Source organism: Serinicoccus chungangensis (assembly GCF_001483745.1).
GTDB lineage: Bacteria > Actinomycetota > Actinomycetes > Actinomycetales > Dermatophilaceae > Ornithinicoccus > Ornithinicoccus chungangensis_A.
This window is the reverse complement of record NZ_LQBL01000028.1, coordinates 514,178-629,110: the sequence shown is the minus strand read 5'-3', so window position 1 is coordinate 629,110 and position 114,933 is coordinate 514,178. Positions and strand designations below refer to the sequence as shown.

Sequence of the window (114,933 nt, the reverse complement as noted above, 5' to 3'; positions counted from 1 at the left end):
TACGGGCGCACCGCCGCCGACCGTGGGCTGCGGGTCATCGTCGCCGGCGCCGGTGGGGCCGCCCACCTGCCCGGGATGCTCGCGTCGGTCACCGTCCTCCCGGTCATCGGGGTCCCGGTGCCGCTGAAGCACCTGGACGGCCTGGACTCCCTGCTCTCGATCGTGCAGATGCCGGCCGGGATCCCCGTGGCCACCGTGTCGGTGGCGGGTGCCCGCAACGCCGGTCTGCTGGCGGTGCGCACCCTGGCGGCCGGCGAGGGCGAGCGGGCGCAGCGGCTGCGCGAGCGGCTGGCGGTCTTCGCCGACGACCTGCGGGACCAGGCGCACGCCAAGGGCGAGCGGCTGCGCGCCCGTCGGGTCGGGCCGCCGGTGGACTGAGCGCGGCGTAGGGTCGGGCCATGCGCTTCGGACTCTTCGTGCCCCAGGGCTGGCGGATGGACCTCGTCGGCATCCCCCCGCAGCAGCAGTGGGGGGCCATGCTCGACGTGGCCCGGCACGCCGACGCCGAGGAGGGCTGGACGTCGGTGTGGGTCTACGACCACATGCACACCGTGCCCGAGCCGAGCGAGGAGGCCTGCCACGAGGCCTGGACCCTCATGGCCGCGCTGGCCGCGACCACCGGCCGCGTGCGGCTGGGGCAGATGTGCACCTGCATGAGCTACCGCGAACCGACCTACCTCGCCAAGGTCGCCGCCACCGTGGACGTCATCTCGGGTGGCCGGGTGGACATGGGCATCGGGGCGGGCTGGTACGAGCACGAGTGGCGCGCCTACGGCTACGGCTTCCCCGGCGCGGGCGACCGGCTGGCGCGGCTGCGTGAGGGTGTCGACGTCTTCCGGCAGATGTGGACCACCGGCACGGCGACGCTGGCCGGCGAGCACTACCAGGTCGACGGGGCGATGTGCTTCCCCCGACCCCTGCAGGGCAGCACCGAGGGGTTCGGCGGCAGCCCGCGCAACGGCATACCGGTGTGGGTGGCCGGGGGCGGGGAGCGCAAGACGCTGCGCATCGCCGCGGAGTATGCCGACGCCACCAACTTCGACGGCAGCCCGGAGGGGTTCGAGCACAAGTCGGCGGTGCTGGCCGAGCACTGCGCCGCGGTGGGCCGCGACCCCGGAGAGATCGTCCGCAGCGCCAACTACAACGTCGTCATCGGCCGGGACGCCGGTGAGGTGGAGCAGCGGCTCGCCGACGTCAGCGAGCGCTACCGGCGCGCCGGGCTCTCGGAGGAGGCGGCCCGCGGCCAGGCCGAGAGCCTGCGGACCCAGCCGCTCGTCGGCACCCCCGAGCAGGTCGCCGAGACGCTGCAGGGTCTGGAGCGGCTCGGCATGACCTACTTCCCCGAGGCGGCCTTCGACACCTCCGGCATCGAGCTCTTCGAGAGCGAGGTCATCCCCGCTCTGGGCGGCTGACGCGCGCGTCAGGCTCTGCTCCGTGGGCCGGTACGCTGCCCCCATGGGCATGAGCACGAGCGAGTTCGACCTGTTCCGGATCAACGAGGATCACGAGGCCCTGCGCGAGGCGGTCCGCGAGGTGGCGGACGAGCAGATCGCGCCGCACGCCGCCGCCGTCGACGAGGAGGGGCGCTTCCCCGACGAGGCGCTGAGGGCGCTCGTGGCCACCGACTTCCACGCCCCGCACATCGCCGAGGAGTACGACGGGGTCGGCGCCGACGCGCTGGCCACCTGCATCGTCATCGAGGAGGTCGCCCGGGCCTGCGCGAGCAGCTCGCTCATCCCGGCGGTGAACAAGCTCGGCACGATGCCGCTCGTCCTCGCCGCCAGCGAGGAGGTCAAGTCCCGCTACCTGCCGGAGGTGGCCTCGGGCCGGGCGATGTTCTCCTACGGGCTCTCCGAGGCCGGAGCAGGGTCGGACACGGCCGGGATGACCTGCAAGGCGGTCGCCGACGGCGACGACTTCGTCCTCACCGGGCAGAAGTCCTGGATCACCAACGCGGGGGTCAGCGAGTACTACACGGTCATGGCCGTCACCGACCCCGACGGTCCCCGCGGGCGCAACGTCACCGCGTTCGTCGTGGAGAAGGGGGACGAGGGGTTCACCTTCGGGGCGCCGGAGAAGAAGCTCGGCATCAAGGGCAGCCCCACCCGGGAGCTGCTCTTCGACGGGTGCCGGATCCCGGCCGACCGCATGGTGGGCGGCCTGGGGGAGGGCCTCAAGATCGCCCTGCGCACCCTCGACCACACCCGGGTCACCATCGGCGCGCAGGCCGTCGGCATCGCCCAGGGGGCGCTGGACTTCGCCCTCGGCTACGTCAAGGAGCGCCAGCAGTTCGGCCGGTCCGTCGCCGACTTCCAGGGCGTGCAGTTCATGCTCGCCGACATGGGGATGAAGCTCGAGGCGGCCCGGCAGATGGTCTACGTCGCCGCGAGCAAGTCCGAGCGCGGCGACGACGACCTGCCGTTCTTCGGGGCGGCGGCCAAGTGCTTCGCGTCCGACGTCGCCATGGAGATCACCACGGACGCGGTGCAGCTGCTCGGCGGGTACGGCTACACGCGGGACTTCCCGGTGGAGCGGATGATGCGGGACGCCAAGATCACCCAGATCTACGAGGGGACCAACCAGATCCAGCGGGTCGTCATGGCGCGCCAGCTGCTGCGCGGCTGAGCCCCCGGCGGTCCTAGCCGTCGTCGCCGTCGCCGGTGTTCTCGCTCTGGTCGTCACCGTCGGCGGGCTCGTCCTCACCGTTCTCGTCGGCGGGCTCGCCGCCCTCGTCCTGCGCCTCCTCGGTCGGCTCGCCCGACCGGCTGCGCTCCACGGCCTGCCGCACGGAGATGCGGGCCTGTCCGTCCTCCCGGCCGATCCCCAGCGTCTCCTGCTGCTCGATGACGACGGGGCCGTAGGTGTAGGTGACGACCGCGTCCACCTGGGCGGTGCCGTCGTCCCGCTCCTGCGCCCTCAGGTCGGCGACCGAGACGGCGTCCAGCCCGTCCGCGATGTCGGGGGCGATATAGGCCGACGGGGTGGTGAGCTGCTGCGCCGCCGCGAGCCCCTCCTGCTCGAGCGTCGTGTAGAACTCCTCGGCGAGGCGCTGCGCCTCCTGGGCGCTGACCGGCGTCCCGGGTGCCTGCGACGTCGGCCCGGGGTCGGCCGTCGGTCCACCGGGACCCTGGTCGGGACCGGTCGCGATGCTCCAGACCAGCCACCCCAGCAGCAGGGTCAGCGGGACGGCGAGCAGCCACCCCAGCCACACGCCGCGCCGGGGCGTGCGGCGGCCACGACCACCGCGGTCGTCGGTGCCCTGCGGCCGGGGCTCCCGGTGGTAGCTCGGCGGACGGCCCGCGGGGGCGTCGGTGGGGGCGCCGGCACGAACCGGGTCCGGGGTGGGCCGGGGGAAGGAGCGCGTGGGGTCCGCCTGCGGCACCGCCTGGGTGTGGTCCGCCTCACGGCCGGCCGCAGCACCCGCGGCGGCCCCGGCGGCAGCGCCCGCGGCGGCCCCGGCGGCCGCCGGGCCCACGCCGCGGGTGCCCCTGTCCTCGTCGCGATCCCCGCCCTGCGCGACGGCGCTGAGCTCGCGGGCCGCCCGCGCGGCGTCCCAGCGCGTGCCCGGATCGGGGTCGAGCATGCCCTCGAGCGCCGCCGTGAGGGGCCCGGCGTGCTGGGGCGGGCGTGGATCCTCGCGGGCGATCGTGTGCAGCTGGGCGACCGCGTTGGGCCGCTCGTCGTAGGGCCGGCGACCCTCGACGGCCGAGTAGAGCGTGGCGCCCAGGGCCCAGACGTCCGAGGCCGTGCTCGGCTCCTCGCCGCGGGCGAGCTCGGGGGAGAAGTAGGCGGCGGTGCCCGACACGAATCCGGTCCGCGTCAGCTGGGGGTCCTCGTCGGCCCGGGCGATGCCGAAGTCGGTGAGCTTGGCGTCGTGGCCCTCCCCGCCGGTGAGCAGGACGTTGGCCGGCTTGACGTCCCGGTGCAGGATGCCGGCGCGGTGGGCCGCGGCCAGCGCGGTCGCCATCTGCGCACCGATGGCGGCGACCTGCGCCGGCGGGAGCCGACGGCCGTCGCTGATGAGCTCGGCCAGGGAGGGGCCCTCGACGAACTCCATGACGATCCAGGGGGAGCCCTCGTGCTCGAAGGCGTCGTAGACGCGCACGACGTGCTGGTGGGCCAGCGTCGCGCTGGTGCGGGCCTCGCGGAAGCCGCGGCTCAGCAGCACCTCGGTGTCCGGCTCGCCCCCGACCTGCTTGAGGGCGACCTGCCGCCCGAGGTTCTCGTCGGTCGCGAGCCACACGTGCCCGCCCCCACCGCGGCCGAGAGTACGGACGATGCGGTAGCGCCCGGCCACCAGCGTGGGGTCCTGCGACGCCGGAGCGGGAGCCGTCGTCTCCGCCTCGGGGTCCGTCTCGTGCGGGTCCGCCATGGTCACCTCCGATCAGCGCAAGGGTAGCCCGACGGGGCTCAGGGCTCGACAGTGATGGCCTGCCCCTGCCGGAGCGCGGTGAACAGCTGGCTGGCCCCCTGCTCGTCCCACAGCACGGTGCTGCCCACCTCGGTGGGGTAGTTCGTGTCGGCGACGGGCACCGTCACCGAGTTGCCCTCGCCGGCCGCGACCTGCCGCATCGCCCAGGCCATCCGGCCCGCCTCGAGCATCGACGTGTCGTCGCCCAGGCTCAGGGCCGACCCGGTGGCGGTGCCCACGTCGTGCAGCCGCCAGGGCACGAGCACGGTGGCGGGGGTGAGCATGCGGTCGACCAGCGCGGAGAGGAACTCGCGCTGGCGCTCCATGCGGCCGAGGTCGCCACGCGGGTCGCTGTAGCGCATCCGGACGTAGCCCAGGGCCTGCTCGCCGGCCAGCTCCTGGCACCCCGCGGGAAGGTCGATGTGCGCCTTCTCGTCCGCGATCGGCTCGTCTAGGCACATCTCCACGCCTCCCACCCCGTTGACGACGTCGACGAAGCCGCCGAAGCCGATCTCCAGGTAGCCGTCGACGGGGAGGCCGGTCGCCCGCTCCACGGTGTCCACGAGCTGCTCGGGACCGCCGTTGGCATGGGCGGCGTTGAGCTTGTTGAACCCCCCGTCGCGGATCTCGACGTAGCTGTCCCGGGGCAGGCTCACCAGGGTCGGCTCACCGAAGGTGGGCACGTGCAGCAGCATGACGGTGTCCGCCCGGTGGCCCTCGGTGAACCCGGTGCCGAACTCGCCGCGCTGCTCGTCGGTCAGGGCCTCCCGGCTGTCCGTGCCGACCAGGAGGTAGTTGTCCCCGTTCGCCACGGGCGGGCGGTCGGCCACGTCGGGGGTGGCGTCGATCCGGTTGACGCTGCCCCAGACCAGGGAGACGACGACCACCATCGAGACGAGGTAGGCGACCACGCCCAGCGCCAGCAGGGCGGCGGTGCGACGCAGGGCGTAGCGCGGCCGACGCCGCCGCGGCGGGGGAGCGGTATACCGGTCCCGGCCGTCGCGCCGCTCGTGCCCGGCGGCGCGGTCCTGCTCGTCGTGGCGGTCGCGCCCGTGCCACGCCTGCTGCGGGTCGTCGTCCCGCTCGTCCGCGCGGTCCTGCCAGGCGTCGTGCTCCCAGGCGTCCTCGCGGTCCCGGTCGGTCCGGTCGACGTAGGGCAGCGGGATCCGCTCCGTGGCGTCGGGGTCGTGACGACGGCTCCCCCGCGGGGTGCGCGGCATGGGGCGGGTCCAGTCGTCCTGTGGATGGTCGGGCACGGGACCCAAGACTACGTGCTCGACCTTGCCCCGGGCTGGGAGTGCCGCACCGTCGCGCGCGTCCGTGACCCGGGTAGCCTCGCGGCGTGAGCTCTGCGTCCCGGCCCGTCTCCGCCGCCCCCGTGTCGGTCGTCATGACCGTCCTCAACGAGCAGGAGCACCTGCCGCAGGCGGTGCGCTCGGTGCTGGCCCAGGACTACCCGGGGCCGATGGAGGTGGTCGTCGCGGTGGGCCCCAGCCGCGACCGGACGCAGGAGGTCGCCGACGGGCTCGCGGCGGCCGACGACCGCGTCCGGGTGGTCCCCAACCCCTCGGGACGCACCCCGGACGGCCTCAACGCCGCCGTCGCGCAGGCACGGCACGAGATCGTCGTCCGGATGGACGGGCACGGGGAGCTCAGCGAGGGCTACGTCCGGCGCGCCGTCGAGATCCTCGAGGAGACCGGCGCCGCCAACGTGGGGGGCATCATGCTGGCCGAGGGGACGGGCGCGATGCAGGAGGCGGTGGCGCTGGCGATGCGCTCACCGCTGGGCATGGGTGCCGAGCGCTTCCACGTCGGCGGTGAGGCGGGCCCGGCGGACACCGTCTTCCTGGGCGTGTTCCGGCGCGAGTGGCTGCGCCGGGTCGGGGGCTACGACCCCGCGTTCAGCCGCGCCCAGGACTGGGAGATGAACCATCGGATCCGGCAGGCCGGCGGCACGGTGTGGTTCACGCCGGAGCTGACGGTGACCTATCGCCCCCGGTCCACCTTCCGCGACCTCGCGCGGCAGTTCTACGGCAGCGGGCAGTGGCGACGGCAGGTGGTGCGCCAGCACCCGGACTCGGTCAACGCGCGCTACCTCGCGCCGCCGGTGACCCTGGCCCTCATCGCCCTGGGGGCGGCCGGCGGGCTGGCCTGGCGGCCGCTGTGGGTGCTGCCGCTGGGGTATGCCGCCGCCGTCACCGTCGGTGGGGCCTGGGTCGCGCGGGGTCACGCCCCCGAGGTGGTGGCGCGGATGCCGGCCGTCCTGACGACCATGCACCTGACGTGGGGGGCGGGCTTCCTGCGCGGCCCGCAGCGCTGAGGCCGGCTCAGGCCGGGGGCGCGGGCTCCGGGGTCGGCTCGTCCAGCGCGATCCGCAGCGGTGGCCCGGTCTTCTCGACCACCTCGTCCACCTCGACGCCGGGCGCCAGCTCGCGCAGCACCAGTCCCTCCGGGGTGACGTCGATGACGGCGAGGTCGGTGATGATGCGCTGGACCACCTGCAGCCCGGTGATCGGCAGGTCGCACTCGTCGACGATCTTCGCCGAGCCGTCCTTGGCGACGTGGTCCATGAGCACGACGACCTTCTTGGCGCCCATCACGAGGTCCATCGCCCCGCCCATGCCCTTGACCATCTTGCCCGGGATCATCCAGTTGGCGATGTCGCCGGCCGCGGAGACCTGCATCGCGCCGAGGATCGCGGCGTCGACCTTGCCGCCGCGGATCATCCCGAAGCTGGTCGCGGAGTCGAAGAAGCTGGCGCCGGGCCGGACCGTGACCGTCTCCTTGCCGGCGTTGATGAGGTCGGGGTCCTCGTCCCCCTCGTACGGGTACGGGCCCACCCCGAGGATGCCGTTCTCGGACTGCAGCACCAGCTCGACGTCGTCCGGGACGTAGTTGGGCACGAGGGTCGGCATACCGATCCCGAGGTTGACGTAGTCGCCGTCGTGCAGCTCGGCGGCGGCCCTGGCCGCCATCTCCTCACGGGTCAGCGGCATGGCTCAGGCCTCCTGGTCGGTCGTCGCGGCGGGGCGGGGCCGGGTGGTCCGCTTCTCGATGTCCTTGTCGGCGGCCTGCTCGGCGGTGAGGGGCAGCACCCGCTGCACGTAGATGCCGGGCAGGTGCACCTCGTCGGGGTCGATCTGCCCGGGCTCGACCAGCTCCTCCACCTCGGCCACCGCGACCTGGGCCGACATGGCGCAGAGCGGGTTGAAGTTGCGGGCCGCCTTGCTGAAGACGAGGTTGCCGTGCCGGTCCCCCCTGGCCGCCCGGACCAGCGCGACGTCGGCGAAGATGGCGTGCTCGAGGACGTGGTCCCGGGCGTGCCCCCGCACCTCGAACTCCCGCTTCTCCTTGGCCGGGGACTCCGTGACCACGGTGCCCTCGCTGTCGTAGCGCCACGGCATACCGCCCTCCGAGACCTGCGAGCCGACACCCGTGGGGGTGAAGAAGGCCGGGATGCCGGCGCCGCCGGCGCGCAGCTTCTCCGCCAGGGTGCCCTGCGGGGTCAGCTCGACCTCGAGCTCGCCGGAGAGGTACTGGCGCGCGAACTCCTTGTTCTCCCCGACGTAGGAGGCGATGACGCGCCGGATCCGACCCCGGGACAGCAGCAGCCCCAGGCCGGCACCGTCGACGCCGCAGTTGTTGGAGACGACCTCGAGGTCCGTGGTGCCCTGCTCGAGCACCTGGTGGATGAGCACGGTGGGGATGCCCGAGAGCCCGAACCCGCCCACCGCGACGGTCATCCCGTCGGTGAGCCCCTCGAGCGCCTGCGCGGCGGAGGCGACGACCTTGTCCATGCCCGCGAGGCTACCGGTCGGTCGCAGGCCGCCCGCCGCCGGTCCCCGGGCGGTGGTCGACGCCCTCGGCCCGCCAGCGCGGGTCGTCCTGCGTCGCGGACCCGCCGTGGACCAGCACGGCGGAGGCCTGGCGGTCCAGGAGCTGGAGCACCTGGCGCACGAACATCCCGGGATCGCCGGTGGAGAGCAGCGTCCGGGCGCCCTGCGGCACGTCCGGCAGCCCGGTGAGGAGGTCGGCGTAGGTGACGCGCTCCCCGGCGCTGACGAGCGCCGTGTCCCCCTCCTCCGCCTCGTCCCACGCGGTGAAGTCGTCGGCGTAGCTGGCGAGCTCGGCCGCCTCGTCCAGGACCCCCGAGCGCAGCTCGCCGTCGAAGCGGCGGGCCAGCGCCGGCAGCGACACCGCGACGACCTCGTCGCAGTCGTCCGCGACGGGGGCGTCGGGGTGGGCGGTGACGAGCACGTCGGCCCCCTCGTGGGCGTCCACGGTGAGGGTCGCGCCCACCGACCACACGGCCAGCGCCCAGTAGGCCAACCGCCAGTGCGGGGCGGGCAGGTCCACGAGCACCACCGAGCCCGGCTGCACGTCGAGGCCCTCCTGGAGCGCGTTCGCGGCCTTGGCCACCCAGGTGCCCAGGACCTTGCGGGAGATCTCGATCCGCTCCCCGGCGCCCTCGGGACGGTCGTCGTAGTAGGTGAGAGCCGGGCGGGTGGCGTCGGCGGCGACGGCCCGAGCGAGGATCTCGTGAGGAAGCTGCACGACGCCCACGCTAGCTGCTGCCCTTGCGTCCGGGGCAACCAGCGAGGCAGGGTTGCGGGTCGTGGACACGGCCCGGCACCGCGTATGGCGCCCGCTCGCCCCTCTCGACGTGGGGGCGACCTGGGGAACCCTGCGCCGCGGGGCGGGGGACCCGACCTGGCAGGTCGGGGGCGGCGTGCTGTGGCGAGGGGTGCGCACCCCCCAGGGCCCGGCCACCCTGCGGCTGCCCCGTCGACCGGCGGACGCCCCGGTGGCCGCACGGGCGTGGGGCCCGGGGGCGGAGTGGGTCCTGGAGCACCTCCCGCGCATGCTGGGGGAGGAGGACGAGCCGGACGGGTTCGTCCCCGTCCACGAGCCGGTCGTGCAGGCGCTGCGGCGGCACCCCGGCTGGCGGGTGCCCCGCACCGGGCTGGTGCTGGAGTCGTTGGTGCCGGCGGTGGTGGAGCAGAAGGTGACCGGGCAGGAGGCGTTCTCGGGGTGGCGCCGGGTGGTGCAGCGGTTCGGCGAGCCGGCACCGGGCCCCGGGGCGGGGCTCGGCCTGCGGGTGCCGCCCGCGGCGGCCACCCTCCTCGCGGTCCCGTCCTGGGAGTGGCTGCGTGCCGGGGTGAGCCCGCAACGGGCCGACACCGTCCTGCGGGTGGTGCGCGTCGCCGCCCGCCTCGAGGAGTGCGCCGCGCTGCCGCACGCGGCGGCGCGGGCCCGGCTCACCGCCGTCCCCGGGGTCGGGGTGTGGACCGCCGCCGAGACGGCGCACCGTGCCCTGGGCGACCCGGACGCCGTGTCCTTCGGGGACTACCACGTCGCCGCCAACATCGGGTGGGCCCTCACCGGCCGACCGGTCGACGACCACGGGCTGGTGGAGCTGCTGCGGCCCTACGCGGGGCACCGATACCGCGTGCAGCGCCTGCTCGAGCTCTCCGGGGCCATGCGCCCGCGCCGGGGGCCGCGGATGGCCCCGCGCACCCACCTGCCGGTCACGCGTCCCCCGTCCCGCTGACGACGTCGACCTCCGCCCGCAGGTCCTCGCCGGCCAGCGCCACCTCCAGCCGCGCGGCGACCCTGCCGGCCAGCACCGGGTCCGGGGCCCGCACGACGAGACCGTCGGCCACGGTGCCGGTCACCCGGGCGCCCGCGTGCCCCAGCAGCGCCAGCGCTGTGGCGCGCCCCGCCCGCTGCTGCACCGACTCGGGCACCACCCCGGGCAGGCCGACCTCCTGGGCGGCGGTGCTGCCCGGAGGGGCGCCGAGCGCCGCGCGGACCGCCTCCCGGTGACCCAGGGCGAACCAGTCGCCGGGTCCGGTGCGGACCAACGGGCGTGCGCCCCCGCCCGGGCCCTCGAGGACGAGCGCGTCCAACCCCCGCACGAGGACCGCCCCGACGCCGCTCGCCTTGCCCTTGACGAGGTCGGCCGCGGCCGCGAGCTCGTCCGCGACGGCGCGGCTGGTCACCGACAGGGTCCGCCCGTCGGCGTCGGGCGCCCCCCGGAGGTCCTCCAGGACGACCATCCCGCAGGCGCCGAGCGCCAGGTCCGTCTGCCCCTCCCTCCACGGCCGCCCGGCCGTGTCCGTGAGGAGGAGCCCGAAGCGGGGGCCCTGGTCGTCGAGCCGGTCGCCGACCAGGTGCGCCCGCACGGCCCGGTGCAGGTCCGCGGCCGCCCGGTCCGGGTCGCGGGGGAGCACGAGCACCGCGTCCTGCGCCCCGGTGTTGCTGGCGTCGACCCCGGCCGCGGCCAGCACCGGCCCGGCGACCGACTCGACGACCTGGGTCAGCCCGGAGGGGGTGACCCGCTCGGCCACCACGCGCACGGTGTGCTCGCGGACCACGTCCAGCCGGTCCACGGGCGCCGCGTGCCGCAGCCCGAGCGCCTTGGAGACGAGCTTGCTGGACACGACCACCACGTCACCGTCCTGCACCCCGCCCCAGCGGTCGGCGGCGCCGACCAGGGTCCCGGCCAGGTCGAGGCCCTCCGTCACCTCGGGGATGCCGGTCAGCGGCAGCACGTGCAGGGCGTCGGGCCCCGCCACGTCAGCCCCGACCCGCGGTCGCGCCGAGCAGCTCGCGCCCCAGCTCGAGGGCCGCCCCCGCCAACCGGGCCGCCCCCTCCTGGTCCCGCATGAGCAGGTCGAGAGACCGGACGCGCAGCCCCGAGGGGTAGTCGGCGGTGGCGGGGTCGTCGGCGGTGTCGACGAGCCAGCCGTCCAGGAAGTCGGCGTAGAGGCCGGCGACGCCGGCGGCGCTGACCTCGACGCCCAGCGGCCGCAGGCAGGCGTCGGCATGTCCCCGGACCGGGCGTCCCCCCAGGAGCGGGCTGACCCCGACGACGGGGGCCCGGGTGCCCCGCAGCGCCTCCCGCACGCCGGGGACCCCCAGGATGATCCCGATCGAGACGACCGGGTTGCTCGGCGGCAGCAGGACGAGGTCGGCCGACCGGATCGCGTCGAGGACCTGCGGGGCGGCCGAGGCCTGCGCCAGGCCGGCCACCGTGAACCGGTGGGCCGGCAGGGCCGCGTGGTGGCGCACCCACCACTCCTGGAAGTGCAGGGCCTGCTCCCCGCCCTCGTCGTCGTCGACGACCACGTGGGTCTCGATGGGGGTGTCCGTCGCCGGGAGGAGCCGCACCCCCTGCTGCGGCAGCCCCCACCGCGCGGCCAGCCGCTCGGTGACCTGGCTCAGGGTGAGGCCCTGCGCCAGCCATCGGGTGCGGGCCAGGTGGGTGGCGAGGTCCCGGTCCCCCAGGGTGAACCACTCCGGCCCCACGCCCAGGGCGGCGAGCTCGCCCGCGACCTCGGTCGTCTCGTCGGCGCGGCCCCAGCCCTGCGCCTCGTCGACGGCGCCGCCCAGGGTGTAGAGCAGGGTGTCCAGGTCCGGGCACACGCGCAGCCCCACCAGCGTGATGTCGTCGCCGGTGTTGCCGACCACGGTGACCTGGGACCGGCCGTCGGAGCCGTCGTGGCCGTCGTGGGGGAGCGCGGCGAGGAGGCCGCGGGTGAAGCGGGCGCCGCCGACGCCGCCGGCCAGAACGGTGATCTGCATGTCGGTATTGTCGGACCCGCCGCGGCGTCTAGCAGATGCGGGGTTGACTCCAGCGGATGACACGCGTGTAATTCAGGTGTTGCGATCTTGCGCCGGAGCACCTTCGGCCGCGGGGGCGTGGCCGGCGGCAGGTGTGTAGGCGAGAGGTCGAGGAGGAGCCATGCACGAGCTGGAACTGATGTCCATGATGCACGGGATCGACGAGACGGAGGAGATGTCCTGGCAGGAGCGGGCGCTGTGCGCGCAGACCGATCCTGAGGCGTTCTTCCCGGAGAAGGGCGGGTCCACCCGCGAGGCCAAGAAGGTGTGCGTCGGGTGCGAGGTCCGGGCCGAGTGCCTGGAGTACGCCCTGTCCAACGACGAGCGCTTCGGGATCTGGGGCGGGCTGTCGGAGCGGGAGCGGCGCAAGCTGAAGAAGCGCGCGGTCTGAGCGGCCGCTGCGCGCCGGTCGGGCGGACCGACCCGGTGGCCACGGACCCAGCCATGTCCACGACAGCCGACCCGCCCCCGCCCGGCGCCCGCCCGGCCCGCGCGGCGGTGGACGATGTGCGGGTCGTCCTGCTGGGCACCGGGGCGGAGGACCCGGACGACGGGTATGCCCGGACGCTGCGGGCGGTCGTCGGGCAGGAACGCAGGCCCGCGGGGGTGCTCGCCGTGCTTCCGGACCCGGAGGGGGAGCGGGCCGCAGGGCTGCGGGGGCTGGCCGCCGAGCTGGGGATCGGGCTGACCCTCGTCGAGCACGCCGGTACCGACCGGGACGCCCAGGTGGACGCGGCGCTGGACCGCCTGCCCTCCGGTCCGGGGCGGTGGCTCTGGTTCCTCACCCCCGGCGCGGTGCCCGAGCCCGGGGCGCTCACGGCCCTGGTCGGCGCGGCCCGACGCAGCAGCCGGGTCGGGGTGGTCGGACCCAAGCTGGTCCGGACCGACCAGCCGCGGCTGCTGCGCTCGATGGGCCACCACCTCACCCCCGCGGGCCGCGTCGTGGACCCGACGGTGCGGGCCCTCGTCGACCAGGGGCAGCTGGACCTGCGTCAGGACGTCCTCGGGGTCCCGCTGAGCGGGTCGTTGGTGGACCGTGACCTCCTCGGCCGGATCGGCGGTCTGGACCACGCCTTCGGCGCCGACGGCGTCGACGGGCTCGACGTCGGGTGGCGGGCGCACCTGGCCGGCCACCGGGTGGTCGTCGCCCCTGACGCGGTGGTCCGGCTGGACGACGCCGGCCTCGGGGTGGAGGACCCCCTGCGCACGCGCATCCGCACCCGACAGCTCGCCCTGGCCCGCGGCCCGGCCTGGGTGGCGCCGTGGCGGTCGCTCGGGGTGCTGCTCACCAGTCTGGCGGCGGCCCTGCTGCTCCTGCTCGTCAAACGCCCTGCCGAGGCCGCGGGGGAGTGGGCCGACGTCCGGGCCGTGCTGGCGCCGGCCCGCGGCTGGGGGGCCCGCCGCCGGTTCCGCCGGGCGCGGACCGTGGCCCCTCGCGACCTGGCCGGCCTGCACGAGCCCCGCGACGCCGGGTGGGGGGCGACCCTGGAGACGGTGGGAGAGGCGCTGGACCCCCGTTCCCGCCGGGCCCGGGGGTCGGGGCGGCGGCGCGCCACCGCGGGGTCCACCGACAGCGGCCCGGTGTCGGAGGAGTTCGACGAGCTCGCGGGGGAGGGGCGCGCTGCGCGCTGGTGGAGCTGGCCGCTGGTCGCCGCCGCCACCCTCACCCTGCTGCTGACCGCGTGGTGGGCCAGGGGTCTCTGGGGCGGCCTGGACCCGGGCGGCGCCGGCTGGGTCGGCGGGGAGCTCGGGCCCGGGGTCGGCGACGCCGCGGCGCTGTGGTCCTCCGCGGTCGACGGGTGGCGCGGGGGCGGTCTCGGGCACGACGACCCGCCGCAGACCTGGCTGCTGCCCCTCGCCTCCCTGGCCGCCCTGACCGGCCTGCTGCCGGGAGCAGGGCGGGACACCGCCGGACCTACCCTGGCCTGGCTCCTCGCGCTCGCCCCCCTGCTCAGCGTCGTCACGGCATACCTCGCGCTGCGACGGGGCACCTCCCGGCGGTGGGTCCGCGCCGCCCTCGCGCTCGGCTGGGGTGCGGCGGCCCCCCTCGCCGCGGCCACCGGCGAGGGTCGCGTGGGCCCGGTCGTGGTCCACGTGCTCGCGCCCCTGCTCGTCGCGGGGCTGCTGGTGATCGCGCACCGGGGCCGGGGCACCCGGCGGGCCGCCGCCGCCTTCGCGACCGCCCTGGGGCTGGCCGTGGCCGCGACCTGGGTGCCCTCCGTCCTCGTCGTCGCCACCGTCGCGGGGGCGCTGGTCCTCGTGCTCGGTCGCGGCGCGGCCCGCTGGCGCGGGGCCGTCGTGCTCGTGCTGCCGTGGCTGCTCCTGCTGCCCTCGTGGGGCACCCTGGCCGCGCACCCGCTGCGGCTCCTGGGCGGTGCCGGTGCCACCACCGCCACCGTCGAGCTCCCGTCGCCCTCCGCGCTCTGGCAGCTCCTCCTGCTGCAGCCGACCGACGTCGGGGCGCCAGGCCTGGCGCTGTGGCTCGCCGCGACCTGGTGGGTGGCGGCCCTCGGTGGGCTGCTCGCGCCCGGTCGCGCCGGGCGACGGGTCGGCGCGCTCGTGCTCGGCGCCCTCCTCGCCGTCGGCGCCGCCCAGCTCGCGGCCCGGACCGCGCTGGGGGTGCTGGAGCCGGGGCACCCGGAAGAGGGGCTGCTGGTCACCCTGTGGACGGGTCCGGCGCTGTCGCTGGCGGGAGCCGCGCTGCTGCTGGCGACCGCCACCACCGTGGACCGTCTGCTGCGACCGGGCGGCGTCGGCCGGTGGACCCGCCCGGCGGTGCTCGCCGCGGTCGTGGTGCTCGTCGCCCCGCTCGCCGCAGCCGTGTCGGCGCCGTGGACCGCCCCGCGACCGGCCCTGGAGGTCGCCGGGCAGCCGCTCCCCGCCGTCGCCGTCGAGGAGGCCCACGGCCCGGGTGCCGTCCGCACCCTCGTGCTGCGTCCGGAGGGCGCAGGTCTCGTCGTCGACCTGCGAGGGGCCGAGCCGGAGCCGGCCCGCCTCCAGCGCGACCGGACCGTCGAGCTCGCCACCCCCACCCCCCGGCCCCAGCAGCGGGTGGTCGAAGGGGTCGTCGAGTCCCTCGTCGGCGGTGCTCCCGCCGACCAGGCGCAGGCCGAGCTGCTGGACCTCGGGGTCGGCTACGTCCTGCTGGAGTCCGACGACAGCCATCCCTCGGTCCCCCAGCTGGACCGCATCTCGGGGCTCGGGCGGGTGTCCAGCCCCACCGGCTCGGTCCTGTGGCGCATGGTCGACGGTGATCCCGGGCGCAGCCGGGTGCTGGACGAGGCGGGGGAGAGCGTGGCCGTCCTGACCGCCGACGGCCCGCACGGCGCCGCCTCGGGCCGGGTCGACGTGCCCGCCGGCGGGTCCCTGGCGGTCGCCGAGCCCCCCGGGTGGGCGCAGGTGGCGCAGGTCACGGTGGACGGCCGTGAGGTCGCGGTCGAGGACCCCGGCCGGGTGCCCCTGCCCCAGGGTGAGCACGTCGTCGAGGTCGAGCTCGGGCGTCCGGGCCTGGGGGCGCTGGTCCTGGCCCTGGTGCTGGGCGCCGTGACCGCGTTCCTCGCCCTGCCGGTGGGACGGACCGAGGACGAGCCGGAGGAGACGACGTGAGCGCTGACGACGGGTCCCGTCGGGTCGGGTGGCTGCGGCCGGCCCTGGCGGCCGCGGCCGTGGCCGCGCTGGCCTGGACCAGCACGGTGCCGGGAGGGTGGGGCGCCGGCCAGGGTGGGACGCGGGCGACCGGGCCGGGCTCAGCCGGCGAGGACGTCGGCGGCTCCTCCGGCGCGGCCACCGCCGGCACCTCCGGCGACGCCGCCGCGGACGCCTCCCCCGAGGGGGAGCAGGCCCTGGTCGAGCAGGCGGCCCTGGCCTGCGCGGGCCGTGACGGACTCGCGGGCCGGGCGCTGGCCGTCACCGCGCCCGAGCAGCTGCTGGTCGAGGACGGGCCCGGGGAAGGCAGCCTGCAGGTGCTCGGGCCGCAGGGGGCCGCTGATCCCGTGCCGCTGGGCGAGGCGGCCGCGGGCGTGCCGCTGGCGGCGGGGGACTCGGCGCTGGTCTCCGCCACGGGCGGCGACGCCGCGGGCCTGGTGGCCGGCCAGGTCCTCGTCGGCGTCGGCACGGAGCAGACGGGCACGTCTCCGCGCGGCGCGGTCCTGTCGGGATGCGTGGCGCCGGCCGAGGACCAGTGGCTGCTGGCAGGGGGCGCCGAGCCGGGGCGGACCGAGAGCCTCGTCCTGACCAACCCCGGGGCCGACCCGGTGCGCGTCGACGTGGAGCTGCGCGGCGAGGCCGGACCGGTCCGGGTCACCGGGGGCGCCGGGCTCGTCGTTCCCGCCGGTGGACGGCTGGTGCGACCCGTCGACGCGCTGGCGGACGGGGTCCAGGCGCCGGCCCTCGGGGTCCGGGCCGAGGGCGGGCCGGTCGCCGCCCAGCTGGTCGAGACCTACCGGGACGGGACCACCGAGCTCGGGACGAGCGTGACCTCCCCCGCCGCCGCACCCGCCCGGGACCTCGTGGTGCCCCCCGTCCCCTCGGGGGAGGACGGGAGGGACCTCGTCCTGCGCGTCCTCGCGCCGGAGGGGGCGGCCGTGGTGGAGCTGGGCTCGGTCACGGGGACGGGCCCGGCGACACCCGACCCCGCCGCCGTGCGGGTGCCGGCCGGGTCCACGGTGGACGTCCCGCTCGCGGCGCTGGACGAGGGTGCGGCAGGGCTGCGGCTGAGGGCGGACGCCCCGGTCACCGCGTCGCTGCAGGTCCGGCTCGCCCCCTCCGGGGACGAGCCCCTCGAGGGTGCCCAGGAGGACGGCGGCACCGGGACGGACGAGGCGGCAGCCACCACCGGGGCGCCCGACGCGGCCACGACCACGGAGCCGGCGGACGGCTCCGCGGCCGACGATCCTGAGGTGGTGCGTCCCGCGGGCGACCTCGCCTGGCTGCCTGCCACGGCCCTCGCCGCGGGGCCGCTCGGCATCGCCGTGCCCGAGCTCACCGACGTCCCGGGGGCCCGCGTGGAGCTGTCGCTCGCCGCGCTGGACGCGACGACCGCCGAGGTCCTCCTGCAGACAAGCGAGGGTGCCACGACGTCGCGGACCCTCGACCTGGCCAACGACACGAGCGCGCTGGTCGAGGTCCCTGCCGGGACCTCGGCGGTGTGGGTGCGCCCGGCGGGCCCCACGATGCCGGGGCTCGCCGCGGCGCTGCACCTCACCGGCCAGGACGACCTCGGCCCCTACCGCGCGGCGACGACCCTGCGGCCCGTCCCGTGGACCCGTGAGGTCACCACGATCACCAGCGTCGTCCCCTAGACCAGGTCGTCGGGGTCCCTGCCCAGCATGCGCGCCACCTGCTCGACCACGACCTCGGTGACGAGCGAGGCCAGCTCGGTCTCGTCGACCGCCCGGTGCTCGACCGGCCGGCGGTAGACGACCAGGCGGGCCGGGACGCCCCGCTCGGCCGGGAACAACCGACCGAGCGCGATGCCGTGCTCCCACGGCGCGGGGTCCGACGGCGGGACCTCCTCGACGGCCAGCTCCACCCCCAGGGGCGCGTCGAGCCGCCGCTCCAGGGTCTCGGCCGCGTCGAGGACGAGCTCGTCGAAGCGGTCCCGTCGGGTGCGCATGACCGGGACGCCCGGCCGCGCCAGCGGACCCCTCATCCCGTGCCCTCGCCGGTCCCGGTGCCTGCTCATGGTCGCGACCCTAGGCCACCGGGCAGCAGTCCCGCCCGCCACGGGGTGGCAGCACGGGTTGGTGGGTGCGGGCGCCTAGAGTGTCGGGCGTGACCCTCACTCGCCAGTGCTCGAAGACGGCGTGCGTCCGCCCCGCCACGTCGACGCTCACCTACGTCTACGCGGAGCAGACCGCCGTCATGGGGCCCCTGGCGACGTATGCGGAGCCGCACAGCTACGACCTCTGCGAGGAGCACGCCACCCGGCTCACCGCCCCCCGGGGGTGGGACGTCGTGCGCCTGGAGCTGCCCGAGGGCGAGCCCCGCCCTCCGGTCGACGACCTCGCGGCGCTGGCCGACGCCGTCCGGGAGCACCGCGGCACCATCGTGCGGGTCGACCAGGACGCCGCCCAGCGCGAGGGCGCGACCGTCACCGAGATCGCCCGTCGGGGCCACCTGCGCGTGCTCCGCGACCGCTGACGGGGTCGGTGGAGGAGCACGGCATGCAGGTCGCCGACGTCATCACGGCCTACGACATCCGGGGCCGCGTCCCCGGACCCCTGACCCCGGAGGTCGCCCGGGCCCTGGGCGCCGCCTTCGCCCAGGTCGGCGTCCTGCCGGAGGGGCACCGGGAGATGGTGCTCGGGCGGGACATGCGGGAGTCCTCACCCGCGCTCGCCGACGCCATCCTCGAGGGAGCCCGGTCCCAGGGCGTGGACGTCACCGTGCTCGGGCTGTGCTCCACCGACGCCCTCTACTACGCCAGCGGGTCCCGCGGCCGGCCCGGTGCGATGGTGACCGCCAGCCACAACCCGGCGGGCTACAACGGGATCAAGCTGTGCCGCGCCGGGGCGCGTCCCGTGGGCCAGGAGTCCGGGCTGGGCGAGGTCAGGGACCTCGCCCAGTGGCTGCTCGACCGCGGTGACCTGCACACGCTGCCCGCCGGTCCTGCGGGGACGGTCCGGCAGGCGGACGTCCTGCCGGACTACGCCGCCCACCTGCACTCGCTGGTCGACCTCGAGGGCATCCGCCCGCTGCGCCTGGTGGTGGACGCCGGGAACGCCATGGCCGGCCTCACAGTGCCGGCCGTGCTCGGGATCGAGGGTCTGCCGATCAGCGTCGAGCCGCTCTACTTCGAGCTCGACGGCACCTTCCCCCACCACGAGGCCAACCCTCTCGACCCCGCCAACCTCCGCGACCTGCAGGACGCCGTCGTCCGGACCGGTGCGGACCTCGGGCTGGCCTTCGACGGGGACGCCGACCGGGTCGTCCTCGTGGATGAGCGTGGCGTCCAGGTCCCGGCCGGTGCGGTGGCCGCCCTCATCGCGACCCGCGAGATCGCCCGCGACGTCGCCGCGGGGAGCAGCCCGGGCGACATCACGGTCGTCCACGGCTCGGTCGTCTCCCGGGGCCTCGAGGAGGCGGTCGCGGGCACCGGGGCCCACCTGGTGCGCTCGCCCGTCGGCCACTCCTTCGTCAAGGAGCGCATGGCGCGGCACGGGGCGGTCTTCGGGGCCGAGCACTCGGCCCACTACTACTTCCGCGACTTCTGGTATGCCGACAGCGGGCTGCTCGCGGCGCTGCACGTGCTGGCCGCACTGGGCCGGCACCAGGGCACCCTGTCCGCCCTGCTCGCCCCCCTCGACCCCTACGCCGCCTCCGGCGAGATCAACAGCGGGGTGGAGGACGTCACCGCCGCCACGGACCGGGTCCGCGACTGGGCCCGCGCGCACGGGGCCCGTGAGCAGGCGGGCGACGGGTTGCTCATGAGTCGAGACGACGCCCCCTTCTGGTGGGTGTCCCTGCGGGCCAGCAACACCGAGTCGCTGCTGCGGCTCAACGTCGAGGCGCAGGACGGTGAGACCATGGTCGGCGTCCGGGACGCCGTCCTGGCGCTCGTGAGACAGGAGGCCTGAGATGGCGCGACCGGAGTACGACCCCTGGGTGCGCAGCATCCTGCGCTGCCCGGTGGGGCGGCACGAGCTCCTCGACCGGACCGACGAGCACGGCGCGCCCGTGCTCGAGTGCGCCGAGGACTGCGACGGGCCGGGGCGGCGTCGGCGCTACCCCTGGCGCGACGGCATACCCGTCCTCCTCGTCGACGACGCCCACGTCGTCACGGTCACCGACTGAGCCGCGGCGGAGGTCACGTGCCCTACATCGACGAAGCGCTGCTCGACGACCCGGACGAGCTGGCGCGCAAGGACTCCCGGGAGACCCTGCGGGCGCTCGCGAGCGCCGGCGCCCAGGTGCGCGAGGCGATGACGCTGACCGAGGAGGCCGGCATCGACCGGCTGGCCCGCAGCGAGCGGCCGAGGTCGGTCCTCGTGGCGGCCATCGGTGGCTCCTCGATCGTCGCCGAGGTCCTGGAGCTGCTCGCGGAGCCGGGCTCACCGGTCCCGGTCCAGGCCCGGCGCAACCTGCCGCTCCCGGGGTGGGTGGGCCCGATGGACCTCGTGGTCGCCGTGTCGCTCTCCGGGCGCGCGCCGGGGCCGTTGGCCGTCGCCGCCGAGGCTGCGCGCCGCGGGGCGATGCTGCTCACCGTCGGGGCCGACGACTCCCCCCTGGCGCAGGTGTGCCGGCGCGCCCGGGGGGTGCACGTCGGGGTGGGCAGCGGAGGGCGCACCAGCTCGCGCACCGCCCTGTGGACCCTGCTGACGCCGGTCCTCATCGGTGCCGACCGGCTCGGCCTGCTCGAGGCCTCCACGGACATGGTGGTCGGGGTCGCCGACCGGCTCGACACGCGCGCCGAGGAGTTCCGGCCCTCCTCGGACGCCTTCGTCAACCCTGCGAAGGTGCTGGCCGTGCAGCTGGCCGAGACGGTGCCGGTGGTCCTCGGCGACGGTCCGTTGGGTGGTGTGGCCGCGGCACGCGCCGCCTCCATGCTGGCCCGGACGGCGCGCATCCCGGCGACCTTCGGCGAGCTGCCCGACGCGGCCAGCGGCATCGTCGCCTGCTTCGACGGGCCCTACACCGCCATCGGCGGCCGCCGCCCCGGCACCTACGACGACGCCCGGATCCGGCTGGGCGACATCGACACCTCGCGCTGGGAGCCGCACCACTTCGACGAGCCGGAGGGCGAGCTCATGGAGCGCGCCACCGGCCCCGGTGACGGGGGTCGACGGGACGACCTCTTCGCCGACCCCTACCTCGACGGCCCGGCCCCGCCGCGGCTGGGGCTGCTCATGCTGCGCGACGCGCCGGCCGAGCCGCCCACGCGGGAGTCGGTGCAGGCGGAGGCCCTCACCGATGCGGTGCTCGCCACCGCTCGCGAGGCGGGCGTGCGGGTCATGGAGGTGCAGGCCGAGAGCGGGCCGCCGATCGTGCGCCTCGCCGACCACGTGGCCGCTGTGGACTTCGCGGCGACCTATCTCGCGATCGGCCTGGGACTGGACCCCTCGGTCTCGCCGCACGTCGCCGACCTGCGGGACCGGACGCGGTGAGCGGCCCGGACCCGGCGGCCGGCGGGGAGCGGGGCGAGGACCCAGTGGCCGACGGGGAGCGGGGCGAGGACCCAGTGGCCGACGGGGAGCGGGGCGAGGACCCGGTGAGCCGGCACAGCCGGTCGCGGCGGGACCTGGAGCAGGGGATCGAGAGCGACTTCGGGCGCAACCTCTCCTACGGTGCCTACCTCGACCTGCCCACCCTGCTGTCGGCGCAGCATCCGCGCGCCACGCCTCCCCAGCACGACGAGCTGCTCTTCATCATCCAGCACCAGACGACCGAGCTGTGGCTGCGCCTGGTGATCCACGAGCTGACCAGCGCCTGCACGCTCCTGGGCGCCGACGACCACCGGCAGGCGCTCAAGCGGATCGCCCGGGTCAAGCACATCCAGGCCTCCATGACCGAGCAGTGGTCGGTGCTCGCGACGCTCACCCCCAGCGAGTACGCCCGGTTCCGGGCCTTCCTCGCCACCGGATCCGGTTTCCAGAGCTGGCAGTACCGCGCGGTGGAGTTCATGCTCGGCAACAAGAACGCCGGCATGCTCCCGGTCTTCGCCCACGACGAGGAGCAGCACGCCGAGCTGGTCCGGCTGCTGCACCGGCCGAGCCTCTACGACGAGGTGCTGGCCTGGCTGGCCCGGCGCGGGCACGCGATCCCCGCCGAGGTGCTGGAGCGTGACGTCTCGGAGCCCTACCACTCCCACCCGGGCGTCGTCGAGGCGCTGGGGCGCGTCTACGCCGACCCCCAGCGCTTCTGGGCGGAGTACGAGACGGCCGAGGAGCTGGTCGACCTCGAGGACAACTTCCAGGTATGGCGCTTCCGTCACCTCAAGACGGTGGAGCGCATCATCGGCAGCAAGCGGGGCACCGGGGGATCGAGCGGGACCCCGTTCCTGCGCCGCGCCCTGGACCTGACCTTCTTCCCCGAGCTCTACGACGTGCGCTCGGCCATCCAGGACGTCGAGCCCGAGGGCTACCACGGAGGTGACGGGCGTGGCTGATCCCGACCTGCGGCGCGCGCAGGAGCTCGACGCGCAGGACCCGCTGGCGCGCTTCGTGCCCCGCTTCGAGCGGGCCGAGGGCGTGGTGTCCTATCTCGACGGCAACTCGCTGGGCCGCCCCGTCGCCGGGGCCGCGCAGGAGATGGAGCGCTTCGTCCGGCAGGAGTGGGGCACCCGCCTCATCCGGTCCTGGGACGAGGGGTGGATGCGCTGGCCCGAGGAGGTCGGCGACCTCGTCGGCGCCGCCGCCCTGGGTGCGGCCCCCGGGCAGACGGTGGTCGCCGACTCGACCACCGTCCTGCTCTACAAGGTGCTCCGGGCCCTCGTGGACCACCAGCTCGCGACGGACCCGGCACGCCGCGAGCTCGTGCTCGACACCGACAACTTCCCGACCGACCGCTACGTCGCGGAGGGCGTGGCGGCCGAGCGCGACCTCGTCCTGCGGTGGATCGACGCCGACCCGGCCGCCGGGGTGACCCCGGAGCAGGTCGCGAAGGTCGTCGGCGACAGCACCGGGGTGGTCCTCCTCTCGCACGTGGCCTACCGCTCGGGCTTCGTCGCCGAGGCGGGCCGCATCACCGGGCTGGCGCACGACGCCGGCGCCCTCGTGCTGTGGGACACCAGCCACAGCGCCGGCTCGGTCCCGGTGCGGGCCGACGAGTGGGGCTGGGACGCCGCCGTGGGGTGCGACTACAAGTACCTGTGCGGGGGCCCGGGCGCGCCGGCCCACGCCTACCTCGCCCGCCGCCACCACGACCTGCCGACGCTGCAGCAGCCGGTGCAGGGCTGGATGGGCCGTCGCGACCCCTTCCGCATGGAGCAGGGCTACCAGCCCGCCGCGGGCATCCGGGCCCTCGTGAGCGGCACTCCGCCCATCATCGGCATGGTGCCGGTGCGCCTGGGTGCCCAGCTGCTCGCCGAGGCCGGCATCGAGGAGGTGCGGCGCAAGTCCCTGCGCCTCACCGACTTCGCCTGGTCCGTCGTGGAGTCGTGGCCCACCGAGCTGGGCGTCGTCGTCGCCAGCCCACGGGCGCACGAGCGGCGGGGCGGCCATCTGACGCTGCGCCACCCGGCCTTCGAGGCGGCATACCCCCGGCTCTGGGAGCGCGGGGTGATCCCGGACTTCCGATCCCCGGACGGGCTGCGGCTGGGCCTGTCGCCGCTGTCCACCACCTTCGTCGAGGTGTGGCACGGGCTGGACGCCGTCCGGGAGGAGCTGCAGCGCTGAGCGGCGGCCCCCGTCCTCAGAAGGGTGGGGGTTCGTCCGGAGGGGACGTCCCGGGCGTTCCTGGTGGATCGGCTCGACTGCCCGGATCCCGTGTCGCACCCGGGTCCCGTGTCGCACCCGGGTCCCGTGTGACGCCCAGGTCCCGTGTGACGCTTGGGTCCCGTCTCGTGCTCGGTTCCTCAGGCTCGGCTGCCGCGGGGTCGGATGCAGCGGTGGAGGTGCGGTGGGGTGCCGGTGGGGGCTGCGAACCGGCGCAGCGGCGCGGGACGAACATCCAGCGCGACAGCGGACCGCCGTGGTCGCCGGCGCCGGGGTGGTCGTCGTCGTCGGTGAGGAGGGCGTCGGGCCCTCGTGCGCCGAGGGCGTCGTAGAGCGCGCGGTTCAGCAGGTCGCGCTGCTCGTCCGGGTCAGCCGGTGGCGGGGGGTCCGCGGTGCCGCCCCGTCCGGCCGCGGACGGCGGGGGGCCGGCCACGTAGTGGCGGTAGTCGTGGCTCCGGGTGGTCGAGGTGTGACCGAGCAGCGTGGTCCAGGTCAGGTCGCGCAGGTCGTTGATGCGGGCGGTGGCCCAGCCGAGCGTCTTGAGCTGGTGCGGTCGCCGGCCCAGCGCGACGAGGTTGGTCTCGGCTGTCGGGCCGCCCCGGGCTTGGCCCCCCTCGTCCGAGCCGCCCCACGGGCGGACGTGGTCGAGTTCGCAGGTCGTGCCCGGGTGCCGGGTGCCGGGCGCGCGGGAGTGGAGGTCGGCCGCGAGGACCTGCCGGCGCATGTCCGCGTCGGGCCGGTAGGTCGTGAGGGAGCGTTCGACGAGGCGTCCGTCCGCGGGGTCGCTCAGGAGCCGGCTCAGGGTGGTGCCCGGCATGAGGGTGAGCTCGCGCGCATGGCCGGGGGTCAGGGCGGCGGGATGTGCTCCGAGCAGCTGGGCCACGCCCCGGCCGCGCCGCTCGTCCTCGCTGGCACCGATGCCCGCCGGCGTCCCCGTGAGGGTGTCCCAGGGCAGGACGACCTGGAGCTGGACGGTCGGCATGCCGGTGATGACGCGGGCGATCCGGTCCAGGTCCGGCACCTGCAGCTCCCGCCATCCTGGTGCGTCGTCCCCCGCGTCGGGAAGGGGGAGGCGTCCGTGGACGAGCAGGCCGGCGATGGTGTCGGCGCGGAGCTGGTCCAGGGTGCGGGGGTCGCCGTGCTTGCGCAGGAGGCGCGCAGCGCGCTCGATGCGGGAGTGTGCGGCGACGACGGAGATGAGGGGTCCTGTGACGGACAGCGTGGCGGTCCCGTCGTCGTGGACGACCACACCGGCGCGTCGCTGCCGGTAGGCCTCCCGTCGCCGGTCGCGTTCGGCCTGGACGTCGACACCCTCGGCGCGGGTGGCCTCGCGTTCCAGCGCGGCCCGGTAGTCGGCGGCGTGCCACGGGGTGTCCCTGAGGTCGTCGTCGGGGGTGAGGCGCTCAGGTGCGGCGGTGGCGGCCTCGGTGCCGAAGAGGGACTCCGCGACCAGGGACGCGTCGTCGGAGGAGAGCCGTGCACAGCGCCGCCAGAAGTCGCGGACCATGCCCCACGTCACCTCACCCCGGTCCAGCGCGCCCAGCACCGGGGCTCGGACACCCCTGGGTGCGCAGGCGACGCCCACGAGCTGTCGAGCCTCGACCACCCCCAGGCCGAGGGTGGCCTCGATCTCCGCGCACGCGGCCCGCTTGGCCTCGCACCTCCACGCCCGTCGCTGCGCGTCGGTCAGCTCTCCCACGGTCGCGAAACCTTTGTCGGTGAGCAGTGCCGCCCCCGTCGCGGCGACCACGATCCGCGCGGCCTCGATCAGTCGCGCCTCCAACCCCGCCCGTGCGGCGCCGATGACCCCCAGCACCCCCAGCACGGCGTGCCCCGGCTGCTCCTGAGACGGCACGACCACCGATGCGACCACGACACCCACCTCCCCCGAGGACCAGCTCACCCCCGCCGCCCGGCGGGTTGATCTCAGTGTAGTCGAACACCTGTACGAAGTCAACTGGTCCTGAGCGGACGTCTCTCCCCGCGCGCCCGGGAGCCGACCCCCACCTCGGGTGGCGCGGGTCTAGGGGCGAACTAGGCTGACGAGGTGAGCGACACCACCCACTACGACCTCGTCATCATCGGCACCGGCTCCGGCAACTCGCTGGTCACCCCCGAGCTGGAGGGGCGTCGCATCGCCGTGGTCGAGGGCGGGGTCTTCGGTGGCACCTGCCTCAACGTCGGCTGCATCCCCACCAAGATGTTCGTGTACGCCGCGGAGGTGGCCTCGACCATCCGCGACGCCTCCCGGTTCGGCATCGACGCGAGCCTGGACCAGGTGCGGTGGACCGACATCCGGGACCGCGTCTTCGGCCGGATCGACCCGATCAGCGACGGTGGTCGCGACTACCGCGTCGACGGTGGGCACACCGAGGCCTACCTCGGTCACGCCCGCTTCGTCTCCGACCACGAGCTGGAGATCGAGATCACCCGGCCCGGCGGCCACCACGAGCTGGGCTCGGTGCACCGCATCACGGGCGACCAGGTCGTCATCGCGACCGGTTCGCGGCCCCACGTCCCCGACGTCGTCCTCGACTCGGGGGTGCCCTTCCACACCTCCGACACCGTCATGCGGCTGCCCGAGCTGCCCGCCAGCATGGTCATCCTCGGCGGCGGCTACATCGCCGCAGAGTTCGCCCACATCTTCTCCGCCCTCGGCGTGGAGGTCCGGATCGTCACCCGCGGCGACGGGCTCCTGCGCGCCCTCGACGCGGAGCTGGCCGCCGCCTGGACCGACCTCGCGCGGGCGCAGTGGGACGTCCGCACCGGGGTCGAGGCCGTCTCGCTCGAGCAGGGGGAGTCGGAGATCGAGCTGACCCTGTCCGACGGCTCCACGGCGAGCGGGGAGGTCCTCCTCGTGGCGACGGGACGCACCCCGCACACCCACGACCTCGGGCTCGAGCACACCGGGGTGTCCACCCACGACGACGGGCGGGTCGTCGTGGACCGCTTCGGCCGCACCGCCGTCGCCGGCGTGTGGTCGCTGGGCGACGCCTCCTCCGAGCACCAGCTCAAGCACGTGGCGAACCACGAGGCCCGGGCGGTCGCCCACAACCTCGCCCACCCCGACGACCTCCGTGCCTTCGACCACCGGTTCGTGCCGGCCGCCGTCTTCACCCACCCGCAGATGGCCTGCGTCGGCCTCACCGAGGCGCAGGCCCAGGACGAGGGGTATGCCGTGACGACCAAGGTGCAGCGGTTCGGCGACACCGCGTACGGCTGGGCGATGGAGGACACCACCGGGCTGCTCAAGGCGGTGGGGGACGCCGCGACCGGGCGGCTGCTCGGGGTGCACGCCATGGGCCCGATGGCCAGCACCCTCATCCAGCCCGCCATCCAGGCGCTGAGCATGGGCCCGTCGGTGACCGCCCACGAGCTGGCGCGGGGCCAGTACTGGATCCACCCGGCGCTGTCCGAGGTGCTCGAGAACGCGCTGCTGGGCCTGCACGTGCCCGAGGACGTCGGGGGCGACACGTAGCATGACCCCATGCCCGACACCATGACGACGACCGGCACCGCGCTCGAGCACCGGGTCCGCGACCTGGCGCTCGCCGAGCAGGGGCGGCACCAGATCCGGCTCGCGGAGCACGAGATGCCCGGCCTCATGGCCCTGCGCGAGCGCTTCGCCCACGAGCAGCCCCTGGCCGGCGCCCGCATCGCCGGGTCCCTGCACATGACCGTCCAGACCGCCGTGCTCATCGAGACCCTCGTCGCGCTCGGGGCGCAGGTCCGCTGGGCCTCGTGCAACATCTTCTCCACCCAGGACGAGGCGGCGGCCGCCGTGGTCGTCGGTCCGCACGGCAGCCCCGAGGAGCCGCAGGGCGTCCCCGTCTTCGCCTGGAAGGGGGAGACCCTGCCGGAGTACTGGTGGTGCACCACCCAGGTCATGCTGTGGCCGGACGGGGCCGGCCCCACCCTCATCCTCGACGACGGGGGCGACGCCACGCTGCTGGTGCTCAAGGGGCGGGAGTGGGAGCGGCAGGGGGCGGTGCCCAGCCCTCAGCAGGAGGACCCCGAGGAGTGGAAGGTCATCCTGGAGACCGTGCGCTCCTCGCTGGCCGAGGACCCGCAGCGCTGGACCAGGGTGGCGGAGGGCATCCGCGGGGTGTCCGAGGAGACGACCACCGGGGTGCACCGGCTCTACCAGCTGCACGAGGCCGGTGAGCTGCTCTTCCCGGCGATCAACGTCAACGACGCGGTCACCAAGAGCAAGTTCGACAACACCTACGGCTGCCGGCACAGCCTCATCGACGGCATCAACCGCGCCACCGACGTCCTCATCGGCGGCAAGGTCGCGGTGGTGTGCGGCTACGGCGACGTCGGCAAGGGCTGCGCGGAGGCGCTGCGCGGTCAGGGTGCCCGCGTCATCGTCACCGAGATCGACCCCATCTGCGCGCTGCAGGCCGCGATGGACGGCTACCAGGTCGCCCGCCTGGAGGACGTCGTCGGCTCGGCCGACTTCGTCATCACCGCGACCGGCTGCAAGGACGTCGTCACCCCGCAGCACATGGCCGCGATGAAGGACAAGGCCGTGCTGGGCAACATCGGCCACTTCGACAACGAGATCGACATGGCCGGCCTCGCCCGGGTGCCGGACGTGCAGCGGGTGGAGATCAAGCCGCAGGTGCACGAGTGGACCTTCACCGACGGGCGCTCGATCATCGTGCTCTCCGAGGGTCGTCTGCTCAACCTCGGCAACGCCACCGGCCACCCCAGCTTCGTCATGTCGGCGAGCTTCGCCAACCAGGTGCTGGCGCAGATCGAGCTGCACACCCGGATCGAGTCCTACCCGCTCGGCGTCCACACGCTGCGCAAGGAGCTCGACGAGGAGGTCGCGCGGCTGCACCTGGCCTCGGTCGCGGCCGACCTGACCGAGCTGACCAAGGAGCAGGCCGGCTACCTCGGGGTCGACGTGGCCGGCCCGTTCAAGCCGGAGCACTACCGCTACTGATGCTGGTGCAGGGGCACAGACGCAGGAGGAACCCGTGAGCGCTCGAGTACTCGTGGTCGACGACGACCAGGCCCTGGCCGAGATGCTGGGCATCGTGCTGCGCAAGGAGGGCTACGAGGTCGCGAGCTGCGCCGACGGGGGACGGGCGATGCCGATGTTCCGCGAGTTCCGCCCCGACCTCGTCCTCCTGGACGTCATGCTGCCGTCCAAGGACGGGATCGAGGTATGCCGTGAGCTGCGCGCCGAGTCCGGGATCCCCGTCGTCATGCTCACCGCCCGCACGGACACCAAGGACGTCGTCCTGGGTCTGGAGGCCGGCGCCGACGACTACGTCGTCAAGCCGTTCAAGCCGCAGGAGCTGCTGGCCCGGATCCGGGCGCGGCTGCGCCGCACCGACACCGGCGACGACACCCGGTTGCAGGTGGGCGACGTGCTGATCGACGTGGCCGGGCACGAGGTGACCCGGTCCGGCGAGCAGATCCCGCTGACCCCGCTGGAGTTCGACCTGCTCGTGGCGCTGGCGAGCAAGCCTACGCAGGTCTTCGACCGGGAGTCGCTGCTGGAGCAGGTCTGGGGCTACCGCCACGCGGGCGACACCCGGCTGGTCAACGTGCACGTCCAGCGCCTGCGCAGCAAGATCGAGAAGGACCCCGAGAACCCCCAGATCGTGGTGACGGTGCGTGGCGTCGGATACAAGGCCGGGCACCCCTGACGGGGTCGCCGCCGGTCGGCGCGTGCTGACCTGGTGGCGGGGCTCGTTGCGGGCGCGGGTCGTCACCTCGACGGTCCTGGTCGGCACCCTGCTCGCCCTCCTGCTCGGCACCCTGCTCTACCAGCAGGTCTCCCGCGGGCTGGTGGAGCAGGCCGTCGACAGCGCCGAGCGGGACGCCTCCCAGCAGGTCGCCAACGCCCAGCGGGCCTTCGACTCCACCGACCGCCGGGACGACAGCGGTCTGCGGGGTCTGGCCGAGGAGCAGATCCAGTCGATGAGCGGGCCGTCGGCCGCGGACGGGCGGCGGGCGCTGCTGCTGCCCGCCCTGACCAACACCAGCGGCGTGGTGGAGCGCATGTCCACCGGTGTCCTCGCCGAGGACGTGCCCGGCGAGCTGCGGGAGGCGATCGCCCAGGACCCGGCCAACCAGCAGGTCATGGTGGTCCCGGTGTCGCTCGGCGAGGGCCAGGAACGAACGGCGGCCGTGGTGGTGGGGTCGCGGGTGTCGTTGCTGCGCGCGGGTCCCTACGACCTCGTCCTCGTCTACCCGCTGCTCCGCGAGCAGGAGACCCTCGACCTCGTCCGCCAGCTCTTCCTCCTCGGCGGGCTGGGGCTGCTCGCCCTGGCCGTCGGCCTGGCGCTGCTGGCGACCCGCATGGTCACGCGGCCGGTGGAGGAGGTGGCCAAGGCGTCCCAGGAGGTGGCGCAGGGGCACCTCGACGAGCGGCTGCCGGTCGTGGGCAGCGACGAGATCGCCCAGCTCGCGACCTCCTTCAACACCATGGCCGACTCCATCCAGCACCAGATCCGCGAGCTGCGCTCGTTGTCCCAGCTGCAGCAGCGCTTCGTCTCCGACGTCTCGCACGAGCTGCGCACCCCGCTGACGACCATGCGGATGGCCGGCGACGTGCTGCACGCCTCGCGGGAGGACTTCGCGGCGCCGGTCGCCCGGTCCGCCGAGTTGCTCGACCAGGAGATGGACCGGTTCGAGGAGCTGCTCGCCGAGCTGCTCGAGATCAGTCGCTTCGACTCCGGGGCCGCCACCGTCGAGCGCCACGAGGAGGACATCCTGCCGACCGTCGTCGCCGCGGTGCAGGGGGTGCAGACCCTCGCCGACAAGGTGGGCACGACGCTGCGGGTGCACGTGCCCAGCGAGCGGGTGGAGGTCTGCATGGACGGGCGACGGGTCTCCCGCATCCTGCGCAACCTGCTGACCAACGCCGTCGAGCACGGCGAGGGGCTGCCGGTGGACGTCACCGTGGCCAGCAACCCGCACGTGGTCTCGGTCAGCGTGCGCGACCACGGCATCGGGCTGACCGAGGAGCAGCGCCACCAGGTCTTCGACCGGTTCTGGCGGGCCGACCCCGCGCGCACCCGCACCACCGGCGGCACCGGCCTCGGGCTGGCGATCGCCCAGGAGGACGCGCGCGTCCACGGCGGGTGGCTGCAGGTCGGCAGCCGGCCCGGCGAGGGTGCCTGCTTCCGCCTGATGCTGCCCCGCGCCCATACCCATGTCATCGCCGACGAACCACCGGAGGTGCCCTCCGGGCCCGGTCCGGTCGGTGGCACCACCGCTGCCCGTGACGCCGAGGTGCCCCCGGTGGTGCTGGCGCTGGCCACGAGAGAGGACGACTGATGCGCACCCCCCTGGTCGCGGTGCTCGCCGCCACCGCACTCCTCACCACCGGCTGCTCGGGGCAGCTCCCGACCAGCTCCGCGCCGCGGGCCGGCCTGCCGGTCTCCCAGCAGTCCGAGCGGGAGGTCGACCGTCTCCTGCCCCGCGCCCAGCCCGGGGCCGGGCCGGTCGAGGTGGTCGAGGGGTTCCTGCGGGCCAGCGAGGGTTTTGCCGGCGACGACGACGTGTCCCGCACCTACCTCGCCTCCGAGCTGGCCAGCAGCTGGGTGCCGACCGCCACGGTCCTCGTCTACGAGGGTGACGCCGAGCTCACCCTGCTCTCCGAGGACGAGGTGAGCGTGGATCTCGACGTCGTGGGCCGGGTGGACGCCGACGGACGGCTCACCGAGCAGGCGCCGCAGACCACGACCCAGACCTTCGGGCTGACCGAGGTCGACGGCGAGCCGCGCATCAGCACCTTCCCCGAGGACGCGGGGCTGTGGCTCTCGGACACCGCCTTCGAGCGGGTCTTCCGGCCCACCGTGCTGTCCTACCTCAACACGCAGGAGGACGTCTTCGTCCCGGAGCTGAGGTGGCTGGCCGACAGCGAGGGGCTGCCCACGGCGCTCACCCGCGCCCAGCTCGCGCCCCTGCCCGGCTACCTGGAGGGGGCCGTCAGCACCGCCGCCAACGAGTCGGTGCGGCTCGCGACGCCGGCCGTGCCCGTCGACCCCTCGACCCTCGTGGCCACGGTCAACCTGCAGGGAGCGACGCTGGCCCAGGACGACACGCGCGCCGAGGGTCTGAGCAGCCAGCTGGCGCACAGCCTGCTCGGGCTGAGCTCGGTGGCCGGGGTGGACGTGCAGGCCTCCGGCCAGCCCCTGCGGCTGGACGGCGCCGACGGCCCCATCACCGCCGCCACCGAGCTGCCCTACGCCGAGGTGGACCGGCAGGTCTCGCAGGTGGTGCTGCGGGTCGGCGAGCAGCTCACCCTCGTGGACCCCTCCCAGTACGCCCTGCGCGACATCGAGGTCCCCGACGACGTCGTCCTGCCGCAGGTCGAGCTGCGGTGGACGGGCCTGGCCGCGACCGAGGGGCTGGACGACCTCGCCGCGGTCTCCGTCGACGGCACCGCCTTCCGCCGGTGGCGGGGGGAGCGGGTGCACACCAACGAGGGCATCGGCGACGGCCTCGGCGCCCCCGCGGTGGACCCGCAGGGGGCGTTCTGGCTCGGCGGCGTGCACCGCAGCAGCCAGACCCCCCGGGTGTGGGTGGTCGACGCCGCACAGCTCGACGCCGTGGCCCGGCCCGTCGAGGCCGACTGGCTCGAGGACGACGACCGCGTCGAGGCGCTGTCGATCTCTCCCGACGGCAGCCGGGCGGCCCTGGTCGTGGGCACGGCGGTGACGGAGGACACCGAGGAGGCGCCGGTCCACCGCCTGCTGGTCACCGGCATCGTGCGGGACACCGCCGGCCGGCCGCGCGAGCTCACCACCCCGCTGCCGGTCGCGACCCATCTGCGCGGCGTCTCCGCCGCGCACTGGAGCGCCGCCGGTGAGCTCGTGCTCGTCGGCGAGCGCCAGGAGGACCTCGAGCCGCAGGCCTTCCGGCTCGAGCTCGGCGGATGGCTGGAGCCCCTGGGTGAGCTCTCCGGGCTCGTGGACGCCGTCCCCGTGCCGCGGGTCACCGGCGTGGAGGTCATCGCCCGCACCCAGGACGGCGGGGTTTACGTGCCCGAGGGCCAGAGCGGGTGGCAGCCGGTCCGCAACGGGGACCAGGTGGTGGTCCCGGGCGGCTGAGGCGCCCTCGGGCCACGCAGGCGCACCATGCCACGCGGGCGCACCACGCCACGCCTGTGGACAGCCGCACGGCCGGCCCCAGGGGTGCGACCCTGGGGTATGCCGTGGCGGCCGGGGGAGGACCTGCGTGCCCTGCTGGAGCTGGTGGCCCCGTCCGGGTGCGCCGGCTGCGGACGGGCGGGGCGTCGTCTCTGTCCCGACTGCCTCGGGGAGCTGCGCGCGACGGGTCCGCGCCCCTGGCGCCCCACGCCCTGCCCGCCGGGCTTCCCGCCGACCTGGTCGGGCCCGGCCTACGACGGCGCCCTGCCCTCCCTCGTCGTCGCCTGGAAGGAGCAGGACCGGGTGGACCTGACGGCGGCCCTCGGGGAGGTGCTGCGCGCTGCGATGACCGCCGCCCTCGAGGGCTCCCCGGAGCACCGGGACGCCCTGGGGGCCGGCCGTCCGGTGGCCGTGGTCCCGGCCCCGTCGGCGCCGGCCAGCACCCGCGCGCGCGGCCGCTCCCCGGTGCGCGAGCTCGCCGTCGTCGCGGCCGGGACGCGGCGTGCCGTGGTCCCGGCCCTCGTCCTGGCTCGCGCCGTCGCCGACCAGGCGGGGTTGTCGGCCGCGCAGCGGGCGGCGAACCTCGACGGCGCCGTCCGGGTGCGCACCGGGCTGGCGGGTGCTCTCGCGGGTGTGCCCTGCGTCGTCGTCGACGACGTCGTCACCACCGGCGCGACGCTCGCCGAGTGCGCCCGCGCGCTGCGTCGGGCCGGCGCCGGAGGGGTGGTCGCGGCCACCGTGGCGGCGACCGCCCGGCGCGGGCGCGCCGACCCCAGGCCTGACCTATCGCGCGCGGGCGAGCCGGACTAGTGTGGGTTCATGGAGCACCTCGCGAGCAGACGTGAGGGGGTGAGGCCGGTCGAGAGCAGGCGCCGTCGCCGACGCCATACCCCGAACCACACCGTCTTGCATGGAGGTTATTGATGGAACTCAGCGTGACTGGTCGCAAGAGAGACGTGCCCGAGCGCTTCCGCCGCCACATCGAGGACAAGCTGGACAAGGTCCCGCAGCTGGCCCCCCGGGTCCGTCGCACCGAGGTGGTGCTGACCCGCGAGACCAACCCGCGCCAGGCCAAGGAGGCCGAGCGCTGCGAGATCACCTGCTACGTCCACCGGACCGTGGTCCGGGCCGAGGCCGCGGCGGACGAGGAGTACGCCGCGCTGGACCTCGCCATGGGCAAGCTGGCCGAGCGGCTGCGCCGGCTGGGTGACAAGCGGCGGGTGTCCCACACCGGCAAGCACCGTCTTCCCTCCGTCGCCGAGGCCACCTTCGGGCTGCCCACCGACCCGCTCGCCGAGCAGGACGCCGACGAGGAGCAGGAGCCCGGGCGCAGTCCCGAGGAGGCCGTCGACGAGGACCTGCAGACGCGCGGCAACAGCCCCATCGAGATCCGCGAGAAGGTGCACGCGTCCCCGCCCATGACCGTGGGCGAGGCGCTGTCGCAGATGGAGCTGGTCGGCCACGAGTTCTTCCTCTTCCACGACGCCGACGCCGACCGGCCGAGCGTGGTCTACCGCCGCCGCGGCTGGTCCTACGGCGTGCTGCGCCTGGACCGCGTCGAGGCCGACGGCGACACCGACGGCGACGCGCACGCGGTCCCGTCGCAGGCCGGCACGGGGGAGCGGACCCAGGCGGTCGCCTCCTGAGACCAGGGTCCGCACGGCCCCCACGCACCGGCCCCGGGGACCACCCGCACGGGGTGGCCCCGGGGCCGGTGCGTCACCGGTCCCTGGCAGGGTGGTCCCCGTGCTGACCCTCACCCCGGCGCAGGCCCGTCGTGTCGCGCTCGCCGCCCAGGGCTTCGACCGGGCCCGTCCGCAGGACCCGGGCGCGCGCCGGCTCACCGGCGTCCTGGAGCGTCTCGGCGTCGTCCAGATCGACAGCGTCAACGTCCTCGCCCGCAGCCACTACCTGCCGTTCTTCTCCCGCCTCGGCGCCTACGACACCGCGTCGCTGGACCGTATGCGGGACGGCGCAGGAGTGCGGGGCGGTGCCCGCGCGGGCCGCCGCATGGTCGAGGTCTGGGCGCACGAGGCGTCGCTCGTGCCGCTGGAGACCTGGCCCCTCCTCGGCTTCCGGATGCGCCGCCCCCGCGTCCTCGCGCGCCGCGAGCAGCTGCGGGACGAGCACCCCGGCCTGCTGGAGGCGGTCGGCGAGGTGGTGGCGGAGCACGGGCCGCTCACCGCCCGTGAGGTCGAGGTGCACCTGCCCCACGGCGCGACCCGCCGCACCGACCACTGGGGGTGGAACTGGTCGGCGGTCAAGACCTCCCTGGAGTCGCTCTTCGCGACCGGCGAGCTGACCAGCGCCGCGCGGACCAGCCAGTTCGAGCGGCGGTATGCCTGTCCCGAGCGGGTGCTCCCCCCGGAGGTCCTGCGGCGTGCGCCCGGCGAGCCGGACGCTCCCGGGGAGCTGGAGTCGGTGGTGGAGCTGCTGGCCGTCGCGCTGCGGGCGCACGGTCTGGGCAGCGCCCGCTGCCTGGCCGACTACTTCCGGGTGCGCGGGCCGGTCGTGACGGCGGCCCTCGCGAGGCTCGAGGCGCAGGGACGGGCCGAGCGGGTGCACGTCGACGGGTGGGACCGCCCGGTGTGGCTGGACCCCGGGGCGCGACGCCCTCGGCGGGTGGAGGGCGCCGCCCTGCTGAGCCCGTTCGACTCCCTCGTCTGGCAGCGCGAGCGGGTGGAGCAGCTCTGGGGCTTCCGCTACCGGCTCGAGATCTACGTCCCCGCGCCGCAGCGGGTGCACGGCTACTACGTCTTGCCCTTCCTGCTCGACGAGCACCTCGTGGGGCGGGTCGACCTCAAGGCGGACCGGGAGGCCGGGGTGCTCCGCGCGCGGGCCGTCCACTGGGAGCAGGGCGTCGACATGGCGCACGCCGCCCCCCGGTTGGTCGACGAGCTGGAGACGATGGCCGGCTGGTTGGGGCTGGGGAGGGTCGACCTCCCGGTCTGAGCGGGTCGACCCGCCGCGGGCGTGGCGGGCACCGGAGCGGTCGCGCTCACGTGGGGCTCGGCAGCTCCTGCGCCAGCAGGTCCAGCCGCACCAGGTCCTCGACGGTCCCGTCGCGCAGGACCTCGGCCTGACGGTCCCGCCCCACCTCGCGCAGCCCCGCCGCCACCGCGACGCGCCGGCTGGCCAGGTTGCCCTCCGCCGCCTGCACCCAGACCCGTCGCAGGCCCAGGCCCTCCCCGGCCACCGGCGCGAGGGCATACCGGACGACCGCGCGCACCGCGGCCGTGGTCAGGCCGCGGCCGCGCGCGTCCGGGTGGGCCCAGTAGCCGATCTCCCCGGGCGCTCCCGAGGCGGACGTCCGGGTGAGGCTGACCGCGCCCAGCACCCGGTCGTCGGCCGCGTCCGCCACCGCCCAGGTGAGCCGCTCGCCGCGCGCGCTCGCCTCGGCACAGGCCTCGAGGAAAGAGGCCGCCTCGGGGCGGCCGTACGGGTCGGGCAGCTCGGGGAGGTACTGCCGGGTGAGCGGGTCGGTCACCGCCTCGACGACCCGGTCCTCGTCCCCGGTGCGCCAGGGGCGCAGCACCAGGGGGTCGGCGCGCAGCGTCGGGACCGGCGCCCGCGGCACCGGGGGGTCCGGGGTCGTGCCGGAGGACGCGGGCGGGTGCCCCGCGGCCACCACAGCAGGGGGAGGACCCGGCGGCCCGGGGGACCGGCCCTCGTCGTCGAGCAGCGCGAAGCGGGCGGTGCCGTGCTGCTCACCCCCGGCGGCGTAGACGCACGACCGCGGCTCGGTGACCGTCCACCGGAAGCCGGCGCGCAGGAGCGCGCGGTGCGAGGCGTCGTTGCGCTCGTCGGTCTGGGCGAGGACCCGGTGCACGCCGAGCTCGGCCACGGCGTACCGGGTGACGAGGCGCAACGCCCGGGTCACCGCCCCGCGCCCCCGGCCGGCGGGGAGGAGCCAGTAGCCCACCTCGGCGCACCCGTGGGCGAAGGGGTCCAGCAGGTCGAAGAGGGAGATGCCCCCGAGCGCCACGTCGGAGCGGGCGTCGGCGATGCACCAGCTCAGGCCGTGCCCGAGCAGCGCCGACTCCCGCCGGGCCCTGGTCCAGGCCCGCACGGCCTCCTCACCGGCCCCGGGCAGGACCGGCCCGACGAACTGCCGGGCGACGTCGTCCACCGACATCAGCGCCGCCGTGTCGTCGGCGTCGGCCCGCCACGGACGCAGCCGGACGTCGGCGTCCTGCTCGGTCAGGACGGGGATCTCGCGCCACGGGTGTGCCGGCTCCCGCGGGTCGTCCCGGTGCAGCGTGGCCAGCCATCCGTCGCGGGGCGCGGTGTCCTGGTCCCACCCCGGCAGCAGCCCCCGGACCTGCACCGGCGCCGAGAACCCCAGCCGCCAGGCGACCCGCCGGGAGGCCCAGTGGCCGACCTCGGCACGCCAGCGGGCGAGGACCACGTCGTCCTCGCCGAAGGCGTGGTCCAGGGCCAGCCCCAGCGCTCGCGTGGCGACCCCGTGACCACGGTGGTCCGGGTGGACGGCGTACCCGACCTCGGCGCCGCCGTGGCCGTCCGGGCGGTACTCCACGATGCCGGCCGGACGCCATACCTCGTCCGCACCCGGCCCGGTCGCCACCCCGGCGGACCCCTCCACGACCCAGCGCCGCGGGGCCCAGCGGTGCCGGCCGGCCCACCCGTCGCGGGCGACCGCCACCCACGCCCGCGCAGCGCCGGGGTCCCGGACGGGCACGGCGTCACCCCACCGGCGCGCCTCCCCGTCGGCCCCCAGGTCGAGCAGCAGCGCGAGGTGCCCCTCGTGCGGCGGCACGATCCGCCACCCCTTCTGCTGGCGCACCGGCCCCACGCTCGATGCGGCATCCTCAGCCATGCCCGCTAGCCTAGACGCGTGCCGAACCTGTTCGAGAAGATGCTGCGCGCCGGGGAGAAGTCCGCGCTGCGCCGACTGGAGACCGTCGCCAAGCAGGTCAACGCCCTCGAGGAGGACTTCGAGGGGCTGTCCGACGCCGAGCTGCGCGAGGAGACCGACCGGTTCAAGGCGCGGCTCGCCGACGGCCAGACCCTGGACCAGCTGCTGCCCGAGGCGTTCGCCGCCGTCCGCGAGGCGAGCAAGCGCACCATCGGCAAGCGCCACTTCGACGTGCAGATCATGGGCGGCGCCGCGATGCACCAGGGCAACGTCGCGGAGATGCGCACGGGTGAGGGCAAGACGCTGGTCGCCACCCTGCCGTCCTACCTCAACGCGCTCACCGGCCGCGGCGTGCACGTCATCACCACCAACGACTACCTCGCGCAGTACCAGTCCGAGCTCATGGGTCGCGTGCACCGTGCGCTCGGTCTGGAGACCGGGTGCATCCTGTCCTCGATGACGCCCTCGCAGCGCCGGGAGCAGTACGCGATGGACATCACCTACGGCACCAACAACGAGTTCGGCTTCGACTACCTGCGCGACAACATGGCGACCTCGCTCAAGGACCTCGTCCAGCGCGAGCACCAGTTCGCGATCGTGGACGAGGTCGACTCCATCCTCATCGACGAGGCCCGCACCCCGCTCATCATCTCCGGCCCCGCCGACCAGCCGACGAAGTGGTACACCGAGTTCTCCAAGGTCGTCCGCCGGCTGGAGCGCGGCGAGGCCGCCGACCCGCTGCGCGGGATCGAGTCCAGCGGCGACTACGAGGTCGACGAGAAGAAGAAGACCGTCGGCGTCCTCGAGCGCGGCATCGAGAAGGTCGAGGACTACCTCGGCATCGACAACCTCTACGAGTCGGCCAACACCCCGCTCATCGGCTACCTCAACAACGCCATCAAGGCCCGGGAGCTGTTCACCCGGGACAAGGACTACGTGGTCATGGACGGTCAGGTGATGATCGTCGACGAGCACACCGGCCGCATCCTGCCGGGTCGGCGCTACAACGAGGGCATGCACCAGGCGATCGAGGCCAAGGAGGGGGTCGAGATCAAGAACGAGAACCAGACCCTGGCCACGGTGACCCTGCAGAACTACTTCCGGATGTACGACAAGCTCGCCGGGATGACCGGCACGGCCCAGACTGAGGCGGCCGAGCTGCACCAGATCTACAAGGTGGGGGTGCTGTCCATCCCCACCAACAGGCCGATGATCCGCCAGGACATGCCGGACCTCGTCTACCGCACCGAGGAGGCGAAGTTCGGCGCGGTGGTCGACGACATCGTCGAGCGGCACCGGGCCGGGCAGCCGGTGCTCGTCGGCACCACCTCGGTCGCCAAGTCGGAGTACCTCTCCGACCAGCTGCGCCGGCGCGGGGTGAGGCACGAGGTGCTCAACGCCAAGCACCACGAGCGGGAGGCCTCCATCGTGGCCGAGGCGGGGCGCAAGGGCGCCGTCACCGTCTCGACCAACATGGCCGGCCGCGGCACCGACATCATGCTCGGGGGCAACTCGGAGTTCCGTGCGGTGACGGCGCTGCAGGCGCGCGGGCTGGACCCGCACGAGACCCCGGAGGAGTACGAGGCGGCGTGGGACGAGGCGCTCGCCCAGGCCGAGGCCTCCGTCGAGGCCGAGCACGAGGAGGTCACCGAGCTCGGCGGGCTCTACGTCCTCGGGACCGAGCGGCACGAGTCGCGCCGCATCGACAACCAGCTGCGGGGCCGGGCCGGCCGCCAGGGCGACCCGGGGGAGTCCCGCTTCTACCTGTCCCTGCAGGACGACCTCATGCGGATGTTCAACGCCGCGCTGGTGGACCGCGTCATGTCGACCTCGGGGATGCAGGACGACGTGCCCATCGAGTCCAAGATCGTCTCCCGGTCCATCGCCAGCGCGCAGAGCCAGGTCGAGGCCCAGCACTTCGAGACCCGCAAGAACGTCCTCAAGTACGACGACGTGCTCAACCGCCAGCGCGAGGTCATCTACGCCGAGCGGCGCCGCGTCCTCGAGGGCGAGGACCTGCACGAGCAGGTCCGCCACTTCGTCAACGACGTCGTCGGCGACTACGTCACCAGCGCGGGGGGTGCCGGTCTGGCCGACGGCATCGACCTCGAGGCGCTGTGGCAGGAGCTCGGTCGGGTCTACCCCGTCGGCCTGCGGATCGAGCGGGTCGTCGAGCGGGCCGGGAGCCGGGCGGCCGTGACCACCGACCTGCTCGTGGAGGAGCTCACCAGCGACGCCCAGCACGCCTACGACGAGCGCGAGGCCGAGCTCGGCGAGGAGGTCATGCGCGACGTGGAGCGACGCGTCGTGCTCCAGGTCCTCGACCGCAAGTGGCGCGAGCACCTCTACGAGATGGACTACCTCAAGGAGGGGATCGGGCTGCGCGCCATGGCGCAGCGCGAGCCGCTCGTGGAGTACCAGCGAGAGGGCTACCAGCTCTTCCAGGCCGTCATGGAGGCGATCAAGGAGGAGTCCGTGCGGCTGCTCTTCCACGCCCAGGTGTCCGCGGGCGGGGCCGCCCAGGCCCAGCAGTCCGCGCCGCGGCAGGGGCTGACCTTCGTCGCCCCGGGCGAGGGGGGCGACGTCCGGGCCAGCAGCGTCCGGGCGGACGGCAGCCACAGCGACGGCGCACCGAACGGGTCGGCGCCGACCGGCCAGGAGCAGGGCCAGGGGAACCGCGCCCAGCGCCGGGCGGCGGCCCAGCGGGGCCGCAGCTGACCGGTCCGGGCCGACCGGTCAGACCTAGCCCAGCTCCAGGGCGGTGATGACCCACCGCCCGTCGACGCCGCTCATGCGCAGGGCCAGGGCGCGCACCCTGCCGTCGAGGTGGACGACCGCCGCGACCTCGCACACCCCGTCGGCGGGGTGGCAGGTCAGGAGGGCGCGGACGACGGGCGGGCCGCTGCGGCACCGGCCCCGCCGGCGGGCCAGCGTCGACCGACGGGCGACGCGGTCGCGGACCTCGGGCGCCAGCCAGCGGGAGAGCTGGTCCACGGGCCGGGTGCCGGCGCAGATCTCCAGCAGGGCCCGGACCATCCGGACCGCCCAGGCGCGGGCCTCCGGGAGGTCGTCGGTGCCGGTGGCCTGCGGGCCGAAGTAGCTGTCGTAGGCCCCGTGGCGGAAGTCGACCGCGAGGGTCCCCTGCACGTAGTCCTCGCCGTGCGGTGCGGGCCCGCTCCCGGCGTGGGTCCAGTCGGTGCCCTCCGCAGGGGGCTCCGGGACCGCGAGGAGCCGGAGGTGCAGCACGCCGGGGGTCCTGGTCGTCCCGCTCATCGCCCGCCCTCCGCGGTGCCGGGCACGGTGAGCTCCTGACCGGGGAGGATGAGGTCCGGGTCCGGGCCGATGGTGGCGAGGTTCGCGGCGTGCCACCGTGGCCACTCCTGCGCGATGTCGGCGGACGTGGCCTGAGGCCCCAGGTGTCGGGCGGCCAGGTCCCACAGGGTGTCTCCCCGCCGGACGACGACGTGCTCCGGCAGGTCCCACTGCCCGGCGGCGCGCCCGCCCACCAGGTCGACCTGACCGCGGGCCGCGGGCCGGGTGGACGCCGGAGCCGGGGTCCACCCCGGGAGGGGCACGTGCACGTGCTCGGGGGGCGCGGTCACCGGACCGTCCGGTGCGGCCCCGTGCGCCTCGTCGCGGTGCCCGGCGTCGCGGTGATCGGCATCGCGGTCCTGCGCACCGCTCGGGGCCGTGGCGCAGACGGGAGCGGCGACGGCCCCGGTGCTGCCGGCGCCCGTCGCGATCAGGACGAGCAGCGACGTGGCGACGCGGACCGAGGCCGAGGTGGGTGGCCGGGAGGGCGCGGAGCCGGTGGGACGCACCCGCCAGGCGGCGACGAGCAGCACCGCGCCCACCCACAGGAGCAGGGCGGTCGCGAGGGTGAGCACGGCCCCCAGCACGGGTGTGCCCGGGTCCGTGCTGCCGCCGGTCGACCACGTGGTCGTCGCCTGCCGTCCCAGCACCCCCGCCGTCACCAACGCTGCGGCGGCTGCGCCGCTGCCCCAGGCGCTGGCCCGCCAGCCGACCGGCGAGCCGCCGACCTGCCCCCCTCTGGTGTCCATGCCGTCCCCCCCTCCACCGTGCCGATGAGTCACGATGCGTCTGTTTGCGTGCGTTTGTGTCCGATGACGGCAATCTACGAGCGGTCCTGCCCGGGCGTCAAGACCTGTGGACGACGGGCACCCGGAGCCGGGTGTCCTGGCACCATGGGGGGATGCGCTGGGAGCAGCTCTTCGCGGACCTCGAGGGCCAGCAGGCGGACTGGGAGCGGCGGGAGCGGGCGGCGGAGGCCGCCGAGCACACCCGGGCCGAGCACGGTCGTGTCGTCCTGGGGGACCGGCTGGCCGCCGATGTCGGGCGGGTGCTGCGCCTGGGGGTCCGCGGGGTCGGTGCCCTCGAGGCCCGTCTGGTCGACGTGGGCCCGGACTGGGTGCTGGCGCACGAGGTGCGCGCCTCCGCATACCAGGAACGTCTGGTCGCGACCGCGGCCCTGCTCTCGGTCGAGGGGCTCAGCGGCCGGGTGGACGACCGGCCACGCCGCTACGGCCTGCGCCACGCGGTGCGCGCGCTGAGCCGGGACCGGGCGCGGGTGCGGGTGTTCGACCAGGGCGGGGACCACCTGAGCGGCACCGTGGACCGGGCCCTCGCCGACCACCTGGACCTGGCGCGGCACGCGGACGACGAGCCGCGCCGACCGGGCGCGGTCCGCGGCGTGGTGGCCCTGCCCTACAGCACCATCGCGATGGTGCAGCGGCTCTGACCGGGCTCCGGGTGATGCCTCAGGGCCCGTCACCCAGGTGCAGGGACTCGCGGGTCCGGGTGTACATGCGCTGGATGTACGCCTCCAGCTCGGCGGCCTCGACCCGCCACACGCCCCGACCGCCCAGCTTGACCCCGGGCAGGTCCCCGGACCGCACGAGGGCCTTGACCTGCGACAGGGACACGTTGAGGGTGTCCGCCACGTCGGTGAGGGTCAGGAATCTGGGCCCGGCCACGCGGGTCTCCTCTCGTCGGTCCTGACCACGATGGTACGGATTCCTCCGCGCGCCCCGACGTGCCTGTGGACGACCAGAGGTGCGGTGGGGCCCGGGGGCGCTATCGTGCCGTTCGGGCCGACAGGGACGAAGGGGGCCTCGAGATGGGACCGACGGCGACGACGCAGGACGGGCCGGGGCGCACCGCCCGCCGGTTGCAGGCGCCCGGGTGGCGTGACCTCCGCCTGGTCGTGGGCGTGCTGCTGGTGGTGCTCTCGGTGGCCGGGGGCGCCCGCCTGGTGTCCGGCCTCGACGACACCCGGCCGGTCTACGCGGCGGCCCGCGACCTGCTGCCCGGCCAGCCGCTCGCGGACGGCGACCTGGTCACCGTCCAGGTGCGGCTCGGGGACTCGGCGGAGCACTACCTGGACGCCACCGACCCGGTGGCGGGCGGCACCTACCTCCTGCGCCGGGTCGCGGCCGGGGAGATCGTGCCCGCGGCCGCGGTCGGCACGCAGCGGCAGGCGCTGGACAAGACGGTCAACGTGCCCGTGGACGCCTCGACCGTCGGCGGCCTGCAGGTCGGCACGGAGGTGGACGTGTGGGTGAGCCGGCGCGACGCGGAGGCCGCCGGCGAGGTCTACGAGGACCCCGAGCTGCTGCTGCCGGGGGCGGTCGTCGACCGCGTGACCGACCAGGCCGGGGGGCTGGGGGCGTCCCTGGGGCGCACCCCGGTGGCCCTCGTCGTCCCGGCAGACCGGGTGGGCGACGTCATCGCGGCCGTGGACCAGGATGCGCGGCTCACCCTGGTCCCGGCACCCCGCACCCAGGGGGAGCAGGGCGGGTGAGCCGTCCGCTGGTCACCGCCGTGGCCCCCCGGTGGGAGAGCCAGGTCGCGGCCCTGCTGGCCGGGTCCACCCAGGTGCGGCTGGTGCGCCGGTGCGCCGACCTGCCCGAGCTGATGGGCGTCACCCGGGCGGGCCTGGCGGACGTCGTCCTCGTCTCGCACGACCTGCGTGGTCTGGACCGGGACGCGGTGCTGGGTCTGGGTGCCGCGGGCGCGCACGTGGTGGGCGTGCATCCGCGCGACGACCCGGAGGCGGCGCGCACCCTGCACCGCCGCGGCGTGACCTCGGTGCTGGAGGTCGAGAGCAGCACCCCGGAGCTCGACGCGGTGCTCGCCGCGCTGGGGCGGGCGGACGCCCCCGAGGACGACCGCGGAGCGGCGGGGGCCGGTGGACCCGGGCCCGCCGGGCCCGGCCCCGGGCCCGGGCCGGCGCCCGACCCGGCCGCCCTGCTCGTCGAGGCCGGTCCGCAGGGGGTGCAGCAGGACCACCCCGGGCCGGACCGGGCCCTGGGGACGGACCAGGAGGAGCTGACCCGGCAGGACGCCACGCCCGAGGGCGAGGTCGTGGTGGTGTGGGGGCCGCACGGGAGCACCGGCCGCACCACCGTCGCCGTCAACCTCGCCGCCGAGCTGGCGTCGGTGACGACGCCGGTCCTCCTCGTGGACGCGGACACCTACGGTGCGGGCGTGGCGCAGGCGCTGGCCGTGCTCGACGAGTCGCCGGGGGTCGCGGCCGCCGCCCGTGCCGCCGACCAGGGCACCCTGGACGCCGACCATCTCCTGCGCCTCGCCCCGCGGGTGCGCCCGGGGCTGCTCGTCCTTACCGGGCTGCCCCGCGCCGACCGGTGGACCGAGCTGCGGGAGAGCGCCCTGGCGGACATCCTCCAGCAGGCCCGGTCGGTGGCCCGCTGGGTGGTGGTCGACGTCGCGCCGACGGTCGAGCAGGACGAGGAGCTGTCCTTCGACACCAGCGCACCGCGGCGCAACGGGGCCGCGCTCGCCGCGCTGGAGGACGCCGACCGGGTGCTGGTGGTCGGCACCGGCGACCCGGTGGGCCTGCAGCGGCTCGTCCGGTGCGTCGACCAGCTGCCCGGGCTCACCAGGGCGAAGGCCCAGGTGGTGGTGACGCGGGTGCGCCCCGGACCGGTCGGTCCCGAGCCCGGCCGGCGGATCACCGAGACCCTGCGGCGCTTCGCCGGGGTGGGCCAGGTGCACCTCGTCCCCGAGGACCGCGACGCCGTGGACGCGGCCCTGCTCCACGGGCATACCCTCGCCGAGGCACGCCCCTCCAGCCCGGCGCGCGAGTCCATCCGCACCCTGGCCCATCTGGTCAGCGGGCGTCGCAGCTCCGTGGACGCCGCGCGCTCGCGCTGGTGGCCGCGCCGCCGGACCCGCGACTGAGGCTGCGCCCCGTCGCCCCACCCACCGCGACCCGGCCGACGTCTGACACCATGACGGTGAGGCCGCTGCCGGCGGCCCGCCCCGGTGACCCTGACGAGGAGGTCGGCGATGACGACCGTGCGGTGCTACGTGCCGGTGACCGGCGACCAGCTGGCCGCTCTGGCGCAGGACCGTCGACTGACCGGCCCGGTGCGGGCGACGGCGGTGACCGAGGTGCTGCGGGCGCTGGAGCCGGGCGCGGACGGGGACGAGCTGGAGTACGCCGCCGCGCAGGTGGCCGCCGAGGACCTGGTGCGCTCCGGCGCGCCGGTCGTGCTGGCCGCCGTCGACGCGGACGCCGGGCTGGTCACCGCCGCTCCCGCGGACGACCTGTGGATCGAGGTGGCGTCGGTGGACCTGCCCCGCGTCGCGGCCCTCCACCTGGGGGACGACGTCGTCACCGGCGACCCCTCGCTGCTGGGGGACCACGACGCCGAGGACATCGAGCTGTCCTGGTTCGACACCACCGAGCTGGGCCACGTGCTGGAGCTGGTCCGACGGGCCGAGCACGCCGGGCGAGACGCGGCACCGGCCGAGCGACCGACCGACCGACCGACCGACTGACCGACCCACCGCGAGGAGATCACGCCATGGATGGCATCGTCGACGTCCCCAGCCCGCTCAACGAGCCCGTGCTCGGCTACGCGCCGGGGAGTGCCGAACGCGGTGCTCTCGAGGCCGCGCTCGCCGAGCTCGCGGCCACCCCGGTGGACCTCCCCCACGTCATCGGCGGCGAGCGCGTCACCGGTGGCGGTGCCGCGATCGACGTCGTGCAGCCGCACGCCCACGCCGAGGTGCTCGGGACGATGCGGGACGCCACCAAGAAGGACGCGCGCGCGGCCGTCGAGGCGTCCCGGGAGGCGGCGCCGGCGTGGCGGGCCATGTCCTTCGAGGAGCGGGCCTCGATCTTCCTCAAGGCGGCCGAGCTGCTGGCCGGGCCGTGGCGCGCGCGCATGAACGCCGCGACGATGCTCGGCCAGAGCAAGACCGCCACCCAGGCCGAGATCGACTCGGCCTGCGAGCTCGCCGACTTCTGGCGCTTCAACGTGCACTACGCGCGGCAGCTGCTCACCGAGCAGCCGATCCGCAACTCGCCCGGGACCTGGAACCGCATCGACCAGCGCCCGCTGGAGGGCTTCGTCTACGCGGTGACGCCCTTCAACTTCACCGCGATCGGCGGCAACCTCCCCACGGCCCCGGCCCTCATGGGCAATGTCGTGGTCTGGAAGCCGGCGCCGACGCAGCAGCGGGCGGCGAGCCTGACGATGGACCTGCTGCGGGCGGCCGGCCTGCCCGACGGCGTCATCAACATGGTGACCGGCACCGGGCCGGCCGTCTCCGAGGTGGCCCTCGAGAGCCCCGACCTGGCCGGCATCCACTTCACCGGGTCCACCGCCGTCTTCAACATGCTCTGGCAGGGGGTGGCCTCCAACCTCGGGACCTACCGGTCCTACCCGCGCGTCGTGGGCGAGACCGGGGGCAAGGACTTCGTCGTCGCCCACCCCAGCGCCGACCCCGACGTGCTGCGGACCGCCCTCGTGCGGGGGGCCTTCGAGTTCCAGGGCCAGAAGTGCTCGGCGGCCTCGCGCGCCTACATCCCCGCGTCGCTGTGGCGGACCCTGCGCGACGACCTCGCGCAGACGACCGAGGGCATCCCGGTCGGGGACGTGCGCGACCTGTCCAACTTCATGGGTGCCGTCATCGACGCCAAGGCCTTCGCCAAGCACCGTGACGTCATCGAGCGGGCGCACGCGGACCCCGGCGTGGAGGTCGTCGCGGGCGGCACCGTCGACGACTCCGTGGGGTGGTTCGTCCGACCCACCGTCGCGGTGGTCGAGGACCCCACGCACCAGATGCTCACCACCGAGTTCTTCGGCCCCATCCTCACCGTCCACGTCTACCCGGACCGTCAGTGGTCCTCGATGCTGGACCAGATGGAGTCGGTGGCCCCCTACGCCCTGACCGGGGGCGTCATCGCGCAGGACCGGGCCGCGGTGGGCCAGGCGGTGGAACGGCTGCGCTTCGCCGCCGGCAACTTCTACATCAACGACAAGCCCACCGGAGCGGTCGTCGGGCAGCAGCCGTTCGGCGGCGCGCGTGCCTCCGGGACCAACGACAAGGCGGGTTCCGCGGCCAACCTGCAGCGGTGGATCAACACCCGGGTCATCAAGGAGACCTTCGTCCCGCCGACGGAGTACCGCTACCCGCACATGGGATGAGCGGCGGGGTGGCCGGCCCGGGGGCTCAGCCCTCGGCCAGCCACTCCCGCGCGACCCGCTCCTCGAGCTGCACGATCTCCCGCATCCGCTCGGCGACCATCGCCTCCACGCGACGGCCGAGGAGCGGGACCCGCGCCTCCAGGTCGCCGTCGACGACGTGGTCGGTCACCTGCGGCTCGGAGCCGCGACGCAGGTGGATGCCGCCGGTGAAGGTGATGGGCAGCCCCGGCATCTCCAGGCTCATCGCGCCCTCGCGCTCGCCGTCGGCGTCCGGCGACCCCCAGCGCACCGTCTCGACCACGAGCAGCCGGGGACCGATGAGCCCCTTGGCCATGTCCGGTATGCCGTCGCTGGGCAGGTGCCGCTGCGTCGTCACGGTCGTCGTGCCGTCCGGCGCGGTCTCGACCTGCACGGTCTGGTCCAGGGACCCCGAGCGCTCGCAACGTCGGACCTGGTAGGCGTGGTCGGTCAGCATCTCGAAGGTGCGCTGCGGGTCCGCCGGGTGGCGGATCGTCTCGGTGATCCTCATGGCCTCACCGTACGTCCTGACCGCCCGGCCCGGGGAGCACAGCGCGCCAGCGGCGGTGCAGGCCGTGCAGCCGCCGCAGGACGACCCCCTTGTCGGCCCGGGTGAGCGTCCCGCTGCGGGTGCGGTCGGCGACCCGGTCCAGCAGGTCTCCCAGCTCGGTCATCACGCCGGCGGCCTCCGTGACCCAGGGTGCCGGGTGGGGGAGCACCTCCCCGGCCAGGGCCCGCAGGCGCCCGGCAGCGGCCCGGCAGCCGGCGTGGTCGGGCACCCGGTCGGCCCCCCCGATGGCTCCGACCACCAGGGGCTGGGGCCGGGGCCGGTCGAGACCGGTCGCGGCATCGGCCAGGACGTGGGCGACGCCGTCGAGCAGCGCCTCCACCAGACCGCTGGCCTCCGACCACCCCAGGTCGGGCGCCAGGAGGCTCACCTCCTCGGCGGCGCGCAGCAGCGCGGCGGGACGAGACACCGCCCCCGACGGCGGCCGGGCGGCCGTGGGCCCGGGGGGCCGGTCGATCCCGGTCATGGGCCCACCCTAGGGGGCGCGCGGGGCCGGTCCGGGGGTTGTCCCCAGGCGGGTACGCAGGCGGGGAGCCGAGTAGGGTGGCGGCAGGCGCACGTCGGGGTGCGCCGGACGCCCGCGACCCGAGGAGTGCACGCGCACGATGACGTCGACCGACACGCTCACCGACCGCTTCTTCCACCACCTGGCCGCCACCGAGCTGGCCGGTCGCCAGCAGGAGCAGCGCGAGGCGATGGCGGGCTCGATGGCCGAGCTGTCCGAGGGGCGGGACGCCGGGCGCGCGGCCATCCGCGTCCTCAACCCCACCCTCGACGCGGGTGGCTGGACGACCCGCCAGACCGTGGTGCAGGTCGTGACCGACGACATGCCCTTCCTCGTCGACTCGGTGCTGGGCGAGGTGAGCCGGCACCGGCTGTCGGTGCACCAGCTCCTGCACCCGCAGGTCGTCGTGGACGAGTCGACCGGCGACGTGCTCGACCTCGACCCGCAGGACGTCGGTGAGGGGCAGCGGGTCGAGTCCTGGATCCACGTCGAGGTCGACCGCGTGCCGGAGCCGGAGGACCGGGCCTCGCTCGAGGACGACCTGAGCCGGGTGCTCACCGACGTCCGCCGCGCCTGCCGCGACTGGGGAACCATGCGCCAGCGCGCCCGGGCCATCGTCGACGAGCTCGAGATCGGACCTCCCCGGTCGGTGGACCGCGACGAGATCGGCTCGACCGTCGACTTCCTCACGTGGATCGACGACCACCACTTCACCTACCTGGGCTACCGCAGCTACGACCTCGTCGAGACCGACGACGGTCTGGCGCTGCAGGCCGTGGCGGGCAGCGGTCTGGGGATCCTGCGGGACGAGAGCGACGACCCGGCACCCACCGTGCTGCGGCCGGAGGCGGCCCGCACGGCGCGGGACCCCCGCCTGCTCACCGTCACCAAGGCCAACACGCGGGCCACCGTCCACCGGTCGGTCCCGCTGGACTACATCGGGATCCGACGTTTCGACGAGCGCGGACAGGTCGTCGGTGAGCACCGCTTCCTCGGCCTGTTCACCCAGAGCGCCTACGCGGAGTCGAGCCAGCGCCTGCCGATCGTCGGCGCCAAGGTCAAGCAGGTGCTGGCCGAGTCCGGTTTCGCCCCCGACAGCCACTCCGGCAAGGACCTGCTCAGCGTGCTGGAGGCCTACCCCCGGGACGAGCTGTTCCAGGCCCCGGTGGAGCATCTGGCCGCGACCGCCGGCGACGTGGTCCGTCTCCTCGAGCGCCCGGCCGCCAAGGCCTACGTGCGGGCGGACGAGTTCGGCCGGTTCGTCAGCGCCCTCGTCTACCTCCCCCGCGACCGCTACAACACCGCCAACCGCCTCCGCGTGCAGTCCCTGCTGGAGGAGACCTACGGCGGGGAGCTGGCCGACTACGCCACCCGGGTCGGAGACGGGCCGCTGGCCCAGTTGCACTTCGTCATCACGGTCCCGCGGGACCAGGACCTGCCCGACGTCGACCAGCGGCAGCTGCAGGAGCGTCTGACCGCCGTGACCCGGACGTGGGTCGAGGGTCTCGCGGACGCCGTCGCCGCGCACGTCGAGGACGAGGGCGTGACCGGCGACCTCGTGGCCCGGTACGCCGACGCCTTCCCCGAGGCCTACAAGGAGGACTTCGACGGCGAGGCCGCCTACCTGGACCTGCAGCGGCTGGGCGAGCTGCACGGCAGCGACGCCTCGGCCCGCCCGCGCGTCTACCGCGCCCCGGGCGAGGCGCCGACCGAGCGGCGGCTCAAGGTCTACCGCTCCGAGGAGATGTCGCTCACCCACGTCCTGCCGGTCTTCGCCGACCTCGGGCTGGAGGTCACCGTCCAGCGGCCCTACGAGCTGGACGGCAGCAACGACGACGGCTCGCCGGACTACATCTACGACTTCGGGCTGCGCGCCCCGTCGGAGACGGTGTGGGACGGTGGCGAGCACCGCACCGAGGACGAGGTCGCGGCAGCGTTCGAGGACGCCTTCACCGCGGTATGGGGCGGGTCGGCGGAGTCCGACACGCTCAACTCCCTGGTCCTCACGGCCGGCCTCGACTGGCGGCGCGTGGTCATCCTGCGCACCCTGGTCCGCTACCTGCGCCAGGTCGGCACCTTCAGCCTCGACTACCTCGAGGAGGCGCTGGTCGCCAACCCCGACATCGCCCGGCTGCTCATCGAGCTGTTCGAGGCCCGGTTCGACCCCGACGCCCACGGCGAGGACGAGGAGCGGTCCGCCCGCACCGAGGAGGTCGCCGAGGCCGTCGCGAGGGCGCTGGACGAGGTCGCCAGCCTGGACCAGGACCGCATCCTGCGCTCGCTGGCGGCCGTCGTGCAGGCCACCCTGCGCACCAACTTCTACCAGCTGGGCAGCGACGGCCGCCCTCAGGCGTGGGTGAGCCTCAAGCTGCTGCCGCGCGAGCTCGACCTGCTGCCCGAGCCCCGGCCGGCGTTCGAGATCTGGGTCTACGCGCCGCGGGTCGAGGGCAGCCACCTCCGGTTCGGTCCGGTGGCCCGCGGCGGACTGCGCTGGAGCGACCGGCGCGAGGACTTCCGCACCGAGGTGCTGGGTCTGGTCAAGGCGCAGATGGTCAAGAACGCCGTCATCGTCCCCACCGGGTCCAAGGGGGCGTTCTTCCCCAAGGACCTGCCGGACCCGGCGGTCGACCGCGGCGCCTGGCTGGAGCAGGGGAAAGCGGCATACCGCACCTTCATCAGCGGCATGCTGGACGTCACCGACAACCGCGTCGGCACCGACATCGCGCCGCCGGAGCGCGTGGTGCGCCACGACGGGGACGACCCCTACCTGGTCGTGGCTGCGGACAAGGGCACGGCGACGTTCTCCGACATCGCCAACGGGGTGGCGCGCGACTACGGCTTCTGGCTCGACGACGCCTTCGCCTCGGGAGGGTCGGCCGGCTACGACCACAAGGGCATGGGCATCACCGCGCGAGGCGCGTGGGAGTCGGTGAAGCGTCACTTCCGGGAGCTGGGGCTGGACACCCAGACCACGGAGTTCACGGTCGTTGGGGTCGGTGACATGAGCGGTGACGTCTTCGGCAACGGCATGCTCCTCTCGGAGCACATCCGCCTGGTCGCGGCCTTCGACCACCGCCACATCTTCCTGGACCCGGACCCGGACGTCGCGAGCTCCTACGCCGAGCGGCAGCGCCTGTTCGAGCTGCCGCGGTCCAGCTGGGCGGACTACGACACCTCCCTCATCAGCGAGGGCGGCGGCGTCTATCCCCGCTCGCAGAAGTCCATCCCCATCAGCGCGCAGGTCCGCGAGCGGCTCGGGCTCGACGAGGGTGTCAGCACGATGACGCCGCACGAGCTCCTGCGGGCCATCCTGCTCGCGCCGGTGGACCTGCTGTGGAACGGCGGCATCGGCACCTACGTCAAGGCCTCCACGGAGACCGACCTGCAGATCGGCGACCGCGCCAACGACCCCATCCGGGTCGACGGGCGGGAGCTGCGGGTCCGCGTGGTCGGCGAGGGCGGCAACCTCGGGCTGTCCCAGCGGGGCCGCGTCGAGGCGGCGCTCGCCGGCGTCCACGTCAACACCGACGCCATCGACAACTCCGCCGGTGTGGACACCTCTGACCACGAGGTCAACATCAAGATCGCGCTCACCCCTCTGGTGCAGGAGGGCGTGCTGTCGCTGGAGGAGCGCGACGAGCTGCTCGCCTCGATGACCGAGGAGGTCGCCCGCAAGGTCCTGCGGCACAACTACGAGCAGAACGTGCTCATCGGCAACGGCCGTCTGCAGAAGGGGGTCATGGCCACGGTCCACCAGCGCCTGATCCGCTACCTCGGTGAGCACGCCGGCCTGGACCCCGAGCTGGAGTTCCTGCCCGACGAGAAGGAGTGGGCGCGCCGCGAGGAGGCGGGCACGGGCCTGGCGGCGCCCGAGTTCTCGGTGCTGGTGGCCTACGCCAAGCTCGGCCTCAAGACCGAGCTCAGCGAGACCGAGCTGCCCGACGACCCGGCCCTGCTCGACTCCCTGCTGCACTACTTCCCGGGGCCGCTGCGCGAGCGGGCCCGCGAGCAGATCCTGGAGCACCCGCTGCGGCGGGAGATCGTCGTCAACGAGATCGCCAACGCCATGGTCAACCGCGGCGGGGTCTCCTTCGCCTTCCGCGCCCAGGAGGAGACCGGCGCGACCGTCGCCCAGATCACCCGCGCCTTCCACGTGGTGCGCTCCGTCTTCGGGCTGGCGGACTACACCGCCGCCGTGGAGGCGCTGGACAACCGGGTGCCGACCGACATCCAGACCGAGCTCTACCTCGAGGTGCGGCGGCTGCTGGACCGCGCCACCCGCTGGTTCCTCAACAACCGCTCGCTGTCGGCCGGCATGGACGAGGAGATCGAGCGCTTCGCCGAGCCGGTCCAGGAGCTGGTCCCGCGGCTGGGTGAGCTGCTCCAGGGCCATGAGCGTGAGCGGTGGGCGCAGCGGGCGGAGTGGGCCTCGGCCAACGGCATACCCGAGGACCTCGCGCAGCTCTACGCCTCGCTGCTCGACAGCTACTCGCTGCTGGACGTCGCCGAGCTCGCCGGCGAGATCGACCGTGACGTCAGCGAGGTCGCCGAGATCTACTTCGGGGTGTCCGAGGCCTTCCGCATCGACGACCTGCTCACCCACGTCTCCCACCTGCCGCGCGAGGACCGGTGGTCCTCGCTGGCGCGGGGGGCGCTGCGGGACGACCTGTACGGCGTCATGCGCGGGCTGACGCGGACGGTGGTGGAGCGCACCGGGACGCAGGAGGCCGAGGACTCCCTCGAGCGGGTGCGGGAGTGGATGGCGGAGAACCGCGAGGCCCTCGTGCGCACCAGCCAGGTGCTGCGGACGGTCAGCGGCATGAGCCAGCCCGACCTGGCTCCGCTCTCCGTGGCGCTGCGGACCCTGCGCGGACTGGTCCGCCAGGGGTCCGCCGACTGACCTCTGCGAGAATCGCGCCGTGGCTGTTCTGCGGGAGACCCTGTCGCGCTCGTCGATGTCGGGTGCCGACATCGACTGGGTGCACCGCCTCGTCGGCGACTGGCAGATGCTGGCGGACCTGGCGTTCGCCGACCTGACCCTGTGGCTCCCGGTCCAGCGCGACGACGCAGCCGACCCGCACCTGTCGCCCTGGTTCCTGGCCGCGCACGCCCGGCCCTCCACCGGGCCGAACTTCTACCACGACGACGTCATCGGTGAGGCCCCGGGAGCGGCGCGCGAGCGGCTGCTGACGCAGGTGATGGAGACCGGCCGCCCGTCCACCCCCGACGAGGTGGGCTACGTCCGGGAGCAGTACGTCCCGGTGGTCCGCACCGGCCGCCCGATCGCGGTGCTCATCCGGCATACCGATCTGCAGAACATGCGTCAGCAGGGGGGTCTGGAGGTCAACTACCTCCAGATCAGCCAGCAGCTGTTCTCGATGATCGCCGAGGGCGCCTTCCCCATGGACCACGTGGCGACCGGGGTGGGCCGGGGGACGCCCCGGGTGGGCGACGGCGTGCTGCGGCTCACGGCCGACGGGCTCATCGACTACGCCAGCCCCAACGCCGTCTCGGCGCTGCGCCGGCTCGGGCACACCGACCCCGTGGGCGGCGCCGATCTCGCGCAGATCGTCTCGACGCGGCTGACCCCGGGCGCGACGGTGGACGAGACGGTGCCGCTGGTCCTCACCGGCCGGGCGCCGTGGGGGACCGAGATCGAGACCGCCTCGGTCAACCTCACCCTGCGCTCGGTGCCGCTCATGCACGCCGGGAAGCGCGTGGGTGCGCTGCTGCTCATGCGCGACGTCAGCGAGATCCGTCGGCGCGAGCGCGAGCTGCTGAGCAAGGAGGCCACGATCCGGGAGATCCACCACCGGGTCAAGAACAACCTGCAGACCGTGTCCGCCCTGCTGCGACTGCAGTCCCGGCGGCTCGACGACCCCAAGGCGCAGGAGGCGCTGGCCGAGGCGGGGCGGCGGCTGTCCACCGTCGCGCTGGTGCACGACACCCTCAGCCAGGCGTTCTCCGAGCGGGTCGACTTCGACGACGTCGCCACGCGCATCCTGCGGGCCACCGTGGAGGTCGCCTCGACGCAGGCGGTGGTGGAGACCGAGCTGGACGGGTCCTTCGGTTGGCTGCCGCCGGACGACGCGACGCACCTCGCCATGGTCCTGGCCGAGCTCGTCCACAACGCGGTCGAGCACGGGTTCGAGGAGGGGGAGCGCCCCGCCGGGGCGTCCCGGGTCGTGGTGAGCGCCGCGCGGACGAGGGACGAGGGTGGGACCGACGTGCTGGAGGTGAGCGTGGCGGACAACGGGCGGGGCTACGCCCCCGAGGCCGGCGACCGGCAGGGCGCGGGCCTGGGCACGCAGATCGTCGAGGCCCTCATCAGCGACCTGCGCGGGCAGATCGGCTGGGAGACGGCGCAGCCGCACGGGACCGTCGTGCGGTTCACCGTGCGGCTGCGGGGCTCCGCCACCGGTTGAGGGTCACGGCCTCCTCCGGTGATGGAGTGCTCAGGGGTGGTCGGGGCTCAGCTCGCCCGTCGGGCGCGCGCCTTGCGACGCTTGAGCGCCCGGCGCTCGTCCTCGGACAGCCCGCCCCACACACCGGCATCCTGCCCGGTCTCCAGCGCCCACTTGAGGCAGGTGTCGATCACCGGGCAGGTGCGGCAGACGGCCTTGGCCTCCTCGATCTGCTGCAGCGCCGGGCCGGTGTTGCCGATCGGGAAGAAGAGCTCGGGGTCCTCTTCCAGGCACGCCGCTCGGTTGCGCCAGTCCATCAGTGTCTGCTCCTTGGTCTGCGCCCGTTCAGGGGCGCCCTCTCGTCGTCGCCCACGTCCGGGGTCCAGGGGTGTCCGGCGGGCGACGACACCTCGTTGTTCCGTCTGCGTGAGCGGTGCCGGATCAGGGTATGGCGCCGCTGTCTCTGCTGGGGCCAACGCCAGGCCCGTAGACAGTGTTCCCGATCCTCCCATCGCGACACGCCGTAGCACAAGGGTGAACCGCCGTCCGGGCCGTGCGACCGGGTGAGTGATCAGTCACACCCGTCCCAGGACGAAGGCCCTGGAGCGGGGGTGCGCGGGGCCCGCACGCGCCGCTGCGTAGGGTGGGGACGGTCCGGATCCGTCGTCCTGAGGGAGTTCCTGTGCCCAGTCCCCGACCGTCCCTGGCCATCGTCGGTGCCCGTGTCGTCCCGGTCGAGGGCGAGGTGATCGAGGACGGCACGGTGGTGGTGCGCGAGGGACGCATCGCCGCGCTGGGGCCGCGTGAGCAGGTCGACGTCCCGGAGGACGTGGAGGTCGTCGACGCGGCGGGCTCCTGGTTGCTCCCCGGCCTCGTCGACGCCCACGTGCATCTCGGCGTGTGGGAGGAGGGGGAAGGCTGGGCCGGCCTGGACGGCAACGAGACCACCGACCCGGTCATGGCCGCGGCGCGGGCCATCGACGCCATCAACCCGCGCGAGCAGGGCTTCGACGACGCTCTCGGGGCGGGCGTCACGACGGTCAACGTCAACCCCGGGTCGGCGAACCCGATCGGGGGCCAGGCGGTGGCGCTCAAGACCTACGGCCGCTACGTGGACGAGATGGTGCTGCGCAACCCCAGCGGCATCAAGGCCGCGCTCGGCGAGAACCCCAAGCGGGTCTACGGCGAGCAGAAGAAGACCCCCGCCACCCGGCTCGGCGTCGCCCTGGTCATGCGCAAGGCCTTCGCCGCCGCCCGGTCCTACCAGGCGAAGGTCGCGGCGGCCGGGGACACCCCGGTCGACGCGGACCTCGTCAGCGAGGCCCTGGTCAAGGTCCTCGAGCGCGAGATCCCGTGGCGGCAGCACTGCCACCGGGCGGACGACATCGCCACCGCGATCCGGCTGGCCGAGGAGTTCGGCTACCGCCTCGTGCTGGACCACGGGACCGAGGCATACCTCGTCGCGGACCTCGTCGCCGAACGGGACATCCCCGTGCTCTACGGGCCGATGATCGTCAGTCGCTCCAAGGTCGAGGTGCGCCACCGGAGCCCGAAGGCGCCCGGGATCCTCGACCGGGCCGGCGTGCAGGTGTCCATCATCACCGACCACCCGGTGGTGCCCATCGACCACCTCATCACCCAGGTCGCGCTCGCCGTCCGCGAGGGCATGGACCGGGACGCCGCGCTGCGGGCGGTGACCGTCAACCCGGCCCGGGTCCTGGGTGTCGAGGACCGGGTGGGCTCGCTCGTCGTGGGCAAGGACGCCGACTTGGCCCTGTGGTCCGGCGACTGGCTGGACCTGCAGTCCCGGGTGCTGCGCACGTGGATCGACGGGGTCGAGGTCTACGCCTACGACCGGGAGAGCGGCACCGGCACTGTCCGACCCCGCTGACGGGGGTGCCTCCGCGCGGCTGAGCCGGGGCCGGGTCTTCGCACCCCCCGGTGCGCTCTCGACGGGAAGTCTGTGCACGGAATCGCAGCCTGAGCACCTCAACGGCACCCTGTGCATGCCGTCTACCGCATGCACAGGGTGCCGTCGGCATGCACAGGGTCCGTGGGCGTGCACAGGGTCGGTGGGCGTGCTCTGGGTTTGTGGGCATGCACAGGGTCGGTGGACATTTACAGGGTCAGTCGGCGTGCACAGGCGTGGTCCGGCGGGCGTCGGTGGCCGGTCAGTGGCCGGGCGTGACGAGGTGGGCGTGGGTGGGGGCCCGGACGCAGTCGGGGCACAGCCCGTGACCGGGTATGCGGTCGAACAGGCAGCAGCCGGCGCGCAGGAAGGCCTCGTCGGCCCGTTCCATCGCGCCGCCGACGCCGCTCGGCAGGCCGGAACGGGACCGGGCGGCGCCGCCGGGGGCCAGCCCGGGTGCGGCCAGCACCAGGCGCACCACCTCCCAGGCCGTGGCGGCGGCCCCGGGCCTGGCCGTGGCCAGCACCCGTGCCGCCCCGACGAGGCTGGAGGCAGCGTTGCTCAGCAGCACCCTCGGTGGGACCCGCCCCACCCGGGAGCAGGCCGCGTCCAGGTCCGCCAGGCTGCCGTCCACGACGGTGCGGGCGAGCTCGGCGGCGGCCTCGTGCGGTCCGGTCACGGCGCGCCACGGCGTCCCGTCCGCGAGGGCCAGCGGCACGTCCCCGCGGTGGCCGGGGGAGCCGAGCAGGTGCCGGGAGCGCAGGTCGGGCACGGTGCCGTGCAGCACCGCGGTCGCCAGCCCGACGGACCACAGCCGCGAGGCCACGCCGACCTGCAGCGCGGACATCGCCACCTTGCCGTCGACGTCCGCCGGATCCTGACCGGTGCTCGCCGCGAGGGCCTCTCGCACCTGGTCGAGTCGCCCCGCCAACGGTGCGTCCCCCAGCAGCTCGTCGAAGGGGACGGCGTCGGTGCCCGTCGCGTCGGCCAGCACGAAGAACCCGCCGAGCCCGGCCAGGTCCGCCTGCACGTCCTGCGGCCGGCGCGACCCGCCTGTCGGCCGGCCTGACCCGCCCGTCGGCCGGGTCAGGAGGCGTCCCGCTGCGCCAGCACCGCCCGGGCCGCGGCGAACCGGGCGATGGGCACGCGGTAGGGGGAGCAGGAGACGTAGCTCAGCCCGAGCTCCTCGAAGAGCCCGATGGAGGCGGGGTCGCCACCGTGCTCCCCGCACACCCCCAGCTTGAGGTCGGGCTTGGCCGCCCGTCCGCCCTCGGCGCCGAGCCGGACCAGGCCGCCGACCCCGTCCCGGTCGATCGACTCGAACGGGTTGTGCGGGATGACCTCCTCGGAGACGTAGGCCGACAGGAAGCCGCCCTCGGCGTCGTCCCGGGAGATGCCGATCCCGGTCTGCGTGAGGTCGTTGGTGCCGAAGGAGAAGAAGTCGGCGTGCTGGGCGATCTGGTCGGCGACCACGGCGGCCCGCGGCAGCTCGATCATGGTGCCGACGGTGACGTCGAGCTCGGCGCCGGCGCTCTCCAGCTCCTCGGCGACCGCGCGCTCGACGACGGCACGCTGCGCCCGCAGCTCGGAGGCGTAGGCCACCAGCGGGACCATGATCTCCACGCCGGCCGTCTCGCCCTCGCGCTCGCGGACCGCCAGGGCCGCACGGATGATGGCCCGGGTCTGCATCTCGGGGATCTCCGGGTAGAGCATGGCGAGCCGGCAACCGCGGGTGCCGAGCATGGGGTTCTGCTCGTGCAGGCGCTTGACCTGCCCGAGCAGGGCCCGGGCCGTGGTCAGCTCCGCGGGATCGCCGTCGGTCAGCTCCAGGCGCTGCACGAGCAGCGACTGCTCGACGAGGTCGGGGAGGAACTCGTGCAGCGGCGGGTCCAGGAGCCGGACGGTGACCGGCAGCCCCCGCATCGCGGTGAAGATCGCCTCGAAGTCCTCCTGCTGCATGGGCAGGATCGTCTCCAGGGCCGCGGCGCGGTCCTCCTCGGTCTCGGCGAGGATCATCTGCCGGACGGCCGGCAGCCGGTCGGACGCCATGAACATGTGCTCGGTGCGGCACAGGCCGATCCCCTCGGCGCCCAGCTCGCGCGCCTTGGCGGCGTCCTCGCCGGTGTCGGCGTTGGCCCGCACCCCGAGCCGGCGCACCTCGTCGGCCCAGGTGACGATGGCCTCGAAGTCCTCGTTGATCTGCGGGGGGACCAGCTCGAGGGCCTCGCCGTAGACCTCGCCGGTCGAGCCGTCGAGGGTGATGAGGTCACCCTCGGCGAAGGTGTGCTCCCCGATGGTGAGGGTGCGGTCGGCGGTGTTGATGCGGATGCCGCTGGCCCCGGCGACGCAGGGCTTGCCCATGCCGCGCGCGACGACCGCCGCGTGCGACGTCATACCCCCGTGGGCGGTGAGGACGCCCTGGGCGACGATGACGCCGTGGATGTCGTCCGGCGTCGTCTCGTAGCGGACGAGGACGACCGGCTCCCCGGCCCCGCCCCGGGCGGCCGCGGTGTCGGCGTCGAAGACGACCTCGCCCACGGCGGCGCCGGGGGAGGCCGGCAGGCCCTTGGTCACCGGGCTGCGGCCGTGCTCGGGGTCGATGGCGGGGTGCAGCAGCTGGTCCAGCTGGCCGGGCTCGACGCGCTGCAGCGCCTCCTCCCGCGTGAGGACCCCCTCCTCGACGAGGTCGCGGGCGACCCGCAGCGCCGCGGCGGCGGTGCGCTTGCCGTTGCGGGTCTGCAGCAGGTAGAGCGTGCCGTCCTCGACGGTGAACTCGATGTCCTGCATGTCCTTGTAGTGCGCCTCGAGGTCGTGCATCGTCTGCACGAGCTGGGCGTATGCCTCCGGCAGGACCTCCTCCATCTCGCCCAGCGGCTTGGGGGTCCGGATCCCGGCGACGACGTCCTCGCCCTGCGCGTTGACGAGGAACTCGCCGTAGAGCTCCTTCGCGCCGGTGGACGGGTTGCGGGTGAAGCAGACCCCCGTCGCGGACGTGTCGCCCCGGTTGCCGAAGACCATCTGCATGACGTTGACGGCCGTGCCCAGGTCGTCGGGGATGCCGTTGGCCCGGCGGTAGACGCGGGCCCGCGGGGTGTCCCAGGAGTTGAAGACGGCCGAGATCGCGCCGCGCAGCTGGTCCCGGGGGTCGGTCGGCAGGTCGCGGCCCAGCTCGCGGCGGGAGACCTCGAGGTAGGTCTGCACCAGCTCCTGCAGGTCCTCGGTGCGCAGGTCGGTGTCCTGCTCCACGCCTCGGCGGGCCTTGAGCGCGGTCAGCTCGTCCTCGTAGGCGTGCGGCGCGACGCCCTCGACGACCTCGCCGTACATCTGCAGGAAGCGGCGGTAGGAGTCCCAGGCGAAGCGGGGGTTGTCGGCCTCCGCGCCGAGCGCCTCGACGGTGTCCTCACCGATGCCCAGGTTGAGGATGGTGTCCATCATCCCCGGCATGGAGACCACGGCACCGGAGCGGACGGAGAGCAGCAGCGGTCGCTCGCCGCCCAGGGTGCGCCCGGTGCGCTCCTCCAGCCGCGCGAGCGAGGCGAGCACGTCCTCCCACAGGCCCTCCGGCCACTCGCCGCCGGCCTCGGTCGTGGCGATGCAGGCCGCGGTGCTCACGGTGAACCCGTCCGGGACCGGGATGCCGAGGCGCTTCATCTGCGCCAGGTTGGCGCCCTTGCCACCCAGCAGGCCGCGCATCTGCGCGTTGCCCTCGGACATGTCGTAGAGGTAGGTCTGCGTCTCTCCGGCCATCTCTGCGCTCCTCGCGGTAGGGGCGGGGCCCCGTCGCCCCGTGCCGTCCTGTGTGGGACGGAGCCTACCGGGAGAACGAGGTGCCGCCGGCGGCCGCCTCACGGCGCCGCTGCACCACCTCGATGACCCTCCCGGCCGCCTCCTCGAGGGCCAGGTCGGTGGTCTCGATGACCGGGCAGCCGAGGCTGCGCTGCAGCTGGGCGACCTCGTCCAGCTCGTCGAAGATCTTCACCAGGTCGGTGTAGCCGTCGCGGTGGCTCTGCGGGCTGCCCATGGCGCGCACCCGCCGCCCGCGGATCTGCTGCAGCCGCTCGGGGTCGATGGTGAGACCGACGATCTTCCACCGCTGCACCTCCTGCAGCTGCTGCGGTGGGGCGATGCCGGGGACGAGCGGGATGTTGGCGGTGCGGTAGCCGAGGTAGCCGAGGTACATCGACAACGGGGTCTTGCCGGTGCGGCTCACCCCGATGAGCACGATGTCGGCCTCGCGCAGGTGGTTGGACAGGTTGCCGTCGTCGTTGGCGATGGCGAACTCCATCGCGGCGACCCGCTTGAAGTAGTCCTCGCCGACCCCGACGGGACGCACCACCCGCTCCGGCGCCTGGCCGGTGACGGCGGACAGCGCCGTGACCGCCGGCTCGAGGAGGTCGGCGTGCGGCAGCCCCTGCTCCTCGCACAGCTGGGTCACCCGCACACGCAGGGCCTCGTCCACCACGGTGGAGAACACGACGGTGCGGACCTGCTCGGGCCGCATGCGCGCGAAGGAGTCGTGCAGGCCGTCCAGCGAGGACTGCCGCGGGTGCCGGATGATGCGCACGTCGTGGTCGGCGTACTGCGCGGCGGCCGCGCGCGCCACGCGGGCGGCGGTGTCGCCGGTGGAGTCGGCGATGATGTGCAGCTCGACCGGGGGACGCGACATGCTGACGAGGGTATGCCCGGACGTCGCCGCCGGCGTGCCGACGGCCCTCAGAGCCGGCCGCGGTGGTGCACGTCCTCCGACAGCCGGATGACGGCGTAGTAGAGCTCCAGGCTCATGCGCACGAACGCGAGGTAGACCAGCCCGATGATCGGGGAGGCCAGGAGCAGCAGGAAGCCGAGGACGACTCCCGCGCCGCCGCGGAACATCGTCGTGAGCCCGCTGATGGCGAAGCCGATCGTCAGCAGCGCGACGAGGACGGTCGCGATGACGTAGACGATCTTGACGATGCTCGGGGTGACGAAGGTGTCGAAGTTGAAGTCGAAGAGCGCCTTGAGGCCGCCCCCTGCGGGGGAGGTGCGCTCTGGCTCACCAGGGGTGCCGGACGGGTGCTGGGTGCTCATGCCCTCAACCTAGCGCTGGTCAGTGACCTGCGTCACCCCTTCCGGATGTCAGACTTCCGGCATGCAGCGCGCCACCCCCTCGGCTCACGAGGCCGCGCCCGGCCAACCCCTCGTGGCGGTGGTGGGGCCGACGGCGACGGGGAAGTCCGACCTGGGGGTGCGGCTCGCGCTGGAGCTCGGCGGGGAGGTCGTCGGGGCGGACGCCTCGCAGCTCTACCGGGGGATGGACATCGGCACCGCGAAGCTGACGGTCCCCGAGCGCCGCGGCGTGCCCCACCACCAGCTCGACGTGCTGGACGTGCGCGAGGAGGCCAGCCTCGCGGCATACCAGCAGGCGGCCCGCGCGGACGTCGCGGCGATCCGGTCCCGGGGCCGGGTCCCGGTCGTGGTCGGCGGGTCGGGGCTCTACGTCCGGGCGCTGCTCGACCGGCTGGAGATCCCGCCCACGGACCCCGAGGTCAGGGCCCGGTGGGAGGGCGAGCTGGAGGAGCGCGGCGTGCAGGCGCTGCACGAGGAGCTGGCGCGGCGGGACCCCGACGCGGCGGCCCGGATCGAGCGCCGCAACGGCCGACGGGTCGTGCGGGCCCTCGAGGTGATCGAGCTCACCGGGCGGCCCTTCAGCGCGACCCTGCCGACCCGCGAGCTGCTCGAGCCCACGGTGCTGCTCGGGCTGCACGCCGACCGGGAGGTCCTCGACCGGCGGGTCGGCGACCGCGCGGCGCGGATGTGGGCCGACGGGCTGCTCGAGGAGGTCCGCGGGCTCGAGGCGGCCGGGCTGCGTGCGGGACGCACGGCCTCGAGGGCGGTGGGCTACGCCCAGGCGCTGCGCCAGCTCGACGGCGAGCTGTCGGAGCAGGAGGCGGTGGCGGAGACGGCGGCCGCGACCCGTCGGCTGGCCCGGCGCCAGCAGAAGTGGTTCGGGCCCGATCCCCGCGTCGTCTGGCTGCAGCACGACGACCCGGACCTGCCGGCCCGCGCCCTCGCCGTGGTCGGTCGTGCCGGCGGCAGGGCAGGATGAGCGCCATGGAGCTGGTCCCGCTCGCCGCCCCGTCGGCGTCGCCCACCTCGGACGAGGCGCTGCTGTCGATGTTCTGGATCGGCTGCGTCCTCGTCGTCTCACCGCTCGTGGTGCGGGCCTCGCGGGGGTTGCTGCCGGACGTCGTGGTGCTGCTGGCCCTGGGCTGCCTCATCGGGCCGGGCGTGCTGGCGCTCGCGGAGGTCGGGTCCGGGGTGGGGCTGGTGCGCGAGCTCGGCCTGGGGCTGCTCTTCCTGCTCGCCGGCACCGAGATCGACCCGGCCACGCTGCGGGCCCGTCAGGGGCGGCAGGCCGCGCTCACCTGGGTGCTGTGCCTCGTGCTGGCCCTGGGCCTGGCCTGGGCGCTCATCCCGGACGAGAGCCTGGCCGCCGCGACCGTGCTGGCCATCGCGGTCACGTCCACCGCGCTTGGCACCCTGCTGCCGATCCTCAAGGACCGGGGCCAGCTGGACTCCCCGCTCGGGACGGCCGTCCTCACGCACGGGGCGGTGGGCGAGCTCATGCCGGTCATGGCCATGGCGCTGCTCCTCTCGACGCGGTCGACCTGGGTCTCGGCGGGCGTCCTGCTGGCCTTCTTCGCGCTCGCCGCGCTCGTGGCCGTCCTGCCCCACCGCCTGGTGATGCGGGTCCCGGGCATCCGCGCGGCCCTGGTGGAGGGCGCCGACACCACGGCCCAGACCGCGATCCGGGTGACGTTCTGGCTGCTGCTCACGCTCATGGCCGCCGCCAGCGTCTTCGAGCTCGACGTCGTGCTCGGGGCCTTCGCCGCCGGGTTCATCGTCCGCGCCGTCCGCCCGCGCGGCTTCGAGGCCTACGAGGAGCGCCTCGAGGGCGCCGCCTACGGCTTCTTCGTGCCGGTGTTCTTCGTCACCTCCGGGATGAACGTCGACGTCGCGGCGGTCGTCGAGCAGCCGTTCCTCCTGCTGGGCCTGGTCGTCATGATCCTGGCGCTGCGCGGGGGCCCGGTCTGGCTGCGCGAGCGGTTCACCCGCACCGGTTCCGGGCTCACCGACCCGGCCGACCGCCGGCGGCTGGCGCTCTACGCGGCGACCGGGTTGCCCATCATCGTGGCGGTCACCGAGCTCGGCGTCTCCCGCGACCTCATCCCCGGCGAGGTCGCCGCGGTGCTCGTCGCCGCCGGCGCCTTCACGGTGCTCATCTTCCCGTTCCTCGCCCGCCCGGCCGAGCGGAGGCGCTCAGCCCCGGCCGACGCGTAGCACGCGGAAGCCCTTGCTGCTCGCCGCCCGGGTGGCCCGCACCGGCCCCATGGCCCCCGGCAGGGTCGCGGAGAGCCACGTCTGCAGGGAGTCGGCCCCGAGGTTCTTCTGGACCACGAGGTAGGCCGCCGCCCCGGCCCGGTCCGACAGCCGGGGGAGCCAGGTGAGCAGCAGGTCGTGCAGCGCCTGCTTGCCGACGCGGATCGGGGGGTTGGACCACACCAGGTCGAAGCGCACGTCCGGGTCGACGTCCTCCGGCCTGCTCACCAGCACGTCAGCGCGGTCCAGCAGCCCGGCGTTGCGTCGGGCGAGGTCGAGCGCCCGCTCGTTGACGTCCACGGCGTGCACCGTGGCACCGGGGGACTCCAGCGCCAGCGTGAGCGCGAGTGGCCCCCAGCCGCACCCCAGGTCGAGGAACGTCCCCTGCGCGGGGGGCGCCGGCGCCTGCTCGAGCAGGACCCGGGTCCCCTTGTCGATGCCGTCGGGGGAGAAGATCCCGGCTGCGGTCACCAGCTCGTGCTCGCGGCCGGCCAGCCGCACCGTCAGGGGTCGCAGCGCGTCCGCGGAGGCGGGTCGCGCCGAGAAGTAGTGGTCACCCGGCTGCCGGGGGCTGTCGTCGTCCGTGCTCATCGGCGGCCAGTCTCCCACGGCGGCGCGACCGACCGAGGCAACAAATCGGTGGTCCGCGGCGTTCACCTGGTGAGAGGCTGGCGGGGAGCCGGCCGCAGGCATACCGTCTGCACGACCCGAAGGAGATTATGACCGCACCACGCACCGACCCGACCGGCACCGACGGCGGCCGCCTGCTCGACCGCCGCGCCGAGGCCCTCATCGACGACGACGCGATCGACCTGCACGAGGGCGACTGGGGCAGCTGGGGGCAGACGCCCGAGGGCACGGACCCGGGCGTGCACGGCGACCTGGACCGGGACGGCGACCAGCTGGACCGGGAGGAGCGTGCCGCGCTGCGCCGGGTCGCGGGGCTGTCCACCGAGCTCGAGGACGTCACCGAGGTCGAGTACCGCCAGCTGCGCCTCGAGCGGGTCGTCCTCGCGAGCGTGTGGGAGGACAACGGGCAGACGACCCTCGAGGACGCGGAGAACTCGCTGCGCGAGCTCGCCGCGCTGGCCGAGACCGCCGGCTCGACCGTGCTCGACGGCGTCATCCAGCGGCGGCAGAAGCCGGACCCCGCGACCTACCTGGGCAGCGGCAAGGCCGCGCAGCTGCGGGAGATCGTGGCCGCGGAGGGCGCCGACACCGTCGTGTGCGACGGCGAGCTCGGCCCGTCCCAGCGGCGCGCGCTGGAGGACGTCGTCAAGGTCAAGGTCATCGACCGCACCGCGCTCATCCTCGACATCTTCGCCCAGCACGCCAAGAGCAAGGAAGGTCGCGCCCAGGTCGAGCTGGCCCAGCTGCAGTACCTCCTGCCGCGCCTGCGCGGCTGGGGCGAGTCGATGTCCCGCCAGGCCGGTGGCCGGGTGGCCGGGGGTGAGGGCATCGGCTCCCGCGGCCCCGGTGAGACCAAGATCGAGCTGGACCGGCGGCGGATCAACACCCGCATCGCCCGGCTCCGCCGGGAGATCACGGCGATGAAGACCGTCCGCGACACCAAGCGCTCCTCGCGGCGCAGCCACCGGGTCCCCAGCGTGGCCATCGTCGGCTACACCAACGCCGGGAAGTCCTCGCTGCTCAACCGCCTCACCGGGGCGGGGGTCCTGGTGCAGAACCAGCTCTTCGCGACCCTGGACCCGACGGTCCGGCGCACCGAGAGCGAGGAGGGCCGCACCTACACCCTGTCCGACACCGTCGGCTTCGTGAAGCGGCTGCCCCACCAGCTCGTCGAGGCCTTCCGGTCCACCCTCGAGGAGGCGGCGGACGCCGACGTGCTGCTGCACGTCGTGGACGGCTCGCACCCGGACCCGGAGGGGCAGGTCGACGCGGTGCACGCCGTGCTCGCGGAGATCGACGAGGGCTCGGCCCTCAAGATCCCCGAGATCGTGGCGGTCAACAAGGCCGACCTCGCCGACCCCGAGGTCCTCGACCGGCTGCGCCGCGCCTACCCGCGGGTGGTCGTCGTCTCGGCCAAGACCGGTGCCGGCGTGCCGGAGCTGCTCGAGGCGGTCGAGGCCGCGCTGCCCCGTCCGGAGATCCTCGTGGACGTGCTGCTGCCCTACGACCGGGGCGACCTCGTGGCGCGGCTCTACGACGAGGGCGAGATCCTCGCCGAGGAGCACACCGCCGAGGGCACCCGGGTCGAGGCCAAGGTCGACCCCGACCTGCACGGCCACCTCAGCGACTACGCCGTCTGAGCGGCGCCTCCATCCGGGCGTGCGGTCACCCGACCACGGTTGCGCCAGCCGTCCCCGTCACGCTCCAGGACCAGACCGGCGCACGGGGCACGGTCCTCGACGGCCCACCCCAGCGTGGGCAGGAGGGCGGTCATGACCTCGCCGTGAGTCACGACCACCACGGTCTCGCCGCGGTGCAGGTCGGCGAGGTCCTCCAAGGCGGTGCGCAAGCCGCCTGGGCTGGCATCCAGCCCGGTGACCACGACCTCCCACGCCGCCGCGAGCGCGGTGGCCGGGTCCAGGGCCCCACATCCCCTGTCCGCGTAGACGTGAGCCACCCGCTCGGCCTGAAGGGCCTCGGTCGAGGTGTGCGCCGCGTCGGCGTCCAGCAGGACGATGCGGGCCGGGCACTGCAGGTCGCTCATGCTCGCTCCTGACCCACGGCGACGCCTCAGTCGCCGGACGTGAAGGCGTCGGAGGCGAGCTCGGTGTCTCCCGCGGCGATGGCCCGCACGATCCGGTCGGCCACGACCTGAGGCTCCAGGCCCTGGGGCAGACGCGGTGCGGTGCCGTGGATCGGGCGGTCGGCGAGACCGGTCTCGGTATGCGGCGGGCGCACGTCCAGCACCGAGACCGAGGCCCGGCGCAGCTCGCTGGCGAGCGCCCGGTCGAGGCAGGTCATCGCCGCCTTGCTCGCGGCATACACCCCCATCCCGGCCATCGGGCGCTCGGCCAGGATCGCGCTGAGGTTGACGACGAACCCCTTCGACTCCTGCAGGAGGGGCAGGAGCCGGCGCAGCAGGAAGGCCGGGCCGATGACGTTGGTGGTGAAGACCTCCTCGATGACCTCGTCCGGGGTGTCGACCAGCGACCCGAAGGCGGCGATGCCGGCGGCGTTGACGACACCGTCGAGGCCACCGAGGTGCTCGGTCGCGGCGGCCGCCACCCGGTCACCCGCGGTGGCGTCGCCGAGGTCGGCGACCACGGTCGGGGCGTCGATCCCCAGCGCCCGGAGCCGCTGCTCGTCGCGGCCCACCAGGAGCAGGCGCGCACCCTCGTCGACGAGCCGGCGCGCGAGCAGCGAGCCGAGGGCGCCGCTGGCCCCGACGATGGCGATCCGACGTCCGGCGAGGTCTCTGACAGGCATGGCTCCACGGTAGGGCCACGCAGGCCCTGGCGTCCTGACGAGTGCGTCGGCCCGACCGTGTGACACCCTGGCGGCCGTGAGCACCGCAGAGCACGACCGCCTCGCCGACTCCGACGACCCGCGTGCCGCCTGGCGCAGGTGGGGTCCCTACGTCTCGGCCCGGCAGTGGGGCACGGTGCGCGAGGACTACAGCGCGGACGGGGACGCCTGGGGGTCCTTCCCCTTCGACCACAGCCACCTGCGCGCCTACCGCTGGGGGGAGGACGGCCTGGCCGGGATCAGCGACCTCGACGGCTACCTCAACCTCGGCCTGGCGCTCTGGAACGGTCGCGACGACCGGCTCAAGGAGCGGCTCTTCGGCCTGACCAACCCGCAGGGCAACCACGGTGAGGACGTCAAGGAGTACTGGTGGGCGCTGGATGGCACGCCCACGCACAGCTACGCCTCCTGGCTCTACCGCTACCCGCAGGCGGCCTTCCCCTACGAAGAGCTCGTGCGGGTCAACGGTGAGCGGGGGATCGAGGAGGAGGAGTACGAGCTCGCCGACACCGGGGTGTTCGAGGGCGACCGCTTCTTCGACGTGCAGGTCCGCCACGCCAAGGCGAGCCCGAGCGACCTCTGCGTGGAGATCACGGCGACCAACCACGGACCCGACGCGGCCCCCCTGCACCTCGTGCCGCAGCTGTGGTTCCGCAACACCTGGAGCTGGGGTCTGGACGAGCGGCGGCCCCGGCTGTGGGCAGGGGAACCGCGACAGGGGTATGCCGCCGCCGTCATCGGCGAGCACCACGAGCTCGGCCGGGTGCGCCTCGAGGCGTCCTCCGGTCCTGGCGCCGAGCAGGTCGAGCCCTCACTTCTCTTCTGCGACAACGAGACCAACGTCGCCGCCCTCTGGGGTGAGGACGCTGCGCGCGAGGGCGACACGGCATACCCCAAGGACGCGGTGAACCGCGCGGTGGTGCACGGCCAGGCGGATGCCGCCAACCCCGCGCGGACGGGGACCAAGGCGGCGCTCTGGTGGCGCTTCGAGGCCGTCCCGCCGGGGGAGAGCGTCACCGTCCGGCTGCGGCTCACCGAGCTGGAGGGCGCACCGGCCGTCGCCACCGGGGTCGAGGAGGTCCTCGCGGTGCGGGAGCAGGAGTGCGAGGCGTTCTACGCCCAGGTCATCCCGGCGGGCACGAGCGAGCAGGACGCGCTCATCGCGCGGCGCGCCTTCGCGGGCCTGCAGTGGGGCAAGCAGCTCTATCTCTACGACGTCCCGCGCTGGATCGAGGGGGACCCGGGGCAGCCGCCCCCGCCGCCGGGACGGCATACCCGCCGGACCGGGCGCAACACCCGCTGGCGGCACGTCAACCTCGCCGAGGTCATCTCGATGCCGGACGAGTGGGAGTACCCCTGGTTCGCGACCTGGGACCTGGCCTTCCACTGCGTCGCGCTCGCGCACGTCGACCCGTTCTTCGCCAAGTGGCAGCTGCTGCTCATGTGCCGCGAGTGGGTGATGAACCCCAACGGCCAGCTCGCGGCCTACGAGTGGAACTTCTCCGACGTCAACCCGCCGGTGCACCCGTGGGCGGCCTGGCAGGTCTTCAGCATCGACGGCGGCCGCGACCGCGACTTCCTCGAGCGGGTCGTGCTCAAGATGCTGCTCAACTTCCCGTGGTGGGTGAACCGCAAGGACTCCGAGGGCTCCAACGTCTTCGAGGGCGGATTCCTCGGGATGGACAACGTCGGGCTCTTCGACCGCAGCGAGGCGCTGGCCGGCGATCAGCGGCTGGAGCAGGCGGACGCCACCGCGTGGATGGGGATGTTCTGCCTCAAGATGCTGCGGATGTCGGCCGAGCTGGCGCGGCACGACAAGGCGTGGGACGAGGTGTCGACGAAGTTCCTCGTGCACTTCCTGTCGATCGCGGAGGCGCTGGACGACTTCGGCACGCACCACACCTCCCTCTGGGACACCGAGGACGAGTTCTTCCACGACGTGCTCGTCGACGACGACGGCACGGCGCACCGGATGCCGGTGCGCTCGATGGTGGGCCTGCTGCCGCTCACCGGCATCTCGATCGTGCCCAACTGGGTCGCGACCGAGCTGCCGGACCTCACCGACTTCTTCCAGGGGTGGACCGAGCGGCGCCCCGAGCTCGCCGACGCACTCATCCACACCAACCACCGCGGGTATGCCCTGCGCACCCTGTCGCTCGTGTCCAAGGAGCAGTGGTCGGCGCTGCTGCGGCCGCTGCTCGACGAGGGGGAGTTCCTCTCCCCGCACGGGATCCGGTCGCTGTCCGCGGCGCACCGCGACGGCGTGAGCGTCCACGTCGCCGGGGCCGACCTCTCGCTGCGCTACGTGCCCGGCGAGTCGGACTCCCGGATGTTCGGCGGCAACTCCAACTGGCGCGGGCCGGTCTGGCTGCCGGTCAACGCGCTGCTGCTCGACGCGTTGCGGATCTACGGCCGCGGGGCCGGGGCCGGCGTCGAGGTGGAGTACCCCACCGGGTCCGGGCAGCAGATGGGTATGGAGCAGGTCGCCCACGAGATCGAGGAGCGGCTCGTCTCGCTCTTCCGGCCGGGGCCGGACGGGCGACGCCCCGGGACCCCGCGGCACCACCCGCGCGGGCCGCTGTGGGACGCGCACCCGACCTTCAGCGAGTACTTCCACGGCGACGACGGACGCGGTCTCGGTGCCTCCCACCAGACCGGCTGGACCGCCCTCGTGGCGCACTTCGTCTGCGCGCCGGACGGCATACCGAACCGGTAGGGGGCAGCGGGGCGCCTCAGCGGAAGCGGTCGGCGGCCTGCTGGACGCGCGCGACGTGCGCGGACCAGTCGGTGTCCTCGGCGAGGTTGAGCAGGTCGGGCCGCGCGCCGATCCGTCCGTCGAGCCCTTCACGGAGGATGTCGAGCTGGCCGGCGTGCCGGTGCGTCTCCGTGGTGAGGTGCACCAGCAGCGTGTGCAGGCTGGGGTGGCGGCGCTCCGGCGGCCACCACGGCACCGTCCCGGTCGCCCCGGGGTCGAGGGCCGCCACCGTCGCGTCCGACCAGGCCGCCGCCCGCCGGTAGAGGTCGAGGACCTGCTCCAGGCTCTGGTCGGGGTCGGCCACGAGATCGGCGTTCGGGTCGGTCGCGGGGTCGTCCAGGTCCCAGGGCTCGGGCTCGGGGAAGGGGCGCCCGAGGCAGGCCCCCAGGTAGCCGCAGTCCACCCAGGTCAGGTGGGTCACCACGCCCAGGATGCTCGTGCCCGTCGGCGTGAGCGGACGACGCGCGTCGTGCTCGCCCAGGCCCTCGACCTTCCACACGACCGCGTCCCGGCCCGCCTGCAGGTAGCGCAGCAGGGTGTCGGTGGCCTCGTCCATCCCTCGAACCTAGGGGATACCGTGCAGGTATGGCGAGGGTCACCCAACGACGGCGCGTGCGCCGCCTCACTGCCGAGGGCGCCGTGCGCGAGCGGGCGGACGTCCTCGCCGGGGAGGAGCCGCTGGAGGTCCGGGTGGGCGGCCGGTCCTTCTCGGTGACGATGCGGACGCCGGGGGACGACTTCGACCTGGCGGTCGGCTTCCTGCACGGGGAGGGCGTGGTCTCCTCGTGGGACGACGTGGACCAGATCGACTACCGCTCCGGGATCGGGTCGGACGGCCTGCGGGACTACAACATCGTCGACGTGCGGCTGGCCGAGGGGGTCGCACCACCCGACCCCTCGCTGGAGCGGCACGTCTACACCTCCTCCTCCTGCGGGGTCTGCGGCACCGCCTCGATCGAGTCCGTCCGCCGCACGAGCAGCCACGACCTGGGCGCCGACCGGGCGCGCGTCGACCTGACCGACCTGCTGGCCCTGCCCGACCGGCTCCGCGAGAGCCAGGCCGTCTTCGACCGCACCGGCGGGGTGCACGCCGCGGGGCTCTTCGTGCCGGGGGCGCAGGGCGCGGGGCTCGACCTGGTGTGCCTGCGCGAGGACGTGGGACGGCACAACGCGGTCGACAAGGTGGTGGGCTGGGCGCTGCGGGAGCGGGGTGTGCCGCTGCCCGGGGCGGTCCTGCAGGTGTCCGGGCGGGCGTCCTTCGAGCTGGTGCAGAAGGCGGCCCTGGCCGGCATCCCGGTCCTGTCCGCCGTCTCCGCGCCGTCCTCGCTGGCGGTGGAGCTGGCCGAGGACGTCGGCCTCACGCTCGTCGGCTTCAACCGGGGCCGCAGCCTCAACGTCTACACCGGGGCCGAGCGCGTCCTCGCCGCCGAGGCCTGACGAGGCTGCCGAGACCTGAGCAGAGAACGGCTCCCGAGGCAGCTGCTGCGACCCGTGCGTGGGGCGCCCTTCTCTGCTCAGGTGCCCTGGCCGGGCTGTGGACGGCGTCAGCGCGGGCGGGGGCCACGGCATACCCTGGGGCCATGCCCACCACCCCCGAGCTCGACGCCCTCGTCGCGGCCGCCGTCGGCGGGGTCGGGGGCAGCGAGCGCCCCGGCCAGCTGCAGATGGCGAGGGCGGTCGAGCGGGCCGTCGAGCGCGAGGAGCACCTGCTCGTCCAGGCCGGCACGGGCACCGGCAAGTCCCTGGCCTACCTCGTGCCGGCGATCGCGCACGCCGTCCGGACGGGCAGGCCCGCTGTCGTCGCCACCGCGACGCTCGCGCTGCAGGCCCAGATCGTCGACCGCGACCTGCCGCGGATCTCCGAGGCGCTCGCCCCGCTGCTGGGTCGGCGGCCGACCTTCGCGCTGGTCAAGGGCCGGTCCAACTACCTGTGCCAGCACAAGCTCGTCGGTGGTTTCCCGGACGACGACGAGGACGCGCTGCTGGCCCTGGGCCAGGTGGACCGCGAGCGCTCCCGGCTCGGCGACGAGGTGAGCCGGCTGAGGGACTGGGCCGAGCTCACCGAGTCCGGGGACCGCGACGAGCTCGTGCCGGGCGTGAGCAACCGTGCCTGGCGGCAGGTCTCGGTCACCTCGCACGAGTGCCTGGGGAGCCGGTGCCCCGTCGTGGCCGACTGCTTCGTCGAGCGCTCCCGCGAGGCGGCGGGCGAGGTCGACGTCATCGTCACCAACCACAGCTTCATGGCGATCGACGCCTTCGAGGGGCGGTTCATGCTGCCCGAGCACGACCTGCTCGTCGTCGACGAGGCCCACGAGCTCACCGACCGGGTCACCTCCACCATCACCGACGAGCTGACCGCCTCGACGGTGTCGGTGGCCGCGCGGCGGGCCGGCAAGGGGGAGGCCGCCGAGCGACTGGCCGAGACGACCGAGCTGCTCGAGGCCGCGTTGGCCGACCTGCCCGAGGGCAAGCTCGCGGCGCTGCCGGACCGGCTGGTGACCGCGCTGCAGCTCGTCCGGGACGCCGCCCGCGCCACCCTGAGCGAGATCCGGCCGGAGAAGGGCGCCGAGGCCGACGGGTCGACGCAGATGGCGATGGCCGCGGTGCAGGACGTCTTCGACACCAGTGAGCGGGTCCTCGGCGAGGCCGAGCTGGACGTCGTGTGGATCACCCAGGACCAGCGCCGCGGCAGCATCCTGCGGGTGGCTCCCATGAGCGTGGCGATGATGGTGCGCGACAAGATCTTCCAGGAGCGCACCGTCGTCCTCACCTCGGCGACGCTGGAGCTGGGCGGCACCTTCGACGCCGTGGCGGGCACCATCGGGCTGCGCGGACCGGGCGCCCCGGCCTGGGAGGGCCTGGATGTCGGCTCGCCCTTCGACTACCCCGCCCAGGCCATCGCCTACGTCGCGGCGCACCTGCCGCCGCCGGGTCGCGACGGCGCCGGCCCGGCCGTCTTCGACGAGATGGAGCAGCTGGTCCGGGCGGCCGGGGGGCGCACGCTGGGGCTGTTCAGCTCGCGGCGGGCCGCCGAGGCGGCGGCCGAGGAGATGCGCAGCCGGTTGTCCGACACGGGCATCACCATCCGCTGCCAGGGGGACGACCAGCTCCCGACCCTGGTGCGCGAGTTCGCCTCCGACCCGGCCGCCTGCCTGTTCGGCACGCTGTCGCTCTGGCAGGGCGTCGACGTCCCCGGCTCCGCCTGCCAGCTCGTCCTCGTCGACCGCATCCCGTTCCCGCGTCCCGACGACCCGCTGACCTCAGCCCGCACCGAGGCGATCGGCCGGATGGGCGGCAACGGCTTCATGGCGGTCTCGGCCACGCACGCCGCGCTGCGCCTCGCCCAGGGGGCGGGACGGCTCATCCGGCGCGGGGACGACCGCGGTGTCGTCGCCTTCCTCGACTCGCGGATGATCAGCGCGAGGTATGCCGGGTTCCTGCAGCGCTCCCTGCCCCCCTTCTGGCCCACCACCGACACCCAGCTCGTGCTGGGCGCCCTGCGGCGCCTCGACGAGACCGCGCCCGAACCGGTGCCGGTCGCCGAGCCGGGGGCGCGGGGCCTCGGTGGTGCCCCGCTCGTGGAGGCCGCCGGGGCGGTGCCCGTCGCACGCTCACCCCGCACCGCGGTGACCGGTGGCCACGCCTGGACCGACGAGCAGGACGAGGAGCTGCGCGACGGCGTGGAGTCGGGGGTGGGCCTCACCGAGCTGGCTGACCACCTCGGCCTGGCGCCCGACCTGGTCACCGCCCGGCTCACCCAGCTCGGTCTGGAGCTGGAGGAGGCCGGGGAGGCGACTAGGTCGGCCTAGCCGTGGGGGTGCCGGTCAGTGCTGACGACGCCCGCGGGCGGCCAGCACGGCGCCGCCGAGGCCGAGCGCCATGACACCCGCACCGAGACCGATGAGCATCGGGTCGCCGGTGCCGGGGGCCTCGCCGCCGGTCTCCGCGCCGCCCACCGGGATCTCCTGCAGCTGACCGCGCACGGCGCCGGGCAGGAACTCGGAGGTGTGGGTGTCGGCGGAGAAGCCGGCCGGGTTGGCCTCGATCTCGGCCAGCGAGAAGCCCTCGCCGGTGTCGTTGCCGTCGTCGCCCTCGAGCCCGGTGGTGAAGGGGCCCTGCAGGCAGCCCGCGCTGGTGCGCACGTCCCCGTCACCGGTCGGGTTCGGGAAGGCCAGGCGCGGCGGGCCGCCCTCGCCGGCGTTCGCCTGGTGGATGTGCGTGGCCGTCTTGGCGGGGCTGTCGTACTCGCCGGTGACGCCGGTGAGCTCGATGTCGTAGCAGATGATCTCCTCGTCGGAGTTGATCATGAAGGTGAACATCCCCATGGCGCCCTCCTCGCCGGGCGCGGGGTTGCCCTCGCCGTCCACGACGTTCTCCGGCGTGGCGGTCACCGAGAAGGCGGAGGTGAACGTGTCGGGCATGTCGACCTCGGTCTCGGCGGAGGCCGGGAGGGTGCCGGCGGCCACCAGCGCGAGGGCGCCGAGGCCACCCGCGGTGGCGGTCAGGCCGCGGCGGGTCGGACGGGCGGTGTTCGTCGTCGTGCTCATGCTGACTCCCATCGTGGTCGGCCCCGCTTCAGGGCCGGTGTGCAGGGGTATACGTCGCCACACCTCCCCGCGTTCACGGCGACCCGAGGTCGTTTTGCGAGACTGGTCGAACGTCGCGGACCCCGCCGACGTATACCCCTCCGACGACAGCAGGAGGGAGTGGACCATGACCACGGCCGGTCTCACTGTGCTGGACCGCGCTGCGCCACGGGAGGCGAGACCGCTGAGCCGACGGGACTTCGACGTCGCCCGCGCCTTCGACGAGCACGGGTCGCTGCTGCTCGGCGTCGCGGTCAACGCCCTCGGTGACCGGCACGCCGCCGAGGACTGCGTGCACGAGACCCTGGTGCGGGCCTGGCGCGCCCGGGACACCTTCCGCGCCGAGCGCGGCTCGGAGCGCACCTGGCTCATCGCCATCGCCCGGCGCGTCATCATCGACAGCGCCCGGGCGCGGTCGCGGCGGCCCGTGGAGGTGCGGGCCGCTCCGCCCGAGTCGGCACCGCAGCCGGGGGTGGACTCCCAGGTGGCCGACCGGGTCACCCTGCTGGCGGGGCTGTCCCGGCTCAGCCCCGAGCACCGCCAGGTCGTCGTGGAGGTGCAGGTGCGCGGGCTGACCTACGACGAGCTGTCCGAGCGGACCGGCGTCGCGGTGGGGACGCTGCGCAGCCGGATGTACTACGCCCTGCGCGCCCTGCGCGGGATGCTCACCGAGGAGGATGACCGTGACGACGCCTGAGGGCGACCGGGAGGAGCTGGTGCTCGCCGCGGCCGAGGGGTCCCTGGACGACGTCCGGCGGCAGCGGCTGGACGCCCTGCGTGCCGCGGACCCGACCGTCGACGAGGAGATCGCCCAGCTCCGGGCCACCCTGGAGGCCGTGCAGCAGCTCGACGGCTGGGACGAGCAGGCGCTGGCTCTGACACCGTCCTCGGCGGTGCTGCGCCGGGCCAAGGAGCAGATCGCCTCCGAGGAGGACGGGCCGGCCGGGTCGGGCGTCGCGGCCGGGTCGGGGACGCCGCGCCGGGACCTCGAGCGCGCCCGTCCCGGCCGGCGGGCCCTCTTCGGGCTGGCGGCGGCCGGGTTGGTCGCGACCGGCGCGGTGGGACAGGACGTCGTGCGTCGACTGCGCCCCGGCACCCCGGAGGGGGACCCGGGCACGCTCGGCGCGCTCGAACGGGCGACGGTGCAGGACACGGCATCGGGGGCCGAGGTCGACCTCGGGGTCATCGCCCACACCTGGGGCACCGAGACGGTCTGGGTCGTCGACGGCGCCCAGCCGGGCGAGGTCTACGACGTCGTGCTCGTCGACCGCTCCGGCGGGCGGACCGGCTCGGGCAGCTTCCTCGGCACCCGTGACCCGCTCGACTGCGAGATGAACGCCGCGGTCCTGCGCGAGGACGTCGCCGAGGTGCTCGTGGTGACGGCCGGCGGCCAGGTCTGGGCCCGCGCCGCGCTGCCCCCCGTCGGGGCGTGACGCGAGCCTGCCTGGTGTGTCCGACCCGCGTGGCAGAGTGGCACCCATGAGCGAGCAGGAGCAGCCGGGGGACGCCGCCGAGGCGCTGTGGCACCTCGCCGAGGAGACCGACTGGGAGCGGGCGCTGCGCTCCGGGAGCTATGACCGGTCCACCCGCGGCGCCGGGCTGGCGGAGGTCGGCTTCATCCACGCAAGCCGTCCCGAGCAGCTGCCCGGCGTCGCCCGTGCGCTGTACGCCGGGGTGAGCGAGCCCCTGCTGGTGCTCGAGATCGACCCGGAGGTGCTCGCCCGGCACGAGGTGGAGGTCCGCGTCGAGCCAGGGGATCCTGCCGATCCCGGCTCCGAGCGCTTCCCCCATCTCTACGGACCGCTGCCGGTGGCCGCCGTGCGGCGCGTGCGTCCCGCCCGCGTGGACCGGGGGTGGCTCGAGCTGGGCGCGTGGGGGCCTCCCGGCACCGAGGACGACCGGTGAGCGGGCCGCCGCCCCTGGCGCTCATCACCGGCCCCGAGGAGCTGCGGGCCGAGCGCGGCGTCGACTCGATCCTGGCCGCCGTGCGGGCCTCCGAGCCGGACGCGGAGGTGGTCCGCGTGCACCCGTCGAGCTACCAGGCCGGCGAGCTGCTGGTCCACGCGAGCCCCAGCCTCTTCGGTGGCTGGAGCGTCATCGTCGTCCACGACATGGACGAGGCCGACGACGCGCTGGTCGAGGACCTGGTCGGCTACCTCGAGCAGCCCGCCGACGCGGTCACCCTGGTCGTGCGGCACAAGTCGGGCAACCGCGGCAAGCGGGTGCTGGACGCCCTGCGGAAGGGGGGCGCCAGGGTCGTCGAGGCCAAGGCCGTCAAGACCGATCGGGACAAGCACGAGTTCGTCACCGGGGAGTTCCGGGACGCCCGGCGCAAGATCGCGCCGGAGGCCGTCGGGGCCCTGGTGCTCGCGGTCGGCAAGGACCTGCGCGAGCTGGCCGCGGCGTGCGAGCAGCTCATCCGGGACGTCGAGGGCCTCGTGGAGGTCGACGACGTCACCACCTACTACGGCGAGAAGGTCGAGACGACCGGCTTCCGGGTCGCCGAGGCGGCCCTCGCGGGCGACGAGGCGACCGCGATGGCCCTGCTCCGGCACGTCATGCTCGGGGGTCTGGACCCGGTGCCCATCGTGGCGGTGCTGGCGATGCAGCTGCGTCAGGTCGGCAAGGTGGCCTCCGCCGGGCGCGGCGGGTCGGCCCAGCTCGCCCGCGACCTCGGCATGGCCCCCTGGCAGGTGGACGCTGCTCGACGGGTCAGCCAGGGCTGGGACGGCGAGCGTCTGGGCCGGGCGATCCAGGCCGTCGCGCAGGCCGATGTCGACGTCAAGGGCGGCATCCGGACGGAGGCGAGCGTCCGCAGCCCGGAGTATGCCGTGGAGCGCGCGGTGCTGGAGGTCTGCCGGCAGCGCAACGGCTGACCGGCGCGACTTGGGCGGGGCGCCCTCGCGCTGCTAGCCTTGGCCGTTGCGTGCGCGCTCGGTCGTGCGCGCTCGCAGGACCATCCGCACCATCCCGCGCACCGGGCATCGCCAGGTATCCCCACGCCAGTTCGCCCCGCGCGGGCGTCGCCCTCACGACATCTGACCAACGACTGACCAGGAAGTTCTCAGTGGCAAACATCAAGAGCCAGATCAAGCGCGTCAAGACCAACGCGGCCCGCACGGAGCGCAACCGCGCGCACAAGTCCGAGCTGCGCACCTTCATGCGCAAGTTCCGCGAGGCCGCCGACAGCGGTGACACCAGCAAGGCCTCGGACGCGCTGCACGCCGCCTCCCGCAAGCTGGACAAGGCGGTCACCAAGGGCGTCATCCACCAGAACCAGGCCGCCAACAAGAAGTCGGCCATGGCCAAGCGCTTCAACGCGCTCGGGGGCTGAGCGAGGCTCGACCCGGGCTGCGCAGCGGGCGTCCACCCCCCACGGGGTGGACGCCCGCTGCGCTAGCATGGGCTGCACCATGTCGACCGGCGGCGAGCTCCTCCTGACCGGGCCGCGCTGAGCAGACGACCGATCTGCGAGCGCGGCCAGCCCCTCCTGCGTGAGGGGCTTTTGTCTGCACCGGGCACGACGAGGACCACGCAGCGAGAACGAGACGAGAGCACACGATGAGCGAGCGCACCCCCCAGCACCGCTACACCGCCGAGCTGGCCGGCCGCATCGAGGGCCGCTGGCAGGACCGGTGGGAGCGGGAGGACACCTTCGCCTCGGCCAACCCGGCCGGCCCCTGGGCGACGCCGGAGGACCCGCGGCTCGCCGAGGGGCGTGGGCACCGGGTGGTCATGGACATGTTCCCCTACCCCTCCGGTGCCGGGATGCACGTCGGGCACCCGCTCGGTTACGTCGCGACCGACGTCCACGCACGGTTCCTGCGCACGACCGGCGCCAACGTCCTCTACGCCATGGGGTTCGACGCCTTCGGGCTGCCGGCGGAGCACTATGCCGTGCAGACCGGGCAGCACCCCCGGGTGACGACCGAGGAGGCGATGTCGACCTACCGCCGGCAGATGCGGATGATCGGGCTCTCGCACGAGCCCCGGCGCACCTTCGCCACCATCGACCCCGGTTACGTGCGCTGGACGCAGTGGATCTTTCAGCAGATCCACGACGCGTGGTACGACCCGGAGGCGGACCCTCGACCGGGGTCGGGGCAGAGCGCGCCGGGCCGGGCCCGGCCGATCCGCGAGCTCGTCGAGCAGTTCGCCGACGGCCGCCGCGAGGTCCCCGGCGGTCGTCCGTGGGGTGAGCTCTCCCCGGCCGAGCAGGCGCGGGTGCTGGACGGCTACCGGCTGGCCTACGTCTCGGCGGCGCCGGTCAACTGGTGCCCCGGTCTGGGCACCGTGCTGGCGAACGAGGAGGTCACCGCCGACGGCCGGTCCGAGCGGGGCGACCTGCCCGTCTTCAAGCGCAACCTGTCGCAGTGGATGATGCGGATCACCGCGTACGCCGACCGCCTCACCGACGACCTGGACCGGTTGGACTGGCCGGAGCGGGTGCGCCTCATGCAGCGCAACTGGATCGGTCGCTCGACCGGCGCGCAGGTCGCCTTCCCGGTCCCGACGACGACCGGGGGGGAGGCGTCGCTGGAGGTCTTCACCACCCGGCCCGACACCCTCTTCGGGGCCACCTTCATGGTGGTGGCGCCCGAGCACCCGCTCGTCGCGCAGATCGTGCCCGAGGCCTGGCCCGCCGGCACCCAGGACGCGTGGACCGCGGGCGCCTCGACCCCGCGCGAGGCGGTCACGGCATACCAGCGGCAGGCCGCGGCCAAGAGCGACGTCGAGCGCCAGACCGAGGGCAAGGCGAAGTCCGGCGTCTTCAGCGGCGCCTGGGCGACGAACCCCGTCACCGGTGCACCCGTGCCGGTCTTCGTGGCCGACTACGTGCTCATGGGCTACGGGACCGGCGCCATCATGGCGGTGCCCGGGCAGGACGAGCGCGACTGGGACTTCGCTCGGGCCTTCGACCTACCGGTCGTGCGCACGGTGCAGCCGACGCCGGACCACCCGGAGGACCAGGCGTTCACCGGGGAGGGCCCGGCGATCAACTCGGCCAACGACGAGATCAGCCTGGACGGGCTGGGGGTCGAGGACGCCAAGGAGCGGATCATCGCCTGGTTGGAGCAGACCGGCCGCGGTCGCGCGACCGTGACCTACCGGCTGCGCGACTGGCTGTTCAGCCGGCAGCGCTACTGGGGCGAGCCCTTCCCCCTGGTCTGGGACGAGGACGGCGTGGCCCACGCCGTCCCCGACGACCAGCTGCCGGTCACCCTGCCGGACGTGCCCGACTACGCGCCGCGCACCTTCGAGGCCGACGACGCCGACTCCGAGCCGGAGGCGCCCCTGGCCCGAGCGACCGACTGGGTGCACACGACGATGGACCTCGGCGACGGGCGGGGTCCGGTGCCGGTGCGCCGCGAGACCAACACCATGCCGAACTGGGCCGGGTCGTGCTGGTACTACCTGCGCTACCTGGACCCGGAGAACACCGCGGCGCCGGTCGACCCGGAGGTGGAGGGCTACTGGATCGGTCCCCGTGAGCAGACCGTCCCGGGGGCCCCGGAGGGTGCCGTCGACCCGGGCGGGGTCGACCTCTACGTCGGCGGGGTGGAGCACGCCGTGCTGCACCTGCTCTACGCCCGCTTCTGGCACAAGGTCCTCTTCGACCTGGGCCACGTGAGCAGCGAGGAGCCGTTCCGGCGCCTCATCAACCAGGGCATGATCGAGGCCTACGTCTACCGTGACGACCGCGGCTTCCCCGTGCCCGCGGCGGAGGTGGAGGAGCACACCTCCTCCGACGGAGGGCCCTCGACGTTCACCTGGCACGGCCAGCCGGTCACCCAGGAGTACGGCAAGATGGGCAAGTCGCTCAAGAACGTCGTCACCCCCGACGAGATGGTCGAGCAGTTCGGGGCGGACACCTTCCGGGTCTACGAGATGAGCATGGGGCCGCTGGAGCAGTACCGCCCCTGGGAGACCCGCGCCGTCGTCGGCAGCCAGCGCTTCCTCCAGCGCCTGTGGCGCAACGTCGTGGACGAGGACACCGGCGAGGTGACGGTGACCGAGGAGGCGCTGAGCCCGGCGCTGGCCAAGGCGCTGCACCGGACCATCGACGCGGTGGGGTCGGACTACGCCGCCCTGCGCACCAACACGGCGATCGCCCGGATGATCGAGCTCAACAACCTGCTGACCAAGCTGGACACCGTGCCCCGGGCAGCCGTGGAGCCGCTGGTGCAGATGGTGGCTCCGGTGGCCCCGCACCTGGCCGCCGAGCTGTGGGAGCGGCTCGGGCACGAGGACCTGACCTACGCGCCCTTCCCGCAGGCCGACCCGGCTCTGCTCGTGGAGGACTCGGTGACGGCGGTGGTGCAGGTCAAGGGGAAGGTGCGCGACCGGCTCGACGTCGCGGCCGACATCTCCGAGGCCGACCTCGAGGCGCTGGCGCTGGGCAGCGAGAAGGTGCAGCGCTTCCTCGACGGGGCGCCCGTGCGCAAGGTCGTCGTGCGGGCCCCGAGCCTGGTCAACATCGTCGTCTGAGCCCGCTCCGACCATGGACGTCGCCCTCGTCACCGACAGCGCCAGCTGCCTGCCCCCCGGGGCCGGGCGGGCGCTGTCGGTGGTCCCGTTGCACGTCATGGTCGCCGGACGGCGCGGGGACACCCGCGAGGTCGGGCACGCGGAGGTGGTCGAGGCCCTGCGCCCGGCCACGCACCGGGTCGGCGTCTCGACCAGCCGGGTGTCGCCGGGGGAGTTCGTCGAGGCATACCGCGAGCTGGTGGGTCGTACCGGTTGCCGGGCCGTCGTGTCCGTGCACCTGTCCGGCAGGGTGAGCGGGACGGTGGAGGCCGCCCGGCTCGCCGCGGCGGAGGTGGCGGACGAGGTGGACGTGCGGGTGCTGGACTCCCGCACGGTCGGTATGACGCTCGGCTGGGCCGCTCAGGACGCCGCGGCGCTGGCGGCGGACGGAGCGAGCCTGACGGAGGTCGAGGCCCTGGTGCACCGTCGGCTGGCCGGGGCGAGCGCGTGGTTCTACGTCGACACCCTCGAGCACCTGCGGCGCGGCGGCCGGCTCGGCCGGTCGCAGGCCGTGCTCGGGTCGGCGCTGGCCATCAAGCCGCTGCTGACCGTGGCCGACGGGGAGGTGGTGCTCGCCGAGCGGGTGCGGACCCGGGGCAAGGCGCTCGCCCGGCTGGAGGCGCTGGTGGACGACGCGGTCGGGCGCATGCGCGCCACGGGCGGGAGGCCGCGGCTGGCCGTGCACGAGCTGGACGCCCAGGAGGCCGCCGCCGGGCTGGCGGGCCGTCTGGGGCAGCGGCTGGCTCTCGACCCGCTCGTGCTGCCCCTGGACCCCAGCCTGGGCGTGCACACCGGCCCGGGCACCCTCGGGGTCGTGGTGGCCGACGCCGGCTGAGGCCGCTGCTGCCGCCCGGGGCAGAACCGCCTTGCCCCCGGGGTCCGGTGCGAGGCCCAGACCGCACCGGCTCCGAGCTCCGCGTCGTCCACACCCTCCGGGGCGCGCCCCGGCCGTCCACAGATGCGCCCGCCCCCCTCCCGCGGGGTGCGTCGGGCTCCTAGCGTGCCGACCATGGACTCGGGGGACATGGAGGCCCTGCACCAGGGCAGGCACCGCACGCGCCGTGCGGCGCTCGACGCGGACGACCGTGCCGAGCGGGGAGAGCGGGTGCGGCCGGGCGCCACGGACGAGCAGGCGGACGAGCGGGAGCGCGCAGGGGGTGGGCCGGGTCGGGGCCTCGGCCGGACCGGGGAGGGGGTCGGCCGGGCCGGGGACGGTGTCGGGAGTGTCGGGGGTGGCGGGCACGGCGTCGTGGGTGATGGGCACGGTGACCGGGGCGGGCACCCGGGCCACGACGTGCGCGGTGGCGAGATGCGGCTCGTGCCGGTGCCCGGGGCGGGGCGCAGCGCCAGCATCGGGGTGGGTGCCCGGTCCGTGGGTGGTCTGCTGCTCGTCGCCGTCGTCGTGCTGGCGGTGCTCGGGGGTCGGTGGTGGTGGGTCGCCCAGCAGGCCACGGCGCTCCCGGAGGCCCCAGGTCAGGAGCAGGCGGAGGCGGCGCCGGCGGGGTTCGTCGGAGGTGGTGAGCCGTCGGCGACGGACGGGGCGGGGGTGGGTGGCGATCCCGGTGCGCCGGCGGGGGCCGCGGAGCCAGGCGCCGACTCATCGGGTGGCGGTGGGTCGGGTGGTGATGGGCCGGCCGGGCCCGGGAGCACGGCGGCCCCCACCCCGGAGGGGCCCGTGCTGGTCCACGTCGTCGGACACGTGGCCGCGCCGGGGGTCGTGGAGCTGCTGCCAGGAGCCCGGGTCGTCGACGCCGTCGACGCGGCGGGCGGCCTCACCTCCGGTGCCGACCCCGGCTCCGTCAACATGGCCCGGGTCGTGGTGGACGGCGAGCAGGTATGGGTGGGGGCGCCCGGTGAGGAACCCCCTCCGGGGTGGTCAGCCGCCGCCGGGCCGGCCGGGGCGACGACGCCGGCGGGCGCCGGGGGTGGGGTCGGCGGCACCGAGGCCGGTACGGCACCGGTCGACCTCAACCGGGCCACCCAGGCCGACCTCGAGGAGCTGCCCGGCATCGGTCCGGTGACCGCCGGCCGCATCCTGGCCTGGCGGGAGGAGCACGCCGGGTTCACCGCCGTCGAGGAGCTGCTGGAGGTGAGCGGCATCGGCGACCGGACCCTGGAGCAGCTGGCGCCGCTGGTCACGGTCGGACCGTGAGCCGCCGGGGCGTCCTCGCGTCCGCGGGGGACGCAGCGGGACCGGGTGGGCCTGCCGACGCAGAGGGGCCGGCGGAGACGGTGCTGCCGGTGGACACGGCGGGGCCGAGGGGTGTCGAGGGGCCGGCAGGGACGGAGGGACCGGCGGGTGGTGAGAGGGAGGTGCCCCACGACGCGCGGCTCCTCCTGCCGGCCGTCACGGCGTGGGCGGTCCTGGTGGGGGTGCTGACCGGTCCCGGCTGGCTGCCGGCGGTGGTCGCCGGCGGCGCGCTCGCCCTGGTGGCGAGCCTGCTCGCCCGCATGGCCCGGCTGGCCCCGTTCCCCGGTCCCCTCCACGCCGCGGTCGACGGCCCGCCGGTGGGCCGCCACCGCGGACGCGCGTCTGGGCCCGCTCGCCGGGTCGACGGGTCCGGTCGTGCCGGCCACCCGGTGCTGCTGGTGCTCGCGCTCGCGGCGGCGGCCGTGGGCCTGGTGTGCGGCGCCGCGGCGCTGCACCTCGCTGTCGCCCGTGCCGGTCCGGTCGCCGGGTGGGCGCAGGAGCGCGCGGTGACCGGCGTCGAGCTGGTGGTGACCACCGAGCCCCGGGTGCTGGCACGTGCCGACGAGCGGGACCCGCTCGTCATCCTCGAGGCCCGCGTCGTCCGGGCCTCCGCCCGGGGGCAGACGGCTCGCCCGCGGACCCCCGTGCTGGTCATCGCCACCGCCGGGGAGGGCTGGGAGGAGGCCGCCTGGCGGAGCAGGCTGGAGGCGGTCGGCCGGTGGTCCCCGGCAGAACCCGGCGACCGGGCCGTCGCCGTCCTCGTGCCTCGGGGACCACCCACGACCCTGGACCGGCCGATCGCCCTGCTGCGCGGGGTCGACCACGTCCGGGACCGGTTCCGCCAGGCCGTGGACCCGCTGCCGACGGACCCCCGTGGTCTCGTGCCGGGCCTGGTGATCGGCGACACCTCGCTGACGCCCCCGGACCTGACGCAGGCCATGCGCGACACCGGGATGACGCACCTCTCGGCGGTGAGCGGCAGCAACGTCGCGATCGTGGCGGGCGGGGTCGCGCTGCTCGCCGCCCGGCTGGGTCTGCCCCGAGGGTGGCGCCTGCCGGTGGTGCTCGTCGCGCTGCTCGGGTTCATCCTGCTGTGCCGTCCGGAACCCTCGGTGCTGCGGGCCGGGGTCATGGGTGCGGTCGGGCTGATGGCCCTCACGGGTGGCCGACGGCGGGCGAGCCTGCCGACCCTCGGTGCGGCCGTCATCGGGCTGCTGTGCCTCGACCCCTGGCTGGCCCGTTCCTACGGGTTCGCCCTGTCCACGCTCGCCACGCTCGGCCTGGTCCTGTGGGCGCGCCCGTGGGGTCTGGCGATGGCCGCGCGGGTGCCGCGCTGGGCAGCGCTGCCGGCGAGGGCGGCCGCCGTGCCCCTGGCGGCGCAGGTGATCTGTGCCCCCGTCATCGTGCTGCTGCAGGGGACGGTCACCACGGTGGCCGTCCTGGCGAACCTCCTGGCGGCACCGCTGGTCCCGCCGACCACCATCCTCGGTGTCGTCGCCGCCCTGCTGGCGCCGCTGTCCGTGCGGCTCGCGACGGCGGTGGCCTGGCTCGCGGCAGCGCCCGCCTGGGTCATCGGCCGGATCGCCCGGGTCTGTTCACGTCTGCCGGGTGGGACGCTGGAGTGGTGGGACGGCGCGGTGGGGGCCTGGGCGCTGGCCGCCGTGACCGTGGCCCTCCTGCTCACCAGGCGCTGGTGGTCGCACCAGCTGGGGCGTCGCCCCTGGGTCGCCGCCGCCGCGAGCTGCGCCGTGGTGGTGTGGGTGGTCCCGTGGCCCGGTCTCACTGGCTGGCCACCTCCCGGCTGGGTCGTCGCGGGCTGCGACGTCGGGCAGGGGGACGCCTTCGTGCTCCCCAGCGGTGCCGATGGAGCCGTCGTGGTCGACACCGGCCCCGACCCGGGGGCGATGGCGGACTGCCTGCGGTTGTTGGGGGTGCGCCGGGTCGAGCTGCTCGTGCTGACCCACTTCCACAGCGACCACGTCGGCGGTCTGGCGGCGGTGCTCGGTGCGGCGGAGGTGGGTGAGGTGCTGGTCACGCCGGTCCAGGAGCCCGCCGAGTCGGCGGCGTCCGTCGCGGCGCAGGTGGGCGCGGCGGGCATACCCCTCAGGGTGGCGCGGCCGGGGGACCGCTGGACCTGGGGCGACACCGCCGTCACCGTGCTCTGGCCCACACCGCGGCCGCCTGCGGGCGGGTCGGCGGCCAACAACGCCAGCATCGTCCTCGACGTCGAGGTCTCCGGGGCGCGGGTGCTCATGACCGGTGACCTCGAGCCGGAGGGTGCCCGGCTGGTCGGTCGGTTGACGGAGGGGCGGGACTACGACGTGCTCAAGGTGGCCCACCACGGCTCGGCCGCGCAGGACGAACGGCTGGTGCGCCAGGCCCGCCCGGAGATCGCGCTCATCGGCGTGGGGGAGGACAACGACTTCGGTCATCCGGCCCCGAGCGCGCTGAGCCTGCTCTCCGAGATCGGGGCCGTCGTGCTGAGGACCGACCTGCACGGCGACATCGCGGTCGTCCGCGACGCGGGGGGCCGGCTCGTCCCGCACGCCCGCGAGGGAGGGTGAGCCATGGATCGGGACCCGGTCCCACCCCGCCCGGCTCCGACGTCGGGGCCGGCGGAGACCCGCGGCGACGGTGCTCCCGCCGACGGCCGACAGGTCTCAGGGAGTGGGGGTCACGTGTGCGCACGGAGAGCCGCCCAGCTCCCGGGCGCTGTGGCAGAGCGCCTCCAGCGTGGCCGCGACGGCCGGTACGCGTTGCAGGTCCGGGGTCGTCACGACCTGCACGGTGCGGCGCGACGGCGGCGACACCGGCCGGACGACCACGTCGGGGTGCGAGACGGTGCTGAGGATCAGCTGCGGGACGAGCGCCACCCCGAGCCCGGCCGCCACCAGCCCCAGGACCGCGACGTAGTCCTCGGTCTCGAAGGTCACGTCAGGGCTGAACCCGGCGCCGTCGGCCAGGGTCAGCAGGTGCCCGCGGCACCGCGGGCACCCGGCGATCCATCGCTCCGCGGACAGGTCGGCGAGGTCCACCTCGTCCTGGTCGGCGAGCTCGTGGTGCTGGGGGAGCACCAGCATGACCGGGTCGTCGAGCACGTCCATGACCACCAGCCCGGTCAGGTCGTCCTCGCCACGGCCGGCGTCCGTGCCCTCGTAGGCGAACGCCACGGCGAGGTCCACCGCCCCGGCCCGCACCGCCGCGAGGGACTCGGGCGGCTCGGCCTCGCTGAACTGCACCGTCACCGCGGGGTGGCTGGTGCGCAGCCGGGCCAACGCCCGCGGCACGAGCGTCGCGGAAGAGGAGGGGAAGGCCATGAGCCGCACGCGTCCGGCCTTGAGACCGGCGATGGCCACGACCTCGGCCTCGGTCTCGTCGATCCGGTCCAGGATCTCGGCGGCCCGTCGGGCCAGCAACCTCCCCGCCTCGGTGAGCCGCACGCTGCGCCCGATCCGCTCCACCAGCGCCGTGCCCGCCCGCTGCTCGAGCCGGCGGACCATCTGGGACACCGCCGGCTGGGTGTAGCCGAGGGACGTCGCGGCCGCGGTGAAGGACCCCTCCTCGGCGATGGCGCGCATCACGCGCAGCCCTGCGGCGTCGAACATGCCCTGCATCGTAGTCGGCGGGGCGCTGGTCACCAGAGCGACGCCGACACCACGGGCCAGGTTCACGCCCCGGTCATCCGTCGCTGGTGTGCTGGACACGTGCCTGCCGCGCACCAGCACCTGCCCCCGCCACCCCCGTCCGGTGACCCCACCCTGGCCCAGCTGGAGGCTGCCCGGGCCACCGCCCACCACGGTCCCTCCGCCCTGCGACCACGGCACGGGAGCGCCCTGTGCCTGTCCGGCGGGGGCTTCCGGGCGTCGCTGTTCCACCTCGGCGCCGTCCGACGCCTCGACGAGCTCGGCGTCCTCGGGTCCTTGCGCACCATCAGCGCGGTGTCCGGAGGGGCCGTGCTGGCCAACCTGCTCACGCACCCCGACCTGGACTGGCCCGACCCCCGACGAGGACCGGGCCGGGTGGGCGGCCTGGAGGAGCTGGTCGCCACCCCGCTGCTCGAGCTCACCCGGCGCAACCTGCGCACCCCAGCGCTGCTGTCCCGGGTGCGGCCCCGTGGCTGGGGTCGACCGGACGCGAGCGTCGGGGTGCTCGCCGACGGGCTGGAGCAGGCTGTCCCGTGGTGGGGCACGGACCTGCGCGAGCACGCCCGCAGCCGAGGTCCCGCGGTGCTCACCGGCACCACCGAGATCGGCTACGGGGTCTCCTGGGTCTTCGCTGACCCCTACTCGGCCGGGCCACGGGGTCGGATGGGGGACCACCGGCTCGGCCACTGCGCCCCACCGCCGGGGCTGCGCATCGTCGACGCGGTCGCCGCGTCCTGCGCGTACCCACCGTTCTTCGCGCCGCTGGAGCTCAACGGTGACGAGCTCGGCCTCGTGGGTGGTGCCCCCGACCCGGACGAGTCCGAGGACGTGCGGGCGGCGATCCGGAGGCGGATCCAGCTGGTCGACGGCGGGGTCTACGACAACCTCGCCCTCGAGCCGGTCTGGTCCGACCACGAGACCGTCCTGGTCAGCGACGGGGGTGCGGTCTTCCGTGGCCGCCCTCCGGGCTCGTTGCTCTCCCGCCTGTGGCGCCTGCTCTCCATCGCCTCCAGCGGCGGACAGACCGCGCGCCTGCGATGGCTGCACGCCGGCTTCGCGCGGGGCGCGCTGGCCGGTGCCACCTGGTCCCTGGAGTCGCCCGGCGACCTCGCGGGGGACCCCGGACGAGCCCGGGGGACGGGGACACCGCCGGGGCGCGCTCCCGAGGCCCTCGGCGCGATCCACCAGGTGCGCACCGACCTCGACGCCTTCAGCGCCGGGGAGCAGATGGTGCTGGAACGGCACGGCTACCTCGTCGCGGACGCCTCCGTGCGGCGGCACGCTCCCGGGTCGGTGCTGCTGGACGCGCCGTCGCGCCCCCCGCACCCTCAGGTCGCCGGGCCCTCGGAGGTGGTGAGCGCGCTCCGGGGCTCGGGGCGGGTCACGGCCCTCGGCCGTCGGTAGTCTCCCGCGAGCCGTCCGGCCGCCCGGCTGGCAGGATGGACCCACCATGTCGTCGCGTCCCGCACCTGTCACCGCCCGCGGCGCCCTCGTGCCCGCGTCCGCGTGTGCCGCGGCGTGGGTCGGGTCGGCGTGAGCGTCGTGGGCCCGCTCGACCTGGCCCACACGCTGCCACCCCGCACACCGGTCGACCCGCTGGCCCTCGGCGAGCTCCGGGAGCTGCTCGCCGACGGGGACGTCGTCGTCCTCACCGGGGCGGGGATGTCGACCGCCAGCGGCATCCCGGACTACCGCGGGCCCGACGGGACCCGGCGGGTGCAGCCCATGCAGCACGGCGAGTTCGTCAGCTCCGCCGAGGGCCGGCAGCGGTACTGGGCGCGCGCCTTCGCGGGGTGGGGGAGGTTCGCGGCAGCGCAGCCGAACGCCGCGCACCGCGCGGTCGCCGACCTGGAGCGCCTGGGGCTGCTGCGGCACGTCATCACCCAGAACGTGGACGGCCTGCACCAGCGGGCCGGCAGCCGGCGGGTGCTGGAGCTGCACGGCACCCTGGCGGCCGTCACCTGCCTCGACTGCGGCGAGCGGACCTCGCGGGACCTCGTGCAGCAGTGGCTGGTGGACGCCAACCCCGACGTCCTCACCGGTCTGGACGGCCTCGCGCAGGTGAGACCGGACGGCGACGTCGCCCTCCCCGAGGCCCTCGTCGCCACCTTCCGCACGCCGCGCTGCCTCGTCTGCGGAGGGGACCGGCTCAAGCCGGACGTGGTCTTCTTCGGTGGCTCGGTCGCCAAGGACGTGGTCGAGCGGGCGTTCGGCCTGGTCGAGGGTGCGAGCGCGCTGCTGGTGCTCGGCTCCTCGCTGCGGGTGATGAGCGGCTACCGGTTCGTCCGCCGGGCCGCGCGCGACGGCATACCGGTCGCGGTGGTCACCCGGGGCTCCACGCGCGGCGACGCCGAGACCACTCTCCGGCTCGACGCGCTGGTGGGGGACGTGCTGCCCGGGCTGGTCGCCGACCTGGGTGGCTAGGCTGGGGGTATCGGCCAACCGGGCCGCGACGAGGAGGTCACCAGTGGTCACCTACGAGCAGCTGGGTGAGATGTATGACGCGGAGGTCGTCGACCATTACGGCCACAAGGTCGGCGGGCTCGACCAGGTCTACCTGGACAACGGGACCGGCGAGCCGGCGTGGGTGTCGGTGCGGACCGGGTGGTTCGGTGGCCGCAAGATCTTCTGCCCCGTGTCGAACGCCGTCATCAGGGACGGACACATCGAGGTGCCCTACCCCGTCGACATGATCAAGGACGCCCCGGACATCCCCTGCGACGGGCACCTGACCGAGGACGAGGAGGAGCAGCTCTACGACTACTACTCCCTCGACGAGGGCCCGGCCCCGTCGGGATGAGGATGCGGCGCCACCCCCCGACGAGGATGGAGGGGACGGGGAGCGGCGCCGCGGTCTGGGGGGGCCGGGTCAGACCCGGCGGAGCACCGCCGTCACCTTGCCGAGGACGACGGCGTGGTCGCCGTCGATCGGCTCGTAGGCGGGGTTGTGGGGGATGAGCCAGGTCTTGCCGTCGCGGTGGCGGTAGGTCTTGACGGTCGCCTCGTTGTCCAGCATGGCGGCGACGATCTCGCCGTTGACCGCGGTCGGCTGGCGGCGGACGACGACCCAGTCGCCGTCGCAGATGGCGGCGTCGATCATCGAGTCACCCACCACCTTGAGCAGGAACAGCTCGCCGTCGCCGACGATCTGACGAGGCAGCGGGAAGACGTCCTCGACCGCCTCCTCGGCCAGGATCGGACCACCGGCCGCGATGCGCCCGACCATGGGGACGTAGGACGGCTGGGGGCGTGAGTCGTTGATGCCGGTCTCGTCGATCGTCTCGCTCGAGACCGGGCCGAGCGCGGCGTCCTGATCGCTGCGGCGGTAACCCGTGCCCTCCTGGCCGGGGGTGACGACCTCGATCGCGCGGGGACGGTGCGGGTCCCGGCGCAGGAAGCCCTTGCGCTCGAGGGTCTTCAGCTGGTGGGCCACGGAGCTCGGCGAGGTCAGACCCACGGCGTCGCCGATCTCCCGCAGGCTCGGCGGGTACCCGCGCTGGTCGACCGCGTCGCGGATGACGTCGAGGACGCGTCGCTGCCGGTTGGTCAGCTCGGCGCCGCCGTCGCGGTCCGGCATCTCGTGAATCGTGGCCATGGTCTCCATCCCCTCGTCCGGGCCCACCCTGCCAACCGTCACGGCACTGCTGCCGCGAGCATCATCGCTGGTCAGAGGGTATGTCAGTGGTGGGTGCTTGAGTTCCTGACATGAGAGCAGCCTACGCCCGTCGAGCGCCGCGGACAAACATGTGTTCGGTCGGCGTGTCGACGTCGTCCGACAGGTGTGCTATCAATAGGACAGACGTGCTATCGGACACCTGTCCGCATGGCACCGCCCCGAGGAAGGTGAACATCATGAGCACCGCCATCGCACACGACATCCTGGGCCCGCTGCCCGGGCCCCGCCCCGTCACCGGCGGGGCGTCCCGTCGGCCGACGCACCTGCGCCTGGTCGGCGAGGACGACCGCCGCCCGTCCAGGGCGGCACGGCGGCGTCTGCGTGCGGGTCGACTGCACCTGACCCGCCGTGGTCGGCTGGCCGTCACGGCCACCACCGGGCTGGTCCTGGCGGCGGTCATCTGGTCGATGGTCGGCCTGCTCGGCCCGGCCGGTGCCAGCACCTCCGTGACCGTCGAGCGCGGGGAGACGTTGAGCCAGATCGCCAGCGAGCAGCTGCCCGAGCTGCCGTTGAGCCGGGCCATGACCGCCATCCAGCGGGCCAACAGCCTGAGCACCACCTCGATCGCCGCCGGTCAGGAGCTGGTGATCCCCGGCCGCTGAGCCGGGCCCGCTCCCGGCGGTGCCGGCGTGGAGGGGTCAGATCAGGAGGGCTGCTCGTCCGGAGAGTCGCTGGTGCTCACGGCGTCCCAGACGACGGGGAGCTGGTCGGTGGGGATGAAGTAGCCGGACAGGTGCGGGTCGAACATCAGCCCGGCGATGCCGGCGTCCGCGTAGGTCGAGGAGGAGTCGACGAGCTCGCGCGGGGTGAGGGCGATCGCGCGAAGGTCCTCGTCCGGGCCGACCATCTCGTTCTGCACCGCGAAGTGCCGGGCCCGCTCGGCGCTGGTGAAGGTGAGCAGCATCATCTGCCCGTCGATCTGCGCGGCCGCGGGGGACTCGGCACCCGTCTCGCCGACCGCGACGAACCACCAGTGACCCAAGCCCATGGTGGCGCGCCACAGCCGGGTCATGCCGTCGTGGTCCTCCGGGCCGGTCACCCGGGCCGCGAGGACGTCCGTCTCCGTCTCCTCGGGCTCGCCCAGCCGACCCAGCCGCGTGGTTCCGGGGGTCAGCGCGTGGTCCTCGACCTGCCCGTTGGGCCCGTTCTCGCCGCCGGCGTCCCCGGGGCGACGTCCCGCGCCGTTCTCGCCCGGACGCTCGCCCTCGTAGATGGACTCCGGGCGGTTCTCGTCGTCCTGGAAGGGGAGGTCTGTGGGCTCGCTCATGCCGCCCAGTCGACCATACGCCGGGCGGGAGGGCCAATCCCTCGTCCGGAGGACCGGCCCCTGGGGCTGTCATGATGAGCGCGTGACGGACAGCATCTCGGGACCCAAGGTGGCCATCGTCGGGGCGGGGTCGGTCGGCACCACGCTCGCCTACGCGCTGCTCCTGCGGGGTGTGGCCAGGCACGTCGTCCTGCACGACATCGACGTCGGGAAGGTCAGGGCCGAGACCCTCGACCTGCGGCAGGGGCTGCAGTTCATGCCGGCCGCCCACGTCGACGGTTCCGACGACATCGACGTCTGCGCCGACGCCGACGTCGTGGCCGTCACGGCCGGGGCCAAGCAGCAGGAGGGCCAGAGCCGCATGGACCTGGCCGCCTCGACGACCCGGCTCATGGTCGACCTCATGCCGCGGCTGGTGCAGGTGGCGCCGCGGGCGACCTACGTCATGGTGACCAACCCCGTGGACGTCATCACCTACGTGGCGCAGAAGGTCACCGACCTCCCGCCCGCGCGGCTGTTCGGCTCGGGCACGGTCCTGGACTCCGCCCGGTTGAGGGGTCTGGTGGCGCAGGCCTGCGGGGTGGCGGTGCAGAGCGTGCACGCCTACATCGTCGGTGAGCACGGGGACTCCGAGATCCCCCTGTGGAGCAGCGCGACCGTGGGCGCGGTGCCCGTCATCGAGCTGACCACCGAGGAGCAGCGCGCGCAGATGGCCCACGACGTGGTGCACGCGGCCTACGAGATCATCGCCGGCAAGGGGGCGACCAACTACGCGATCGGCGCGTCCGCCAGCCGCATCATCGAGTCGGTGCTGCGCGACGAACGCCAGGTCCTGCCCGTCTCGACCCTGCTCTCGGGCACCCTCGGGCTGCACGACGTCTGCCTGTCGATCCCGACGGTCGTGGGCGCCGGGGGTGCAGAGCGCCCGCTGGCGCCCACCCTGTCCGAGGACGAGCTCGGCGGGCTGCGCGCCGGCGCCGACTCACTGCGCGGTGCGGCGCGGCGGCTCGGTTTCTGACCCGGCGAGCCCGCGCGGCACCGCGCCGGTGGACTCCCACTGCTCCTCGGGCCAGCTGTGGGGGACCACGCCACTGGGGCGTCCCGGCGTGCCCCTGCGCCGATCGGTCGGGATGCTGCCGCCGGACGCCGCCTCCGAGGTGGGTGCACCGTCGCGGCGCGACCCGTGGCCGTCCAGGGCCACGGTGACCTCCTGGTCGCCCACCTCCACCCTCTGCCCGCGGACCTCGAGGGTGACCGGTCCGCCGACCTCGACGGCCAGGCGGACCTGCTCCTGCTCCACGGTGACCCGCAGCCGCGAGCCGTGCCACCGCATACGCCACGTCAGGCCGGGCCAGGAGGTCGGCAGCCGAGGGTCCAGCGACAGGACGCCGCTGTGGTCGCGCATCCCTCCGAACCCGGCGACCAGCGCGCTCCAGACGCCACCGGTGGAGGCGACGTGCACGCCGTCGCTGGCGTTACCGTGGCGGTCGTCCAGGTCGACGAACAGGGCGGCGTAGAAGTAGCGCAGCGCGAGGTCGTGGTAGCCGACCTCGGCCGCGACGATGGACTGCACGACCGCGGAGAGCGTCGAGTCACCCGTGGTGATCGGGTCGTAGTAGGCGAAGTCGGTGAGCTTCTCCTCGGCGGTGAAGGCGTCCCCGGCGAGGTAGAGCGCGAGGACGACGTCGGCCTGCTTGAGGACCTGGTAGCGGTAGATCACCAGCGGGTGGTAGTTCAGCAGCAGCGGACGCTTGTCCGCGGGGGTGGCGTCGAGGTCCCACACCTCGCGCTCCAGGAAGTGGCTGTCCTGGGGGTGGACGCCGGTCGCCTCGTCGAAGGGGATGTGCATGCCGTCCGCCGCCCGCTGCCACGAGTCGACCTCGTGCTCGCCCAGGTCCAGCCGGGCGACGGCCCGGGCGAACTGGGCCGGGTCGGCGATCCGCAGGCGGCGGACCGCCTCCACCGCGGCGCGCAGGTTGAGCTGCGCCATGACATTGGTGAACAGGTTGTCGTTGACGATCGTCGTGTACTCGTCCGGGCCGGTCACCGCGTGGATGTGGAACTGCCGGTTGCCGTTGGTCTGCCAGAAGCCCAGGTCCGCCCACAGACGCGCGGTCTCGACGAGCATGTCGACCCCCTGGTCGAGGAGGAACTGGTCGTCGCCGGTGGCCCGCGCGTACTTCATCAGCGCGTAGGCCACGTCGGCGTTGATGTGGTACTGCGCCGTCCCGGCGGCGAAGTAGGCCGACGCCTCCTCCCCGTTGATGGTGCGCCAGGGGAAGAGCGCGCCGTACTGGGCCATCTCCGCCGCCCGCCGCCGGGCCGCCTCGAGCATGCCGTGCCGGAACCGCAGGGCGTTGCGGGCCGCCTGGGGGTGGGTGTAGACGAGGAAGGGCAGGACGTAGCACTCGGTGTCCCAGAAGTAGTGCCCGCCGTACCCCGAGCCGGTGAGCCCCTTGGCGGGGATGCCGTGCGACCCGGCGCGGATCGAGGCCTGGCCGAGCTGGAAGAGGTTCCACCGGACGGCCTGCTGCAGCGCCGGCTGGTCGGGCAGCTCGACGTCGGACTCCTCCCAGAATCGCGACCACACCTGTGCCTGCTCCTGCTGCAGCACGGCCACCCCGCGGTCGACGGCGCGGTCGAGGGTGCGCGAGCAGCGGTCGGCCAGCTCCTGCGGAGGCACGCCTCGGGAGGTGTGCATGCTCACCAGCTTCTCGATGCGCACCGGCCGTCCCTCCCGGGCCTCCACGCGGACGACGTGCTTGGCGAGGTCGTCGCTGACGCTGAGCTTCTCCGTCCACGTGTTGTCGGTCTCGACGAGGTGCTGCGCCAGGGTGGCGATCGTCATACCCGAGTTGTGACAGCGGTAGCCGAGCAGGAGACGGCGGTCCCGCACCTCGGCGAGGACGGGGTCGAGCACCCGGTGCTCGAAGGCCTCCGCCTGGCGGGGGTCCACGCCCTCACCCATGGCCGCGCTCGTCACGTGGTACTCGTCCGAGCCGTCCTGGCGGTTGAGGATCTGGCTGGAGATGTCGAGGGCCGCGTGCCCGTCCAGCATCTCGACCTCGAAGGTCATGACGGCGAGGTGGCGCTCCACGACGCCGGTCATGCGTGTGGAGGTGATCTTGACCCGCTTGCCGGCGCTCGTGCGCCAGATGACGCAGCGGCGCAGCAGACCCGCGCGGAAGTCGAGGGTGCGCTCGTAGTGGTCCAGGTCGGCCGTGGACAGCAGCAGCGGCTCGTCGTCGACGTAGAGCTTGATGGTCTTGGGATCCGGCACGTTGACGATCGTCTGTCCGACCCGCGCCAGGCCGAAGGCCTCCTCGGCGTGCCGGATCGGCCAGGTCTCGTGGAAGCCGTTGACGAAGGTGCCGTGGGCGTGGGTGTCCCGCCCCTCCTCGACGTTGCCGCGCAGACCGAGGTAGCCGTTGGAGGTGGCGAAGAGGGTCTCGGTGACCCCCAGGTCCCCGTCCTCGTAGGCCGTCTCCCGCAGCTGCCACGGGTCGGCGGGGAAGCGGGTGCGGTCGAGCGGGTCGATCGGGGCCGGCGGACGGTGGTGCGACATGGTCGCCATCGGGCGTCTCCTGTCGTGCGGGAGGGGTGGCTGGTCAGACGAGGTCGGCGAGGTCGGACACGACCTCGTCCGCGCCGGCGTCGCGCAGGACCGAGCGACCGGCACCCCGGTCGACGCCGATGACCCGGGCGAAGCCACCGGCCGCGCCGGCCTGCACCCCGGAGACGGCGTCCTCGACCACCACGGAGGTGGCGGGCTCGTGTCCGAGCTGGGAGGCGGCATACAGGAAGGTGTCGGGGTGCGGCTTGCCGGGGAGCCGCTCGCGGCTGGCGACCGACCCGTCGACGACGACCGGGAAGCGCTCGGCGATGCCGGCGGCGCCGAGGACCGAGGGCGCGTTCTTGGAGGAGGAGACGACAGCCATGGCGATGCCGCGTGCCTCCAGGGCGTCGAGCAGGCGCAGCGAGCCCGGGTAGGCCTGAATGCCCCGCTCGGCGAGCACCTCGTTGAAGATCTCGTTCTTGCGGTTGCCCAGTCCGCAGACGCTCGCCAGCTCTGGTGGGTCGGAGGGCTGGCCGTAGGGGAGGTCGATCCCGCGGGCGTCGAGGAAGGACTGCACGCCGTCGTAGCGCGGCTTGCCGTCGATGTAGGCGAAGTAGTCCTGGTCGGTGTAGGGCTCCTGGGGCGTGGGCTGCTGGTCCAGGACGCGGGTGAACATCGTCTCCCACGCACGCATGTGCACGTCGGCGGTCGGGGTCAGCACCCCGTCGAGGTCGAAGAGGACAGCGGTCACCGGGTCCCAGTTCACGCAGCACACACTAGTGGAGGTCGGCGGTCCCGCGGGGTGTTCCGCACCGGTGTCCTGGAGGGTGGGCGCGCGGTGGGCGGGGTGCGTGCGCGGCTCGGCGGGTCGTGGGCGTGGGGGTGGTGGCGGCTACGGTCGGAGTATGCAGCAGGTGAGCGGTCAGGAGCTGGTGACGGCGGCGCAGGAGGCCCTGCGGCGGCTCGTGGGTCGGGACGACGCGGAGTTCCGGGACGGGCAGCTGGAGGCGGTCGAGGCGCTGGTGCGCGAGCGGGCGCGGGTGCTGGTGGTGCAGCGCACGGGGTGGGGCAAGTCGGCGGTCTACTTCGTGGCCACGGCGCTGCGGCGGGCGGAGGGGTCCGGCCCCACGGTCATCGTGTCCCCGCTCCTGGCGCTGATGCGTGACCAGATCGCCGCGGCGGGGCGGGCCGGGGTCCGTGCCGTGACGATGAACTCGGCCAACGCCACCGAGTGGGACGAGGTCCGGGCGGCGCTCGCCGCCGACGAGGTGGACGTGCTGCTGGTGAGCCCGGAGCGGCTCAACAACCCGCGCTTCAGGGAGGAGCAGCTGCCCGACCTCGCCGCGCGGTGCGGGTTGCTCGTCGTCGACGAGGCCCACTGCATCAGCGACTGGGGTCACGACTTCCGGCCCGACTACCGGCGCATCCGGACGCTGCTGGACGCGTTGGCCCCGGCGACCCCGGTGCTGGCGACCACGGCGACGGCCAACGAGCGGGTCGTCGAGGACGTCGTCGAGCAGCTCGGGGTGGGCGGGCGCGAGGTGCGCACCGTCCGCGGCCCGCTGGCCCGGTCCTCCCTGCGCCTGGGGGTGCTGCCGCGGCTCACCCCCGAGCAGCGGCTGGGGTGGCTGCTGGCCCACCTGGAGAGCCTGCCCGGGAGCGGCATCATCTACTGCCTCACCGTGTCCGCCGCCGAGGACGTCGCCGAGGCGCTCGCCGCCGCCGGGCACGAGGTGGCGGCCTACACGGGGCGCACCGACACCGAGGACCGCGAGCGGCTGGAGGGTGCCCTGCGGCACAACCAGGTCAAGGCCCTCGTCGCGACGAGCGCCCTGGGGATGGGGTTCGACAAGCCGGACCTCGGCTTCGTCGTGCACCTCGGGGCGCCCAGCTCGCCGGTGGCCTACTACCAGCAGGTCGGTCGCGCCGGCCGCGCCACGGAGCGCGCCGACGTGCTGCTCCTGCCCGGGTCCGAGGACCGCGAGATCTGGAACTACTTCGCGACCGTGTCCATGCCACGCCAGGACCAGGCCGACGCGGTGCTCGGCGCGCTGGCCGAGAGCGACCGGCCGTTGTCGACGCCGGCGCTGGAGACCATCGTGGACGTGCGGCGCACCCGCCTGGAGCTGCTGCTCAAGGTGCTGGACGTCGACGGGGCCGTGGAGAAGGTCCGCGGGGGCTGGGCGGCGACCGGGCAGCCCTGGGTCTACGACCGGGAGCGCTACACCCGGGTGGCCGAGGCACGGGTGCGTGAGGCCGAGCTCATGGTCGCCTACCAGCAGGGCGAGCGGTGCCGGATGGAGTTCCTGCAGGAGTGCCTGGACGACCCCAGCGCGGAGCCCTGCGGGCGCTGCGACCGCTGCGCCGGGGCGTGGTTCCCGACCGAGGTGCCGACGGAGGCGGTCGGGGCCGCCCGCGATCGGCTGGGAGCCGTCGGGGTGCTCGTGGAGCCGCGAGGACAGTGGCCGACGGGTATGCCCCGGCTGGGCGTCGACGTCAAGGGCAAGATCGCCCCGGAGGAGCAGGCCGGCCCAGGTCGGGCGCTGGCCCGGCTCTCCGACCTCGGGTGGGGCCAGCGGCTGCGCGGCGTGCTCGACGCGGGGACGTCGCGGGTCGCCGACCCCGACGACCCCGACCAGGAGATGGCCCTGGGGCAACCGGTGCCGGACGACGTCGTCCGGGCCGTCGTGCAGGTGCTCGCGGGCTGGGGGTGGACCAGCCGACCGGTGGGCGTGGTGGCCATGCCCTCGCGCCGCCGGCCGGCGGTCGTGGGGTCGCTGGCCGAGCAGATCAGCCAGATCGGCCGGCTCCCGCTGCTGGGCACCCTCGACCTGGCCCACGGGGGCCCGGTGGGCGAGCCCGGGGGCAACAGCGCCTTCCGCCTCTCGAACGTGTGGGACCGGGTCGTCGTCGGCCCTGACCTGGCCGCGGCCCTGCAGGACGCCCGCGGGCCGGTGCTCCTGGTCGACGACGTCGTGGACTCGCGGTGGACGATGACGGTGGCCGCGCGGGCCCTGCGGCGGGCGGGGGCGGAGGGCGTCTTGCCGCTCGCGCTGGCGATCGACGGCTGAGCCGGTGCTCAGTAGACGAAGAACGGGAAGATGCTGCGGTCGTGCGCGTGGACGATCGCGAGGAACACCACCGCGTCGAAGAGCAGGTGGATGATGACGACATACGTCAGCGACTTGGTGCGGGTGAAGATGTAGCCCTGCAGCAGGGCGAACGGGATGGTCAGCAGGGGACCCCAGGAGCGGTAGCCGAGCTCCCACAGGAACGACACGAAGATGGTGGCCTGCAGGACGTTGGCCGTCCACAGCGGGAAGTGCCGGCGCAGCAGGGCGAAGCAGATGCACATGAAGAACAGCTCGTCCCAGAGACCCACGGCGTTGACCCCGACGAAGAACCGGCCGAACTCGCTGGGGGTCTGGATGGGGGGCCAGTTCTGGTAGCTGCCCGAGTGGATGAAGTAGGCGGGCAGGATGAGATAGCCGAGCAGGGGGACGGCGACGACGTAGGCCCACTGCAACCGCGTCCACCGGCGCCGGGTGATCCACGGGAAGGTGATCGCCTGCCGACGGTAGACGAGACGGTCGACGAGCACCGGTGCCGCGACCGCGGCGGTCAGGACCGCGCCCAGGAGGAAGAAGCGGTCCCAGCTGATGTCCGCCTCGACCGAGGTCGTCGAGACGATGCCGATACCCAGCCCGATGAGCAGCAGGTCCTTGAAGAGGGGGCGGTGCAGGACGAAGGCCGCCGCCAGGCTCGCCACGAGCAGCGCATAGCCGGCCCACGGGAGGTGCACCCCGAAGAGCAGCAGTGCCGAGACGGACACCCCCGCTGCGGGGAGCAGTGCGCGCGGGCTGCGGGAGCTGTCGAGGGGGGTGGGCACCGCCCCATTGTGCCGGTGCCCGGCTCAGGCGCCGTCCTCCTCCCTCGCCACGCCCGCCACGATGTCGAGCTCGTTGCCCTCCGGGTCGGCCAGGGTCCAGCTCGTCGGGCTGTCGTCGCGCACGACGGTGCCGCCGGCCCGCAGCGCCGCCCTGACCTTGGCGTCAGCCACGTCGTGGGGGACGGCGGCCTCGAGGTGGAGGCGGTTGCGCTGCGAGCGGCGCTCGGTCTCGCTGGGGTCCAGCGGCTGGAAGAAGAGGACCGGGCCGAGGCCGTTCGGGTCGACGACGTCGGTGACGCCCGGCCGGGGGTCGGGCGCGTAGCCCAGGGCCGTCTGCCAGAACGACCGGGTCGCGGGCACGTCGACGGCGTCGACGCCGACCTGCACGAACCGCGCCAGGTCGGGTGCGGCAGTGAGCCCCAGCGAGCGGGCCTCGCGCTGGACCCGCTGGCAGAGCGGCAGGTAGCCCTCGTCCATCTCCCAGCGGTCCTTGCCCGTGTCGAGGACCACGATCGTCTCTGCGCCGGCACCGGCGGCGCGCCCGGCCGTGCCGTCGTGTCGCACGTCGAGCAGCAGGGGTATGCCGGCGCGGTCGGCGATGTCGGCCGCGGCGGTCACGAGCCTCTCCGCCTGCTCGATCGTGGTGGTCGGGTAGACGGCGACGGCCGAGAAGACCAGGCGCCAGTCGTCGGTGCCCGGCCCGTCCCAGCGGTCGGCGTCCTCGGGCAGCGGCAGGATGTCCACCTCGTTGCCCTCCGCGTCCGCGACCGTCGCGTAGTAGCCGTGGTGGGCCACGCGGGCACCGGTCGAGGCCAGACGGTCCACCGTGCCGGAGGCCACGCGCTGAGCGGCCACGGAGTCGAGGTGCAGCCGGTTGCGCAGCGGGCGTGGGGCGTCCAGCTGCTTGAACCGCAGCCCTGGGTGCCGGCGCAGCGGGTCGGTCAGGCCGTGCCGGCCCCGACGCCGGTATCCCAGGGCAAACTCCCAGAACGCCGTCACGCTCTCGACCTGACCGGTGTCGATCCTCAGACCCAGCTCCTGGAGGACGCCCGGCTCTGCCTCCAGGCCGAGCCGGCGGGCGGCCTCCGAGATGGACCTCGCCAGGTCGGGATGCTCCGCCGTCACGTCGAGGTCGCCACCAAGACGGACGCGGACACCCGTGGGACGGACGTCCAGGTCGGGCAGCGCGGCCCCGGCGCCGCCGCACAGCTCGACCACCGCCCGCGACAGCAACGCCGCGTCCGAGTGCGACCCTGCCGCGAACCACGCGGTGGCGTTGCCGCGGAGGACACGCCAGTCCTCCGTGCGGGGGAGGTCCGGGAAGGCCCCGTCAGTCGTCGACGATGTGCTCGGTGCCATGGGCCCCAGGGTGCCACCGGCACGCCGACCGCGTCAGGACGACAGCGGGACACCGGGACAGGGAGCGTCCGCGACGTCCGGGGCTGGAGACCTCAGGAAGCGATCTCGACGGGGGAGGCGGACGACATCCCCCACGCGTCCGCCAGCATCCGGTAGCTGCGGCGGCGCATCTGCGGGTCGTACGTGTAGGTGGTGACGATGAGCTCGTCCAGCTCGTGGGAGCCGGCGAAGCTCTCGAGCTGCTCGACCACCGTGTCCGGCGTGCCGACCATCTTCACGGACTGGTGGGCGTGGGCGAGGGGGAGCAGCTCGGTCGGGACGACGGCGGCGAGGCTGTCGACCGGCGGGTCGAGCGGGGCCGGCTGGCCCGAGCGGATGCGGATGGCCATGAGCTGCGCCGTGGTGAAGAGGTGGTCGGCCTCCTCTTGGGTCGGAGCCACCAGCACGTTGACACCAGCCATGGTGGTCGGGCGGTCGACCTGCGCGGTGGCGGCGTCGGCGCGGAACCGGTCGCGGTAGATCGCCAGGGCCTCCGCAAGCTGGTCGGGGGCGAAGTGAGAGGCGAAGGAGAAGGGCAGCCCGAGCGCAGCGGCCACCTGGGCGCCGCCGGTCGATGAGCCGAGCATCCACAGCGGCACCTCGGTGCCCTCGCCGGGAAGGGCGCGGACCCTCGCTCCGGACCGGGGAGCTCCCAGGTAACCCTGCAGGTCAGCCACCTCGGACGCGAAGTCCGGCAGGTGGCCGCTCGAGCGCGACAGCGCGGCAGCCGTCATCGGATCCGTGCCCGGAGCACGCCCCAGCCCCAGGTCGAAGCGGTCGCCGTGGATGGTGGCGAGGGTCCCGTAGTACTCGGCGACCATGAGGGGTGAGTGGTTGGGCAGCATCACGCCGCCCGACCCCAGCCGGATGCGATCGGTCGCGTGCGCCACGTGACCGAGCAGCAGGGCGGTGGCGGAGGACATGAAGGCCTCGGAGCCGTGGTGCTCGGCCATCCAGAACCGGCGGTAGCCGAGCTCGTCGACCTCACGGGCGAGCGTGACGGACTCCTCGATGGCGGTGGCGGCCGTCATACCCTGCGAGCGGGGCACGAGGTCGAGCACGGACAGCGGGATGCGAGAGGTAGGCATACCCGCTCAACAGCGTCCGCCCAGCGAGTATGCCTGGACAGCGGCGGCTGCACGCGGGCTCGGGTCGGAGCCGGCCACGCAGGCCGGCTCCGGGGCGGGGGCCTCAGACGTGCCAGGTCACGGTGCCGCCGTCGACCGAGGCGCTGAGCTCGTGCTGGTGCACCACGGTGTGGTGCCGCCCGCACAGCAGTGTCATCCGGTCGACGTCGGTGCGTCCGCCCCGGCTCCACCAGTCGACGTGGTGGCTGTCGCACCACTGGGGGAGGGCGCTGCACCCGGGATAGCTGCAGCCGCGGTCTCGTGCCACCAGCGCTTTCCACTGGGCCGACGACGCATAGCGCGTCGTGCGACCGAGGGCGAGCGGTTCACCGTCGGCCGCCATCCACACGGGGGTGATGTCGGCCGAGCACGCCAGCTCGGAGGCCTGCCGCGGTGGCACGTAGCCACCGTCGGCGGTCGTCGCCGGCCCGGACGGCAGGCCTCGCTCAGGATCGAAGGGGATGGTCAGGATGACCGTCGCCCGCGCGGTCGACGGGGGAGCCCCCGGGTGCGCGATCCCGCGGTTGACCACGGCCAGCAGGGCGTCGAAGCGACGCTGCGTCGCCGTCCGCGGGTCGGGCTCCTGGGTCGCCTCGTCTGGGGCGGGTGCCGCCAACTGGGAGGTGAGCACGCCGCTGAGGGTCGCGGCCGCACCGTCGGGAGCGTCGATGGTGAAGCGGGTGAGCCCCGGCGCGACCTTGCGGGACGAGACGCCGCGCAGGGCGATCGCGGCTCGTTCCCGCTCACCCGGGGCCTTCTCGTGCAGCAGGTCCTCCAGCAGTCGGTGGCAGACGGTGGTCAGGTCCTTGTCCGACACCTCGGGACGGCCCGCGGCGGCGGTCGCGATCCGGGTGTAGGACTCCTGCTGCTCGGGGTCGAGCGACTCCTGGAGCCGCGTCATCGTCCGCGCCACGGTCGCCGCGCGGTGCAGCGGCACGTCGCCGCTGGCGACGGCCTCCCCGATCTGCGCTACGGCGGGTGCCTCCGACGCCGTGACCACCGACATCACCTGTGCGGCGTCCCGGCTGCTCAGCCAGGGGCAGCGCACCCGCAGCCAATCCACCAGCGTCATCCCCGACTCCTGGTGCAGACCCCGGGCGGCCGCCTGCTGGGCCAGTCGGAAACCGATGGCACCCAGCCGGGTCTGCAGCCGGCCGACCGCTTCGAGCGCCCCGGTCAGCTCCTCGTCCTGCACGGTCACGACCTCGTCGGGCCCGAGGCTCGCGCGGCCCAGCGAGAGGGCGGCGCCCTTCAGGCCGTCCTCCAGCTTCTCGGCCGGCAACCCCCGCCTGTCCTGCCCGTGCATCTCGCCGAGCACGGTCGCGACCTCGTCCATGAGCGCCTGGTAGTCGGCGGCGTCCAGGGCGTCCAGCTCGTCCAGCGCCTCGCCCCAGTCCTCGTCGGCGACCGCCGGCGCGCTCGCGGTGGGCGACCACGCACCTGCGCCGCCCGTCTCGCCCCCCGGTAGGTACTCCATACCCTCACTCAAGCACCACCCACCGACAGACCCGCTGACCTGCGACGACACCGGTGACAGACGTCATGGCCCGGCGGCGGGCCCGGTGGCAGAGTGAAGGCATGAGTCCACGGAAGTCCGGCACCGACGCGTGGGGCCGCTGGGGGTGGCTCTTCGGGGCGATCTGGCTGGTCTTCTTCCTCTTTCCCCTGACCTACGTCTGGACCGCGCACGGGTCGACAGTGTGGCGGGTGACCTCGACCGTCGTCATCGTCGCCTTCATGGCGGCCTACGTCGTGACCGTCCGCCTGTCCACGCGTCTCGTCTCGGCAGGGGAGTACGCCCGTGCCGCCCGCGGCGGCATGGTCGGCCTGGCCGCGATGGTGGCCAGCGCCCTCGTGCTGGCGGCGTTGATCGGGCCCAACTCCCTCACCGCCTTCCCGTTCATCGTGGCCGTCCCGGTCTTCTTCCTGCCGTGGCGGGCCATGTGGACGACCTCCCTGACGCTCTTCGCGCTGGGTGTCGTCGCGAGCACGGTGTCCTGGGGGCTGGCGCGCACGGTCATGTTCTGGGGCATCGCGATGCTCGTCCTCGCCACCAGCGTGCTGTCGCGGCACCTCGAGGAGCGGCAGGAGTCGGCGCGCGAGGTGGAGGGGCAGCTCGCGCTGACCGAGGAGCGGGAGCGGGTCGCGAGGGACGTGCACGACGTGCTGGGGCACTCGTTGACCGTGGTGACGGTCAAGACCGAGCTTGCCCAGCGGCTCATCGACGTCGACCCGGCGGCGGCGAAGCAGGAGCTCGCCGAGGTGCAGGACCTGTCACGTCAGGCGCTCGCGGAGATCCGCGCGACCGTCGGCGGGCTGCGGGTGGCGCGGCTGGCGGACGAGCTCGAGGCTGCGCGCGTCGCGCTGGCTGGGGCAGGCATGGAGATGGAGGTATGCGGCTCGGTCACCGACGTCGACCCCCGGCACCGCATCACGCTGGCCTGGGTCCTGCGGGAGGCGGTGACCAACGTGGTGCGGCACAGCGCCGCGAACCGGTGCACCGTGGAGCTCGGGGAGTCGTCGCTGCGGGTGGTCGACGACGGCGTGGGTGGGGGAGTCGTCGAGGGGAACGGACTGTGCGGTGCTGGTGAACGGGTGCGGCAGGCGGGTGGGCAGCTGACCGTCGGTGCGGGCCCACGTGGTGCGGGGACGGCTCTGGAGGTGCGGTGGTGATCAGGTTGCTCCTGGCAGACGACCAGGCCCTGGTACGGGGAGCGCTGGCCGCGCTCCTGGACCTCGAGCGCGACATGCAGGTGGTCGCGCAGGTGGGGCGCGGGGACGAGGTGCTGGAGGCGGTGCGCACCTCCTCGCCCGACGTGTGCCTGCTCGACATCGAGATGCCGGGACGGGACGGCATCGGTGTGCTCGAGGAGCTGCGCCAGCTCGGTATGCCGACCCGCTGCCTCGTGGTGACGACGTTCGGCAGACCTGGCTACCTGAGGCGGGCGATGGACGCCGGGGCGAGCGGCTTCGTCGTCAAGGACACGCCCGCGCCCGAGCTGGCGGAGGCGGTGCGCCGGGTACACGCCGGGGTCCGCGTCGTCGACCCGGCGCTGGCGACGGAGTCGCTTCTGGGTGGGCCCAACCCGCTGACCGAGCGCGAGCGCGAGGCCCTGCGCGCGGCCCTGGACGGCTCACCCGTCCAGGTCATCGCCGGGCGGCTCTACCTCTCGCCCGGCACCGTGCGCAACTACCTCTCGTCGGCGATCGGCAAGACAGGGACCACCACCCGTGTCGAGGCGGCGAGGTTCGCCGAGGACCGCGGCTGGCTCTGAGAAGGGCCGTCGTCCAGTCGCTCAGCGGTCGTTGCTGTAGAGACGGTTCGTCGAGGTCAGCACCTCCAACGGGGTGGCCGGGCCGTCGATCGTCACAGTGCTCGGTATGGTGCTCCACTCGCCGCCGTCCACGCTGACCTCCCCGCCGTACTCCACCGAGATGTAGGGACTGACCTCGTCGGCGGAGACGTACTCGTGGGTGATGTCGCCGCCCGGGTAGGGGCCGCCCAGGCTCGTGGTGGGGCCAATGGTCGTGCCGTCCCCGGTGACGTAGGTCGCCCCCACCAGGGTCGGCCGGATGCGCACCTCGTGGCCGATCAGCGTCGTGACGTCGACCTCCTGCGGCTCGAACCCTCCCTCCGGCCAGGCGAGCTCGAAGTAGACCGGCAGGTTGACCAGAGTCCGGTTGCCTGGCGGCTCCATCACGGTCTGCGGCAGCGCGAACTGGGTGCGGTGGAACTGCTCGATGATCATCGCTTCGGTGAGTTCCTGTGCGTGCTCACCCGAGCGGGCTGGAACGACGTCCGTGAAGCAGGTGGGGGCGACCTCCGTCCACTCAGACGTCGGACCGGAGGCATCCACAGTTCTGCGGTAGATCCAGGACCGCGGGCCGGATGAGTCAGGAACGAACTCCTCGCAGAAGTTCACCGCGAAGCCGCAGATCTCGAGGCGTGGTTGTGCCGGAGTGTTGGGCGGACGACAGTCGATGACCGCGACGTACTCGTACCACGAGTCGGGGCTCTCCTCGCTCGACCCGTCCGGCCACTCCTCGGCCTGTTGCGCTACTTCCGCTTTAGTCAGTCCTATTTCCGCTCCGCCACCTTCGTGGTCGCAGTCGATTATGCCGCAAGGAGGATCTGCTGGCGCTGACCCATTTGAGAGTGAGTCCAGCCCTAGAGACATCGCAATAAGCCAGAGGGCGATCATTGCTCTACGGTGATTTCCTCTACCAACCAGCCATCGTTCCACACGGTGCGGATTATCAGAGTCACCGCCTCATCGCCCAGTACTCGGTCCGTCTCTTCGCCATCGCGGAGGTAAGCCTGCGCGTTCTGCTCAACGGGCACGGCCACCCGGGAGGATTCACCAGTAAATATCGATGACGGATCCCCGATGCTCAGAGGGGGTTCTGCCAGGTAGTCCCCGTTCTCAACGGAGAAAGAGACTGAGTCCTCGTGGTTGCGGCATGATTCGCAGTCGTCAGCGGCTAACGGTTCGAGCAAGCCCAACTCCGGCTGTACTCCCGTGTAGTTAATGAGCCCTACGTAGTGCAGTGCGAAGGCCTCCGCCCCCTCTTCCGTCTGTTCTTGCGCCTCGGCAGGCATCTCAGGAGGCCCCTCGGCCGCCGGCTCCGACGTCCCCTCGTCGGTCTCCATCGGTTCCGATGTGGCGGCCACGTCGTCAGGCTCCTCCGGCTCCTCGGTCGCCGTCGTGAGCGCGTCCTCCGAGGTGGGCATGGGGGAGGGCTCGCTCTGGTCGGTGCAGGCGGGGAGCAGCAGCAGGCTGGCAGCGGCGGCGATGATGGCGGTGCGTCTCACGGCATACCCCTTCTTGCTCCTGCAGTCGCGACTCCCCAGCGACCGTGGTCTGGCTCCAGTCTGCCCCAGCTCGGACCTCCAGAACCGTTGTCCACAGTAGAGACTCACGCCCGATCTGACCAGAGCCTGACGCCCTCCAGACCCCGAGATCCGCGCCGTTCCGGGCTTCCCGCCGCCCCGCCTCGAGCGCGACACGCGGGACCCTTGCATCTAGTAGCCAACTGACCTACGCTCCCCATATCTAGTAGTTACAAGCCTGTGGTTCGTCCACATCTTGTGCACAACCGGGTAGCGTGTATGCACACGTCATCCACACACAGTCCCCAGATCCACCCACAGAGCGCCCCGCACCGGGGGCGTTCGCGCCGCGCTGCCGCGAGACCGAAGGAGGCGAGTGATGCACTGCCCGTTCTGCCGTCATACCGACTCCAAGGTCGTCGACAGCCGCGTCCAGGAGGAGGGGACCGTCATCCGCCGCCGTCGCCAGTGCCCCGAGTGCGGGCGCCGCTTCGGCACCGTGGAGACCGCGACCCTCTCGGTCATCAAGCGTTCCGGCGCGACCGAGCCGTTCAGCCGCGACAAGGTCATCTCCGGCGCCCGCAAGGCGTGCCAGGGGCGACCGGTCTCCGACGCCCAGCTGCAGCTGCTCGCGCAGCAGGTGGAGGAGTCGATCCGCTCGCTGGGGCAGGCCGAGGTGGACGCGCACGAGGTGGGTCTGGCCATCCTCGAGCCGCTCAAGGCGCTCGACGAGGTCGCCTACCTGCGCTTCGCGTCCGTTTACCAGGCCTTCGACAACCTCGACGACTTCGAGTCGGCCATCACGCTGCTGCGCTCCGAGCGCGACGTGGAGACCGACTCACCGGGGCAGACGCCCTAGAGCCGGGTATGTCAGTACCCACCGCTTGACTTACATCAGCACCTCCGAGCACCACACCACACACAGGGAGAGCTAGTCATGACAGAGACGACCGGGGCGAAGACGCGCGCACGACGGGGCGGCAAGGGCCTGACCATCGAGCGCATCTTCACCACGCCTGGTGTCCACCCCTACGACCAGGTGACCTGGGAGAAGCGGGACGTCGTCCAGACCAACTGGAAGACGGGGGAGACGATCTTCGAGCAGCGCGGTGTGGAGTACCCCGACTTCTGGTCGGCCAACGCCTCGACCATCGTCACGACGAAGTACTTCCGCGGCGCCGTCGGCACCGACGCCCGCGAGACCGGCCTCAAGCAGCTCATCGACCGCGTCGTCCTCACCTACGTCAAGGCGGGCAAGGAGCACGGCTACTTCGCGACCGACGAGGACGCCGAGATCTTCGAGCACGAGCTGACGTATGCCCTCGTGCACCAGGTGTTCTCGTTCAACTCCCCGGTGTGGTTCAACGTCGGCACCCAGAGCCCGCAGCAGGTCAGCGCCTGCTTCATCCTCTCGGTGGACGACTCGATGGACTCGATCCTCAACTGGTACAAGGAGGAGGGCTTCATCTTCAAGGGCGGCTCGGGCGCCGGCCTCAACCTCTCGCGCATCCGCTCCTCCAAGGAGCTGCTGTCCTCCGGCGGCACCGCCTCCGGCCCGGTCTCCTTCATGCGTGGCGCCGACGCCTCCGCGGGCACCATCAAGTCCGGTGGCGCCACCCGCCGCGCGGCCAAGATGGTCGTCCTCGATGTCGACCACCCCGACATCGAGGAGTTCATCGACACCAAGGCGCGCGAGGAGGACAAGATCCGCGCCCTGCGTGACGCCGGCTTCGACATGGACCTCGGCGGCAACGACATCGTCTCGGTGCAGTACCAGAACGCCAACAACTCGGTGCGTGTCTCCGACGAGTTCATGCGCGCGGTGGAGGAGGAGGCCGAGTTCGGCCTGACCTCCCGCAAGGACGGCTCCGTCGTCACCACCGTCGACGCCAAGCACCTCTTCACCAAGATGGCGCAGGCCGCGTGGGAGTGCGCCGACCCGGGCATCCAGTACGACGGCACCATCAACGACTGGCACACCAACCCCGAGACCGGCCGGATCACCGCGTCCAACCCCTGCTCGGAGTACATGTCGCTGGACAACTCCAGCTGCAACCTCGCGTCGCTCAACCTGCTGAAGTTCCTGCGCGAGGACGACACCTTCGACGTGGAGACCTACCAGAAGGTCGCCGAGCTGGTCATCACCGCGATGGACATCTCGATCTGCTTCGCGGACTTCCCGACCGACCCGATCGGTGAGACCACCCGCAACTACCGTCAGCTCGGCATCGGCTACGCCAACCTCGGTGCGCTGCTCATGGCGACCGGTCACGGCTACGACTCCGAGGGCGGCCGCGCGCTCGCCGCGTCGCTGACCTCGCTGCTCACCGGCGCCGCCTACAAGCGCTCCGCCGAGCTCGCCGGCGTCGTCGGCCCCTACAACGGGTATGCCCGTAACGCCGACGCGCACAAGCGCGTCATGCGCAAGCACCAGGCGGCGAACGACGAGATCCGCACCCTTCACACCATGGACTCCTCGGTCCACAAGGCCGCGACCAAGGCTTGGGACGCCGTCGTCAAGACGGGGGAGAAGAACGGCTACCGCAACGCGCAGGCCTCCGTGCTCGCCCCGACCGGCACCATCGGCTTCATGATGGACTGCGACACCACCGGCATCGAGCCCGACTTCTCGCTGGTGAAGTTCAAGAAGCTCGTCGGTGGCGGCTCGATGCAGATCGTCAACCAGACCATCCCGCGGGCGCTCAACCGCCTCGGGTATGCCGACGAGACCATCGAGGCGATCGTCGAGTTCATCGCCGAGAAGGGGCACGTCATCGACGCCCCGGGCCTCAAGCCCGAGCACTACGAGGTCTTCGACTGCGCGATGGGCGCCCGGGCGATCCGCCCCATGGGCCACGTGCGGATGATGGCCGCGGTGCAGCCGTTCCTGTCCGGTGCCATCTCCAAGACGGTCAACCTGCCGGAGTCGGCGACCGTCGAGGACATCGCCGAGGTCTACCTCCAGGGCTGGAAGATGGGCCTCAAGGCGCTCGCCGTCTACCGCGACAACTGCAAGGTCGGCCAGCCGCTGTCCGACGGCAAGGCCGACAAGGAGAAGAAGGCCGACGAGGTCGAGGCTCCCGTCGAGAAGGTCGTCGAGTACCGCCCCGTCCGCAAGCGGCTCCCCAAGCGCCGGTCCAGCCAGACCACGAGCTTCGCCGTGGGCGGCGCGGAGGGCTACCTCACCGCCGGCACCTACGAGAGCGGTGACCTGGGCGAGCTGTTCCTGAAGTTCGGCAAGCAGGGTTCGACCCTGGCCGGTGTCATGGACGCCTTCTCCATCGCCGTGTCGATCGGGCTGCAGTACGGCGTGCCGCTGGAGACTTTCGTCGAGAAGTTCACCAACCTGCGCTTCGAGCCGGCCGGTATGACCGATGACCCGGACGTGCGTATGGCGCAGTCGATCATGGACTACGTCTTCCGCCGCCTGGCGCTGGACTACCTGGACTTCGAGACCCGGTCGTTCATGGGCATCCACACCGCGGAGGAGCGGGCCCGCCAGCTGGAGACCGGGTCGTACGCCCCGCTCGAGCCGTCGAACGACGACGACGACTACGAGGACGAGCTGGAGAACTACAGCCAGACCGCCGCCACCACGCCGGCCAAGAAGGCCGACAAGGTGGAAAAGGTCGCGGACCAGTCCGGTGCCGGAGCCGCCGACGCCCGGAAGGTCGACGCGGAGATCCACTCCTCGGCTGAGCTGCTCGAGCAGTTCCAGGGCAAGGTCGCCGACGCGCCGATCTGCATGACCTGCGGAACGAAGATGCGTCCGGCTGGGTCGTGCTACGTCTGTGAGGGCTGCGGCAGCACCAGCGGCTGCAGCTGAATCCAATCGGGGCGGGCTCGGCTTCGAGGGTCGAGTCCGCCCCGTACAGTACGGCCATACCATCCGCACGGAAGGACCCCGATGCTCCGGCCCAGCGCTACCTCATACACGATCGAAGCGCTGATCGAGCACGCTTGGTCGGGCCAGATTCGAGTTCCTAGCTTCCAACGCGAATTTCGATGGGGTTTCGAGGACGTTAGGCGCCTCCTCGATAGTATTTCGCATGGATATCCCATCGGCAACCTCCTACTCTGGCAAAGGCCAGCTGCTGCCCAAAAACTCTCCTTGGGGCAGCTTGAGGTCGAAGCCCCAGCGTCACAGCAGGCCCTCTGGGTAGTCGACGGTCAGCAGCGCCTTACGAGCCTCGCGAATGCTTTGCATCCAGAAGTAGGTCGGACAGGTCGATTCGCCCTATCATATGATCTACAAAAGCAAGAATTTATCAAGGCGCCACAGTCTCCCGCAGGCTCACAGGTTCCGCTGCCGGTGTTATTCGACCTAGCGGAACTTTTGAGATGGTTTTCGCAATCTGCTCTAGACCCTCAGCTCGTAGAGCGCGCTAACCGCATGACTCAGCAGATCCGTCAATACGTCATACCGGCATACATTGTCGCGAGCAACGATGAGTCGGTCCTGACGGACATTTTCGACCGCATGAACAACTATGGAAAACGATTGACGCGGGCGGAGGTCTTCTCGGCGCTCCATTCTGACGCCGATTCTAATGATTGGACCTTTCAGCGAATTGTCCGCGAAATCCACGATGCAACTGCTTTCGGATATATCGACGAGAATACCGTCCTTAGCGCACTGCTTGCGACACGCGGACCTGACGTAAAGCGGGACATCCGAACAGAATTTGACGAAGCTAACGCGGACGAGCGTCGAGCGGCCTATCAAAATACCTATGATAGTCTCCGGCGTGCAATCGACTTCCTGCAACGTGAAGCAGGAGTACCCCACCTCACGTTCCTCCCATACAAGTATCTGCTGGTGGTACTGGCCCGATACTTCGCGTTCTACCCAGCGACAGATGCGCGTAGCATCGAACTGCTCCGACGCTGGTTTTGGAGGGCGGCCGTGGCTGGGCCAGAGCACTTCCGTGGCGGTACACCGAACGCTGCGCGGGTCCTGTGCGGGAAAATCCTGAGCCCGGGTTCTGATCCCGTGCGCTACCGCGACGAGTCGATACAGAGTTTACTCAGAAGTCTGCCAACGACCCCTGCCCCACGAAATTATACAAGCTTTCAGGCGAGTGAGGCGACAGCGAAGATTTTCTTGTGCTCGCTGTGGTCGAGGGGCCCGCGCGATCCGATTACTGGTGAAGAATTCTCAATAGAAGACCTTGGTAGATCAATTGGCTCTTACAGCACCGCAAGTCCCGTCGTACAGCGCCTACCCGTAGGTGAGCATGTAGCGGTCAGACGGTCGGCAGGCTCGCGAGTGATCCTCCCTTCTAGACGGCATGCGGGGACACACGAAATGAGTCCCATGAGCCGGCTAGTCGAACTGACCGCAAGAGACCAACCCTCCGTCACGGAGCTGGACATTCTGCGCAGTCATGGGTTCAGCTTGTCCTCCACCGGTGGCAATGTCTGGGATGCGCGAGCCGTCGAAGTTGCTGTGTCGGCAGAATCGTTCGTTAAGCGCCTAGGAGGATATAGGCTCGAGGACACGCCAAGTCTAAGTCGCTTCAATTTCGACGACTTGGACTAAGAAGATGCAGTCTTTCGACGTGCGGCTAGATGGCATCCCCGTGGGTCAAATCATCCATGAGGGGGAGCGCAGTGAGTTCTTCTTCGTCGAAGAGTACTTAGATCTGCCCCTCAGGCCCATTCTTGGGCTCGCCTTCGAGGACGATCTCCGACGACGTCACGTAAGCTCCGTTTCTCTGCCAAACTGGTTCTCCAACTTACTTCCCGAGGGGATCCTGCGTACCTGGATTGCAGAGGACGCAAATGTGTCGCCCGCGCGCGAGATGGAGTTACTGGCTCGCGTAGGGCATGACCTGCCGGGGGCTGTGGAGGTTGTCCCGGGAGGCGAAGTACGACGGTCCTTTTCCCAGGTTGAGAATGCGGGTGCGCCGTTGAACCACGAGACGCACGCGGAGGGAGTGGGATTTCGATTCTCCCTCGCGGGTGTCGCCTTGAAGTTCTCGATGGTTCGCCGGGGCACTCGATTGGCGCTACCCGCGTACGGGCGGGGGGGAGATTGGATTGTTAAGACCCCAAATGCTCATTTCCACAATGTTCCCGCAAATGAATTTGTGATGATGCGATGGGCGAGGCATGCCGGAGTGGCCGTCCCGGATGTAGATCTGGTGCATCGTGACGAGCTGCAGGGCCTCCCCGCGGAAGCTTGGCCAAATGGTGAGGAGCTGGCCTATGCTGTGCGCAGGTTCGATAGGGAGCCCGCGAATCGGCACAAGATACATATCGAGGACTTCTGCCAGGTTCGAGACTGGCATCCACTCCGGAAATACGATGGCACGTATGAAACGCTGGCCGCTCTCGCTTGGAGGGGAGTGGACGACGAGTCGCTGCGAGAGATTGTCCGTAGGTTGGTTTTCAACGCGCTAATTGGGAATAGTGATGCGCACTTGAAGAATTGGTCGCTACAATATGAGGACCCTGGGCATCCTAGTCTCTCTCCCGCGTATGACCTGGTGGCCACGAGCTCTTACAGTTCCGATCGCAACTTCAAGAGAATGGCGTTAAAGCTCAATGGGCGTCGCGAATTCGAGAGTCTTCGACTGGGCACTTTCGACCGGCTCGGGCGGCGAATTGGCTACGAGGGTGACGATCTCAGTGATGTGGCCCGCGATACCCTCGAGCGAACCCTGGCGAGCAAGGAAATTCTAAGTGAATATCGGGAACGGCTAGGGGATCTCATCGTAAGGGAGTCGCTCATGGTAGCTGCGGCGCGGGAAGCAACCCTGACTGGATCGCTGTTCACCCAGAGGCCCTAGAGGTAGCGGCGGGCGCCTCGGCGCACCCGAGATTTCGTCTGGCGGTAGGTACGGGATAGCTGTAGATCCGGTGCGAGGTTGATGGGTCCGGACCGGAGGCACAGTAGGCTTCCGCCATGACTGCGGAGTGGGCGTTGGAGGTCGGGGACCTCACGAACCGTCGTGAAATGATGGAGCGGTACGGGGGATCGCGCTTCGGGGGGATCGAGCCATCGAACAGGTCGCCCAACGTGCTGATTTACAGCGATCCTAAGCAAGGCATTCAACATGGCTACAACTACGACGGTTGGGACCCGGACGCCGACTCGCCATTTTTCTACTACACCGGCGAAGGCCAGCGCGGCGATCAGAACCCCGAGAGTAAGGGCAACAGGGCGATACTTCGGCATCTGGAAACGGGACCGGCCCTGCGGTTGTTCGAGGCGGCGGGCCCGAACAGGGGAGGAGGCAAGCCGCAGCTCTATATTGGCGAGTTCCACATAGACCCAGTTGATCCATGGCGCTTTCGCGAGGCACCCGATCGGGACGGACTCATGCGGCAGGTGGTCGTCCACAAACTGGTGGCCGTCGAGCCTGCCCGGAGCCGTGCTGTTAGCCAGGCAGGAATGGTCACTCACCCGCTTGAGGTCGACGTGCCGTTCGATGAGCGGAAGCTGCGCGAGGTGGCGCTCCGTTGGCTCGAGCAGCGGACCGACGGCGGCAGGCAGGCGCTCTCTCTCGAAGACTTGCGCGACTTCGAAGGTGGCTATGACCTGGCAAGCCCAGCGGTCGAACTCTGGCAGCCACCTGGGTTCGAGGCGCTCCTCTCCATCCGAGATGAGCGAGACGTAGAAGGAGAACAGGTGCAGCTCGATGGTCTAACGTTGTCACCGGAATCGAGCGTGCACATCGAGAGCCTTCGTGTCGCTGAGGTGCGTCGTTTCCCGCTGATCTGGTTGCAGAGCATTGGCGGGGCGCGTTACCTAGCCATGTTTCCGCTCTATGTAGCGGCCCGGGACGGAGCCGACTTCCTTCTATCGCCGGACGAGACGTTCGGCCGACTTCCCGAGGAGCCCGAGTCTGCCCTCGAGGTGGTGATGAAGCGGTACGTGCTCGCCGAGACTAAGCGTCGACTCCACCAGCCTGTATTTAGGGCACATGTGCTCCGCGCATACGAGCGACGATGCGCCGTCTGTGCTCTGCGGCATGTAGAGCTGTTGGACGCCGCGCACATCGTTCCCGACGCACATGAACTGGGAGTGCCGGCGATCCACAACGGGATGGCGATGTGCAAGCTGCATCATGCGGCCTACGACGCGAATCTCCTCGGCGTCACGCCCGAACGTCGAATTGAGATACCGCCACGGATTATGACCGAGGTGGACGGGCCCACGCTGAAGTACGGCCTTCAGGGACGTCACGGTCAGGATCTGATGATCCTGCCGGCTTCTCAATTGGAGTGGCCGGACCCCGAGCTGCTGACGCAGAGATACGAGCAGTTTCGGGCAGCCTCGGCAGTCGGGTAACCCGCGCCTGGCTGTTGTTCGGGACCTGACACAGGACAACCACTGCCCACCTGTCCCTGTCGCCCGGGACGCCCCGCCGGACAGAGTCGTGTCATCGCACCAACCACC

General features: G+C 73.4%; 95 protein-coding genes (1 of these 95 running past the window's edge). 59 read left to right on the top strand and 36 right to left on the bottom strand.

Annotation, left to right across the window (positions count from 1 at the left end; translation table 11 throughout):
* The 3 genes in view from purE to AVL62_RS11260 are tightly spaced (at most 49 nt apart) and all read left to right on the top strand, a layout consistent with a single transcriptional unit that may run on beyond the window.
* Nucleotides 1-378, top strand: the 3' portion of a protein-coding gene (gene purE / locus AVL62_RS11270; RefSeq protein ID WP_058891830.1) for a 5-(carboxyamino)imidazole ribonucleotide mutase. Its footprint begins 120 nt before the window's first position; 378 of the gene's 498 nt are visible here — the last part of the coding sequence; the start codon falls outside the window, past its left edge; its stop codon occupies nt 376-378.
* A 20-nt stretch (nt 379-398) separates the two neighbouring features.
* On the top strand, nt 399-1,412 hold the full coding sequence (locus AVL62_RS11265) for an LLM class F420-dependent oxidoreductase (RefSeq protein ID WP_058891697.1): 1,014 nt from the start codon (nt 399-401) through the stop codon (nt 1,410-1,412).
* A 49-nt stretch (nt 1,413-1,461) separates the two neighbouring features.
* Nucleotides 1,462-2,625 carry an acyl-CoA dehydrogenase family protein gene (locus AVL62_RS11260; protein ID WP_058891829.1) on the top strand — a complete coding sequence of 388 codons (1,164 nt, stop codon included), beginning with the start codon at nt 1,462-1,464 and terminating at the stop codon, nt 2,623-2,625.
* 13 nt (nt 2,626-2,638) lie between these two features.
* On the opposite strand, the gene AVL62_RS11255 is transcribed toward AVL62_RS11260, so the two are convergent.
* Nucleotides 2,639-4,372, bottom strand: coding sequence for a serine/threonine-protein kinase (locus tag AVL62_RS11255; protein ID WP_058891696.1), 1,734 nt, complete (start codon nt 4,370-4,372; stop codon nt 2,639-2,641).
* Nucleotides 4,373-4,410: 38 nt separating this feature from the next.
* On the bottom strand, nt 4,411-5,667 hold the full coding sequence (locus tag AVL62_RS11250) for an LCP family protein (RefSeq protein ID WP_058891695.1): 1,257 nt from the start codon (nt 5,665-5,667) through the stop codon (nt 4,411-4,413).
* A gap of 86 nt (nt 5,668-5,753) precedes the next feature.
* On the opposite strand from AVL62_RS11250, the gene AVL62_RS11245 reads away from it, so the two are divergent.
* Nucleotides 5,754-6,731, top strand: coding sequence for a glycosyltransferase family 2 protein (locus AVL62_RS11245; RefSeq protein WP_327282126.1), 978 nt, complete (start codon nt 5,754-5,756; stop codon nt 6,729-6,731).
* A 7-nt stretch (nt 6,732-6,738) separates the two neighbouring features.
* Here the strand turns inward: AVL62_RS11245 and AVL62_RS11240 are convergent, their stop codons facing one another.
* From AVL62_RS11240 to AVL62_RS11230, 3 genes are read right to left on the bottom strand one after another with little or no spacing between them, the layout of a single operon-like run.
* On the bottom strand, nt 6,739-7,407 hold the full coding sequence (locus AVL62_RS11240) for a 3-oxoacid CoA-transferase subunit B (RefSeq protein WP_058891694.1): 669 nt from the start codon (nt 7,405-7,407) through the stop codon (nt 6,739-6,741).
* A 3-nt stretch (nt 7,408-7,410) separates the two neighbouring features.
* On the bottom strand, nt 7,411-8,208 hold the full coding sequence (locus AVL62_RS11235; RefSeq protein ID WP_058891693.1) for a CoA transferase subunit A: 798 nt from the start codon (nt 8,206-8,208) through the stop codon (nt 7,411-7,413).
* A gap of 10 nt (nt 8,209-8,218) precedes the next feature.
* The gene (locus AVL62_RS11230) at nt 8,219-8,965 is read right to left on the bottom strand and encodes a TIGR03089 family protein (protein ID WP_161937880.1); all 747 of its coding nucleotides are present in this window, start codon (nt 8,963-8,965) and stop codon (nt 8,219-8,221) included.
* A 61-nt stretch (nt 8,966-9,026) separates the two neighbouring features.
* On the opposite strand from AVL62_RS11230, the gene AVL62_RS11225 reads away from it, so the two are divergent.
* Nucleotides 9,027-9,962: a DNA-3-methyladenine glycosylase family protein gene (locus tag AVL62_RS11225; protein WP_058891827.1), complete on the top strand. Its 936-nt coding sequence runs from the start codon at nt 9,027-9,029 to the stop codon at nt 9,960-9,962.
* On the opposite strand, the gene AVL62_RS11220 is transcribed toward AVL62_RS11225, so the two are convergent.
* Entirely contained in the window at nt 9,940-10,989 is a 1,050-nt protein-coding gene (locus tag AVL62_RS11220) for a coenzyme F420-0:L-glutamate ligase (protein ID WP_201023253.1), read from the bottom strand. The two genes, AVL62_RS11225 and AVL62_RS11220, sit on opposite strands and share 23 nt — an antisense overlap.
* Nucleotide 10,990: 1 nt before the next feature.
* Complete coding sequence (cofD, locus tag AVL62_RS11215) at nt 10,991-11,998, bottom strand: 2-phospho-L-lactate transferase (protein WP_058891691.1); 1,008 nt, start codon at nt 11,996-11,998, stop codon at nt 10,991-10,993.
* Nucleotides 11,999-12,158: 160 nt separating this feature from the next.
* Here cofD and AVL62_RS11210 point away from each other — a divergent pair, with 160 nt between their 5' ends.
* The 3 genes from AVL62_RS11210 to AVL62_RS11200 are packed head-to-tail and all read left to right on the top strand — an operon-like array spanning nt 12,159 to nt 17,337.
* The gene (locus AVL62_RS11210) at nt 12,159-12,428 is read left to right on the top strand and encodes a WhiB family transcriptional regulator (protein ID WP_058891690.1); all 270 of its coding nucleotides are present in this window, start codon (nt 12,159-12,161) and stop codon (nt 12,426-12,428) included.
* Nucleotides 12,429-12,481: 53 nt separating this feature from the next.
* The gene (locus AVL62_RS11205; RefSeq protein ID WP_083518885.1) at nt 12,482-15,643 is read left to right on the top strand and encodes a glycosyltransferase; all 3,162 of its coding nucleotides are present in this window, start codon (nt 12,482-12,484) and stop codon (nt 15,641-15,643) included.
* Nucleotides 15,640-17,337, top strand: a complete 1,698-nt coding sequence (locus tag AVL62_RS11200) for a DUF5719 family protein (protein WP_058891688.1) — start codon at nt 15,640-15,642, stop codon at nt 17,335-17,337. The genes AVL62_RS11205 and AVL62_RS11200 overlap by 4 nt, the downstream gene beginning before the upstream one ends.
* Here the strand turns inward: AVL62_RS11200 and AVL62_RS11195 are convergent.
* Nucleotides 17,334-17,720, bottom strand: a complete 387-nt coding sequence (locus AVL62_RS11195) for a metallopeptidase family protein (RefSeq protein ID WP_058891687.1) — start codon at nt 17,718-17,720, stop codon at nt 17,334-17,336. The genes AVL62_RS11200 and AVL62_RS11195 overlap by 4 nt on opposite strands.
* An 89-nt stretch (nt 17,721-17,809) precedes the next feature.
* Here AVL62_RS11195 and AVL62_RS11190 point away from each other — a divergent pair, with 89 nt between their 5' ends.
* From AVL62_RS11190 to AVL62_RS11165, 6 genes are all read left to right on the top strand, one after another.
* Nucleotides 17,810-18,178 carry a DUF3499 domain-containing protein gene (locus tag AVL62_RS11190; protein ID WP_058891826.1) on the top strand — a complete coding sequence of 123 codons (369 nt, stop codon included), beginning with the start codon at nt 17,810-17,812 and terminating at the stop codon, nt 18,176-18,178.
* Nucleotides 18,179-18,201: 23 nt separating this feature from the next.
* Nucleotides 18,202-19,614, top strand: a complete 1,413-nt coding sequence (manB, locus tag AVL62_RS11185; RefSeq protein WP_058891825.1) for a hypothetical protein — start codon at nt 18,202-18,204, stop codon at nt 19,612-19,614.
* 1 nt (nt 19,615) lies between these two features.
* Complete coding sequence (locus tag AVL62_RS11180; RefSeq protein WP_058891686.1) at nt 19,616-19,831, top strand: Trm112 family protein; 216 nt, start codon at nt 19,616-19,618, stop codon at nt 19,829-19,831.
* 17 nt (nt 19,832-19,848) lie between these two features.
* Nucleotides 19,849-21,141 carry an SIS domain-containing protein gene (locus AVL62_RS11175; protein WP_058891685.1) on the top strand — a complete coding sequence of 431 codons (1,293 nt, stop codon included), beginning with the start codon at nt 19,849-19,851 and terminating at the stop codon, nt 21,139-21,141.
* A 104-nt stretch (nt 21,142-21,245) separates the two neighbouring features.
* Nucleotides 21,246-22,142, top strand: a complete 897-nt coding sequence (locus tag AVL62_RS11170; RefSeq protein WP_058891824.1) for a tryptophan 2,3-dioxygenase — start codon at nt 21,246-21,248, stop codon at nt 22,140-22,142.
* Entirely contained in the window at nt 22,126-23,370 is a 1,245-nt protein-coding gene (locus tag AVL62_RS11165; protein ID WP_419177489.1) for a kynureninase, read from the top strand. The genes AVL62_RS11170 and AVL62_RS11165 overlap by 17 nt, the downstream gene beginning before the upstream one ends.
* A 16-nt stretch (nt 23,371-23,386) precedes the next feature.
* Here AVL62_RS11165 and AVL62_RS11160 read toward each other — a convergent pair whose 3' ends face one another.
* A complete protein-coding gene (locus tag AVL62_RS11160) occupies nt 23,387-25,282 on the bottom strand; it encodes an HNH endonuclease (protein ID WP_058891684.1) in 1,896 nt (631 codons plus the stop codon).
* Between the two features lie 174 nt (nt 25,283-25,456).
* Between AVL62_RS11160 and AVL62_RS11155 the strand changes: the two genes are divergently transcribed.
* The 8 genes from AVL62_RS11155 to AVL62_RS11120 all read left to right on the top strand — a co-directional run bounded on the left by AVL62_RS11155 (nt 25,457) and on the right by AVL62_RS11120 (nt 35,477).
* Nucleotides 25,457-26,887 carry a mycothione reductase gene (locus AVL62_RS11155; RefSeq protein ID WP_058891683.1) on the top strand — a complete coding sequence of 477 codons (1,431 nt, stop codon included), beginning with the start codon at nt 25,457-25,459 and terminating at the stop codon, nt 26,885-26,887.
* 9 nt (nt 26,888-26,896) lie between these two features.
* A complete protein-coding gene (gene ahcY / locus AVL62_RS11150; RefSeq protein WP_235585666.1) occupies nt 26,897-28,360 on the top strand; it encodes an adenosylhomocysteinase in 1,464 nt (487 codons plus the stop codon).
* Between the two features lie 34 nt (nt 28,361-28,394).
* Nucleotides 28,395-29,072 carry an MtrAB system response regulator MtrA gene (gene mtrA / locus AVL62_RS11145; RefSeq protein ID WP_083518884.1) on the top strand — a complete coding sequence of 226 codons (678 nt, stop codon included), beginning with the start codon at nt 28,395-28,397 and terminating at the stop codon, nt 29,070-29,072.
* Between the two features lie 22 nt (nt 29,073-29,094).
* Entirely contained in the window at nt 29,095-30,708 is a 1,614-nt protein-coding gene (gene mtrB / locus AVL62_RS11140; protein WP_058891682.1) for an MtrAB system histidine kinase MtrB, read from the top strand.
* A complete protein-coding gene (locus tag AVL62_RS11135) occupies nt 30,708-32,486 on the top strand; it encodes an LpqB family beta-propeller domain-containing protein (RefSeq protein WP_058891681.1) in 1,779 nt (592 codons plus the stop codon). Before mtrB ends, AVL62_RS11135 begins: the two co-directional genes overlap by 1 nt.
* A gap of 99 nt (nt 32,487-32,585) precedes the next feature.
* Nucleotides 32,586-33,335, top strand: coding sequence for a ComF family protein (locus AVL62_RS11130; RefSeq protein WP_058891680.1), 750 nt, complete (start codon nt 32,586-32,588; stop codon nt 33,333-33,335).
* Nucleotides 33,336-33,448: 113 nt separating this feature from the next.
* Entirely contained in the window at nt 33,449-34,171 is a 723-nt protein-coding gene (gene hpf, locus AVL62_RS11125; protein WP_058891679.1) for a ribosome hibernation-promoting factor, HPF/YfiA family, read from the top strand.
* A gap of 100 nt (nt 34,172-34,271) precedes the next feature.
* Nucleotides 34,272-35,477, top strand: a complete 1,206-nt coding sequence (locus AVL62_RS11120; RefSeq protein ID WP_058891820.1) for a winged helix-turn-helix domain-containing protein — start codon at nt 34,272-34,274, stop codon at nt 35,475-35,477.
* A gap of 46 nt (nt 35,478-35,523) precedes the next feature.
* Here AVL62_RS11120 and AVL62_RS11115 read toward each other — a convergent pair whose 3' ends face one another.
* Nucleotides 35,524-37,362: a GNAT family N-acetyltransferase gene (locus AVL62_RS11115; RefSeq protein WP_083518883.1), complete on the bottom strand. Its 1,839-nt coding sequence runs from the start codon at nt 37,360-37,362 to the stop codon at nt 35,524-35,526.
* A gap of 39 nt (nt 37,363-37,401) precedes the next feature.
* Between AVL62_RS11115 and secA the strand changes: the two genes are divergently transcribed.
* Nucleotides 37,402-40,119: a preprotein translocase subunit SecA gene (gene secA / locus AVL62_RS11110; protein WP_058891819.1), complete on the top strand. Its 2,718-nt coding sequence runs from the start codon at nt 37,402-37,404 to the stop codon at nt 40,117-40,119.
* Between the two features lie 24 nt (nt 40,120-40,143).
* Here secA and AVL62_RS11105 read toward each other — a convergent pair whose 3' ends face one another.
* Both AVL62_RS11105 and AVL62_RS17545 read right to left on the bottom strand, forming a co-directional pair.
* Nucleotides 40,144-40,674 carry an Rv3235 family protein gene (locus tag AVL62_RS11105; RefSeq protein WP_058891677.1) on the bottom strand — a complete coding sequence of 177 codons (531 nt, stop codon included), beginning with the start codon at nt 40,672-40,674 and terminating at the stop codon, nt 40,144-40,146.
* Nucleotides 40,671-41,462 carry a LysM peptidoglycan-binding domain-containing protein gene (locus AVL62_RS17545; protein WP_058891676.1) on the bottom strand — a complete coding sequence of 264 codons (792 nt, stop codon included), beginning with the start codon at nt 41,460-41,462 and terminating at the stop codon, nt 40,671-40,673. The genes AVL62_RS11105 and AVL62_RS17545 overlap by 4 nt, the downstream gene beginning before the upstream one ends.
* A 152-nt stretch (nt 41,463-41,614) precedes the next feature.
* Here AVL62_RS17545 and AVL62_RS11095 point away from each other — a divergent pair, with 152 nt between their 5' ends.
* The gene (locus AVL62_RS11095; protein ID WP_058891675.1) at nt 41,615-42,160 is read left to right on the top strand and encodes a hypothetical protein; all 546 of its coding nucleotides are present in this window, start codon (nt 41,615-41,617) and stop codon (nt 42,158-42,160) included.
* A gap of 19 nt (nt 42,161-42,179) precedes the next feature.
* Here the strand turns inward: AVL62_RS11095 and AVL62_RS11090 are convergent, their stop codons facing one another.
* Nucleotides 42,180-42,395 (bottom strand): helix-turn-helix domain-containing protein, encoded by a 216-nt coding sequence (locus AVL62_RS11090; protein ID WP_058891674.1) that lies wholly within the window; start codon nt 42,393-42,395, stop codon nt 42,180-42,182.
* A 143-nt stretch (nt 42,396-42,538) separates the two neighbouring features.
* Here AVL62_RS11090 and AVL62_RS11085 point away from each other — a divergent pair, with 143 nt between their 5' ends.
* From AVL62_RS11085 to pruA, 4 genes are all read left to right on the top strand, one after another.
* Nucleotides 42,539-43,222 carry a hypothetical protein gene (locus tag AVL62_RS11085; RefSeq protein ID WP_058891673.1) on the top strand — a complete coding sequence of 228 codons (684 nt, stop codon included), beginning with the start codon at nt 42,539-42,541 and terminating at the stop codon, nt 43,220-43,222.
* Nucleotides 43,219-44,622, top strand: coding sequence for an AAA family ATPase (locus tag AVL62_RS11080; RefSeq protein ID WP_058891672.1), 1,404 nt, complete (start codon nt 43,219-43,221; stop codon nt 44,620-44,622). Before AVL62_RS11085 ends, AVL62_RS11080 begins: the two co-directional genes overlap by 4 nt.
* A 108-nt stretch (nt 44,623-44,730) precedes the next feature.
* A complete protein-coding gene (locus AVL62_RS17310; protein WP_058891671.1) occupies nt 44,731-45,225 on the top strand; it encodes a DUF6912 family protein in 495 nt (164 codons plus the stop codon).
* A 26-nt stretch (nt 45,226-45,251) separates the two neighbouring features.
* On the top strand, nt 45,252-46,880 hold the full coding sequence (gene pruA, locus AVL62_RS11070; protein WP_058891670.1) for an L-glutamate gamma-semialdehyde dehydrogenase: 1,629 nt from the start codon (nt 45,252-45,254) through the stop codon (nt 46,878-46,880).
* 25 nt (nt 46,881-46,905) lie between these two features.
* Here the strand turns inward: pruA and AVL62_RS11065 are convergent, their stop codons facing one another.
* Complete coding sequence (locus AVL62_RS11065) at nt 46,906-47,409, bottom strand: DUF2505 domain-containing protein (protein WP_058891669.1); 504 nt, start codon at nt 47,407-47,409, stop codon at nt 46,906-46,908.
* A gap of 4 nt (nt 47,410-47,413) precedes the next feature.
* On the bottom strand, nt 47,414-47,932 hold the full coding sequence (locus tag AVL62_RS11060; protein WP_058891668.1) for a hypothetical protein: 519 nt from the start codon (nt 47,930-47,932) through the stop codon (nt 47,414-47,416).
* A gap of 139 nt (nt 47,933-48,071) precedes the next feature.
* Here AVL62_RS11060 and AVL62_RS11055 point away from each other — a divergent pair, with 139 nt between their 5' ends.
* On the top strand, nt 48,072-52,871 hold the full coding sequence (locus AVL62_RS11055) for an NAD-glutamate dehydrogenase (RefSeq protein ID WP_058891667.1): 4,800 nt from the start codon (nt 48,072-48,074) through the stop codon (nt 52,869-52,871).
* A 19-nt stretch (nt 52,872-52,890) separates the two neighbouring features.
* Nucleotides 52,891-54,396, top strand: a complete 1,506-nt coding sequence (locus tag AVL62_RS11050) for a sensor histidine kinase (RefSeq protein WP_058891666.1) — start codon at nt 52,891-52,893, stop codon at nt 54,394-54,396.
* Between the two features lie 47 nt (nt 54,397-54,443).
* Here AVL62_RS11050 and AVL62_RS11045 read toward each other — a convergent pair whose 3' ends face one another.
* Entirely contained in the window at nt 54,444-54,692 is a 249-nt protein-coding gene (locus tag AVL62_RS11045) for a WhiB family transcriptional regulator (RefSeq protein ID WP_010148753.1), read from the bottom strand.
* A 365-nt stretch (nt 54,693-55,057) separates the two neighbouring features.
* Here AVL62_RS11045 and AVL62_RS11040 point away from each other — a divergent pair, with 365 nt between their 5' ends.
* On the top strand, nt 55,058-56,266 hold the full coding sequence (locus AVL62_RS11040; protein ID WP_058891665.1) for an amidohydrolase: 1,209 nt from the start codon (nt 55,058-55,060) through the stop codon (nt 56,264-56,266).
* 280 nt (nt 56,267-56,546) lie between these two features.
* On the opposite strand, the gene AVL62_RS18050 is transcribed toward AVL62_RS11040, so the two are convergent.
* The 4 genes from AVL62_RS18050 to AVL62_RS11020 all read right to left on the bottom strand — a co-directional run bounded on the left by AVL62_RS18050 (nt 56,547) and on the right by AVL62_RS11020 (nt 61,351).
* Entirely contained in the window at nt 56,547-57,314 is a 768-nt protein-coding gene (locus tag AVL62_RS18050; RefSeq protein ID WP_058891664.1) for a (2Fe-2S)-binding protein, read from the bottom strand.
* 56 nt (nt 57,315-57,370) lie between these two features.
* Nucleotides 57,371-60,031 (bottom strand): pyruvate, phosphate dikinase, encoded by a 2,661-nt coding sequence (ppdK, locus tag AVL62_RS11030; RefSeq protein WP_058891663.1) that lies wholly within the window; start codon nt 60,029-60,031, stop codon nt 57,371-57,373.
* A 64-nt stretch (nt 60,032-60,095) separates the two neighbouring features.
* Nucleotides 60,096-60,950 carry a pyruvate, water dikinase regulatory protein gene (locus AVL62_RS11025; protein ID WP_058891662.1) on the bottom strand — a complete coding sequence of 285 codons (855 nt, stop codon included), beginning with the start codon at nt 60,948-60,950 and terminating at the stop codon, nt 60,096-60,098.
* Between the two features lie 47 nt (nt 60,951-60,997).
* Nucleotides 60,998-61,351, bottom strand: a complete 354-nt coding sequence (locus AVL62_RS11020) for a DUF4282 domain-containing protein (protein ID WP_058891661.1) — start codon at nt 61,349-61,351, stop codon at nt 60,998-61,000.
* A 61-nt stretch (nt 61,352-61,412) separates the two neighbouring features.
* On the opposite strand from AVL62_RS11020, the gene miaA reads away from it, so the two are divergent.
* Entirely contained in the window at nt 61,413-62,369 is a 957-nt protein-coding gene (gene miaA, locus AVL62_RS11015; protein WP_058891660.1) for a tRNA (adenosine(37)-N6)-dimethylallyltransferase MiaA, read from the top strand.
* A gap of 5 nt (nt 62,370-62,374) precedes the next feature.
* Entirely contained in the window at nt 62,375-63,604 is a 1,230-nt protein-coding gene (locus AVL62_RS11010) for a cation:proton antiporter (RefSeq protein WP_058891659.1), read from the top strand.
* On the opposite strand, the gene AVL62_RS11005 is transcribed toward AVL62_RS11010, so the two are convergent.
* Nucleotides 63,584-64,234 carry a class I SAM-dependent methyltransferase gene (locus AVL62_RS11005; RefSeq protein WP_058891658.1) on the bottom strand — a complete coding sequence of 217 codons (651 nt, stop codon included), beginning with the start codon at nt 64,232-64,234 and terminating at the stop codon, nt 63,584-63,586. The genes AVL62_RS11010 and AVL62_RS11005 overlap by 21 nt on opposite strands.
* Before the next feature lie 128 nt (nt 64,235-64,362).
* Between AVL62_RS11005 and hflX the strand changes: the two genes are divergently transcribed.
* The gene (gene hflX / locus AVL62_RS11000) at nt 64,363-65,913 is read left to right on the top strand and encodes a GTPase HflX (RefSeq protein WP_058891657.1); all 1,551 of its coding nucleotides are present in this window, start codon (nt 64,363-64,365) and stop codon (nt 65,911-65,913) included.
* Here hflX and AVL62_RS10995 read toward each other — a convergent pair.
* The gene (locus AVL62_RS10995; RefSeq protein WP_058891656.1) at nt 65,901-66,317 is read right to left on the bottom strand and encodes a histidine phosphatase family protein; all 417 of its coding nucleotides are present in this window, start codon (nt 66,315-66,317) and stop codon (nt 65,901-65,903) included. The two genes, hflX and AVL62_RS10995, sit on opposite strands and share 13 nt — an antisense overlap.
* 26 nt (nt 66,318-66,343) lie before the next feature.
* Complete coding sequence (locus AVL62_RS10990; protein ID WP_201023252.1) at nt 66,344-67,039, bottom strand: SDR family NAD(P)-dependent oxidoreductase; 696 nt, start codon at nt 67,037-67,039, stop codon at nt 66,344-66,346.
* A 76-nt stretch (nt 67,040-67,115) separates the two neighbouring features.
* Here AVL62_RS10990 and AVL62_RS10985 point away from each other — a divergent pair, with 76 nt between their 5' ends.
* Nucleotides 67,116-69,794, top strand: a complete 2,679-nt coding sequence (locus AVL62_RS10985) for an MGH1-like glycoside hydrolase domain-containing protein (protein ID WP_058891655.1) — start codon at nt 67,116-67,118, stop codon at nt 69,792-69,794.
* A 16-nt stretch (nt 69,795-69,810) separates the two neighbouring features.
* Here the strand turns inward: AVL62_RS10985 and AVL62_RS10980 are convergent, their stop codons facing one another.
* Nucleotides 69,811-70,389: a DinB family protein gene (locus AVL62_RS10980; protein ID WP_058891654.1), complete on the bottom strand. Its 579-nt coding sequence runs from the start codon at nt 70,387-70,389 to the stop codon at nt 69,811-69,813.
* A 29-nt stretch (nt 70,390-70,418) separates the two neighbouring features.
* On the opposite strand from AVL62_RS10980, the gene fdhD reads away from it, so the two are divergent.
* Nucleotides 70,419-71,270 carry a formate dehydrogenase accessory sulfurtransferase FdhD gene (gene fdhD, locus AVL62_RS10975; RefSeq protein WP_058891653.1) on the top strand — a complete coding sequence of 284 codons (852 nt, stop codon included), beginning with the start codon at nt 70,419-70,421 and terminating at the stop codon, nt 71,268-71,270.
* A 143-nt stretch (nt 71,271-71,413) separates the two neighbouring features.
* Nucleotides 71,414-73,642 carry an ATP-dependent DNA helicase gene (locus AVL62_RS10970; RefSeq protein ID WP_058891652.1) on the top strand — a complete coding sequence of 743 codons (2,229 nt, stop codon included), beginning with the start codon at nt 71,414-71,416 and terminating at the stop codon, nt 73,640-73,642.
* A 15-nt stretch (nt 73,643-73,657) separates the two neighbouring features.
* Here AVL62_RS10970 and AVL62_RS10965 read toward each other — a convergent pair whose 3' ends face one another.
* A complete protein-coding gene (locus tag AVL62_RS10965; RefSeq protein ID WP_058891651.1) occupies nt 73,658-74,380 on the bottom strand; it encodes a CHRD domain-containing protein in 723 nt (240 codons plus the stop codon).
* Nucleotides 74,381-74,546: 166 nt separating this feature from the next.
* Between AVL62_RS10965 and AVL62_RS10960 the strand changes: the two genes are divergently transcribed.
* From AVL62_RS10960 to AVL62_RS10920, 9 genes are all read left to right on the top strand, one after another.
* Nucleotides 74,547-75,116 (top strand): sigma-70 family RNA polymerase sigma factor, encoded by a 570-nt coding sequence (locus AVL62_RS10960; protein ID WP_058891650.1) that lies wholly within the window; start codon nt 74,547-74,549, stop codon nt 75,114-75,116.
* Complete coding sequence (locus tag AVL62_RS17305; RefSeq protein WP_161937879.1) at nt 75,103-75,852, top strand: hypothetical protein; 750 nt, start codon at nt 75,103-75,105, stop codon at nt 75,850-75,852. The genes AVL62_RS10960 and AVL62_RS17305 overlap by 14 nt, the downstream gene beginning before the upstream one ends.
* Nucleotides 75,853-75,898: 46 nt before the next feature.
* Entirely contained in the window at nt 75,899-76,324 is a 426-nt protein-coding gene (locus tag AVL62_RS10950; RefSeq protein WP_083518880.1) for a DUF952 domain-containing protein, read from the top strand.
* Nucleotides 76,321-77,295, top strand: a complete 975-nt coding sequence (gene holA / locus AVL62_RS10945; RefSeq protein ID WP_058891648.1) for a DNA polymerase III subunit delta — start codon at nt 76,321-76,323, stop codon at nt 77,293-77,295. The genes AVL62_RS10950 and holA overlap by 4 nt, the downstream gene beginning before the upstream one ends.
* A 191-nt stretch (nt 77,296-77,486) precedes the next feature.
* Nucleotides 77,487-77,753 (top strand): 30S ribosomal protein S20, encoded by a 267-nt coding sequence (gene rpsT / locus AVL62_RS10940; protein ID WP_058891647.1) that lies wholly within the window; start codon nt 77,487-77,489, stop codon nt 77,751-77,753.
* Between the two features lie 227 nt (nt 77,754-77,980).
* Entirely contained in the window at nt 77,981-80,908 is a 2,928-nt protein-coding gene (leuS, locus tag AVL62_RS10935; RefSeq protein ID WP_058891646.1) for a leucine--tRNA ligase, read from the top strand.
* A gap of 13 nt (nt 80,909-80,921) precedes the next feature.
* Nucleotides 80,922-81,782 (top strand): DegV family protein, encoded by an 861-nt coding sequence (locus AVL62_RS10930; protein ID WP_058891645.1) that lies wholly within the window; start codon nt 80,922-80,924, stop codon nt 81,780-81,782.
* A 174-nt stretch (nt 81,783-81,956) separates the two neighbouring features.
* Nucleotides 81,957-83,099, top strand: a complete 1,143-nt coding sequence (locus AVL62_RS10925) for a helix-hairpin-helix domain-containing protein (protein ID WP_058891644.1) — start codon at nt 81,957-81,959, stop codon at nt 83,097-83,099.
* Nucleotides 83,100-83,260: 161 nt separating this feature from the next.
* The gene (locus AVL62_RS10920) at nt 83,261-85,702 is read left to right on the top strand and encodes a DNA internalization-related competence protein ComEC/Rec2 (RefSeq protein WP_058891643.1); all 2,442 of its coding nucleotides are present in this window, start codon (nt 83,261-83,263) and stop codon (nt 85,700-85,702) included.
* 96 nt (nt 85,703-85,798) lie between these two features.
* On the opposite strand, the gene AVL62_RS10915 is transcribed toward AVL62_RS10920, so the two are convergent.
* The gene (locus AVL62_RS10915) at nt 85,799-86,743 is read right to left on the bottom strand and encodes a LysR family transcriptional regulator (protein WP_058891817.1); all 945 of its coding nucleotides are present in this window, start codon (nt 86,741-86,743) and stop codon (nt 85,799-85,801) included.
* A gap of 99 nt (nt 86,744-86,842) precedes the next feature.
* Here AVL62_RS10915 and AVL62_RS10910 point away from each other — a divergent pair, with 99 nt between their 5' ends.
* From AVL62_RS10910 to AVL62_RS10900, 3 genes are all read left to right on the top strand, one after another.
* Nucleotides 86,843-88,186: a patatin-like phospholipase family protein gene (locus AVL62_RS10910; RefSeq protein WP_235585665.1), complete on the top strand. Its 1,344-nt coding sequence runs from the start codon at nt 86,843-86,845 to the stop codon at nt 88,184-88,186.
* A gap of 138 nt (nt 88,187-88,324) precedes the next feature.
* Entirely contained in the window at nt 88,325-89,206 is an 882-nt protein-coding gene (locus AVL62_RS10905; RefSeq protein ID WP_235585664.1) for an NAD-dependent protein deacetylase, read from the top strand.
* Between the two features lie 43 nt (nt 89,207-89,249).
* A complete protein-coding gene (locus tag AVL62_RS10900; RefSeq protein WP_058891642.1) occupies nt 89,250-89,582 on the top strand; it encodes a PRC-barrel domain-containing protein in 333 nt (110 codons plus the stop codon).
* 69 nt (nt 89,583-89,651) lie between these two features.
* On the opposite strand, the gene lexA is transcribed toward AVL62_RS10900, so the two are convergent.
* Nucleotides 89,652-90,377 (bottom strand): transcriptional repressor LexA, encoded by a 726-nt coding sequence (gene lexA / locus AVL62_RS10895; protein ID WP_058891814.1) that lies wholly within the window; start codon nt 90,375-90,377, stop codon nt 89,652-89,654.
* 257 nt (nt 90,378-90,634) lie between these two features.
* Between lexA and AVL62_RS10890 the strand changes: the two genes are divergently transcribed.
* Complete coding sequence (locus AVL62_RS10890; protein ID WP_058891641.1) at nt 90,635-91,060, top strand: LysM peptidoglycan-binding domain-containing protein; 426 nt, start codon at nt 90,635-90,637, stop codon at nt 91,058-91,060.
* 41 nt (nt 91,061-91,101) lie between these two features.
* Here the strand turns inward: AVL62_RS10890 and AVL62_RS10885 are convergent, their stop codons facing one another.
* Nucleotides 91,102-91,725 (bottom strand): hypothetical protein, encoded by a 624-nt coding sequence (locus tag AVL62_RS10885; RefSeq protein WP_058891640.1) that lies wholly within the window; start codon nt 91,723-91,725, stop codon nt 91,102-91,104.
* An 82-nt stretch (nt 91,726-91,807) separates the two neighbouring features.
* On the opposite strand from AVL62_RS10885, the gene AVL62_RS10880 reads away from it, so the two are divergent.
* Nucleotides 91,808-92,743: an L-lactate dehydrogenase gene (locus AVL62_RS10880; protein WP_235585663.1), complete on the top strand. Its 936-nt coding sequence runs from the start codon at nt 91,808-91,810 to the stop codon at nt 92,741-92,743.
* On the opposite strand, the gene AVL62_RS10875 is transcribed toward AVL62_RS10880, so the two are convergent.
* Nucleotides 92,708-95,299 (bottom strand): glycoside hydrolase family 65 protein, encoded by a 2,592-nt coding sequence (locus tag AVL62_RS10875; protein ID WP_058891639.1) that lies wholly within the window; start codon nt 95,297-95,299, stop codon nt 92,708-92,710. The genes AVL62_RS10880 and AVL62_RS10875 overlap by 36 nt on opposite strands.
* A 34-nt stretch (nt 95,300-95,333) precedes the next feature.
* On the bottom strand, nt 95,334-96,047 hold the full coding sequence (locus tag AVL62_RS10870) for an HAD family hydrolase (protein ID WP_058891638.1): 714 nt from the start codon (nt 96,045-96,047) through the stop codon (nt 95,334-95,336).
* A 139-nt stretch (nt 96,048-96,186) separates the two neighbouring features.
* On the opposite strand from AVL62_RS10870, the gene AVL62_RS10865 reads away from it, so the two are divergent.
* Entirely contained in the window at nt 96,187-98,352 is a 2,166-nt protein-coding gene (locus AVL62_RS10865; RefSeq protein WP_058891637.1) for a RecQ family ATP-dependent DNA helicase, read from the top strand.
* Between the two features lie 8 nt (nt 98,353-98,360).
* Here AVL62_RS10865 and AVL62_RS10860 read toward each other — a convergent pair whose 3' ends face one another.
* The 4 genes from AVL62_RS10860 to AVL62_RS10845 all read right to left on the bottom strand — a co-directional run bounded on the left by AVL62_RS10860 (nt 98,361) and on the right by AVL62_RS10845 (nt 103,172).
* Nucleotides 98,361-99,170, bottom strand: coding sequence for a CPBP family intramembrane glutamic endopeptidase (locus tag AVL62_RS10860; RefSeq protein ID WP_058891636.1), 810 nt, complete (start codon nt 99,168-99,170; stop codon nt 98,361-98,363).
* A 24-nt stretch (nt 99,171-99,194) separates the two neighbouring features.
* Nucleotides 99,195-100,529, bottom strand: coding sequence for a VOC family protein (locus tag AVL62_RS10855; protein WP_058891635.1), 1,335 nt, complete (start codon nt 100,527-100,529; stop codon nt 99,195-99,197).
* Between the two features lie 92 nt (nt 100,530-100,621).
* A complete protein-coding gene (locus tag AVL62_RS10850) occupies nt 100,622-101,656 on the bottom strand; it encodes an LLM class flavin-dependent oxidoreductase (protein WP_058891634.1) in 1,035 nt (344 codons plus the stop codon).
* A gap of 103 nt (nt 101,657-101,759) precedes the next feature.
* On the bottom strand, nt 101,760-103,172 hold the full coding sequence (locus AVL62_RS10845; RefSeq protein WP_058891633.1) for an HNH endonuclease signature motif containing protein: 1,413 nt from the start codon (nt 103,170-103,172) through the stop codon (nt 101,760-101,762).
* A 101-nt stretch (nt 103,173-103,273) separates the two neighbouring features.
* Between AVL62_RS10845 and AVL62_RS10840 the strand changes: the two genes are divergently transcribed.
* Nucleotides 103,274-104,368 carry a sensor histidine kinase gene (locus tag AVL62_RS10840; RefSeq protein WP_058891632.1) on the top strand — a complete coding sequence of 365 codons (1,095 nt, stop codon included), beginning with the start codon at nt 103,274-103,276 and terminating at the stop codon, nt 104,366-104,368.
* Nucleotides 104,365-104,970, top strand: coding sequence for a response regulator transcription factor (locus AVL62_RS10835; RefSeq protein ID WP_083518912.1), 606 nt, complete (start codon nt 104,365-104,367; stop codon nt 104,968-104,970). The genes AVL62_RS10840 and AVL62_RS10835 overlap by 4 nt, the downstream gene beginning before the upstream one ends.
* A gap of 21 nt (nt 104,971-104,991) precedes the next feature.
* Here the strand turns inward: AVL62_RS10835 and AVL62_RS10830 are convergent, their stop codons facing one another.
* The gene (locus tag AVL62_RS10830; RefSeq protein WP_058891630.1) at nt 104,992-105,444 is read right to left on the bottom strand and encodes a hypothetical protein; all 453 of its coding nucleotides are present in this window, start codon (nt 105,442-105,444) and stop codon (nt 104,992-104,994) included.
* A gap of 449 nt (nt 105,445-105,893) precedes the next feature.
* Nucleotides 105,894-106,508: a DUF6318 family protein gene (locus AVL62_RS10825; protein WP_058891629.1), complete on the bottom strand. Its 615-nt coding sequence runs from the start codon at nt 106,506-106,508 to the stop codon at nt 105,894-105,896.
* Between the two features lie 397 nt (nt 106,509-106,905).
* Here AVL62_RS10825 and nrdR point away from each other — a divergent pair, with 397 nt between their 5' ends.
* From nrdR to AVL62_RS17540, 5 genes are all read left to right on the top strand, one after another.
* On the top strand, nt 106,906-107,385 hold the full coding sequence (nrdR, locus tag AVL62_RS10820) for a transcriptional regulator NrdR (RefSeq protein ID WP_058891628.1): 480 nt from the start codon (nt 106,906-106,908) through the stop codon (nt 107,383-107,385).
* Nucleotides 107,386-107,463: 78 nt separating this feature from the next.
* Nucleotides 107,464-110,352, top strand: coding sequence for a vitamin B12-dependent ribonucleotide reductase (locus AVL62_RS10815; protein ID WP_058891627.1), 2,889 nt, complete (start codon nt 107,464-107,466; stop codon nt 110,350-110,352).
* An 81-nt stretch (nt 110,353-110,433) separates the two neighbouring features.
* Nucleotides 110,434-112,068: a GmrSD restriction endonuclease domain-containing protein gene (locus AVL62_RS18225; RefSeq protein WP_083518877.1), complete on the top strand. Its 1,635-nt coding sequence runs from the start codon at nt 110,434-110,436 to the stop codon at nt 112,066-112,068.
* 4 nt (nt 112,069-112,072) lie between these two features.
* Nucleotides 112,073-113,320: a type II toxin-antitoxin system HipA family toxin gene (locus AVL62_RS16670; protein WP_083518876.1), complete on the top strand. Its 1,248-nt coding sequence runs from the start codon at nt 112,073-112,075 to the stop codon at nt 113,318-113,320.
* Between the two features lie 116 nt (nt 113,321-113,436).
* Entirely contained in the window at nt 113,437-114,825 is a 1,389-nt protein-coding gene (locus AVL62_RS17540; protein ID WP_058891626.1) for an HNH endonuclease, read from the top strand.
* Nucleotides 114,826-114,933 lie beyond the last annotated feature (108 nt).

What these genes read in the sequence shown, in the direction of transcription:
- AVL62_RS11265 (WP_058891697.1), top strand. Translation starts at nt 399, where the DNA reads ATGCGCTTCGGACTCTTCGTGCCCCAGGGCTGGCGGATGGACCTCGTC.
- AVL62_RS11260 (WP_058891829.1), top strand. Translation starts at nt 1,462, where the DNA reads ATGAGCACGAGCGAGTTCGACCTGTTCCGGATCAACGAGGATCACGAG.
- AVL62_RS11255 (WP_058891696.1), bottom strand. Translation starts at nt 4,372, where the DNA reads ATGGCGGACCCGCACGAGACGGACCCCGAGGCGGAGACGACGGCTCCC.
- AVL62_RS11240 (WP_058891694.1), bottom strand. Translation starts at nt 7,407, where the DNA reads ATGCCGCTGACCCGTGAGGAGATGGCGGCCAGGGCCGCCGCCGAGCTG.
- AVL62_RS11235 (WP_058891693.1), bottom strand. Translation starts at nt 8,208, where the DNA reads ATGGACAAGGTCGTCGCCTCCGCCGCGCAGGCGCTCGAGGGGCTCACC.
- cofD (WP_058891691.1), bottom strand. Translation starts at nt 11,998, where the DNA reads ATGCAGATCACCGTTCTGGCCGGCGGCGTCGGCGGCGCCCGCTTCACC.
- AVL62_RS11210 (WP_058891690.1), top strand. Translation starts at nt 12,159, where the DNA reads ATGCACGAGCTGGAACTGATGTCCATGATGCACGGGATCGACGAGACG.
- AVL62_RS11205 (WP_083518885.1), top strand. Translation starts at nt 12,482, where the DNA reads ATGTCCACGACAGCCGACCCGCCCCCGCCCGGCGCCCGCCCGGCCCGC.
- AVL62_RS11195 (WP_058891687.1), bottom strand. Translation starts at nt 17,720, where the DNA reads ATGAGCAGGCACCGGGACCGGCGAGGGCACGGGATGAGGGGTCCGCTG.
- manB (WP_058891825.1), top strand. Translation starts at nt 18,202, where the DNA reads ATGCAGGTCGCCGACGTCATCACGGCCTACGACATCCGGGGCCGCGTC.
- AVL62_RS11180 (WP_058891686.1), top strand. Translation starts at nt 19,616, where the DNA reads ATGGCGCGACCGGAGTACGACCCCTGGGTGCGCAGCATCCTGCGCTGC.
- ahcY (WP_235585666.1), top strand. Translation starts at nt 26,897, where the DNA reads ATGCCCGACACCATGACGACGACCGGCACCGCGCTCGAGCACCGGGTC.
- AVL62_RS11135 (WP_058891681.1), top strand. Translation starts at nt 30,708, where the DNA reads ATGCGCACCCCCCTGGTCGCGGTGCTCGCCGCCACCGCACTCCTCACC.
- AVL62_RS11130 (WP_058891680.1), top strand. Translation starts at nt 32,586, where the DNA reads ATGCCGTGGCGGCCGGGGGAGGACCTGCGTGCCCTGCTGGAGCTGGTG.
- hpf (WP_058891679.1), top strand. Translation starts at nt 33,449, where the DNA reads ATGGAACTCAGCGTGACTGGTCGCAAGAGAGACGTGCCCGAGCGCTTC.
- AVL62_RS11115 (WP_083518883.1), bottom strand. Translation starts at nt 37,362, where the DNA reads ATGGCTGAGGATGCCGCATCGAGCGTGGGGCCGGTGCGCCAGCAGAAG.
- secA (WP_058891819.1), top strand. Translation starts at nt 37,402, where the DNA reads ATGCTGCGCGCCGGGGAGAAGTCCGCGCTGCGCCGACTGGAGACCGTC.
- AVL62_RS11105 (WP_058891677.1), bottom strand. Translation starts at nt 40,674, where the DNA reads ATGAGCGGGACGACCAGGACCCCCGGCGTGCTGCACCTCCGGCTCCTC.
- AVL62_RS17545 (WP_058891676.1), bottom strand. Translation starts at nt 41,462, where the DNA reads ATGGACACCAGAGGGGGGCAGGTCGGCGGCTCGCCGGTCGGCTGGCGG.
- AVL62_RS11095 (WP_058891675.1), top strand. Translation starts at nt 41,615, where the DNA reads ATGCGCTGGGAGCAGCTCTTCGCGGACCTCGAGGGCCAGCAGGCGGAC.
- AVL62_RS11085 (WP_058891673.1), top strand. Translation starts at nt 42,539, where the DNA reads ATGGGACCGACGGCGACGACGCAGGACGGGCCGGGGCGCACCGCCCGC.
- AVL62_RS17310 (WP_058891671.1), top strand. Translation starts at nt 44,731, where the DNA reads ATGACGACCGTGCGGTGCTACGTGCCGGTGACCGGCGACCAGCTGGCC.
- pruA (WP_058891670.1), top strand. Translation starts at nt 45,252, where the DNA reads ATGGATGGCATCGTCGACGTCCCCAGCCCGCTCAACGAGCCCGTGCTC.
- AVL62_RS11065 (WP_058891669.1), bottom strand. Translation starts at nt 47,409, where the DNA reads ATGAGGATCACCGAGACGATCCGCCACCCGGCGGACCCGCAGCGCACC.
- AVL62_RS11060 (WP_058891668.1), bottom strand. Translation starts at nt 47,932, where the DNA reads ATGACCGGGATCGACCGGCCCCCCGGGCCCACGGCCGCCCGGCCGCCG.
- AVL62_RS11055 (WP_058891667.1), top strand. Translation starts at nt 48,072, where the DNA reads ATGACGTCGACCGACACGCTCACCGACCGCTTCTTCCACCACCTGGCC.
- AVL62_RS11045 (WP_010148753.1), bottom strand. Translation starts at nt 54,692, where the DNA reads ATGGACTGGCGCAACCGAGCGGCGTGCCTGGAAGAGGACCCCGAGCTC.
- ppdK (WP_058891663.1), bottom strand. Translation starts at nt 60,031, where the DNA reads ATGGCCGGAGAGACGCAGACCTACCTCTACGACATGTCCGAGGGCAAC.
- AVL62_RS11025 (WP_058891662.1), bottom strand. Translation starts at nt 60,950, where the DNA reads ATGTCGCGTCCCCCGGTCGAGCTGCACATCATCGCCGACTCCACCGGC.
- AVL62_RS11020 (WP_058891661.1), bottom strand. Translation starts at nt 61,351, where the DNA reads ATGAGCACCCAGCACCCGTCCGGCACCCCTGGTGAGCCAGAGCGCACC.
- miaA (WP_058891660.1), top strand. Translation starts at nt 61,413, where the DNA reads ATGCAGCGCGCCACCCCCTCGGCTCACGAGGCCGCGCCCGGCCAACCC.
- AVL62_RS11010 (WP_058891659.1), top strand. Translation starts at nt 62,375, where the DNA reads ATGGAGCTGGTCCCGCTCGCCGCCCCGTCGGCGTCGCCCACCTCGGAC.
- AVL62_RS11005 (WP_058891658.1), bottom strand. Translation starts at nt 64,234, where the DNA reads ATGAGCACGGACGACGACAGCCCCCGGCAGCCGGGTGACCACTACTTC.
- hflX (WP_058891657.1), top strand. Translation starts at nt 64,363, where the DNA reads ATGACCGCACCACGCACCGACCCGACCGGCACCGACGGCGGCCGCCTG.
- AVL62_RS10995 (WP_058891656.1), bottom strand. Translation starts at nt 66,317, where the DNA reads ATGAGCGACCTGCAGTGCCCGGCCCGCATCGTCCTGCTGGACGCCGAC.
- AVL62_RS10990 (WP_201023252.1), bottom strand. Translation starts at nt 67,039, where the DNA reads ATGCCTGTCAGAGACCTCGCCGGACGTCGGATCGCCATCGTCGGGGCC.
- AVL62_RS10980 (WP_058891654.1), bottom strand. Translation starts at nt 70,389, where the DNA reads ATGGACGAGGCCACCGACACCCTGCTGCGCTACCTGCAGGCGGGCCGG.
- fdhD (WP_058891653.1), top strand. Translation starts at nt 70,419, where the DNA reads ATGGCGAGGGTCACCCAACGACGGCGCGTGCGCCGCCTCACTGCCGAG.
- AVL62_RS10970 (WP_058891652.1), top strand. Translation starts at nt 71,414, where the DNA reads ATGCCCACCACCCCCGAGCTCGACGCCCTCGTCGCGGCCGCCGTCGGC.
- AVL62_RS10965 (WP_058891651.1), bottom strand. Translation starts at nt 74,380, where the DNA reads ATGAGCACGACGACGAACACCGCCCGTCCGACCCGCCGCGGCCTGACC.
- AVL62_RS10960 (WP_058891650.1), top strand. Translation starts at nt 74,547, where the DNA reads ATGACCACGGCCGGTCTCACTGTGCTGGACCGCGCTGCGCCACGGGAG.
- AVL62_RS10950 (WP_083518880.1), top strand. Translation starts at nt 75,899, where the DNA reads ATGAGCGAGCAGGAGCAGCCGGGGGACGCCGCCGAGGCGCTGTGGCAC.
- leuS (WP_058891646.1), top strand. Translation starts at nt 77,981, where the DNA reads ATGAGCGAGCGCACCCCCCAGCACCGCTACACCGCCGAGCTGGCCGGC.
- AVL62_RS10930 (WP_058891645.1), top strand. Translation starts at nt 80,922, where the DNA reads ATGGACGTCGCCCTCGTCACCGACAGCGCCAGCTGCCTGCCCCCCGGG.
- AVL62_RS10925 (WP_058891644.1), top strand. Translation starts at nt 81,957, where the DNA reads ATGGACTCGGGGGACATGGAGGCCCTGCACCAGGGCAGGCACCGCACG.
- AVL62_RS10915 (WP_058891817.1), bottom strand. Translation starts at nt 86,743, where the DNA reads ATGTTCGACGCCGCAGGGCTGCGCGTGATGCGCGCCATCGCCGAGGAG.
- lexA (WP_058891814.1), bottom strand. Translation starts at nt 90,377, where the DNA reads ATGGCCACGATTCACGAGATGCCGGACCGCGACGGCGGCGCCGAGCTG.
- AVL62_RS10890 (WP_058891641.1), top strand. Translation starts at nt 90,635, where the DNA reads ATGAGCACCGCCATCGCACACGACATCCTGGGCCCGCTGCCCGGGCCC.
- AVL62_RS10885 (WP_058891640.1), bottom strand. Translation starts at nt 91,725, where the DNA reads ATGAGCGAGCCCACAGACCTCCCCTTCCAGGACGACGAGAACCGCCCG.
- AVL62_RS10875 (WP_058891639.1), bottom strand. Translation starts at nt 95,299, where the DNA reads ATGGCGACCATGTCGCACCACCGTCCGCCGGCCCCGATCGACCCGCTC.
- AVL62_RS10865 (WP_058891637.1), top strand. Translation starts at nt 96,187, where the DNA reads ATGCAGCAGGTGAGCGGTCAGGAGCTGGTGACGGCGGCGCAGGAGGCC.
- AVL62_RS10855 (WP_058891635.1), bottom strand. Translation starts at nt 100,529, where the DNA reads ATGGCACCGAGCACATCGTCGACGACTGACGGGGCCTTCCCGGACCTC.
- AVL62_RS10850 (WP_058891634.1), bottom strand. Translation starts at nt 101,656, where the DNA reads ATGCCTACCTCTCGCATCCCGCTGTCCGTGCTCGACCTCGTGCCCCGC.
- AVL62_RS10845 (WP_058891633.1), bottom strand. Translation starts at nt 103,172, where the DNA reads ATGGAGTACCTACCGGGGGGCGAGACGGGCGGCGCAGGTGCGTGGTCG.
- AVL62_RS10840 (WP_058891632.1), top strand. Translation starts at nt 103,274, where the DNA reads ATGAGTCCACGGAAGTCCGGCACCGACGCGTGGGGCCGCTGGGGGTGG.
- AVL62_RS10830 (WP_058891630.1), bottom strand. Translation starts at nt 105,444, where the DNA reads ATGATCATCGAGCAGTTCCACCGCACCCAGTTCGCGCTGCCGCAGACC.
- nrdR (WP_058891628.1), top strand. Translation starts at nt 106,906, where the DNA reads ATGCACTGCCCGTTCTGCCGTCATACCGACTCCAAGGTCGTCGACAGC.
- AVL62_RS10815 (WP_058891627.1), top strand. Translation starts at nt 107,464, where the DNA reads ATGACAGAGACGACCGGGGCGAAGACGCGCGCACGACGGGGCGGCAAG.
- AVL62_RS18225 (WP_083518877.1), top strand. Translation starts at nt 110,434, where the DNA reads ATGCTCCGGCCCAGCGCTACCTCATACACGATCGAAGCGCTGATCGAG.
- AVL62_RS16670 (WP_083518876.1), top strand. Translation starts at nt 112,073, where the DNA reads ATGCAGTCTTTCGACGTGCGGCTAGATGGCATCCCCGTGGGTCAAATC.
- AVL62_RS17540 (WP_058891626.1), top strand. Translation starts at nt 113,437, where the DNA reads ATGACTGCGGAGTGGGCGTTGGAGGTCGGGGACCTCACGAACCGTCGT.